The 112,587-nt window shown below is 47.4% G+C and carries 109 protein-coding genes, 1 pseudogene and 1 riboswitch (1 of these 111 running past the window's edge); of the genes and pseudogenes, 80 read left to right on the top strand and 30 right to left on the bottom strand.

All coding sequences use genetic code 11. The annotated features are described in order from the left end of the window. The 4 genes in view from ACFVQB_RS13220 to ACFVQB_RS13235 are tightly spaced (at most 29 nt apart) and all read left to right on the top strand, a layout consistent with a single transcriptional unit that may run on beyond the window. Window positions 1–549, top strand: partial view of a hypothetical protein gene (locus tag ACFVQB_RS13220; protein ID WP_379439290.1) — the 3' end only. Its footprint begins 1,602 nt before the window's first position; 549 of the gene's 2,151 nt are visible here — the last part of the coding sequence; its start codon lies beyond the left edge, outside the window; it ends in the stop codon at window positions 547–549. 29 nt (window positions 550–578) lie between these two features. After that, window positions 579–1,628: a pilus assembly protein gene (locus tag ACFVQB_RS13225; protein ID WP_379439293.1), complete on the top strand. Its 1,050-nt coding sequence runs from the start codon at window positions 579–581 to the stop codon at window positions 1,626–1,628. An 11-nt stretch (window positions 1,629–1,639) separates the two neighbouring features. Then, window positions 1,640–2,149 (top strand): A24 family peptidase, encoded by a 510-nt coding sequence (locus ACFVQB_RS13230; protein WP_379439755.1) that lies wholly within the window; start codon window positions 1,640–1,642, stop codon window positions 2,147–2,149. 26 nt (window positions 2,150–2,175) lie between these two features. Next, window positions 2,176–4,083: a DUF6382 domain-containing protein gene (locus ACFVQB_RS13235; protein ID WP_379439296.1), complete on the top strand. Its 1,908-nt coding sequence runs from the start codon at window positions 2,176–2,178 to the stop codon at window positions 4,081–4,083. On the opposite strand, the gene ACFVQB_RS13240 is transcribed toward ACFVQB_RS13235, so the two are convergent. Together ACFVQB_RS13240 and ACFVQB_RS13245 are read right to left on the bottom strand one after the other, a co-directional pair. Next, window positions 4,072–4,983 carry a TIGR01777 family oxidoreductase gene (locus ACFVQB_RS13240; RefSeq protein WP_379439299.1) on the bottom strand — a complete coding sequence of 304 codons (912 nt, stop codon included), beginning with the start codon at window positions 4,981–4,983 and terminating at the stop codon, window positions 4,072–4,074. The two genes, ACFVQB_RS13235 and ACFVQB_RS13240, sit on opposite strands and share 12 nt — an antisense overlap. A gap of 157 nt (window positions 4,984–5,140) precedes the next feature. Further along, the gene (locus ACFVQB_RS13245; protein WP_379439302.1) at window positions 5,141–5,611 is read right to left on the bottom strand and encodes a DUF2621 domain-containing protein; all 471 of its coding nucleotides are present in this window, start codon (window positions 5,609–5,611) and stop codon (window positions 5,141–5,143) included. Window positions 5,612–5,781: 170 nt separating this feature from the next. On the opposite strand from ACFVQB_RS13245, the gene ACFVQB_RS13250 reads away from it, so the two are divergent. Both ACFVQB_RS13250 and purU read left to right on the top strand, forming a co-directional pair. Beyond that, window positions 5,782–6,909: a deoxyribonuclease IV gene (locus ACFVQB_RS13250; protein WP_163756535.1), complete on the top strand. Its 1,128-nt coding sequence runs from the start codon at window positions 5,782–5,784 to the stop codon at window positions 6,907–6,909. 22 nt (window positions 6,910–6,931) lie between these two features. Beyond that, the gene (gene purU / locus ACFVQB_RS13255; protein ID WP_063564406.1) at window positions 6,932–7,825 is read left to right on the top strand and encodes a formyltetrahydrofolate deformylase; all 894 of its coding nucleotides are present in this window, start codon (window positions 6,932–6,934) and stop codon (window positions 7,823–7,825) included. A 333-nt stretch (window positions 7,826–8,158) separates the two neighbouring features. Here the strand turns inward: purU and ACFVQB_RS13260 are convergent, their stop codons facing one another. Continuing rightward, the gene (locus ACFVQB_RS13260; RefSeq protein ID WP_379439305.1) at window positions 8,159–8,392 is read right to left on the bottom strand and encodes a hypothetical protein; all 234 of its coding nucleotides are present in this window, start codon (window positions 8,390–8,392) and stop codon (window positions 8,159–8,161) included. 433 nt (window positions 8,393–8,825) lie between these two features. Between ACFVQB_RS13260 and tkt the strand changes: the two genes are divergently transcribed. The 5 genes from tkt to ACFVQB_RS13285 all read left to right on the top strand — a co-directional run bounded on the left by tkt (window position 8,826) and on the right by ACFVQB_RS13285 (window position 14,277). Next, window positions 8,826–10,868, top strand: coding sequence for a transketolase (gene tkt, locus ACFVQB_RS13265; RefSeq protein ID WP_379439308.1), 2,043 nt, complete (start codon window positions 8,826–8,828; stop codon window positions 10,866–10,868). Between the two features lie 146 nt (window positions 10,869–11,014). After that, on the top strand, window positions 11,015–11,332 hold the full coding sequence (gene ppnP / locus ACFVQB_RS13270; RefSeq protein ID WP_053781719.1) for a pyrimidine/purine nucleoside phosphorylase: 318 nt from the start codon (window positions 11,015–11,017) through the stop codon (window positions 11,330–11,332). Window positions 11,333–11,519: 187 nt separating this feature from the next. Continuing rightward, entirely contained in the window at window positions 11,520–12,875 is a 1,356-nt protein-coding gene (locus ACFVQB_RS13275; RefSeq protein WP_076291734.1) for a glucose-6-phosphate isomerase, read from the top strand. A gap of 161 nt (window positions 12,876–13,036) precedes the next feature. After that, the gene (locus ACFVQB_RS13280) at window positions 13,037–13,669 is read left to right on the top strand and encodes a YigZ family protein (RefSeq protein ID WP_072734274.1); all 633 of its coding nucleotides are present in this window, start codon (window positions 13,037–13,039) and stop codon (window positions 13,667–13,669) included. Between the two features lie 5 nt (window positions 13,670–13,674). Continuing rightward, window positions 13,675–14,277, top strand: a complete 603-nt coding sequence (locus ACFVQB_RS13285) for a TetR/AcrR family transcriptional regulator (RefSeq protein WP_063564400.1) — start codon at window positions 13,675–13,677, stop codon at window positions 14,275–14,277. Window positions 14,278–14,470: 193 nt separating this feature from the next. On the opposite strand, the gene ACFVQB_RS13290 is transcribed toward ACFVQB_RS13285, so the two are convergent. Then, window positions 14,471–14,872, bottom strand: a complete 402-nt coding sequence (locus ACFVQB_RS13290; RefSeq protein WP_179265500.1) for a secondary thiamine-phosphate synthase enzyme YjbQ — start codon at window positions 14,870–14,872, stop codon at window positions 14,471–14,473. Window positions 14,873–15,159: 287 nt separating this feature from the next. On the opposite strand from ACFVQB_RS13290, the gene cysT reads away from it, so the two are divergent. From cysT to ACFVQB_RS13370, 16 genes are all read left to right on the top strand, one after another. Next, the gene (gene cysT, locus ACFVQB_RS13295; RefSeq protein ID WP_063564398.1) at window positions 15,160–15,975 is read left to right on the top strand and encodes a sulfate ABC transporter permease subunit CysT; all 816 of its coding nucleotides are present in this window, start codon (window positions 15,160–15,162) and stop codon (window positions 15,973–15,975) included. Further along, window positions 15,972–16,769 (top strand): sulfate ABC transporter permease subunit, encoded by a 798-nt coding sequence (locus ACFVQB_RS13300; RefSeq protein ID WP_379439317.1) that lies wholly within the window; start codon window positions 15,972–15,974, stop codon window positions 16,767–16,769. Before cysT ends, ACFVQB_RS13300 begins: the two co-directional genes overlap by 4 nt. Before the next feature lies 1 nt (window position 16,770). Further along, window positions 16,771–17,835 (top strand): sulfate/molybdate ABC transporter ATP-binding protein, encoded by a 1,065-nt coding sequence (locus ACFVQB_RS13305; RefSeq protein ID WP_109998137.1) that lies wholly within the window; start codon window positions 16,771–16,773, stop codon window positions 17,833–17,835. Window positions 17,836–17,890: 55 nt separating this feature from the next. After that, window positions 17,891–18,952 (top strand): sulfate ABC transporter substrate-binding protein, encoded by a 1,062-nt coding sequence (locus tag ACFVQB_RS13310; RefSeq protein WP_379439321.1) that lies wholly within the window; start codon window positions 17,891–17,893, stop codon window positions 18,950–18,952. Window positions 18,953–19,175: 223 nt separating this feature from the next. Continuing rightward, a complete protein-coding gene (locus tag ACFVQB_RS13315; protein ID WP_379439324.1) occupies window positions 19,176–20,783 on the top strand; it encodes an ABC transporter substrate-binding protein in 1,608 nt (535 codons plus the stop codon). A gap of 405 nt (window positions 20,784–21,188) precedes the next feature. Then, window positions 21,189–22,139 (top strand): ABC transporter permease, encoded by a 951-nt coding sequence (locus ACFVQB_RS13320; RefSeq protein ID WP_062326882.1) that lies wholly within the window; start codon window positions 21,189–21,191, stop codon window positions 22,137–22,139. Between the two features lie 7 nt (window positions 22,140–22,146). Next, a complete protein-coding gene (locus ACFVQB_RS13325) occupies window positions 22,147–22,992 on the top strand; it encodes an ABC transporter permease (protein WP_090894485.1) in 846 nt (281 codons plus the stop codon). A gap of 265 nt (window positions 22,993–23,257) precedes the next feature. Then, on the top strand, window positions 23,258–24,283 hold the full coding sequence (locus tag ACFVQB_RS13330; RefSeq protein ID WP_379439329.1) for an ABC transporter ATP-binding protein: 1,026 nt from the start codon (window positions 23,258–23,260) through the stop codon (window positions 24,281–24,283). Next, window positions 24,280–25,215, top strand: coding sequence for an ABC transporter ATP-binding protein (locus ACFVQB_RS13335; RefSeq protein WP_379439332.1), 936 nt, complete (start codon window positions 24,280–24,282; stop codon window positions 25,213–25,215). The genes ACFVQB_RS13330 and ACFVQB_RS13335 overlap by 4 nt, the downstream gene beginning before the upstream one ends. 56 nt (window positions 25,216–25,271) lie before the next feature. Beyond that, window positions 25,272–25,718: a hypothetical protein gene (locus tag ACFVQB_RS13340; protein WP_379439335.1), complete on the top strand. Its 447-nt coding sequence runs from the start codon at window positions 25,272–25,274 to the stop codon at window positions 25,716–25,718. 158 nt (window positions 25,719–25,876) lie between these two features. Next, complete coding sequence (locus tag ACFVQB_RS13345; protein WP_379439338.1) at window positions 25,877–26,656, top strand: MBL fold metallo-hydrolase; 780 nt, start codon at window positions 25,877–25,879, stop codon at window positions 26,654–26,656. A 133-nt stretch (window positions 26,657–26,789) separates the two neighbouring features. Next, entirely contained in the window at window positions 26,790–27,656 is an 867-nt protein-coding gene (locus tag ACFVQB_RS13350; protein WP_379439341.1) for an RNA polymerase sigma factor, read from the top strand. Window positions 27,657–27,674: 18 nt separating this feature from the next. Further along, complete coding sequence (gene clpP, locus ACFVQB_RS13355; RefSeq protein ID WP_379439344.1) at window positions 27,675–28,256, top strand: ATP-dependent Clp endopeptidase proteolytic subunit ClpP; 582 nt, start codon at window positions 27,675–27,677, stop codon at window positions 28,254–28,256. A 222-nt stretch (window positions 28,257–28,478) separates the two neighbouring features. Further along, the gene (locus ACFVQB_RS13360; protein WP_379439759.1) at window positions 28,479–28,859 is read left to right on the top strand and encodes a GntR family transcriptional regulator; all 381 of its coding nucleotides are present in this window, start codon (window positions 28,479–28,481) and stop codon (window positions 28,857–28,859) included. Continuing rightward, window positions 28,859–29,725: an ABC transporter ATP-binding protein gene (locus ACFVQB_RS13365; protein ID WP_379439761.1), complete on the top strand. Its 867-nt coding sequence runs from the start codon at window positions 28,859–28,861 to the stop codon at window positions 29,723–29,725. The genes ACFVQB_RS13360 and ACFVQB_RS13365 overlap by 1 nt, the downstream gene beginning before the upstream one ends. After that, window positions 29,718–30,344 (top strand): ABC-2 transporter permease, encoded by a 627-nt coding sequence (locus tag ACFVQB_RS13370; RefSeq protein WP_379439347.1) that lies wholly within the window; start codon window positions 29,718–29,720, stop codon window positions 30,342–30,344. Before ACFVQB_RS13365 ends, ACFVQB_RS13370 begins: the two co-directional genes overlap by 8 nt. Before the next feature lie 177 nt (window positions 30,345–30,521). On the opposite strand, the gene ACFVQB_RS13375 is transcribed toward ACFVQB_RS13370, so the two are convergent. Then, a complete protein-coding gene (locus ACFVQB_RS13375) occupies window positions 30,522–31,946 on the bottom strand; it encodes an aminotransferase-like domain-containing protein (protein ID WP_379439350.1) in 1,425 nt (474 codons plus the stop codon). A 120-nt stretch (window positions 31,947–32,066) separates the two neighbouring features. Here ACFVQB_RS13375 and ACFVQB_RS13380 point away from each other — a divergent pair, with 120 nt between their 5' ends. Next, a complete protein-coding gene (locus ACFVQB_RS13380; protein WP_379439352.1) occupies window positions 32,067–33,005 on the top strand; it encodes a DMT family transporter in 939 nt (312 codons plus the stop codon). 40 nt (window positions 33,006–33,045) lie between these two features. Next, window positions 33,046–33,294, top strand: a complete 249-nt coding sequence (locus ACFVQB_RS13385; RefSeq protein WP_379439421.1) for a hypothetical protein — start codon at window positions 33,046–33,048, stop codon at window positions 33,292–33,294. 163 nt (window positions 33,295–33,457) lie between these two features. Here ACFVQB_RS13385 and ACFVQB_RS13390 read toward each other — a convergent pair whose 3' ends face one another. Both ACFVQB_RS13390 and lplA read right to left on the bottom strand, forming a co-directional pair. Then, window positions 33,458–34,261, bottom strand: coding sequence for a Cof-type HAD-IIB family hydrolase (locus ACFVQB_RS13390; RefSeq protein WP_379439424.1), 804 nt, complete (start codon window positions 34,259–34,261; stop codon window positions 33,458–33,460). 238 nt (window positions 34,262–34,499) lie between these two features. Further along, on the bottom strand, window positions 34,500–35,501 hold the full coding sequence (gene lplA / locus ACFVQB_RS13395) for a lipoate--protein ligase (protein ID WP_379439426.1): 1,002 nt from the start codon (window positions 35,499–35,501) through the stop codon (window positions 34,500–34,502). Window positions 35,502–35,712: 211 nt separating this feature from the next. On the opposite strand from lplA, the gene cobD reads away from it, so the two are divergent. From cobD to ACFVQB_RS13450, 11 genes are all read left to right on the top strand, one after another. Then, window positions 35,713–36,861 (top strand): threonine-phosphate decarboxylase CobD, encoded by a 1,149-nt coding sequence (gene cobD, locus ACFVQB_RS13400; protein ID WP_379439429.1) that lies wholly within the window; start codon window positions 35,713–35,715, stop codon window positions 36,859–36,861. Then, window positions 36,842–37,660, top strand: a complete 819-nt coding sequence (locus ACFVQB_RS13405) for an adenosylcobinamide amidohydrolase (protein ID WP_379439431.1) — start codon at window positions 36,842–36,844, stop codon at window positions 37,658–37,660. Before cobD ends, ACFVQB_RS13405 begins: the two co-directional genes overlap by 20 nt. Window positions 37,661–37,704: 44 nt before the next feature. Continuing rightward, window positions 37,705–38,685, top strand: coding sequence for an adenosylcobinamide-phosphate synthase CbiB (gene cbiB / locus ACFVQB_RS13410; RefSeq protein ID WP_379439764.1), 981 nt, complete (start codon window positions 37,705–37,707; stop codon window positions 38,683–38,685). Then, a complete protein-coding gene (locus ACFVQB_RS13415; RefSeq protein WP_379439434.1) occupies window positions 38,676–39,323 on the top strand; it encodes a histidine phosphatase family protein in 648 nt (215 codons plus the stop codon). The genes cbiB and ACFVQB_RS13415 overlap by 10 nt, the downstream gene beginning before the upstream one ends. A 147-nt stretch (window positions 39,324–39,470) precedes the next feature. Next, a riboswitch (cobalamin riboswitch) is annotated at window positions 39,471–39,618 on the top strand. A gap of 405 nt (window positions 39,619–40,023) precedes the next feature. Beyond that, complete coding sequence (locus ACFVQB_RS13420; protein ID WP_379439437.1) at window positions 40,024–41,019, top strand: ABC transporter substrate-binding protein; 996 nt, start codon at window positions 40,024–40,026, stop codon at window positions 41,017–41,019. Further along, a complete protein-coding gene (locus ACFVQB_RS13425; protein WP_379439440.1) occupies window positions 41,016–42,062 on the top strand; it encodes a FecCD family ABC transporter permease in 1,047 nt (348 codons plus the stop codon). Before ACFVQB_RS13420 ends, ACFVQB_RS13425 begins: the two co-directional genes overlap by 4 nt. Then, window positions 42,059–42,880, top strand: a complete 822-nt coding sequence (locus ACFVQB_RS13430; protein ID WP_379439443.1) for an ABC transporter ATP-binding protein — start codon at window positions 42,059–42,061, stop codon at window positions 42,878–42,880. The genes ACFVQB_RS13425 and ACFVQB_RS13430 overlap by 4 nt, the downstream gene beginning before the upstream one ends. A gap of 46 nt (window positions 42,881–42,926) precedes the next feature. After that, the gene (cobT, locus tag ACFVQB_RS13435; RefSeq protein ID WP_379439446.1) at window positions 42,927–44,057 is read left to right on the top strand and encodes a nicotinate-nucleotide--dimethylbenzimidazole phosphoribosyltransferase; all 1,131 of its coding nucleotides are present in this window, start codon (window positions 42,927–42,929) and stop codon (window positions 44,055–44,057) included. Continuing rightward, window positions 44,054–44,611, top strand: a complete 558-nt coding sequence (gene cobU / locus ACFVQB_RS13440; protein WP_379439449.1) for a bifunctional adenosylcobinamide kinase/adenosylcobinamide-phosphate guanylyltransferase — start codon at window positions 44,054–44,056, stop codon at window positions 44,609–44,611. Before cobT ends, cobU begins: the two co-directional genes overlap by 4 nt. Continuing rightward, on the top strand, window positions 44,608–45,498 hold the full coding sequence (cobS, locus tag ACFVQB_RS13445) for an adenosylcobinamide-GDP ribazoletransferase (protein ID WP_379439452.1): 891 nt from the start codon (window positions 44,608–44,610) through the stop codon (window positions 45,496–45,498). Before cobU ends, cobS begins: the two co-directional genes overlap by 4 nt. 72 nt (window positions 45,499–45,570) lie before the next feature. Further along, complete coding sequence (locus ACFVQB_RS13450) at window positions 45,571–47,112, top strand: cobyric acid synthase (protein WP_379439766.1); 1,542 nt, start codon at window positions 45,571–45,573, stop codon at window positions 47,110–47,112. A 152-nt stretch (window positions 47,113–47,264) separates the two neighbouring features. Here ACFVQB_RS13450 and ACFVQB_RS13455 read toward each other — a convergent pair whose 3' ends face one another. After that, window positions 47,265–48,965: a methyl-accepting chemotaxis protein gene (locus tag ACFVQB_RS13455; RefSeq protein WP_379439455.1), complete on the bottom strand. Its 1,701-nt coding sequence runs from the start codon at window positions 48,963–48,965 to the stop codon at window positions 47,265–47,267. Between the two features lie 335 nt (window positions 48,966–49,300). On the opposite strand from ACFVQB_RS13455, the gene ACFVQB_RS13460 reads away from it, so the two are divergent. Both ACFVQB_RS13460 and ACFVQB_RS13465 read left to right on the top strand, forming a co-directional pair. Continuing rightward, window positions 49,301–50,698, top strand: a complete 1,398-nt coding sequence (locus ACFVQB_RS13460) for an L-cystine transporter (protein ID WP_379439457.1) — start codon at window positions 49,301–49,303, stop codon at window positions 50,696–50,698. Window positions 50,699–50,930: 232 nt separating this feature from the next. Further along, window positions 50,931–51,614 (top strand): queuosine precursor transporter, encoded by a 684-nt coding sequence (locus tag ACFVQB_RS13465; RefSeq protein ID WP_379439460.1) that lies wholly within the window; start codon window positions 50,931–50,933, stop codon window positions 51,612–51,614. Between the two features lie 103 nt (window positions 51,615–51,717). Here ACFVQB_RS13465 and ACFVQB_RS13470 read toward each other — a convergent pair whose 3' ends face one another. Next, window positions 51,718–52,809 (bottom strand): M24 family metallopeptidase, encoded by a 1,092-nt coding sequence (locus tag ACFVQB_RS13470; RefSeq protein WP_379439463.1) that lies wholly within the window; start codon window positions 52,807–52,809, stop codon window positions 51,718–51,720. A gap of 270 nt (window positions 52,810–53,079) precedes the next feature. Here ACFVQB_RS13470 and ACFVQB_RS13475 point away from each other — a divergent pair, with 270 nt between their 5' ends. Further along, window positions 53,080–54,288: a PQQ-dependent sugar dehydrogenase gene (locus ACFVQB_RS13475; RefSeq protein WP_379439466.1), complete on the top strand. Its 1,209-nt coding sequence runs from the start codon at window positions 53,080–53,082 to the stop codon at window positions 54,286–54,288. A gap of 101 nt (window positions 54,289–54,389) precedes the next feature. Here the strand turns inward: ACFVQB_RS13475 and ACFVQB_RS13480 are convergent, their stop codons facing one another. Further along, on the bottom strand, window positions 54,390–55,121 hold the full coding sequence (locus tag ACFVQB_RS13480) for an MBL fold metallo-hydrolase (protein ID WP_379439469.1): 732 nt from the start codon (window positions 55,119–55,121) through the stop codon (window positions 54,390–54,392). 71 nt (window positions 55,122–55,192) lie between these two features. Further along, window positions 55,193–55,738 carry a hypothetical protein gene (locus tag ACFVQB_RS13485; RefSeq protein ID WP_379439472.1) on the bottom strand — a complete coding sequence of 182 codons (546 nt, stop codon included), beginning with the start codon at window positions 55,736–55,738 and terminating at the stop codon, window positions 55,193–55,195. A 127-nt stretch (window positions 55,739–55,865) separates the two neighbouring features. On the opposite strand from ACFVQB_RS13485, the gene ACFVQB_RS13490 reads away from it, so the two are divergent. Continuing rightward, window positions 55,866–56,729, top strand: a complete 864-nt coding sequence (locus tag ACFVQB_RS13490) for an SDR family oxidoreductase (protein WP_379439475.1) — start codon at window positions 55,866–55,868, stop codon at window positions 56,727–56,729. A gap of 113 nt (window positions 56,730–56,842) precedes the next feature. Here ACFVQB_RS13490 and thrS read toward each other — a convergent pair whose 3' ends face one another. From thrS to ACFVQB_RS13505, 3 genes are all read right to left on the bottom strand, one after another. Continuing rightward, complete coding sequence (gene thrS, locus ACFVQB_RS13495; protein ID WP_379439478.1) at window positions 56,843–58,819, bottom strand: threonine--tRNA ligase; 1,977 nt, start codon at window positions 58,817–58,819, stop codon at window positions 56,843–56,845. Window positions 58,820–59,296: 477 nt separating this feature from the next. Next, entirely contained in the window at window positions 59,297–61,057 is a 1,761-nt protein-coding gene (locus tag ACFVQB_RS13500; protein ID WP_379439481.1) for a sensor histidine kinase, read from the bottom strand. After that, window positions 61,054–61,821 carry a response regulator transcription factor gene (locus ACFVQB_RS13505; RefSeq protein ID WP_379439484.1) on the bottom strand — a complete coding sequence of 256 codons (768 nt, stop codon included), beginning with the start codon at window positions 61,819–61,821 and terminating at the stop codon, window positions 61,054–61,056. Before ACFVQB_RS13505 ends, ACFVQB_RS13500 begins: the two co-directional genes overlap by 4 nt. A 218-nt stretch (window positions 61,822–62,039) precedes the next feature. Here ACFVQB_RS13505 and ACFVQB_RS13510 point away from each other — a divergent pair, with 218 nt between their 5' ends. From ACFVQB_RS13510 to ACFVQB_RS13565, 12 genes are all read left to right on the top strand, one after another. Further along, window positions 62,040–63,200, top strand: a complete 1,161-nt coding sequence (locus tag ACFVQB_RS13510) for a M23 family metallopeptidase (RefSeq protein WP_379439486.1) — start codon at window positions 62,040–62,042, stop codon at window positions 63,198–63,200. 100 nt (window positions 63,201–63,300) lie between these two features. After that, entirely contained in the window at window positions 63,301–63,804 is a 504-nt protein-coding gene (locus tag ACFVQB_RS13515) for a GNAT family N-acetyltransferase (protein WP_379439489.1), read from the top strand. A 239-nt stretch (window positions 63,805–64,043) separates the two neighbouring features. Beyond that, on the top strand, window positions 64,044–64,457 hold the full coding sequence (locus ACFVQB_RS13520) for a hypothetical protein (protein WP_379439492.1): 414 nt from the start codon (window positions 64,044–64,046) through the stop codon (window positions 64,455–64,457). Window positions 64,458–64,459: 2 nt separating this feature from the next. Next, window positions 64,460–65,749, top strand: a complete 1,290-nt coding sequence (locus ACFVQB_RS13525; protein WP_379439495.1) for an ammonium transporter — start codon at window positions 64,460–64,462, stop codon at window positions 65,747–65,749. 155 nt (window positions 65,750–65,904) lie between these two features. Continuing rightward, entirely contained in the window at window positions 65,905–66,849 is a 945-nt protein-coding gene (locus ACFVQB_RS13530; RefSeq protein WP_379439498.1) for a DUF1963 domain-containing protein, read from the top strand. 174 nt (window positions 66,850–67,023) lie between these two features. After that, window positions 67,024–67,491, top strand: coding sequence for a DinB family protein (locus ACFVQB_RS13535; RefSeq protein WP_379439500.1), 468 nt, complete (start codon window positions 67,024–67,026; stop codon window positions 67,489–67,491). 214 nt (window positions 67,492–67,705) lie between these two features. Continuing rightward, entirely contained in the window at window positions 67,706–67,867 is a 162-nt protein-coding gene (locus ACFVQB_RS13540) for a hypothetical protein (protein ID WP_379439502.1), read from the top strand. Between the two features lie 50 nt (window positions 67,868–67,917). Further along, window positions 67,918–68,739, top strand: a complete 822-nt coding sequence (locus ACFVQB_RS13545; RefSeq protein WP_379439504.1) for a DUF2785 domain-containing protein — start codon at window positions 67,918–67,920, stop codon at window positions 68,737–68,739. Window positions 68,740–68,826: 87 nt separating this feature from the next. After that, window positions 68,827–69,549 carry a response regulator transcription factor gene (locus ACFVQB_RS13550; protein WP_379439507.1) on the top strand — a complete coding sequence of 241 codons (723 nt, stop codon included), beginning with the start codon at window positions 68,827–68,829 and terminating at the stop codon, window positions 69,547–69,549. 54 nt (window positions 69,550–69,603) lie between these two features. Beyond that, complete coding sequence (locus ACFVQB_RS13555) at window positions 69,604–70,734, top strand: sensor histidine kinase (protein WP_379439509.1); 1,131 nt, start codon at window positions 69,604–69,606, stop codon at window positions 70,732–70,734. A 174-nt stretch (window positions 70,735–70,908) separates the two neighbouring features. Beyond that, window positions 70,909–71,709 (top strand): HAMP domain-containing protein, encoded by an 801-nt coding sequence (locus tag ACFVQB_RS13560; protein ID WP_379439512.1) that lies wholly within the window; start codon window positions 70,909–70,911, stop codon window positions 71,707–71,709. Next, complete coding sequence (locus ACFVQB_RS13565) at window positions 71,703–73,565, top strand: transglycosylase domain-containing protein (protein WP_379439515.1); 1,863 nt, start codon at window positions 71,703–71,705, stop codon at window positions 73,563–73,565. The genes ACFVQB_RS13560 and ACFVQB_RS13565 overlap by 7 nt, the downstream gene beginning before the upstream one ends. Window positions 73,566–73,795: 230 nt before the next feature. Here the strand turns inward: ACFVQB_RS13565 and ACFVQB_RS13570 are convergent, their stop codons facing one another. The 12 genes and pseudogenes from ACFVQB_RS13570 to ACFVQB_RS13625 all read right to left on the bottom strand — a co-directional run bounded on the left by ACFVQB_RS13570 (window position 73,796) and on the right by ACFVQB_RS13625 (window position 83,585). Then, window positions 73,796–74,245, bottom strand: a complete 450-nt coding sequence (locus tag ACFVQB_RS13570; protein WP_379439517.1) for a threonine/serine exporter family protein — start codon at window positions 74,243–74,245, stop codon at window positions 73,796–73,798. Window positions 74,246–74,264: 19 nt separating this feature from the next. Further along, window positions 74,265–74,960 (bottom strand): threonine/serine exporter family protein, encoded by a 696-nt coding sequence (locus ACFVQB_RS13575; RefSeq protein ID WP_379439770.1) that lies wholly within the window; start codon window positions 74,958–74,960, stop codon window positions 74,265–74,267. A 366-nt stretch (window positions 74,961–75,326) separates the two neighbouring features. Then, complete coding sequence (locus ACFVQB_RS13580; RefSeq protein ID WP_379439520.1) at window positions 75,327–75,632, bottom strand: hypothetical protein; 306 nt, start codon at window positions 75,630–75,632, stop codon at window positions 75,327–75,329. A 64-nt stretch (window positions 75,633–75,696) separates the two neighbouring features. Next, the gene (locus ACFVQB_RS13585) at window positions 75,697–76,740 is read right to left on the bottom strand and encodes a S66 family peptidase (protein WP_379439523.1); all 1,044 of its coding nucleotides are present in this window, start codon (window positions 76,738–76,740) and stop codon (window positions 75,697–75,699) included. Window positions 76,741–76,852: 112 nt separating this feature from the next. Further along, window positions 76,853–78,172, bottom strand: a complete 1,320-nt coding sequence (locus ACFVQB_RS13590; protein ID WP_379439526.1) for a DUF4179 domain-containing protein — start codon at window positions 78,170–78,172, stop codon at window positions 76,853–76,855. Continuing rightward, the gene (locus tag ACFVQB_RS13595) at window positions 78,169–78,684 is read right to left on the bottom strand and encodes a sigma-70 family RNA polymerase sigma factor (RefSeq protein WP_379439529.1); all 516 of its coding nucleotides are present in this window, start codon (window positions 78,682–78,684) and stop codon (window positions 78,169–78,171) included. Before ACFVQB_RS13595 ends, ACFVQB_RS13590 begins: the two co-directional genes overlap by 4 nt. Before the next feature lie 235 nt (window positions 78,685–78,919). Next, entirely contained in the window at window positions 78,920–79,378 is a 459-nt protein-coding gene (locus ACFVQB_RS13600; RefSeq protein WP_379439772.1) for an NUDIX domain-containing protein, read from the bottom strand. A 150-nt stretch (window positions 79,379–79,528) separates the two neighbouring features. Further along, window positions 79,529–80,020, bottom strand: a pseudogene (locus ACFVQB_RS13605) (GNAT family N-acetyltransferase); the annotation flags it as partial. A gap of 208 nt (window positions 80,021–80,228) precedes the next feature. Further along, complete coding sequence (gene flgB / locus ACFVQB_RS13610) at window positions 80,229–80,639, bottom strand: flagellar basal body rod protein FlgB (protein ID WP_379439531.1); 411 nt, start codon at window positions 80,637–80,639, stop codon at window positions 80,229–80,231. Window positions 80,640–80,821: 182 nt separating this feature from the next. Next, window positions 80,822–81,637 carry an adenosylmethionine decarboxylase gene (gene speD / locus ACFVQB_RS13615; RefSeq protein WP_064639879.1) on the bottom strand — a complete coding sequence of 272 codons (816 nt, stop codon included), beginning with the start codon at window positions 81,635–81,637 and terminating at the stop codon, window positions 80,822–80,824. A gap of 121 nt (window positions 81,638–81,758) precedes the next feature. Further along, window positions 81,759–82,340, bottom strand: coding sequence for an SLOG family protein (locus tag ACFVQB_RS13620; protein WP_379439533.1), 582 nt, complete (start codon window positions 82,338–82,340; stop codon window positions 81,759–81,761). A 111-nt stretch (window positions 82,341–82,451) separates the two neighbouring features. Further along, window positions 82,452–83,585, bottom strand: a complete 1,134-nt coding sequence (locus tag ACFVQB_RS13625) for an RluA family pseudouridine synthase (protein WP_379439536.1) — start codon at window positions 83,583–83,585, stop codon at window positions 82,452–82,454. A gap of 189 nt (window positions 83,586–83,774) precedes the next feature. On the opposite strand from ACFVQB_RS13625, the gene ACFVQB_RS13630 reads away from it, so the two are divergent. Then, window positions 83,775–84,182, top strand: coding sequence for a hypothetical protein (locus ACFVQB_RS13630; RefSeq protein WP_379439539.1), 408 nt, complete (start codon window positions 83,775–83,777; stop codon window positions 84,180–84,182). A gap of 98 nt (window positions 84,183–84,280) precedes the next feature. On the opposite strand, the gene ACFVQB_RS13635 is transcribed toward ACFVQB_RS13630, so the two are convergent. After that, window positions 84,281–84,991 (bottom strand): GT-D fold domain-containing glycosyltransferase, encoded by a 711-nt coding sequence (locus tag ACFVQB_RS13635; protein WP_379439542.1) that lies wholly within the window; start codon window positions 84,989–84,991, stop codon window positions 84,281–84,283. A 353-nt stretch (window positions 84,992–85,344) separates the two neighbouring features. On the opposite strand from ACFVQB_RS13635, the gene ACFVQB_RS13640 reads away from it, so the two are divergent. The 5 genes from ACFVQB_RS13640 to ACFVQB_RS13660 are packed head-to-tail and all read left to right on the top strand — an operon-like array spanning window position 85,345 to window position 90,589. Beyond that, complete coding sequence (locus ACFVQB_RS13640; protein WP_379439545.1) at window positions 85,345–86,034, top strand: glycosyltransferase; 690 nt, start codon at window positions 85,345–85,347, stop codon at window positions 86,032–86,034. 16 nt (window positions 86,035–86,050) lie between these two features. Beyond that, complete coding sequence (locus tag ACFVQB_RS13645) at window positions 86,051–87,040, top strand: polysaccharide biosynthesis protein (RefSeq protein ID WP_379439548.1); 990 nt, start codon at window positions 86,051–86,053, stop codon at window positions 87,038–87,040. Window positions 87,041–87,065: 25 nt separating this feature from the next. After that, entirely contained in the window at window positions 87,066–88,628 is a 1,563-nt protein-coding gene (locus tag ACFVQB_RS13650; protein WP_379439775.1) for a nucleotide sugar dehydrogenase, read from the top strand. Then, complete coding sequence (locus tag ACFVQB_RS13655; RefSeq protein WP_379439551.1) at window positions 88,615–89,361, top strand: class I SAM-dependent methyltransferase; 747 nt, start codon at window positions 88,615–88,617, stop codon at window positions 89,359–89,361. Before ACFVQB_RS13650 ends, ACFVQB_RS13655 begins: the two co-directional genes overlap by 14 nt. A 25-nt stretch (window positions 89,362–89,386) precedes the next feature. Further along, complete coding sequence (locus ACFVQB_RS13660; RefSeq protein ID WP_379439554.1) at window positions 89,387–90,589, top strand: glycosyltransferase; 1,203 nt, start codon at window positions 89,387–89,389, stop codon at window positions 90,587–90,589. A gap of 316 nt (window positions 90,590–90,905) precedes the next feature. On the opposite strand, the gene ACFVQB_RS13665 is transcribed toward ACFVQB_RS13660, so the two are convergent. Then, window positions 90,906–91,430 carry a DUF5412 family protein gene (locus ACFVQB_RS13665; RefSeq protein ID WP_379439557.1) on the bottom strand — a complete coding sequence of 175 codons (525 nt, stop codon included), beginning with the start codon at window positions 91,428–91,430 and terminating at the stop codon, window positions 90,906–90,908. 331 nt (window positions 91,431–91,761) lie between these two features. On the opposite strand from ACFVQB_RS13665, the gene ACFVQB_RS13670 reads away from it, so the two are divergent. From ACFVQB_RS13670 to ACFVQB_RS13705, 8 genes are all read left to right on the top strand, one after another. Beyond that, a complete protein-coding gene (locus ACFVQB_RS13670) occupies window positions 91,762–92,616 on the top strand; it encodes an Rpn family recombination-promoting nuclease/putative transposase (RefSeq protein WP_379439560.1) in 855 nt (284 codons plus the stop codon). 344 nt (window positions 92,617–92,960) lie between these two features. Further along, entirely contained in the window at window positions 92,961–94,841 is a 1,881-nt protein-coding gene (gene recQ / locus ACFVQB_RS13675; protein ID WP_379439563.1) for a DNA helicase RecQ, read from the top strand. 553 nt (window positions 94,842–95,394) lie between these two features. Then, window positions 95,395–97,431, top strand: coding sequence for a B12-binding domain-containing radical SAM protein (locus ACFVQB_RS13680; RefSeq protein WP_379439565.1), 2,037 nt, complete (start codon window positions 95,395–95,397; stop codon window positions 97,429–97,431). Window positions 97,432–97,692: 261 nt separating this feature from the next. Further along, window positions 97,693–97,965 (top strand): hypothetical protein, encoded by a 273-nt coding sequence (locus tag ACFVQB_RS13685; RefSeq protein WP_379439568.1) that lies wholly within the window; start codon window positions 97,693–97,695, stop codon window positions 97,963–97,965. 99 nt (window positions 97,966–98,064) lie between these two features. Continuing rightward, on the top strand, window positions 98,065–98,412 hold the full coding sequence (locus ACFVQB_RS13690; RefSeq protein WP_379439570.1) for a site-specific integrase: 348 nt from the start codon (window positions 98,065–98,067) through the stop codon (window positions 98,410–98,412). Further along, window positions 98,367–98,531 (top strand): tyrosine-type recombinase/integrase, encoded by a 165-nt coding sequence (locus ACFVQB_RS13695; RefSeq protein WP_379439573.1) that lies wholly within the window; start codon window positions 98,367–98,369, stop codon window positions 98,529–98,531. The genes ACFVQB_RS13690 and ACFVQB_RS13695 overlap by 46 nt, the downstream gene beginning before the upstream one ends. Before the next feature lie 264 nt (window positions 98,532–98,795). Further along, window positions 98,796–99,218 carry a GNAT family N-acetyltransferase gene (locus ACFVQB_RS13700; protein ID WP_379439576.1) on the top strand — a complete coding sequence of 141 codons (423 nt, stop codon included), beginning with the start codon at window positions 98,796–98,798 and terminating at the stop codon, window positions 99,216–99,218. A 190-nt stretch (window positions 99,219–99,408) separates the two neighbouring features. Continuing rightward, window positions 99,409–100,128 carry a metallophosphoesterase family protein gene (locus ACFVQB_RS13705; protein WP_379439579.1) on the top strand — a complete coding sequence of 240 codons (720 nt, stop codon included), beginning with the start codon at window positions 99,409–99,411 and terminating at the stop codon, window positions 100,126–100,128. A gap of 397 nt (window positions 100,129–100,525) precedes the next feature. On the opposite strand, the gene ACFVQB_RS13710 is transcribed toward ACFVQB_RS13705, so the two are convergent. Next, the gene (locus ACFVQB_RS13710) at window positions 100,526–100,951 is read right to left on the bottom strand and encodes an exosporium protein C (RefSeq protein WP_379439582.1); all 426 of its coding nucleotides are present in this window, start codon (window positions 100,949–100,951) and stop codon (window positions 100,526–100,528) included. 674 nt (window positions 100,952–101,625) lie between these two features. Between ACFVQB_RS13710 and ACFVQB_RS13715 the strand changes: the two genes are divergently transcribed. Further along, window positions 101,626–101,850, top strand: coding sequence for a helix-turn-helix domain-containing protein (locus ACFVQB_RS13715; protein ID WP_379439584.1), 225 nt, complete (start codon window positions 101,626–101,628; stop codon window positions 101,848–101,850). Between the two features lie 539 nt (window positions 101,851–102,389). Here ACFVQB_RS13715 and ACFVQB_RS13720 read toward each other — a convergent pair. Further along, entirely contained in the window at window positions 102,390–102,650 is a 261-nt protein-coding gene (locus tag ACFVQB_RS13720; protein WP_379439586.1) for a hypothetical protein, read from the bottom strand. 525 nt (window positions 102,651–103,175) lie between these two features. On the opposite strand from ACFVQB_RS13720, the gene ACFVQB_RS13725 reads away from it, so the two are divergent. The 9 genes from ACFVQB_RS13725 (at window position 103,176) to ACFVQB_RS13765 (ending at window position 112,407) form a co-directional block, all read left to right on the top strand. After that, window positions 103,176–103,379, top strand: coding sequence for a helix-turn-helix domain-containing protein (locus tag ACFVQB_RS13725; RefSeq protein WP_379439589.1), 204 nt, complete (start codon window positions 103,176–103,178; stop codon window positions 103,377–103,379). A gap of 539 nt (window positions 103,380–103,918) precedes the next feature. Beyond that, a complete protein-coding gene (locus tag ACFVQB_RS13730; RefSeq protein WP_379439592.1) occupies window positions 103,919–104,248 on the top strand; it encodes a DUF3024 domain-containing protein in 330 nt (109 codons plus the stop codon). 158 nt (window positions 104,249–104,406) lie between these two features. Beyond that, the gene (locus tag ACFVQB_RS13735) at window positions 104,407–104,916 is read left to right on the top strand and encodes a DUF6933 domain-containing protein (RefSeq protein ID WP_379439595.1); all 510 of its coding nucleotides are present in this window, start codon (window positions 104,407–104,409) and stop codon (window positions 104,914–104,916) included. 180 nt (window positions 104,917–105,096) lie between these two features. Further along, a complete protein-coding gene (locus tag ACFVQB_RS13740; RefSeq protein ID WP_379439598.1) occupies window positions 105,097–105,741 on the top strand; it encodes a DUF3885 domain-containing protein in 645 nt (214 codons plus the stop codon). A gap of 163 nt (window positions 105,742–105,904) precedes the next feature. Then, window positions 105,905–106,948, top strand: a complete 1,044-nt coding sequence (locus ACFVQB_RS13745) for a LacI family DNA-binding transcriptional regulator (protein ID WP_379439600.1) — start codon at window positions 105,905–105,907, stop codon at window positions 106,946–106,948. Window positions 106,949–107,563: 615 nt separating this feature from the next. Further along, window positions 107,564–108,526: an ABC transporter permease gene (locus tag ACFVQB_RS13750; protein WP_379439603.1), complete on the top strand. Its 963-nt coding sequence runs from the start codon at window positions 107,564–107,566 to the stop codon at window positions 108,524–108,526. 15 nt (window positions 108,527–108,541) lie between these two features. Further along, complete coding sequence (locus ACFVQB_RS13755) at window positions 108,542–109,426, top strand: carbohydrate ABC transporter permease (protein ID WP_379439606.1); 885 nt, start codon at window positions 108,542–108,544, stop codon at window positions 109,424–109,426. A 41-nt stretch (window positions 109,427–109,467) separates the two neighbouring features. Continuing rightward, entirely contained in the window at window positions 109,468–111,093 is a 1,626-nt protein-coding gene (locus ACFVQB_RS13760; RefSeq protein WP_379439609.1) for a type 2 periplasmic-binding domain-containing protein, read from the top strand. 42 nt (window positions 111,094–111,135) lie between these two features. Further along, window positions 111,136–112,407 carry a Gfo/Idh/MocA family protein gene (locus ACFVQB_RS13765; RefSeq protein WP_090953297.1) on the top strand — a complete coding sequence of 424 codons (1,272 nt, stop codon included), beginning with the start codon at window positions 111,136–111,138 and terminating at the stop codon, window positions 112,405–112,407. The last annotated feature ends 180 nt before the right edge of the window (window positions 112,408–112,587 follow it).

Consider the following 112,587-nt stretch of genomic DNA (forward strand, 5'->3'; position numbering starts at 1 on the left):
GGAGATGCTGGTGAAGTGTTCAAACTGGAAAATCAGGAACTGGAGTACATCGTATATGGTTTTCATAATCCTTCTGGGAACATTGCCGCTGCATATGCGGAGATCTTTGGCATGCGTCTGGCGATTCGAACTGCAGAAGGATTAATTGAGAATAGCAAGCTTGGCAATCCACTACTTGTATTATCTGCTGCGATTTTATACGGAATTACAAACGCTATAGCAGACATGGTGAAATTGGCTAAAGACGGTAGTGTGGAATTGTCCAAATATATCAAAGTCAAGCTTACATACAGGGACCATCTCCGTTTGTTCCTATTAATGCATAGCAACAATGAACGCAAAATGTCCAGAATGTTGGCTTTGATCCGATTGAATACCGGCGTGAATCCGGATGAGAAGCAGACATATGCTTCGGGAAACATGCGCAGTAGTATCAAATTATGGTTTTTACCAGGAGTCACAAGAAGTATAGGTGCTGTCATGGGTAGTGCAGACCAAGTAGAAGATGGGCGATTTTTCATTGATCGAAAGGCCGATTACTCCTATTGAATAATTCGGGTCGTTTCGGTGGAGGGATTATGGATAAGCAGCATCAGCAGGAAAAAGTTTTGGCATCTTTGCACAATCGACTAGCACGAATACACAGACTGGAAAGATTGAAATCTCTGACTAAACAGATACGTTCTATTCAGAAGGTGCATTCTCCAAAAAGTGAGCAGGGCAGCATTGTTTTGGAAGCCTCACTGGTTTTGCCTGTATTCCTGTTTTTTGTCATGTTCCTCATTTTTATCGTACAGATGACTTTAGTATCAACAGCGTTGCAGAGCACGGCAGGAGAAGCAGTAAAGCAGTTATCCACGAAAATATATCCGGTCTCCCTTGTATTCACGCCCTCTGATTCCGCAGGTAGTGGAGGCTCGGAGGGTGGTTGGAAAATACCGGAGCTGTCACTGACGGAATGGGCCGAAGAGTATGCCTCTTCGCTGCCAGAGCCGCTAAGCGATTGGGTACGTGCAGCCGCTGCCAGAGGTGAACAACCGTTACAGGAGATCAAGACTTCTGTTCTTGAGACAGTGCTTGATCCGACCGTTAAACCGCTGCTTCAGCCTTTTATTAATACTTCTGTACTGGATGTAGAGCGTGTGCATGTTAACGGTATTTCCATACCTGATCTCAAAAATAAAACGAATCCGTACTTTCGGCTTGAATTGAGCTATGAATTGCCTGTTAAAGTCCCCTTTCTAGGGAAATCTTTACGCATTCAAGCCGCTGCGGCAGAACGGGTATGGATCGGAGATACCGGAGAAGGCTCCAATAGTAGTGGAGGAGACGCGGATTCAGCTGGAGCAGCAACCGTGTTATCCAAGCCGGAACCAGCATACATAGGCAACAACGCGACAATTAAGGTCAAAGTAGAGCCCGGAGCTACAGCAAACTTGACGATATTTTACAAGTCCGGCGAAAGTTCAGCCAAGCATATCGGATGGGCGACTGCCGACGAAAATGGTGTGATTGAGTGGAATTGGTTTGTTGGTACACGTACAACGGAAGGCACATGGACATTTGTGGTAGAGACTGCGGATGGTGTCAAGACGGTGACTGAGTTTAATGTGGCTTCCAGAAAATAAGGAAGGAGATGATGGAGGTGGAGTGGTTTTACCTGGCCTGTGGTCTATATGTGATTGCAGCTTTTGTTACAGATGTTCGTTCGATGAAAATTCCAAATCGTTTGACTTTACCAGTGACTGTCGCGGGAGTGCTGGCCCATATCATCTGGGGAGGATGGGAGGGATTCCTGTTCTCAGCAGCCGGATTCGCGATTGGGTTTGGTGTCTTATTTCTAATGTATCTGATCGGGGCAGTGGGCGCGGGAGATGTTAAATTGTTTGGAGGAATTGGAGCTTGGACAGGGCTGGCCTTTGGCGTTCACGTTATTATTTACTCCGTTTTGTACGCAGGGGCAATTGGATTAGTCATTCTCTTGTTCCGTAGGGATTCTGCGAAGCGGATTCGTGGCATGGCAGGAAATCTTGCCGGTTTCTTCATGCTCGGTTCGCTCAAACTGGTCAATCAGGAAAAGACATTGAAGTTTCCCTTTATGCTGGCCGTATTGCCGGGATTCATTAGCGCCTATATCTATATGACTTAACTAAGCAATGGAAAGAGAGGATTGGCATGTATGGATTAACGAGAGATTTCATTCGAAACGGCGGATCGTTTATGGTTTTGGAGAAAGAGGAAGGGCTGCGAATGGACGAACTGAGCCGTGTTCAGATGGGCATGTTGTCTTCCAATCAAATCCCCCGACTTCTTCCAATTCATATCCGGGAGGTGGATCGAAATGTAACATTACAATATGATATTTCAGGATATAAGATGTTACCTCAGATGTTGAAGTCAGGAAAAATCAAACTCCGTGTGTTATATGGTCTATTGTTTCAACTGGCAGATACATTTACGGAATGTAGACAATATATGTTGGATTCACGTAAATTACAGATTCAGGAAGAGTACATATTTATCAATGGTTCACTTGAACTGGGAGAGCTTGGTTTGGTATACATTCCGATTGTCGATGCAGTTGAGGTCGATCCGACGCCTCAGCAATTCCGCGAACTGGTTATTAGGTTAATGGCCCATGTTCAGGAACTTCAGGGCGAAGGGATTCAGCGTGTCCTTCAGCTATGTGACAGTGAACAATGGGATATCAGACAACTGCGTGAACTTTTGCTTGAATTATATGCAGATGAACAGAGTGGTTCAGGCCAAGCATCGTTTATGTCTTCACGTGGGTCATCCGGCTCAACGGACAGTAAATTAGGAATTCCATTTTCTGCTATTCCAGAGCAGGGGAATGATCCCTTTTCCAATAGAAGTGGGCAAGATCAGTATCGTCAATTGGATCGAAATGGCGAAGCTGGGCACCAGTTGAAATCAGACCATCAACCGAGGGTATCTACAGCGGAGGAAAACAAACCGCTTAACAAACCCTTTTCGGGATTTTCCGGTAGACGTTCACCGATAGAGTTCTCATTGCAATCGAAGGGTGTTACGAATTCGTCACAGCGCCAAACGTTTGATTCACTACAGGACGATGATATGGAAAAGGACGAGAAGCAGGGATCTTCCAAAACGACTTATATCATTCTGGGCTGTATGATTGCCATGGCGTTGGTATGGAGATTCATCTATATGGAACAACCGGGGCAGACACAAATGATTCTATCTGCAGCATTAAGTGCTGGGTTGCTTGGAATCGCGGGTTGGGTATGGGTGACTAAAGGGAAATTTAGAAATTCGAAATCCAATCTGCTACGCAAAAAGATGCCGAATGAAGAATATACAGATGGTGAATTACAGGAGGGCTCATCTAATAAGCGATCTGCTTTATTTGGCTTGGGTAGAGGCAAAGGTAAGCAGAAAGAAAGCGAAGAAGAGATGTTTCAGGAGAGCTGGCGGTGGAATGCATCTGAAATTTCGCCAGAAGGTAACGCATATGCACAAGGTTACACGAGTCAACAGAACTCTGGTGATATGCAAAGTGCGCAATCAGAAGGGGAGCATTCTTTTGAATCCAGGTCATCTGTAGCAGGAAATTCTCGCTTTCAAAATCTACATATACCATCTGAGGCATCTGATGAACCTTTCGTTCAGCATAATGTCGAAGCCGTGGCTGCAACATCTGAGCTCGTCCGTCATCATGCGGCGGCTGATGCAACTGTAAATTTGCAGAGTGTTGCTGGCGGAAGCATTACAGGAGCAGGTCCAGTAGCACCTTCTTTTTATCTTGAACGCAGATCAGCAACCGGGGACAAAAATGAACGGATGGATGTCCGTGGAGCGTCGTTTGTTATTGGTCGATCGGCGGACATGGTTCAGTGGGTAGATTCAGCAACCGGCGTGTCCCGTGCTCATGTGGAATTGAGCCGGAACAAATCGGGCTATGTCATTAAGGATTTGGGCTCTGTGAATGGAACCATTTTCAAGGGCAATGTTCTTGCTCCATATAAAGAGTATCCACTGGAAGATGGAGATACCTTTATGTTGGCTGAGTCTGTTTACACGTATCGTTCAGTCGGATAGACCCCGGTGTTTCAGATCTTCCAGTGCATCGGTTAATGTAGGGAAGGTGAACTGGAATCCGTGATCCAACGCTTTTTGCGGGATAACCCGCTGTCCCTGAAGCAGCACGACAGAGAGTTCTCCGACCAGTGTTTTGATCAGAATTCCGGGTACAGGGAACCAGTGCGGACGATGATACACTTTGCCTACCGTGCGTCCGAATTCATCGTTGGTAACCGGGTTGGGCGAAGAGGCGTTCACCGGACCGGAGATTTCTTTATTTTGGATCGTGAAATCAATCAAACGCACAATATCCATAATATGAATCCAACTGGTCCACTGTTTGCCACTTCCCACCCTGCCCCCAACACCAAGCATATAAGGCAGTTTCATTAATGGAAAAGCCCCTTTTTTATGACCGAGCACGAGGCTAACACGAATCTTCACGAGTCTCACATGTTTGATAGCATCAGCCGCAACTTCCCATTGTTCAGAAACGCGGGATGGGAAATTCACCGATTTTTGTGGACTGTTCTCATCAAATGTTTCTGTTGGAGAGGTGCCATAGATTGCCATCGCAGATGCCTGTACGACTACCTCCGGCTTGTGCTCCAGTGAATCTACCAATTTGGCTACGCGCGCTACTGTAGTCACTCTGGAATCAACGATCTCCAGTTTCGCCTTGGTTGTCCAACGTTGATTCAACGTTTCTCCGGCCAGATTCACCAAGGCATCCATTCCTTCCAGCAAATGAGGCTGTTCCTCTACCTGTTCCCATGAGATATAAGTAAGGTTTTGGCTGGGATTATGTAAATTCGGGAGTTTACGTGTAATAACTTTCACATGATGGCCTGCCTGAAGCCAGTAATCAACGAGTGCTCCTCCGACAAAACCGGTACCTCCGCAAATCGCAATCTTCATCTTGGCGACCTCCTTGTTATTTTGACTATGCTGACATGTAATATTGGATCGACAAACAGCCCCGGGCGGTAAGCACTGCCTTGCTGGGAATGACTTACCTGACGGAGCATGTTTGCAAATATGTAAGCCTAATACATGTTCGGCTGAATTCTATGATCTATTTATTCATCAAATGTTTATAAGGCGAATAGTCAATGTGGTTTTTCTCCAGAAATTTCACCAGAAACTTATTATCCCGCTTCGGTGTGGCTATAATGTATCCTTTAATGCAATGATCTCTGGATACTTCAGGTGCATTATTTTCGTACGCAATTTTGCCGATTTCTGCTGCGATGGAATGTTTGGCGATATCTCGAAATGGTCCGGGTACGGGCTCTACAAGCTGGTCGAGAAAAGCTTTTGCTTCATCTGTCCATAAATGTCGGCTGGTTTCAACCCAGTGATTCTGCCAATCGAGTTTCGATTTTCCGTCTGCCTTCGGAAGCACTTTCAAAAACTTGCGCATCATAAAAAATCCGCCAATACACATACTTCCAAGCAAAAGAACGGTCCAGAATGCGATCGTGTTCATAAACCAATTGCTGGGGGAACTACTGGTCAACGTCAAAGCGTAGGAGCCGAAAATCATTGCGGAGTCACCTCGGTTTATTGATTTTCACGGAAAGACGGATTCCGCCCACCCATGTTCCAAATTACAGCTGTAAAAAATAGCCTATATCCCGAATTATAGCGCATTTCTAGATTTATTTCGATAATCGCGTTAGAATAAGGGATAATTCAGAAAAAGGGGGATTAATGATGCTGAAAATCGGCTCCCATGTGTCCTTTTCGGACAAGGGATTATTGAGTGCAACGAAGGAAGCGTCCTCGTACGGTTCCAGTTCGTTTATGATATATACGGGTGCACCGCAAAATACCCGCCGCAAGCCTATTGAGTCCATGTTTATTGAGGAAGGCAAGCTTGCGATGCAAGAGGGCGGAATGGAAGATATCGTTGTCCATGCGCCATACATTATTAACCTCGGATCATACAAAGAAAACACGTATGAGCTGGCCGTAAGTTTCCTTCAGGAAGAGATTCGTCGCACACATGCGATTGGTGTCAAAAATATCGTGCTGCATCCAGGCGCATTTACGGACAAGGATGCACACTATGGCATCGGACGTATTGCTGAAGGCTTGAATGAAGTGCTAGACGGTGTGAAAGAGACGGATGTGAATATCGCTCTGGAAACAATGGCTGGCAAAGGAACTGAAATGGGCCGCAGCTTCGAAGAGATCGCTCAGATCATGGAGAAGGTTACACACAATGAACGCCTAACTGTATGTATGGATACATGCCACATTCACGATGCAGGTTATGATATCGTGAACGACCTGGACGGTGTTCTTGAACAATTTGATCGTACGGTAGGGCTTGATCGCATTGCCGTAATGCATATTAATGATAGTAAGAACCCTGTGGGTGCGCACAAGGACCGTCATACACCGATTGGCTCCGGCTGGATTGGTTTTGAGGCAATTAACCGCATAGTTCATCATGAAGCTCTTCAGGGACGTCCGTTTATTTTGGAAACGCCATGGATTGGTAAAGAGGCCAAAACACAGCGTCCAATGTATGAAGCGGAGATTGCATTGCTTCGCGGGGATGTTGCTGGACGATTTGGTCCCGAATTCCTGACAGAAGTGGAACAATTGCACCATTTCTTCAAAGGAAAAGAGATTGAGTCCCGTTCGTATGTTCTGGATATCTGGACATTGCTCAAAAATGATGCTAAAGCGAAGAAGGCCGACCCACGTGAGCCGTTGGAACGTCTGTATGACCTCGTGGCTGAAGCTGCATTGTTCCCGCACTTGAATGAAGAACAACTGAATCATCGTTTGATCGCCTGGCTTGCAGGCAAAGAAATTTTTGTCACGGCCTAGTTGAAGGAGGAAAAATAACCCGATGGAGATTCACGCTAAACAAGTACGACCTGATGTTAAAAACCGCGCCGATCGGGCGCGGATGCTCATTTCCTGTCCGGATGGACCAGGAATTGTTGCCGCAGTTTCTCATTTTCTGCACCAGCATGGTGCAAACATTGTACAGTCGGACCAATACACAATGGACCCGGCTGGCGGCATGTTTTTTATGCGGATCGAGTTCGATCTTCCACAATTATCGTTGAACCTGCCTAAGCTGGAAGCTGATTTTGAAGAAGTGGCAAACCGATTCAAAATGGATTGGAGTCTTTCTGCGGTTAGCCGCAAGAAGAAACTCGCCATCTTTGTATCCAAGGAGGATCACTGTCTGGTTGAGCTGTTGTGGCAATGGCAGGCTGGCGATCTGGATGCAGACATCGCGCTTGTCGTGAGCAATCATCTGGATATGAAGGACTATGTAGAATCATTTGGCATTCCTTATCACCATATTCCGGTTACAGCAGATACGAAGAAGGAAGCGGAACAACGTCAGTTGGACGTCATCGGCAATGATATTGACGTGATTATTCTTGCGCGTTACATGCAGATCATTTCCCCGATGTTCATTGAGCATTACCGCAATCGCATTATTAACATTCATCACTCGTTCCTCCCTGCCTTTGTCGGCGGTAAACCGTATGCCCAAGCGTACAACCGAGGTGTCAAAATTATCGGTGCGACGGCTCACTATGTTACGGAAGAGCTGGATGGCGGACCGATCATTGAGCAGGACGTTCAGCGTGTAAGCCACGGGGATGATGTAACCGAGTTGAAACGCATTGGACGTACCATTGAGCGTGTAGTTCTTGCCCGTGCCGTCAAATGGCATGTTGAAGACCGTGTACTGGTTCATGAAAATAAAACCGTTGTATTTTAAGCTAATGCTTTAATACTGCGCAAGGTTGATTCGGAAAGATATATACTCTATTCCAAAAAAAAGAAAAGGCGGTTCCCTATTCATGTTTGAATGGGGGATCGCCTTTTTGGTTGTGCAGCCGCCATACATAACCGCACAAACCAACGGCCACGCCAAATAACAGATGCCCTGTCAGCCAGTAAAGTATGGCTTTTATATCATATAGATCAGGTACTCGACTCGACAGCTGAGAGAGCGGGATATATAGCAGGGAAGAGAGTGCGCCGATCAGGATGCCTCTGAGTATCGGATGACCTGAACGCTGAATCCACCATATGTAGAAGATACCGATGATTATGGAAACGATAAGATGCAGCACAAATTCGATGTATTCAGGTAATGTGGGCGGAAGCCATGAACAAAATCAATGTTCAGCAGCAAGGTATAGACTTTTTCACCGGTGTAAGTCTGAATAGCCTTTAAAAAGAACCCAAGCACCAGTCCGGATGTAAGGCCTGTTAAAACCCCGGCTTTCCAGGGTAATATGTGCTTTAGCGAATTTGTTGACTTTGCCAAATGTTCCGGCATATGCGAATCCTCCTTTCCATATGAAGTACAGCCTAATGTACACAAAAGTCCGATTTTTCCAATCATGATCAAGGACCATTATATGCAAAATCAACTTCGATATCTAAAATGAGTATGGTTTTCCGCTTAAAGGTTATACTTCATCCGATGGATTTGCGATGCTAGCTGAGCTAGAAGATATGTTGAAATGCTCAGTATGACACTCTTTTTGCGCAACTGGAAACAAATTCCTCGTCATAAACAGCCGAATTTTCCCGATCTTCTAAAAGAAGGTTATGGAAAACCTTCACGCCAAGTGATACAATAAAAAAGTGAATAAGTCAAAATGAAACACTCAAGCGGATTCACTTATTGTGAAATTCGGTTTGCTTGTATGATGAGAGGGATTCGCTTGCGCAACCCGACTTATCTAAAGACATGAGGAGGACAAACCATGACTGACAAGAACGAAGCGATTCAAAAGGAAGAAAACAACACCATCGACAATCTGTCAATCACTACCGTACGTACACTGGCGATTGATGCAATCGAGAAGGCAAATTCCGGACACCCGGGAATGCCTATGGGCTCCGCTCCAATGGGGTATCAACTTTTTGCAAAAACGATGACACATAACCCGGACCACCCAACTTGGGTTAACCGGGACCGTTTTGTCCTGTCCGCAGGACACGGCTCCATGTTGCTGTACAGCTTGCTTCACCTGAGCGGGTATGACCTGCCTATGGAACAATTGAAACAGTTCCGCCAATGGGGAAGCAAAACGCCGGGTCACCCGGAATTCGGACATACTGCAGGCGTTGATGCAACAACCGGACCACTGGGTCAAGGTATTGCAATGGCTGTAGGTATGGCTATGGCTGAAGCTCAACTGGGCGCAACATACAATAAAGACAAATTCAACGTAATCGACCACCACACGTACGCAATCTGTGGTGACGGTGACTTGATGGAAGGCGTATCCCATGAATCAGCTTCCCTGGCTGGACGTTTGCACCTGGGCAAATTGATCATGTTGTTCGACTCCAATGACATCACTTTGGATGGTAAATTGAACCTGTCTTCTTCTGAAAGCATTGCGAAGCGTTTTGAAGCTTACGGCTGGCAAGTGCTGCGCGTTGAAGATGGTAACGATCTGCCAGCAATCCAAAAAGCAATTGAGGAAGGTCAAGCAGATACGCTTCGTCCTACACTGATTGAAGTTAAAACGGTAATTGGTTACGGCAGCCCGAACAAACAAGGTAAAGGCGGCCACGGCGGTACTCACGGATCTCCACTGGGTGCAGACGAAGCCAAATTGACTAAAGAGTTTTACAAATGGGTTTACGAGGAAGATTTCCACGTTCCAACTGAAGTTCGCGAACACTTTGCACAAGTGAAAGATCGTGGTATCTCTGCAAACAAAGCATGGGACGAGAAATTGGCTGAGTACAAAAAAGCATTCCCTGAGCTGGCAGCTCAATTTGAAACGGCAATCAATGGCGACCTCCCAGAAGGTTGGGATCGTGATCTGCCTAAATATGCAGCAACAGACAAAGCTGTATCCACTCGTGTAGCATCCGGTAATGCACTGAACGGTTTGGCTCATAACGTGCCACAGCTGACAGGTGGATCTGCTGACTTGGAAAGCTCCACAATGACTCACCTGAACAACCTGGAGAACTTCTCACCTGAAGATTACTCCGGCCGCAACATTTACTTCGGTATCCGTGAATTCGGTATGGCTGGAGCAATGAACGGTATGGCACTGCACAGTGGTGTGAAAGTATTCGGAGGTACATTCTTCGTATTTACAGACTACCTGCGTCCAGCTGTTCGTTTGGCTGCCCTGATGGGTCTGCCTGTAACGTATGTCCTGACTCACGACAGTATCGCTGTTGGTGAAGATGGTCCTACTCACGAACCAATCGAGCAATTGGCATCCCTGCGTATCATTCCTAACCTGACAGTTATTCGTCCGGCTGACGGTAATGAAACTTCTGCAGCATGGGCTTACGCGCTTGAGAACAAGAGCAACCCGGTTGCACTCGTACTCACTCGTCAAAACTTGCCGATTCTGGAAGGTACCGTTGAAGGTTCCCGTGAGAACGTGAAACGTGGTGCGTATGTTGTCTCTGATGCAAAAGAAGGCAAAGCTGTTGCCCAAATCATCGCTACAGGTTCCGAAGTGCAACTGGCTGTCAAAGCCCAAGCAGCACTTGCTGAACAAGGCATCCAAGTTCGCGTAATCAGCATGCCGAGCTGGGATCTGTTCGAGAAACAGGACAAAGCATACAAAGAATCCGTCCTGCTTCCGGATGTTAAAGCTCGTCTGGCGATTGAAATGGCTCACCCAATGGGTTGGGAAAAATATGTCGGCGATCAAGGCGACATTCTCGGAATCAGCACATTTGGTGCATCCGCGCCTGGCGACCGTGTTATCCAGGAGTATGGCTTCACTGTGGATAACGTGGTTAGTCGCGTAAAAGCATTGCTATAATAGCTTCATAAACGCTGCAATGGACGGGATGCGCTCAACTGCGAGTCCTGCCCAGCAGCAAGTGAATTCCGGCAGAGAATGGGTGGGCGACCACCCTGATCTGTTTTGCCTTTTGTTTTCATTAACTTCAGGGGGAGCGGGTACGCATGTCACAGTTCGATCAAGTCAGTGTAGTGAAAGAGGCCAACATTTATTATGAGGGTCAGGTAACTAGCAGAACAGTTATTTTGGGGGATGGCAGCAAGGTGACTCTGGGCATTATGCTTCCAGGCAGTTATGAGTTCGGTACAGATTCCCGTGAGATTATGGAGATTCTGTCCGGCGATCTGAGAGTATTACTTCCCGGAGAAGAAGATTGGCAAGAGATTCAAGGTCAAGCTACGTTCCACGTGCCTGCCGAATCCAAATTTAAACTGGAGATACGCAGCGTTACCGACTACTGCTGTTCGTACCCGGCGGAATAATACAAGAAGGGTAACCAGAACCGCGACTCGCGGATTCGGTTAACCCTTTTTGCTTCTTAAACTCTAACGACAAAGTTCGTGCTGCAAGCTTGTCAGCCCTGTGGATTTGAAGTATCCTTAGGCTAAGTTGTTTAGAATGGAAAACGGAAAAAAAATACGCTACCGATATCAGGAGGTTTTATAGATCATGGCAAAAAAAGTGAAGTTTGACTACAGCACGGCCCTGCAATTCGTCAATCAGCATGAAGTGGACTATTTCGCTGAACCGATTCGTTTGGCTCACGAGCAGCTCCACAACGGAACGGGAACCGGATCGGATTATCTGGGTTGGATCGACCTGCCTACCGCTTATGACAAAGAAGAGTTCTCCCGTATTCAAAAAGCGGCTGCTAAAATCCAAAGCGATTCCGAAGTACTAATCGTTATCGGTATTGGTGGATCATACCTTGGTGCACGTGCAGCGATTGAGATGCTCACACACTCTTTCTACAACAATCTGCCTAAAGACAAACGCAAAACGCCTGAAATCTACTTTGCAGGAAACAACATCAGCTCCACGTATGTAACTCATTTGCTGGATCTGGTTGAAGGCAAAGACTTCTCCGTTAACGTCATCTCCAAATCCGGTACTACAACGGAGCCAGCGATTGCTTTCCGTATCTTCCGTGCAGCACTGGAGAAAAAATACGGTAAAGAAGAAGCTCGCAAACGTATCTACGCAACAACAGATAAAGAGCGCGGCGCACTGAAAAAACTGGCGAATGAAGAAGGCTATGAATCCTTCATTATCCCGGATGATGTAGGTGGACGTTACTCCGTTCTGACGGCTGTAGGTTTGCTGCCAATCGCAGCTGCCGGCATCAGTATCGAAGAAATGATGCAAGGTGCGGCTGACGCTTCCAAAGAATACAGCAATCCGAACGTAGCCGAGAACGAAGCATATCAATATGCAGCTGTTCGTAACGCACTGTATCGTAAAGGTAAAGGAACAGAAATCCTCGTGAACTATGAGCCATCCCTGCACTTTGTATCCGAATGGTGGAAACAGCTGTACGGAGAGAGTGAAGGTAAAGACTATAAAGGGATTTATCCTGCATCCGTTGATTTCTCGACTGACTTGCACTCCATGGGTCAATTCATTCAAGAAGGTAGCCGGAACATCTTTGAAACCGTGATTCAGGTTGCTGAAGTATCGGAGCATATCTCGATCGAAGCTGATCCGGATGATCTGGATGGTCTGAATTTCCTTGAAGGTAAAACGATGGACTTTGTTAACAAAAAAGCGTTCCAAGGAACACTGCTTGCACACACAGATGGTCAAGTACCAAACTTGATTGTGAACATTCCAGATATGTCTCCATATTCTTTCGGATATCTGGTATACTTCTTTGAAAAAGCATGCGGCATTAGTGGTTACCTGCTCGGAGTCAATCCATTTGACCAACCAGGCGTGGAAGCATACAAGAAAAATATGTTCGCTTTGCTGGGCAAACCAGGCTTTGAAGAAGAGAAAGCAGCGCTGGAAGCGAGACTTTCCGAATAATTCATCGGTCTGCTCATATAGTTAAATAAGGTAATGTAATTACATTTGGGATGTCATTGTGAAGCAATGGTTTCCCGGATGTTAAACCAAGGCAGTTCGTCCGCGTGCGCGCGGGGAACTGCTTTCTTGTAAAATGGATCAAATTGGAAAGTTGGATAGGGATGATTGAACGTTATCGGACGGTTCGAGGACCGGGCAATCTGGAAATTGTAATCAAAAAGTCGCGATTTATCGGTCATATTATGCCGGTCACGACGGAAGAAGAAGCCAACGCTTTTATTGATGAGATCAAGAAAAAACATTGGAATGCTACTCATAACTGCTCGGCGTACATGATTGGTGAGCGGGATGAGATCCAGAAGCAATCCGATGATGGTGAACCAAGCGGAACCGCTGGAAAGCCGATTCTTGAAGTCATCAAAAATCAGCAATTGAAAAATGTGGCTATTGTTGTTACACGTTACTTTGGGGGAATTATGCTTGGAGCAGGTGGGTTAATTCGCGCTTATACCGATGGAGCAGTTGCAGCCATTGAAGCGGGGGAAGCGATTACCAAAGTGCTCCATCGTGAAGTGTTTGTTGAACTGGATTATACATGGCTGGGCAAAGTGGAAAATGAATTAAGGAGCCGGGAAGTCCGTACAGGTGAAACTGGGTTCACCGATAAGGTTACGTTGACTTGTCTTCCGCCGGATAGTGAAACCGAGGCATTTGTGGCCTGGATCACAGATTTGACGCAAGGGCAATCCCGGATCACGGAGGGACAGCGGCTTTATTTTATTGAAGGGGAATAAAATATATGGCTAGAAGAGCAGTCGAACAGGAGTTGTCGAGGGAGCGGATACTGGAGGCGGCGAGGCATCTTTTTATTACCAAAGGATACCGCGCTATTTCGATGCGAAGCATCGGCCAGCATCTGGGCTATAGTCATGGGTCGCTGTATTATCATTTTAAGGAAAAGGCGGAGCTGTTTTATGCCATCGTGGTTGAAGATTTCAATCATCTGGGGCATTTACTGCTGCAAGCCATGGTCAGGCCAGTCATGGGCGGCGTGAGCAAGGTAGAACATATCATGATGGAGTTTATTCGTTTTGGTTTGGAGAATCCGTATCAGTACGAGATCATGTTCATGATTCGGGATGAGGAATTGCTATCGTATTGTCGTACCGAGCAAGGAAGGTGCTTTGAATTGTTTGCCTCCATTATTCGGCAATACATGAATGAAGAGGGCTGTACGGAAGAGGATATTCAATGTGTACCACGTACGCTGTTTTTGTCCATGCACGGATTCATATCGTATTATATTCAGGACCGTTTGACCTTTGCAGAGATTGAATCGGCCGCGTTGTCTCATGTCAAAGTACTCTGCCGTAATCTCCAACACCAGCCTGGCGTCCAATAAGGCGCTTTTGTCGCACTCCTACACTTCAGGGCGGTGAATTGTCATAACATTAATTCTTTATAACGTTGTCTCGCGAAAGTTTTCGCGCGAAGAATACCATGACAGGCGGGTTGCATCCCTAAAATAGGGTGGACCGCCTGTTTATTTTTGTTTCAATGGATGGCGAATCATTAGAAACGGGGATGAAATGGAGCTAGCCTTCCATGATTTTAAGGAAATATTCCCGCTGACGAGGACCATCAAATTCGCAAAAATAGATGCCCTGCCATCTGCCAAGCAGTAATCTGCCCTCATGTATAATCACCGTTTGTGATGGTCCGGTTGTGATTGATTTCAAGTGAGAAGCCGTATTTCCCTCAGCATGCCGGTATTCGGGATGTTCCCATGGGTATACTTCGTTCAGGCGAAGCAGTACGTCATGTTTGACGTCCGGGTCAGCATTTTCATTAATTGCAATACCTGCTGTCGTATGTGGACAATAAATCAATACCGTTCCATTCTGCACACCGCTGTCACGGACAACCTGCTCCACCTCCCGCGTAATATCTTTCATCTCATCCCGTCGGGATGTCGATAAATTCTTCGTGTATAACATATAAATCCACTCCTTTGCTCCAAATTGTCCTCTAGATTGTACCTTAACCATTACATACCAAACAAACCACTTAAATAAAGGGGATCAACGAAATCTGGGGATCATTTTATTCAATAAAAGCATTGACGATTAGCACTGCAAACTGGTAAAGTATCAGAAAAGCAAAAACCAAGTAGACTAATGGGAATAATATTGAAGTAATAAAATCCAACTTAGGAAAATGGTTGTACCAAAGCAGGAAGACTGCCGACCGGACATAGAACCGGAGGCTGGGAGGGAATGCAGCAATGAATACCGTTCTTCGTCATAAGGGATGGACTTGGGGATTCCGCAGTACCGTATTGCTATATTTTATCGTACTCATTGTACTTCCAATTATCGGTGTGTACGTCAATTCCTTCTCTGAAGGATGGAGCAACTTTATCCAAAGCATTATGGACCCAATCGCATGGAAAGCCGTGCTGTTAACGATCCGACTGGCAGTAATAGCCACGGTGATTAACGTCATTTTGGGAACCATGATTGCCTGGGTGCTGACACGTTATCGCTTTTTTGGGAGGTCGTTCCTTAACAGTCTGGTTGATCTTCCTTTTGCACTGCCAACAGCTGTTGGTGGCCTGATGATTATGCTGCTCCTGGGTCCGATTAGTGCCATTGGCAAACTGGCGGAGTCCATGGGGTTTGAAATTGTGTTTCACCAGCCTGCGATTGTGATCGCGATGACCTTTGTTACGTTTCCTTTTGTCATCCGTGCGGTGCAGCCTTTGCTCGAGGAGATCGATCCTTCAGAGGAAGAGGCATCCTACACGATGGGAGCATCGAAGGCGCGCACATTCAGGCAGGTCATTCTTCCGTCGATGGCTCCGGGCATGATTAGTGGGGGAATGCTTGCATTCTCCAGAGCACTGGCCGAATTTGGAGCAGTTGTGCTGGTGGCAGGCAACATTCCGGGAAGAACATTGACGGCTTCCGTATTTATTTACGGCGAGATCGAAAGTGACAATCCAACCGGTGCCGCGGCCGTTTCCGTACTGCTCTTAACACTCTCCTTCCTGATCCTCTGGCTCATTAATCTGGTGCAGATGCGGGGGAGAAGACGATGAGGCGACTATTAATCGGACTGACGTTTGCGGTGTTCATTGTACTGCTGATCATCCCGCTTGGACGTATTTTTATTGGTGCATTTGAAAACGGGGCAGGAGGATTCCTGGATGGGCTGTTGCGGCCTGAGGCGCTGCATGCCTTGATGATGACAGGACTTGTTGTACTTGTTGTCACGCTGTTAAATACATTGTTTGGCGTTATGATGGCCATCTATCTGGTTCGCGCCGGATGGCTGAGTGACCGGGTGAAAGGGCTGCTGAACAGCATTGTGGATCTGCCTTATGCCGTATCGCCCGTCATTGGCGGATTGATGATTGTGCTACTGCTGGGTCCCAACAGTATTATGGGAGCTTTTTTTGAAGGGATTGGATTCAACGTGGTGTATGCCTTCCCGGGCATGGTCATTGCAACGTTGTTTGTCACTTTTCCACTGATGGTCCGAGAGGTGATGCCTGTCTTGCAGGAGCTTGGATCTCAGCAGGAGGAGGCTGCGTCAACGCTTGGTGCATACGGCTGGAGAACGTTCTGGAGTGTTACCTGGCCTTCCATCCGCTGGGCGGTTGTATACGGTCTGGTGTTGACGGTTGCCCGCTCACTTGGGGAATTCGGTGCAGTGCTGGTTGTATCGGGTAACATTATGAACAAAACGCAGACGGCAACAACGCTTGTATATCAGGATGTTGAGAATTTTAACGTAGCTGCCGCAAATGGTGTGGCATTGGTACTGGTTACTTTTTCCGTCGGGCTTCTGCTTATGATGGAATGGGCCAAGAAGCGAAAGGAAGTGCATTGAGATGCATGTGGAAGTCCGTGATCTGAACAAACATTTCGGTGATTTTCATGCGGTAAAAGATGTCTCGTTCGATATTGCCAAAGGCCATCTGATCGGTTTGCTGGGACCCAGCGGAGGTGGGAAAACGTCCATTCTGCGTATGCTTGCAGGGCTGGAGAACCCGGGTTCCGGGGAGATTCGTTTTCACGGAAAGGTCGTAAACCATCTGCCTCCGCAGGAGCGGGGAATCGGATTTGTATTTCAGAACTATGCCTTGTTCAAACATATGACGGTATTTGATAATATCGCCTTTGGACTCAAGGTCAAAAAGACACCCAAAGCCCAGATCCGTGATCGGGTCATGGAGCTGGTGGAATTGACGGGACTGAAAGGTTTCGAACAGCGTTATCCACATCAGTTGTCTGGTGGACAGCGGCAGCGTGTCGCTTTTGCCAGAGCATTGGCCCCTGAGCCACAGCTGCTGCTGCTGGATGAACCGTTTGCCGCCATTGATGCCAAGATCCGTCAGGAACTGCGTTCGTGGCTGAGAGAGCTGATTGAGCGTGTGGGCATCACTTCGATCTTTGTAACCCATGACCAGGATGAAGCGATTGAAGTTGCCGACGAAATCATGATTATTAGCCAAGGACGGTTGGAGCAGAAGGGCACGCCATGGGATATATACAAAAATCCAGAGACGCCTTTTGTTGCCACATTTATCGGGGAATCCACCGTCGTGGAGGACGCTTCACAGCTCAAGGGCTTCGAACATGCGGTGGAAGGGGAGCGCACACGTGCGCTGATCCGGCCTGAGTATATCGAGATCGGTTTGAAAAACGAATTTAGCATGCTGTCCGCTACTGAAAAGGGGATCGTCAAACACCTTCATTTCCGTGGAAGTGAATGGATGGTGGAAGTGGAAGTTGAGGGCCATAAACTCATTACGTATCGTTCCCTGGAGAAAACAACCCTGCAAGTCGGTCAACAGATTCGGGTGCTCGTACATCGGGCATATCTGTTCAATGATACCCATAGCTGGGTTGTTGAGAACCGATTGAAGGAAGATCCAATGCCGGTCATTATCTAATCAGAACATCAATTGTTCCAGAAATGTTCTAGAATTTTGGAGAGAGGTGCTGCCCATGCAGACGAGGAAGAAGAAAATCAACCCTATATATGTTGTCCTCATGCTTCTGCTCGTCTGCATGACCGTTGGATGCAGCAAGCAGGAGGATGCGAACGGACAGAACGGAACCTCGACAGACGACCAATCCAATACATTGGTTATCGGTGCTTACAGTGTAGCCAAAGACGCCGTCGGAGAATTATTGCCCAAATTCCAGGAGGAATGGAAAGCCAAGACTGGGCAGACCGTTCACTTTCAAGAATCCTATGAAGCTTCCGGCACACAAGCGAGAGCCATTGTTGGTGGATTCGAAGCTGATGTTGCGCTTCTCGCGATGGAAAGTGATATCGATAAGCTGGTTAAAGCCGATCTGGTCAGCTCCAATTGGAAACAGGCGCCGAATGATGGCATGATTACCCGCTCGATTGTTGTTCTGGGTACAAGAGCAGGCAACCCGCTGGGTATTCGTGATTTTGATGATTTGACCAAGCCGGGTGTTAAGGTGCTTTATCCTAATCCCAAGACGTCAGGCGGAGCGCAGTGGGACATTAATGCCATCTATGGTGCGGGATTGAAGTTATCTGAGGCACAAGGCAAGAAAGATCCAGCCGTGGCCAAAGCCTTTTTGGAAAAAGTGCATGAGAATGTCGAGTCATTGGATAAGAGTGGTCGATCCTCCATGGCGGCTTTCGAATATGGCGTGGGTGACGTTATCGTTACGTATGAAAATGAATTGCTTGCCCGGATTGCCAAGGGCGTAAATTATGACATCGTGGTTCCCAAAAACACGATCCTGATTGAAAATCCGGCGGTTGTCGTGGACAAATATGCGGATAAGCATGGAAATCGTGAATTGGCGGAGGCCTTTGTAGCCTATCTAAGTACGCCGGAAGCACAGCGCATTTTTGCCAAGCATGGTTTCCGTTCGGTAGACCCTGAAGTGTTTGCAGAGACGAAGTCCTCGTTCCCAACGCCTGAAGGTCTGTTCGATATTAACTATCTCGGCGGATGGGACAAGGTACGCAGTACACTGTATTCCAAACGAGGCGTATGGTACCAGGTGTTGGCAGGGTTGTAGGCCCGTACGAGTATTATCCTGTTATTAAATTTCAGAAGATCAATGGCGATTCAAACCTTCATTTCACGATACAACGTGAGCTGGAGGTTTTTTGCATTGCTAGTCAAAAATGTTATTTCATTTAAACCCGATAGGTTAAGTTGGAAAAAATCGTTGCAATTTGTCGAATCCTTGCCTATACTATCTAACAGAACGTTAAATTACAGCGAGGGGAAATATCATAATGAAATCGAAAAAAATGTGGCTGTCATTGATGCTGGTTCTGGTTGTGGCAATCATGAGTGCATGCGGAAGCAGCGGTGACGGAACAAGTTCTTCGTCTAATAACGCAGAAAATACAGCGACAACGGATGATGGCCAACCGAAAGATGGCGGAAGCATCATTATTGCCGTTCAGGATGATCCTAAAGTGATGAATCCGATCTACGCGGGTGACCGTGTAACGTTGACGATTGATCAATCCTTATATGCTCCACTGTTTAATGTGAATGATGGTAAAAAAACGTATGTGCTCGCAGAAAGCGACAGCTTCTCTGAGGATCACCTGACGTACACATTGAAGCTGAAAGACGGTCTGAAATGGCATGACGGACAGCCTTTGACAGCGGATGATATTGTGTTCACAATGGATAGCATCCTTGATGAGAAACAGCACAGTTCTTCCCGTAGTCAGTATATTTTTGATGGCAAACCGGTTAAAGTGACCAAGGTCGACGACCTGACGGTGGAATTCAAATTGCCGGAAGTGTCTGCTGCCTTTGAAGGAGCATTGGTTTCCTTCGCTCCAATCCCTAAACACATTTTTGAAGGCGAAGCCGATATTGAGAAAAGCGACAAAAACAACAACCCGATCGGTTCCGGTCCGTTCAAGTTCAAGGAATACCGTCCGGGCGAATACGTAACCCTGGAACGTTTTGATGATTACTTTGCAGGCAAAGCTCATCTGGATAGCGTGACGTATCGTGTAGCGAAAGATCCAAATGCAGCGAACCTGGCTTTGCAAAACGGCGAGATTCAAATGCGTATGGTCGACACACAGGATTACAATAAATTGAACGACACAGGCAAATTCAACATGCTGACTTACCCGGAAGGCCGCTTGCAATATATGGTGTTTAACCTGAATGTGCCTTCGATGCAAAAGAAAGAAGTTCGTCAAGCCATCGCTTATGCTTTGGATAAAAATGAACTGATCACTGCTTCGTATTCCTCAGCTGATTTTGCTGAACCGGCTCCGTCGATTCTGACTCCGGACACGCTGTACCAAACGGATGATGTCGAGAAATACGACTACAACCTGGAAAAAGCAAAACAATTGCTGGCTGATGCAGGCGTAAGCAACCTGAAATTGCGTCTTGCTTACACAAACACCAACAAACCACAAACAAGCCAAGCGCTGTACATTCAGCAAAAGCTGAAAGACGTGGGCATTGAAGTGGAATTGCTGCCGATGGACGGAACGGCTTATGGTAACCGTACACTGGACATGAACAATACAGACTTTGAACTGTCCTTTGGTGGATACATCATGGGTTATGAGCCAGATGCTTATAAATCTCTCTTCCTGAGCGATGCGGCATACAACTACTCCCATTACAAAAATGCCGAATTCGATAAGCTGTGGAATGAAGCAGCCGTTCAAATTGACGAAACTAAACGTGGTGATTTGTACAAACAAATCCAACAAACTGTAGCAAACGAAATGACGGTATACCCAATCGCCTACACGAAAGCTGTAGTGGCTGTGGATAACACTTACGGCGGCGTTGAAGATGCAAATCCGAAACCAGTCGTTATGCTTGAAGATCTGTCCAAAATCTATAAAAAATAATCATATAGAATGAACGTATTGTTTGAACCTTCGAGATTCACAAAGAACGTAGAGGGCAGAAAAAATCTGGAGAAACGAAGTGTTCGCCTAAAGGCTTTCTGAAAGAAAGCCACTTCGGAAGCATATGCTATCACTGGATTTCTTCCTACTATATATGTTCAACTAAACATATACACCATAACGGAGAGGACAGAAATAACCTGAAGAAGCAAAGCGTTCGCCTTTATCCCCAGATTTCCCCTTTTTATAAAGGAATCAAAGAAATCTGGGGGTAACAGCGATCGGAAGATTGTTCTGCCATCGGAGTGGCCGATGTGAATCCTTGGTTCAATCCACATGCGTTCATTCTATATAACAAGCCAATAACGCCGGCCGCGAGGCCGGCGTTGATTCGGAGGTGCCCATGTGAACAACTATATTGTCCGAAGGATCGCACAAGCGATCCCTCTTCTTTTTGTAATCTCCATCGTATCGTTCACCTTGATCAAGCTGGCGCCGGGAGATCCGGTGCTTTCCTTTGTTACCCCGAATATGGGGGCAGAAGATGTGGAGCGTATTCGGCAAAACCTCGGACTTGATCAACCGATGTACGTACAATATGTCGTATGGCTCAAAAATGTACTGTCTGGCGACCTTGGTTATTCATTGGTAAACCATCGCCCGGTTGCCGAAATGATTATTGAACGATTGCCCGCTACATTTGGATTGATGGGGGCATCGCTATTATTGTCTTTATTGATTTCCATTCCGCTTAGTATGATCGCGGGTTCGCGTCAGAACAGCCTGTTTGACCGTGGACTCAGCCTGATTTCGTATATCGGGATATCGATTCCAAGCTTCTGGTTCGGTATGATGCTGATCTATTTCTTTGCAGTAGAGCTGCACTGGTTGCCAAGCATGGGTATGCGAACGGTGGGTATGGACTCCGCATGGGATATTATCAAACACGGCATTTTGCCGTGTACAGTATTGACCTTCATGAATGTGTCCGTGTACATGCGCTATATCCGTTCGAATACGATCAGTCAATTGGAAGAGGACTATGTTCAAATCCAGTATGCCTATGGCGCAACCAAAGGAACGGTACTGCTTCGTCATGTGCTCAAAAATGTACTGCTGCCTGTAATCACCATTCTCGGTATGTCTTTGCCGGAGCTGATTGCGGGAGCGTTTATTACGGAATCCGTTTTCTCATGGCCGGGAATGGGATCTCTGGGGATTTCGGCCGTTCACGGCTTGGATTATCCGATTATTATGGGCATTACGATGATGTCCTCTGTGCTGCTGGTTGTCGGAAACCTGGTAGCTGATATCTTATATGGCGTGGTAGATCCACGAATCAAGACAACGGGGTGAGACAAAAATGAATTCAATGCGCTGGCGTAATTTACGGACGCAGTTAAGGCAGCAGAAACTGGGCCTTGCGGCTGTCATCATATTGGGCATCTTTGTGCTCGCATCCCTGTTTGCGTTTCTGTCTCCACATGATCCTAATGAAATTGTAGTGATGGAGCGGCTTCAACAGCCGAGTGCAGATCACTGGTTTGGTACGGATGATTACGGACGGGATTATTTGGCCCGGGCGTTGTACGGGGGGCGGGTGTCTCTTGCCGTAGGTTTCCTGTCTATGGCGATCGCCGTTATTGTGGGAACACTTGTCGGTACGGTTAGTGGTTATTTTGGCGGCTGGGTGGATAATACGTTGATGCGTATTGTTGACGTGCTCATGTCGATTCCATCCTTCTTCCTGATGCTGATCCTGAACGCATATCTTAAGCCGGGGATCGGTACGATTATTGTCATTATCGGGGTGCTAAGCTGGATGAATATTGCCCGGATTGTCAGGGCTGAGGCGATGTCGGTCAAGCAGCGGGAATACGTGCTGTATGCGCGTGTATCGGGTCAAAAGCCTGGCCGAATCATCATGAAGCACATCATTCCCAACATTATTCCAACCATTATTGTCGCAGCAACCATCAACATCGCGAGTGCGATTCTGATGGAATCGTCGCTAAGCTTCCTCGGACTGGGTGTTAAACAGCCGAATTCTTCTTGGGGCAGCATGTTGAATGATGCACAGGGCTTTATTAGTGAAGCGCCATATATGGCGATTTTCCCGGGACTGTTTATTTTGCTGACGGTGCTATCATTTAACTTCCTGGGGGATGTGTTCCGCGTAGCCTTCGAGCCTAAAGCGAACAAGCGATAAATGATTTTCGACTAAATATAGGCTCAACTAAACTTTTTACACGAGAACGGAGAAGACAGAAATAACCTGAAGAAGCGAAGCTAAAAGCTTTCTGAAAGAAAGCTACATCGAAAGCATATGCTTCGCCTTTATCACCGGATTTTCCCCTTACGAAAAGGGAATCAAAAAAATCTGGGGATAACAGCGATCGGAAGGTTGTTCTGTCTTTGGAGTGGCTAGTGTAAATATTCTTTGGTTGAACTTACACAGCGGGGTGAATACAACAATGACAGATTTATTATCGGTCAAACAACTGAAAACGTCCTTTGCAACCCGGGAAGGTGAGGTACAGTCCGTCCGGGGTGTGAGTTTTACGTTAAAAGAAGGCGAAGTGGTTGGACTGGTCGGCGAGTCCGGCAGTGGCAAAAGTGTAACCGCCCGTTCGCTGATCCGACTGATCCAGCCGCCGGGCCAAATTACGGATGGTCAGATTCTGTTCCGTGGAGAGGATCTGCTGACCAAGTCGGATAAGGAGCTGCGCAAAATCCGGGGCAACCGCATCTCGATGATTTTCCAGGACCCGATGACATCACTTAATCCAGTGGTTCGAGTAGGCAAACAGATGACAGAGGTCATTCGTCGTCACCGGAAAATGGACAAGTCGGCAGCACGCAAGGAAGCGATTGAGTTGCTGCGGCAAGTCGGCATTCCTTCTCCGGAAGAACGGATTGACCAATACCCACATGAGTTCAGCGGAGGCATGAGACAGCGGGTAATGATTGCCATGGCCCTGTCCTGCAAGCCGGAGTTATTGATCGCCGATGAACCGACGACAGCGCTGGATGTGACCATTCAGGCACAGATTTTGCAGCTAATGCAGGAGCTGAAAGAGTCTACGCAGACGTCCATTCTGATGATTACGCATGACCTTGGTGTCGTTGCTCAGGTCTGTACCCGAGTGATTGTGATGTACGGTGGACTCATTATGGAAGAAGGGCCAGTGGAGCGCATTTTCGCTCATCCACAGCATCCGTATACTCAGGGATTGCTGCGCTCCATTCCGAAGCCCGGCGAGGAAGGTGGACGCCAGCGACTGGCAACCATTGAAGGTACACCTCCCAATCTGCTTCATCCGCCAACCGGATGTCCGTTTATGGAACGTTGCCCACACGCCATGGAGGTATGCAAGCAGATGCCTGCGTATACCGAGACTGCACCCGGTCATCGAGCGCTATGCTGGTTGCTGGACGATCAAGGTCGGGAACAACATCAAGTACAAACAGGAGCATCGTCAGAGGAGGTGGAGCAATGAGTACAGGAACCGATCAGCGTGAAGTGCTGCTGGACGTGCGTGGCTTGAAAAAACATTTTCCGGTACGTGGTGCTGGCAAAGGCAAAGACGTCGTGAAAGCCGTGGATAACGTCAGTTTTCATATTCACAAGGGAGAAACGTTCGGACTGGTCGGTGAATCCGGCTGTGGCAAATCAACGACTGGACGCAGCATCGTAAGACTTTATGATGTGACGGACGGAAGCATTATGTTTGGCGGACAGGACGTTGCGAAGATGAATGAACGCCAGTTGAAGCCATTTCGCAAACGGATGCAGACGATTTTTCAGGACCCCTATTCTTCACTAAATCCGGGTATGAATGTCCTGCAGATTATTAGTGAACCCATGGAAATTCATAATTATGCTTCCAAGGCAGAGATGAAGGGGCGGGCGCTTGACCTGATGAACCGTGTGGGCCTGAAGCCAGAGCACGCGGAGCGTTATCCACATGAATTCAGTGGAGGGCAGCGTCAACGGATCAGCATTGCCCGTGCATTGTCGGTGAACCCGGAATTCATTTTGTGTGATGAGCCGTTGTCCGCCCTGGATGTGTCCGTACAGGCACAGGTGGTCAATATGCTTGAAGATTTACAGGCAGAGCTGGGACTGACCTATTTGTTCATTGCCCATGATCTGTCGATGGTACGTCACATCTCGAACCGAATCGGTGTGATGTATCGCGGTAAGCTGGTGGAAGTTGCACCAACGGAAGAACTGTACCGTAATCCGGTACATCCGTATACTCAGGCTTTGCTGGCGGCAATTCCTGTACCTGATCCAACTGTGCGGAACGCAATGCCGCCGGTCTACAGTGGGGATACCAATCCATCCGCTCGGGGACGGGATGAAGAACCGGAGTGGATGGAAGTTTCGCCAGGACACTTTGTATCCGGCTATCGAGACAGGATATAATGGATTAGGAATATCAATGGAATCATGATATATAGTGATAGGAAGGTGTGAGTTGGATGAGCGCTGAGTTTAAGTTGTCCCAAAATACAGCCATTCGGCTGGAACAGGCTCGTAGCAAAGGCATGTCGGATGCAGCTTTGTTGGAAGCGATACAGGCCAAAGATGTTGCTGCTTTTGATGCCGTGTCTGAGGAGCACTACAGATATGATGATCTTTTCTCCTACGCAGACGAGCATGGCGAGAATCTGGAAGGTGCGGTTAAAGACGGCTACCGGATTACCTTTAACACTCGTGGTGGTCTGGGGATTTACTTGGAGAAGTCCTTTGGATTACAGCCGGAGAAAGACTTCACTGTGGGTGAAGGCATCGTAACCGGGTTGAAATTAAGACCGGAGCAGGCAGATGTGCTGGCAAAACGCCTTGCATCAAACTGGGTGATTACCGAATCCAAAGATGTACCTGAGGGCCAAGAGCTGACGTTGAAGCTGCGGGCTTTGGTTTAGTGAAACAACAGACTGTCCCGTTTGCAGTGAATAACTGCGGCGGGATGGTCTTTTTTTTGCAAAAATAGAGGTGGGAGATTACAATTTACATATCATTAATCGGATGGAACATGAATTTGGGATGCATTGCTTCCGGGATAGAGAGGGGACTTTTCATAATGAATCAGCTAACATTTCTGGGAACCGGGGATGCGATGGGTGTTCCGCGGGTGTATTGTGATTGTGACGTTTGCACAGAAGCCCGACTTACGGGGATCAACCACCGCAAACGTGCTGCTGTTTTGATTCATAGTGATGGCGAGCACGAACCTTTCATGATTGACTGCGGACCGGACTGGAGATCACAGATGGAAGACCAGGGGATGCGGATGGTGCAGACGCTGCTGATTACACATGCGCATTTTGATCATATTGGAGGCTTGCCCGAATGGGTAGATGCGTGTCGCTGGTTGGGTGTAAAAGGGCAGTTGTATGCACCGCGGGAGGTGATCGCGACCATCCAAAGTCAATTTCCATGGCTCGGTCGTCATATGAATTTTCTGGAAACGGATGCGGATATCGAGCTTGGTGGATGGAAGGTGCACTCCTGGAAAGTGTGCCACGGTCATAATGGCTATTCGTATGCGTATCGACTGGAACGTGAAGGATACACCTGGGCGTATTGCTCGGATGCCATTGATTTGAAGGCTTCGGAGAAGCAGCCATTGTATGGGCTCGATCTGCTGGTCCTTGGAACGAGCTTTGTTCATGAACTTGCGGAATTCTCCACACGCTCGGTGTACGATATGTTTGAGGCGCAGGAGCTGTTGCAGGATTTAAAGCCGGGTCAGACCTATTTTACACATATGTCTCACGACGTGGATATACGCCAGAATTATGATCTGGATCAGGGGATTACGCTGGCACTTACCGGTCTGAAGGTGGAGTTGGGAGAATAGGACAGCCACCCTAAAAATAAATTCAGAAGAGCGTATCCTTTGCCGGAGGTTCTTCGTTTACATAGTGTAAGGCAATTACAGCAAGTGAATTGAAGCAAGATCAATCAGGAACCAACAAAGGGGGGCCCCAAACATGGCCTTTGTGAAGTCCGTGGATTGCAGAATCAACAGACCACATGATGATAAACAGGTTGAACCATATAGCCATTCCGGTGTTCAAACCGGATATACGTTAGAGCAAACGATTGAAGCTGCGCTTCCGAACCTGCTGGGCTCGTTGTACGCCTACTGCATGTCATTGACTGGTTCAGTCTGGGAGACGGAGGATCTGGTTCAGGATACATGTGTTAAAGCATTATCTTCTTCAGCTACCCGAAGAACGGGAATGACAGAGGACATGAACTGGGAAGCCTATCTCATCCGTGTTGCACGCAACACCTGGATTGACGCCATACGGAAGCGTGAGAACTTGGCAAGCAAATTGGAAAGCATGAAGCCATTTATGCAAGAATTTGAGGAAGAAGAGCGATTCGAGGAAGTCGAGTCGGCTGTTCAGATCCTTGTGGATGAACTGCCACCGTGGCAGCGAGCGATATATATGTTACGTGATTTGATGGGATACACGACAGTAGAGACTGCTGAACTGTTGGACACGACGGAAGGGGCGGTCAAAGCTGCCCTGAGTCGTGCCCGCTCTGCCCTGGCGAAAGTGAGGCACAGCCTGAACGAAACGGATGCTGATCAGACGAATCGTTTGGAAGAGCATCAGCAAAATCGGGAGGAACTGCGCAGTTATTTACTGGCGTTCCGCAGTGGTGATACAGCCCGTTTAATTGATTTATGCCTGAATCAGACCGATGATCCGATGGCTGTGGCGGGAACGATTTTGCAGCAGACTCTGCCGTCTCAATCGATGCAACCAGTGATGTACAGTTATTCAAGCTCCGGTACGAATTCCATGTCGTATGGGGGAGGATATACGGTCAGCATGGTTGCGTAAACCGGGGAGGCAAAATGTATGAACGTGGTACCTTATGTTGTTGAACAGACAGCCCGCGGAGAGCGGAGCTATGATATTTATTCCCGTTTGCTGAAAGATCGGATCATTATGGTATCCGGGGAAATTGAGGATCAGATGGCCAATGCCATCGTGGCCCAGTTGTTGTTTCTGACCGCAGAGGACCCGGATAAGGATATCCAGATGTATATCAACAGTCCTGGTGGTTCCGTGACCGCCGGATTCTCCATCTATGACACGATGCAATTCGTGAAGCCTGATATTTCCACAATCTGCACAGGCATGGCGGCCAGCTTTGGTACGATCCTGCTGGTTGGTGGAACAAAAGGGAAACGGTTAGCGTTGCCGAACAGCGAAATCATGATTCACCAGCCGCTTGGTGGAACGCGGGGTCAGGCCTCGGATATGCTGATTCACGCCAACCGGATTATCCAGCACCGTCAGCGCCTAAATAAGCTGCTTGCCGATCATACGGGACAGCCGATGGAGCGGATCGAAAAGGATACCGATAGAGACTACTTCCTGACCGCTGTAGAAGCTGTCGAGTATGGTCTTGTGGATAATGTGATATCCAGTTCGTAGGAAAAAAGTAACAATACGTGCCAAGAAACACGACTAAAGAAAAACAAGAAAAATGAACAGCAAAGTAGCCCGGAAGGTCATTCGACTTTTCGGGCTACTTTGCTGTCTTGTCTGTATTGGGAAAAAATTGAATGATTATTGACTAAATTCATGTATAGTGTGTATATTATATATATACACTATACATGAATTGAATTGTTGAAACCAGTGAGGTGAGAGAACATTAAAATACTAATATCAAACGCATCAAGCGATCCGATCTACATGCAGATTCTGACCCAGATTAGACAGAGCATTTTAAGCGGGGAACTGGTTGCAGGGGAGAGTCTCCCCTCCATCCGTCAACTTGCGAAGGATCTGCAGGTCAGTGTAATTACAACCAAACGTGTCTATGAAGAACTGGAGAAAGAGAAACTGATTGATTCTGTCGTAGGCAAAGGCTGTTTTGTCTCCGGGGCCAATCAGGAGTTTATTCGGGAACAGCGGCTGAAACGAATCGAAGATAAAATGCTCGATATCCTTCGTGAGAGCAAGGAACTGGGCATGAGTGTTCAGGATGTAGTCAAGCATTTTACGTTGCTAGTGGAGGAGGAACACGCATGATGAACGCAATTGAGTTGCGCAACCTATCGAAAACGTACCCCTTATTCAAGCTGGATCAGATAACTTTGGATGTAAAACAAGGTTATATTACCGGACTTATCGGCCCGAACGGGGCGGGGAAAAGCACACTGATCAGCCTGATTACCGGATTGATTCGTCCTGACTCCGGGAGCATCAGAACATTGGGAAAAGAGATGCCTGCTCAGGAAGTTAACGTTAAAGAGCGCATTGGCATTGTTTCAGATGAATGTTTCTATTATGAGCATCTTACGATACGTGAAATGAAAAGCATGATTGCTCCCTTTTATAAGAAATGGGATGAAAAGCAATTTAACAACTACCTGGAGCAATTCGAATTGTCTCCCAAAAAGAAGATTGAAGAACTGTCCAAAGGCATGAAAATAAAATTTTCACTGGCTATCGCTTTATCTCACGATGCTGAGCTACTTATCATGGATGAGCCTACATCCGGGCTTGATCCTGTGTTTCGGAGAGAACTGCTTGACCTGCTTGCAGATATGATACAGGACGAAACTAGATCCATTATTTTCTCGACTCATATCACGACCGATTTGGAGCGTATAGCAGATTATATTACGTTTATCAATAAAGGAAAGATTGTTTTTAATGAAGCAAAGGATGATGTGCTTGAAAGGTACACTATAGTAAAGGGGGACATGAAGCTGCTTGATGCGGACACGAGAAGGCAATTCGTCGGAATCCGTGAGACAGCGGTTGGTTTTGAAGGCTTGGCAGATAACAGGGCGGAGGCAGAGCGATTATTTGGTAGTCACGCTCTTTTACATAGACCCTCCCTCGAAGACCTTATCTATTTTACGGCCAAGGGGGAACAGCATCATGCTTAACTTGCTTCGCAAAGATTATATCGCTTTGAAAAGCTCGCTATGGTCCATCCTTTTTTATTTTGTTGTATTCAGTGTCGCATTTATCCCCACAGTGGAAATGTCGATGTATTTTGTAGGGATCTATACCGCTTTCGGTTCGATTATGCTTGCAACCATGATTGATATCAAAAACCATAATCATAAATTTCTTGTCACGCTCCCGCTTAGCCGCAGAAATATTGTGCAAGCGAAATATCTGTCTGCCGTTCTCTATACGCTTTTTGGAGTTTTCGCTTCGTCTGGCGCTCACTGGCTTGTTAACTTCCTTTTCCCCGAACTGAACAAGCCCAACTTTTCGGTACTGGACATCCTGATTTCGGTTGGAATGGTGCTGGTTTTAATTTCGATCTATATGCCTCTTTTTTACGCCCTTAGTAAAAAGGGAGCCGGAATAATTAATACGGTATTCATGTTCGTTCTTATTATTTTAGCGCAACCTGTTGCCTCGCTCATGAGTATGGCAGGAGAGAACGGAATGGGTCGTGCTTCGGTTTATATTTTTGTTTCAGTTTGCATTCTTCTGTTGTTCATTGCCTCCTATTTTGTAACGGTTCGTCTGTTTGCAAGGAAGGATCTATAGGATGAATGAAGAAGGATTTCAATAAAAAAATCAGCTTTCTAATTACTTTGACAGTCGAGAACAGCAGCAGCCCAAAAAGTCGCCATACGGCGACTTTTTGTGTTACAGAAGATTTAAAATCTGCAACCTGCCAGACAAGCTATCGTTAATCTGCAAATGCGGATTATTGCAAAAGGATCATTCTTTATGTTTAGCTAGCGCAATCAGTCTGCTCATGCCTTCCCGGATTTGCTGCTCGTGAGCATAGGAGAAGGAGAGACGCAGCTTGCGACTGGCGTTCGCATCGGAAGGATCGAATACCGTTCCCGGCACAAAAGCGACTGAATGTTCCATGCATCGGTGAAGCAAGCGCCCCGTATCTACACCTTCCGGAAGCTCCACCCAAATATTAAGCCCACCTTCGGGCCGGGTCCAAATCCAGTTCGTTTCTTGCAGGCACTGTTCCATCACTTCCATCCGTAGCTGGATGGCGGTACGCAGCTTGGATAGGTGCTGGTGCATACGTGGAGACTGGAAATAACGAAGGAAAAGCTTCTGATTCAGCAGAGGTGATCCGTTATCTGTCAGAGCTTTTACGGCCTGTAATCCTGGCATAAACCGGGGACGGCACATGATTGCGGCAATCCGCAGACCCGGCACGACATATTTGCTGTAGCTGCGAATATAGAGTGTATGCCCTGTAGTATCGTATGTGAAGATCGGCGCAGGAGGTTTTTCCTTGAAATAGATATCATAGGTGCTGTCGTCTTCCACCAGAAAACATCCATACTGTTCCGCCAGCTCAGGTAATTGTTTGCGTTGCTCGGTCGGAATGTTGATGCCCGTAGGGTTTTGGAAGGTCGGCGTCATATAAAATACTCTCGGCTTTTCCTGCTTCATCAGGCGTTCAATCTGTTCCAGATCGTAGCCATCAGGATGAATATCCGTAAAAATCAACTTTGCACCCTGTTTGCGGAAAATTTCCATCGCAGGGCCGTAGGTTGGCCTCTCCATGAGCACACGGTCACCGGGTCTGACGAGACTTCGGGAGATCACATCAATGGCCTGCTGTGCACCAGAAGTAATCAGCACTTCATCGGCCGAGATATAGAAACGTTCCTTCGTCGTCAGATGGCTTGCCAAGGCGCTGCGCAGCTCCAAGTCACCTTGAATCGTGGAGTATGTGCCTAGCAGACGAGGGTATTGATCCAGCAAATCCCGCATCAATTCTCCCCAATATCGGTTTGGCAGCAGGGCGGGGTCGATCAATGATTTGGAAAATTGGTATTCCGCTTCAAGGGATTGCACGCGGGCAAGTGAATCCCAATGCAGCCAAGCAGACACAGCCGGATCATCGGCCTGATCTGTCACGGGAGAAGGGTCAGCAGGACTGACAAAATAGCCGGACTTGTCCTTGACGTAAACGTTTCCCCGTTCCTTTAATTCCTGATAAGCCTTGAAAACGGTGAGACGGTGTACACCGAGCAGCTCGGACAGGCTTCGCACAGACGGCAGTTTCTCGTGTTCTTTCCACTCTCCGGCCTCGATCCGTACAACCAGATAATGTACCACTTGCTCATATAGTTTAAGGCTGTTATCTGTCATCATAATGGCTTTGCCCACCCGGCTCACGCTCCTTTTGAACTCCATTGTAACAGCAAACGGGAACTAACTGTTCTGTTTTATTCATTCTGTTCTGTAGACAGTGCTATATGATGGAGAACAGATGAAGGAGGGGCTAGCATGGTTGCAGTAGCATTTACCGTAATGTGTCTTATTTTTGGAACAACGTTTCTAGCGATTAAAATTGGCGTGGAGGCAGGCATGCCGCCTTTTCTGTCGGCCGGACTACGCTTTATCATTGCAGGGGCTCTAATGTTTGCATGGATGTGGATGAAAGGAAAAGTGAACCTGTCTTTACTGTGGCGGAAAGAGATGCTCTTGACGGGGGCAGGATTGACGTTCGGGACCTTTGCGACCTTATATTGGGCTGAACAATATGTGAGCTCGGGTGTTGGTGCGATTCTGTCAGCAACAGGTCCGCTGATGATTATGGTGATGCAGACAGTGTTGTTACGCCAAAAAACGTCTGCACGCATGATTGCAGGCTGTCTGATCGGTTTTGCTGGTGTTATCCTCGTCATGTTGCCGGGTGTATCCATTGGTGGAAATTCCTTGTGGTTATGGGGCTGCATTGCCGTATTAGTGGGTGAAGTCTGTTATTCGGCAGGTGCGTTGTACTCCAAAAAGGTCATTAATCAGTTTAAGGAGGCTAATCCTGTAGCGATCAATGCAGTGCAAATGATGTACGGAGGATTGCTGTTATCCGCGCTTTCGGCGGTGACGGAATCATGGAACACTACTGGACTGGATTGGATGCCAGCAGTATCATCCCTGATTTATCTGACGGTAATCGGTTCGATGGTCGGTCACAGCTTGTTCTACTGGATCATGTCTCGTACCAACCCGTTATTCCCGGCGACCTGGCTATACATCTCCCCTCCGATTGCGGTCGGGCTTGGGGCGATTCTTTACAATGAACATGTTAGCTGGATTACCTGGTTGGGCGTGGCGCTGATCGTTTCAGGTTTGCTGGCGATGAATGAGAAAGTGATGGGATGGCTGAAAAAGGGAAAACGCACAACTCCATTGGGCCAGACTTCCAAATCCATGGTAAAATAGGGAATATATATTTTACGCAGGAATGAGGCGAGACATCCATTTGAATAGACAGGGAATCGGTGCTGTTTTATTGTTTGCGGGAATCGTGCTCTATGGCATAATCCATATTGGGACCATTATGCATTTACCGGATGTAACGATTTGGTCAACTCAGTGGGGCCGTTATCTGCAAGCTGCTTTTGAAACGGGTGGCATCATTGGACTTGTCTTGGCTATTCTTTTATTCATTATAGGCGTACCGCTCCTGCTTCCTAGGCCAATAGCCATCCAAAGGGAGAGTAATGAATGAGATCAGTGAGCGGAATCGTGAATTTGACGAGAAGTATGGTAATCAGAATAATTAACAGTTTGATCAGGAACAGCCCTGGCACAAGCGATTCATCACTGTGCAGGGCTGTTTCATTGTATTTTACAATAACACGTTTTAATTGGAACACGACTTTTCTTAAAAGCTACTCCGCGTTCAGCACAAACTTCTCAATCACTTGCTTCACGCCGTCTTCGTTATTGCTCGCGGTAATGTAATCTGCCAACTCTTTCAGAGCAGGGATGGCATTCCCCATCGCTACACCAAGACCAGCAACTTCCAGCATCTCATGGTCATTCCAGGAATCCCCGATGGCAATGCACTCGCTCAATTGGTGACCGAAGTGATCTGCCAAGAATGTTAGTGCATGGCCTTTCGTTCCCTCGTAGTGCATGATCTCAAGGAAGTATGGCTTGGACTTAGTGATGTGTACTTCAGGTCCGAGCAATTCACGCAGGGCAACGGCAACCTCGTCGAGGTAATCCGGCTCATCGATGATGAGCAGTTTCGGTGTTTTTTGCTCAATGACTTTGATGAAATCCGGTTCAATGTGGTACTGAGTACCATTCAGTTTAGCGTAGTCACGCAGCTTGTCGTTTTCTTCACGGGCATACAGCTTGTCGTCAATGTACGTTTGCAGGTGCAGATTATGCTCCAGGCAGTAGTCGTACAATTTGCGGGAAGCGTCCTGTGGAACGTAGCGCTCGTAGAGTACTTTTTCGTCCAGCAAGTTTTTCACCAAAGCGCCTTGATACGTAATGATTGGCACGTTCAGCTTCGTTTGGCGAGCGAGTGCTTGGGCAGAAGCATAGGCACGTCCAGTTGCCAATGTTACAACGACACCATGAGCTACCGCCTGTTCCAGGGCAGTCTGTGTTGCAGGCGTTACTTCCTTGTTATCGTTAATCAGGGTATCATCAATATCGATTGCGATTAATTTGTAGGTCATCTAGTTTCTCTCCCTTTTATCTGTATCTATACCCGACTTAATCTATATCAGTTCAACTAAACTTTTTACACGAGAACGGAGAGGACAGAAAAAACCTGAAGAAGCGGAGCGTTCGCCTTTATCACCGGATTTTCCCTTTAAAGAAGGGAATCAAAAAAATCTGGGGATAACAGCGATCGGAAGGTTATTCTGTCATCGGAGTGGCAGGTGTAAACTTTCTTGGGTTGAACTTATATACCTACTCCTCCAGGAAAATGAGGCCAATAAAGTCCTCCAGCTCCAGGTTGCCGAAGTAATGTTTTACATCCAGACCCTCAAGTGCAGTACGCACCTCAGATTCCTCGTAACGCTTGCCACGCAGCATGTCTTCGATATCCGCCACATCGCCTACACCGAAGAAGTCACCAAAGATTTTGATATCTTCAATCCGTCCATCCTTAATGTTCATGCGCAGATCGATGATGCCGACAGGGAATTTACGTGTATGCTTCACATTGCTTTCCGGGGAAAGCCCGTAGTTCCAGTCCCAATTGTTATAACGCTCGGCAGAGATTTTGTTAATTTTGTCCCAGTCTTTCTCTGTGAGTTCATATTGAGGAACGTCTTGTGGCTCCATGCGGAAAATATGACGGAGCAGCTCGTCCCGGAATTGTTCAATGGTCAGATTGCTGTCAATCAGATCACGAATATTCGCCACACGACTGCGCACGGATTTGGTGCTCTTGGACTTGAACTTCTCCGGATTAACGTTGAGTGAAGCCTGGACGTGGTCGAGGTTCAGGTTAAACATCAATGTGCCGTGACTGAACATGCGGCCCCGTGTAGAGAATTGAGCATTGCCCGAAATTTTCTTTTCTCCGACTTGCAGATCGTTACGTCCCGTTAGTTCGGCATTGACACCAAGCTCTTGCAGTGCCTCAACCACAGGCTGTGTGAATTTGCGGAAGTTATGGAAGGATTGTCCGTCATCCTTGGTAATAAAGCTGAAATTGAGGTTGCCCAGATCGTGATAAACGGCTCCGCCTCCCGAAAGACGACGTACGACTTGAACACCGTTATCCTGAACATACTCAATGTTGATCTCTTCAATGGTATTCTGGTGTTTTCCGATAATAATGGACGGGCGGTTGATGTAAAACAGCAAATAACTGTCATCCATCGGCAGATGCTTCAGAATGTATTCCTCAATGGCGAGGTTTACAGAAGGATCTGTAATGCCCTGGTTATCAACAAACAGCATGGTCATTCCTCCATTAATGTATGTGAGGGATGTATATCCCTTATGTAGTGATGCTTTACGGAATCGAAATTCCATCTCTATTGTAAACGAATTGTCGATGGGACACAAAGGAATTGAAGCCACAAAGGGCTTAAATAGCCAAAACAGGATTGACCCCTGCCTGCCACGACATCCATAATAAAAAGGACATGCAGAAAGGATGACGGACAGGATGACCGGTTTAATTGAAGTTTTCGGACATGGCGGTGATGTGGAGACAGCCGCGGCACGTTTTGGAGGGAATCCTGCGGATTTCCTCGATTTTAGCGCAAACATTAATCCTCTGGGTCCTCCTCGGGAAGTGCTGGAGGCTTTGGAACAAGGATTGCATACGGTACTTCGTTACCCCGATCCGGGTCATCGGGCGTTCAAAATGTTGCTCAGTGACCGACTGGGTTTAACCCCGGATCACATATCTGTGGGTAACGGGGCGGCAGAAAGCATGGCTCTAATCCTACTTGGACTCGCGCCGCGTAGAGTAGGTACAGTAGAGCCCGGTTTTTCGGAGTACAGTGCATTATCCAGACAATTTGGAGCAGAAGTCCATCATGTTCAAGGACGGGAAGAACTGGACTGGCGAGCAGAACCGGAGGATATTGAAAAGCTGATGGAGCGGGTGGACCTGCTTTTCCTTGGACAGCCCAATAACCCCAATGGGGTACAGTATCCGGTGGACGTTCTGCAACGGCTTGCTCGTAAAGCAGAGACAGCAGGCACGATATTGGTTGTCGATGAGGCATTTATCGATTTTATTCCTGAATCAGAGCGGCAATCGCTTGCGCCCAGATTGAAAGAGTATCCGCAAGTGATCATCATTCGCTCGATGACCAAGTTTTATGCGATTCCAGGCCTGCGTCTGGGTTATGCGATGGGTCGTCCCGAATGGATTCGTGCCATGACAGAGAAACAGGTCCCCTGGAGTGTGAATGGACTGGCGCTGATTGCAGGAGAGGCCTGTCTGCGCAGCGGGGAGGATTTTGAACAGGAGACAATGGCACTGGTGTCACACGAGCGAAAGAGATTAACGGAAGACTTGGAGGTTTTGGGATGTCAGGTGACGCGAGGAGAAGCCAACTTTATATTGGTAGCTCTCCCAGAACCGTGGACAGCGACATCCATGCAGGCAGCTCTCGGTGAACGAGGTATACTGATCCGAAGCTGCGCAATGTATCCCGGACTTGGGGAACGGCATGTACGTTTTGCGGTCAAGGACGCGGAGGCTAACGGACGTTTGCTGGAAACAATGGGAAATGTAATTGAGCCTAATCCGACAACCAGATTAGAGGCAGGGGGACAAAGCGATGGCACTGCCATTCTATAATTATTACTCCCGTTTACAACAGGACCAGAACGAATACAGATCTTCTGTGTGGCCGGGATTATACGTCTCTGCACATGAACGGCATATTAAAGCGTCCAGCCCCGCTGTTGTAACAGCACTTTCCAGTGCCGTGTATGGAGGCGGCATGATTGAACTGGACCGTATATTCAACATATATGTGGACAAACATTATCGCTGTGACGATCCACCACGTGATATTGCCGATCTGTTGATTGAATGGCAGGAGCAGCAGGAACAATGTGCCGGTCTTCTGACTGCGGTTCGATTGGAGCACACAGCCATCCAGGAATACGAAAGCGATGAGTTTGGATTACTTTGCTGTACTACAGCAGGTGTATCCAATGCTGCGCGGGCAGGTTCTGCAAGAACCGTGTTCGATGCTGCGGGGAATGAGATTCGCAATGAGATTGTGTCTCAGAAACCTGGGAAGGTTTCGGCTTCAACCTATACTCCGGGTACAATCAATATCATGTTGTGGATGAATGGACGTATGACAGCTGGAGCGATGGTGAATGCCATTCAGACCGCGGTAGAGGCGAAGGCTGCTGCGTTGGCTGATTTCGGTGTGGTGGATTCAGAGAATGGTCTGACCGCAACCGGAACAACAACGGATGCCATCGTACTCGCGGTAAGCCAGGCTGGAGTAAATAAACCGCTCATCAGTTATGCCGGGACGGCTACGGTCATGGGTGCAGCTATCGGCAGGCTGGTGTATGACACAATAACGGAAAGCCTGCAAGCCGCGCAGGAGTGGAAAGAGAGGAATAACAAGCAATGACATCTCTGCTGCATCAATGGGCTACTTGGCCGATCTGGACGGGAATGGCTGGAGCCTGGATTATTGTAGGAGCATACATATTGGATCGCTTCATCGGAGATCCACGCTGGATTCCTCATCCGGTGATTGGCATGGGAAAGGCCATCTCTGCACTGGAGCGGGCGATAAGGTCGCGGGTGGACTCGAACGAGGCTCTCAAAAGGGCAGGCGTATTATTTCCACTTTTGATTGCAGGCGGTTCTTTTGCACTGACTTGGGGATTAATCTATGTGCTGGGTCTTATCCATCCCGCCGTTGCGGTTGTGGCAGAAGTCGTGCTGATAGCAACCACCATTGCCTCGAAAGGTTTGAAAGATGCAGGCATGGAAGTTTACCGCCATCTGAGACAACAGGACTGGCCTGCGGCGAGACGTTCACTGGGTATGATTGTAGGGCGTGATACGGCTCATCTGGATGAACCGGAGATTGTGCGAGGGACGGTGGAGACTGTGGCGGAGAATATCGTGGATGCCATTGTCTCTCCATTGTTCTATGCCCTGATTGGTGGTGCACCACTTGCCATGGCCTACCGGGCCGTGAATACACTGGATTCCATGGTGGGTTATAAAAATGAAAAATATCTTCATCTCGGCTGGGCGTCTGCCCGTCTGGATGATTGGGCCAACTGGATTCCCGCACGGCTTACCGCCTTGCTGTTGATTATGGGAGCGTGGTTCATGAAGATGGATGCAAGAGGGGCATCGCGCATGGTATTCCGGGATGCACGACTGCACCCAAGCCCGAATAGCGGTTTTCCCGAGTCGGCGGTGGCTGGAGCATTAGGCATAAGACTTGGCGGGCATAACGTATATCACGGAGTGGCTTCATTTCGCGCTTATATGGGCGAGCCTACAAGGCGGATGGAAGCAGAAGATATCGTACGAACAACACGGCTTATGTTCTGGTCAGCAGGTTCTTTTGTTTTATTATGTTCGTTGGTCACCTTAGTGATATGGTCTGCTGGAGGTGCACTGCTATGGAGATAGAAGCTGGACAGGGTGGAATGCAAAGCCGCGAGGTTATTTTGATACGTCATGGTACAACGGCGTGGAACTTGGAAAAAAGATATCTTGGGCATACCGACATCGGACTGTTGCCCGGAGCAGAGCAGGAGCTATTTTCGCTGCGTGAGCAATTCAGCAATATCACATGCGACGCCCTGTATTGCAGTGATCTGCAGCGTTGTCAGCAGACACTTACACAGATTGCACCGTCCCAAGCGGGACAGGCCGAGCTTGATCCCCGACTAAGGGAGATCGACTTTGGTCAGTGGGAGGGGTTGACCTACGATCAGCTCAAGAACAATCCACAGTACCGAAAATGGATTGATGCCCCGCAGGAGATGACACCCCCTAAGGGTGAGCCTTGGAAAGCATTTGCAGAGCGTATTGATTCATTTATGGAAGAGAGTCTGATGTCCTTTTCACCCATACTGCACTCTCCCAACACGAACGTACCAAAGATAGCCGTCATTACGCATGGCGGTGTTATTCGTTATATGGTGTCACGTCTCATTCCGGATCAAGGATTCTGGGATACGCAGGTGATACCAGGACAAGCGATAAAGATTCGGCTGGATGGCAATGGGGGGAGCTGGGTTGGAACCAGATTGACTTTTCCGTAAATCGGGTTGTAAGGATGTACAATATAACCTATAATCACAACAGAAGTGTGACTTAGCAAGTGCATCATCGGATGGAGGCTCAACAAGCTCTACCAAGGATGCAGGATGCTCACTTGAATGGTTGAACAATATTAGCGACCAAGGGTCCCGCAGCAATGTTTCATGGGTTCATAGAAGGCCATGAACGGCAAACGGGTGAAATAGGGAAGCCGGTGTAAATCCGGCACGGTCCCGCCACTGTAAATCAGGATGAATTCCTGTAAGTCAGGTTACCTGCCCTGGACGTATAAACCGGTGTTCCTTCGAGGAAAGGACAGCGTTTCGGGCAGTTCTCTGTGCATATACAGCGCCAAGCTGACCATGCACAGATCGCCACATGCGAGACGTCATCCCTGATCCTGACCCAAGGATTGGGGATTTTATTTTTTCATATAAGATGAACCTAATATTTACAAGAGAACGAAGAGTGCAGAACCAATCTGAAGGAGCGTAAGCGTTCGCCTTTATCACCGGATTTTTTCCTTTTCGAAAAGGGAATCAAAAAAAATCTGGGGATAACAGCGATCGGAAGATGGTACTGCAATCGTAGTGGCCTAGTGTAAAGTTTGATGGATCAACTTATATAGGAACACAAATTCAAGCGGAATTGGGACAGGAGCACTACTCACTAGAATGGATAGAGAAGGGGAGAATGAACACAATGAATTTCAAGACATGGAAAGGCATGGCGTCACTGCTGAGCGCAGCGATGCTGGCACTGGCTTTGGCCGGTTGTGGTACAACAACAACGAACGAGGGTACAGGAACCTCGCAACCGGCACAGGAGCAATCCCAAGGCCAGGCGCAGACGGATCTCAAAACACAATATCCACTTACCGTTACAGATGCAACGGGTGAATCGTTCACGTTTGACAAGGCACCAGCAAAAATCGTATCCGTGTCTCCAGCTGAGACCGAAACGCTGTTTGCACTCGGATTGGACGAGCAGATTGTAGGGGTATCCGACTATGATGATTATCCTGAAGCTGCGACAACCAAAGCGAAAATGGGCGGCGTGGCCAAGCCGAACGAAGAGTCCATCATTGCCGCAGAAGCCGATATCGTATTCACAGGTATCTCGATGAGCGAAGAGTCTGTGAAGAAACTGCGCGATCTGGGCATTACGATTTTCAAAACAGATCCTAAATCAGTGGATGATGTGATGAACAACATTGAAACCTTTGGTAAAATCACGGATCATCAGGAAAAAGCACAGGAGATCATCACCCAGATGAAAAAAGATGTGGCTGATGTAACTGAAGCTGTGAAGGCAGTTAAACCGGAAGAAAAGAAAAAAGTATATGTTGAGTTCTCCCCAGGCTGGACTGTGGGTAAAGGTGAATTCATGGATGAATTGATCACACTGGCCGGAGGTAACAACGTAGCTTCCGATCTGACAGGCTGGAATCAGATTAATGAAGAGAACATTATTGCTTCCAATCCAGACGTTATCCTGTATGCGAACGATGTCATTGATGAAAATTCCAAAACATTGGATCAAATCATCAAAGCACGCAGCGGATGGGATCAAATCACGGCTGTGAAAAATGATGCAGTCATCGGTCTGGATGCCAACCTGTTGAGCCGTCCGGGACCACGGGTAACCCAAGGTCTGAAAGAAGTAGCCAAAGCGATCTACCCTGATCTGTTCAAATGAGTAAAAAACTGGCAGTGTACGGAACGGCCGGAATTGTGCTGCTTGTGTTAACCGTGCTCATCTGCACGGGCATCGGTTCGGTTGCCCTGCCTGCCTTGGACATTGCGGGCATCTTGCTTCATCGCATTCCCTGGCTGGGCGACTGGATTGTTCCTGACTGGAATACAGCAGCAGAACAGATTATATGGAAGGTCAGATTCCCACGTGTACTGCTTGCCGTGCTTGTAGGTGCATCACTGGCGATTGCCGGAACTGGATTCCAGGGGGTTCTTCGTAACCCTCTGGCTGATCCGTTTACCCTGGGCGTATCGTCCGGTGCATCGGTAGGTGCGGCTTTTCTGATTTTTTTTGGATTACAGTATGCGCTCATTGGGATCTGGACTCTGCCACTGGTCGCGTTTCTGACGGGAGTAATCACATTGTGGTTTGTACTGGCCCTCGCTCGTGAAGGACGCAAAATACCGACACACAGCCTGATTCTGGCTGGAGTGGTCATGCAAAGTTTCCTGGGAGCCGTAGTCTCCTTCCTGTCGACCATGTCGAAACAGACAATCAATGAAATTATATACTGGACGATGGGAAGTCTGGCACTGCGTGGGTGGTCGTATACGGCCATCCTTTTCCCGTATTTTGTGCTGGGACTGATTTTCCTCTGGAGCCGTGCGCGTTCGTTGAATGTGCTTGCCTTGGGGGAACGACAGGCCGCGCATATTGGGGTTCAAGTTGATGGATTGAAGCTGTCTGTGCTAGCTGTAGGTACGCTGCTTACGGCAGGTGCTGTCTCTGTATCCGGCGTGATCGGCTTCGTTGGATTGGTCATTCCGCATATTCTGCGGCTCATCGTGGGACCTGATTATCGCTTGCTGGTGCCTTTGTCCGCAATTGGCGGGGCCATCTTTATGGTCTGGGCAGACACGATTGCCCGCTCATTGCTGGCCCCAACCGAAATTCCGCTGGGTGTGGTTACGGCCTTCGTTGGAGCGCCATTCTTCGCGTATCTGTTACACCGGAACAAAAAGCTGCGGAAGGGGATGATGCCATGAGTACATTCATGAAAACAGACCTTACCAAGAGTCGGCCGATGATAGAAGTCAAAGAAGCTGGTAAAATGTATGGTAACCATCGGGCTCTGCATGCGGTGGATTGGCAAGTCACAGAGGGTGAATGGTGGGGTGTTGTTGGTCCGAACGGCAGTGGAAAATCGACCCTGCTTCAGCTACTTGCCGGAACCGAACAGCCGAACGCAGGCGGCATACAGATTGATGGCCGCGACATTTCCTCATATACGCGTAAAGATCTGTCGCGCATGATTGCGGTCTTGCAGCAGGATGGACTGCCGGCCATCTCTTATCCCGTAAGGGATGTTGTCGAGATGGGACGTTACCCTTACCAGAACTGGCTTGGAAAGGAATCGTCGGATGGAGCAGCGGTAGTTGATAAGGTGTTAGAGGAGTTGGGCCTGAGTGACATGGCCGAACGACCTTTGGATGCACTTAGTGGCGGACAACGGCAGCGGGTTGCGCTTGCCAAAGTCATGGCTCAGGAGCCCAGACTGTTGTTGCTGGACGAGCCAACCACCTTTCTTGATATCAAATATCAATTGCAATTCATGGAGTTATTATCGGCGTGGCGTCAAAAAAATCATATTACGATTGTGGCGGTGCTGCATGATCTGAACCTGGCCGCGCAATTTTGCGATCACATTCTGGCGCTGCGCGACGGGACTTGTGTGGGCAGTGGCACACCCCATACGTTGATGACGGAAGAGAACATTCGGGAGATCTTCAAGGTGAGCCCAGCCATGGTGAATCATCCCGACAATGGATTGCCACAGCTATTGCTGAGGCGGGAGAAGAAGTGAATGAAGCGGGGCAACCCCATATTTTGATAAAGGAAGTGCTGGCTGTATGAATAATGAACAGGTGTTGGAACAGTTAATGGGTCGGATCGTGGGTCCACATGAGGCAGTTGCGGCTGAAGCTTCCGCGCATGTGGATGCATTGACGAAGCCACCCGGCAGTCTGGGCAAGCTTGAACAGCTGGTTATTCGTCTGGCGGGGATCACCGGTGAGGCTCGACCTTGCTTTGATCGAAGAGCTGTCATCGTTATGGCTGCGGATCATGGGGTGGTTGAAGAAGGGATTAGTGCTTTTCCTGCTGAGGTAACACCACAGATGGTCCTGAATTTCCTAGCAGGGGGAGCGGCTGTCAATGTGCTTGCGCGCCACGCTGGAGCTCATGTGATTTGTGTGGATATCGGCGTGAATGCGGATCTTGATCATCCAGACCTGGTCTCCCGCAAAGTCCGCAAAGGAACAGCCAATATGGCGAAGGGTGCTGCAATGACCCGGGGCGAAGCGATTCAGGCCATTCTTGCAGGAGCTGAAGTGGTCTCCACCGAGGTTGCGAAGGGAACGCAGTTGTTTGTGACCGGAGAGATGGGTATCGGGAATACAACCGCTAGCGCTGCGGTGATGTGTGCATTAACCGGAACAGCACCTGCTTCAGCAGTTGGTCGGGGAACAGGTGTGGATGATGTCGGTTTGCAGCGCAAAGCCGCAGTGGTCAGTCAAGCCCTCAGCGTGAATGCTCCAGATGCAGACGATGCACTTGATGTGCTGTGCAAAGTGGGCGGACTGGAGATTGCCGGACTGACAGGCGTGATTCTCGCTGCTGCTGCAAACGGATGCCCCGTTGTCGTGGATGGATTTATCTCCACCGCTGCCGCGTTGATTGCGAGTCAGCTTGCTCCGGTCAGTACAGAATACATGATTGCTTCCCACACATCGCATGAAAGTGGACATGCAGCGTTGCTGCGTGAGCTTGGTCTGAAGCCAATGTTGGATCTTGACATGCGACTGGGTGAAGGGACAGGAGGCGTTCTTAGTCTTCATCTGATTGATGCGTCATGCCGTATTCTGAACGAGATGGCGACATTCGCAAGTGCTGGCGTATCTGATGGCACAACGGAGACTCAACCTAAGGAGTCTAAATCAGCTTCTGCTGATTCATCTGTTCAAGGAGAGGTATCCTCATGAGTGTTCTCGTGACGGGCGGGGCGCGGAGTGGCAAAAGTTCGTTTGCCGAACGTCTCTGTATGCAGCGATCCTCTGAGGCTTGGTATGTCGCTACGGCTCAGGCTTATGACGACGAGATGCGTGAGCGTATACGTTTGCATCAGAACCAGCGGGATGAAGCAGGATATCTGTGGCATACGGTGGAGGAACCGCTGGCATTGCCTGAATTAATTACACAAATGGGAGAGTCCACAGGTACGTCTGCACCGACCATTCTGATAGATTGTTTGACACTGTGGCTCAGCAATGTGCTGTTAGCGCATGAACATGAGCCGGTGCAGGTGCTGTACGATTATATGGACGCGCTGGTAGCGGCCATCCAGTCGTACCCGGGTCTGCTCGTGCTTGTCACCAATGAGGTAGGGGACGGTATTGTACCGGAGTATGCGCTGGGCAGAAGATATCGGGATTTGGCGGGTATTCTCAATCAGCGGGTTGCTGCGATTTGCCTCGAAGTGTTTCTGGTGACAGTGGGTATTGCGATTGAGCTGAAAAGCAAGGAGTATCGTTTATGAGTAAAGGCGATCTTGAACAAAAACATGCGGCTGCGGCCGCTTTTCAATTTCTGTCCCGTTTTCCGGTGAAAATGCAGCTTGATTTCGTTCCGCCATTATTGCGGGAAAGTGTAGTATATTACCCGCTGGTTGGTGCGGTCATCGGATTATGCGTCTGGCTGGGCGGAGCCCTGACGGGTGCGCTGCTTCCATCGTTTCCGGCAGCGGTGTTAACCTTGACGTTATGGGTATGGCTAACCGGAGGCCTTCATCTGGATGGTTGGATGGATACGGCAGATGGGCTGCTCAGTTATCGCACCCGTGAGCGAATGCTAGAGATTATGAAAGACAGCCGTGTGGGGGCCATGGGCGTGATCGCCTGTGTCCTGCTGTTGATGATGAAAGCAGCATTGATTGCTGACTTTATCGCACGTGGCAACTGGGCCTATGGAGCTTTGCTCATCCTGCCGCTGATTTGGAGCCGTTGGTTCATGGTATATGCCATGGCGACCTGGCCGAATGCCCGCAAGGACGATGGACTCGCTGTCCTGTTCAAGGGATTGGGAGAGCGGAGGGAAGTACAGCGTGCACGCAGCTCCGCGGTAGGGCTAACCATTCTGGCAGGTGTGATCACGTGGGCAGCGGTATGGATATTCCAGCCGGATACAGCCATGTTCCAGGTGCTGGCGACGGAGAATGGATTGGGGACGTTACCATGGTGGCTATACCCTGTTGCAGCGATCATTGTGGTGCCACTGGCTGGCTATGTGATTGGCAAATTCGTTGCCGGGCGTATCAGCGAAAGGCTGGGTGGACTTACAGGGGACACGTATGGAGCCCTGAATGAGTTGCTGGAAGCCGCACTGCTAACGGTACTTAGTCTGTTACAGGGATTCTTTTTGATATAACGCTGAGAACTGAGGTGAGGGAACGTGGAAGATACGTCTGCACAAACGTCCGAACAAACGGCGGCAGTATTAATGCTGCAAGGGACGGCATCGGATGTGGGGAAAAGCGTAATTACAACAGCGCTATGCCGAATATTCAAGCAGGATGGCTTCAGGCCGGCCCCGTTCAAATCACAGAACATGGCGCTGAATTCTTACGTCACGGAAGACGGCAAGGAAATCGGAAGAGCTCAGGGGGCGCAAGCTGAGGCGTGTGGCATTGAAGCGACGACGGATATGAATCCGATCCTGATTAAGCCGGTTCGGGATATGCATTCCCAGATTGTGGTGCACGGTGTGCCTCTTACACAGATGAGTGCGTGGGATTACCGGCAGCATTTTCTGCCCGAAGCCAAACAAACGGTTATGGATGCACTGAATCGTTTACGCGCGACGTATGATATCGTACTTATGGAAGGTGCGGGCAGTCCTGCGGAGATCAACCTGAAGGATCGGGATATCGTTAACATGAATCTGGCGGGCTGGGCAGATGCTCCCGTTATTCTGATCTCGGATATTGATCGTGGCGGTGTATTTGCCTCCATTGTAGGCACACTGGAGCTGCTTGAGTCGCATGAGGCTCAGCGTGTAAAAGGATTCATCATCAACAAGTTTCGTGGAGATCTGTCCTTGCTGCAGCCTGGGTTGGACTGGCTTGAAGAACGGACAGGCATACCTGTATTGGGCGTATTGCCTTACATAAGCGATATTCAGATTGAAGCGGAAGACTCCGTGGTGCTGGACTCGATGCGACACGGCAAATCCGGTCAGCAGGAGCTGGACCTGGCGGTAATTCGTTATCCGCGTATTTCCAACTTTACAGACTTTGATGCCCTTTCTAGGGAGCCGGATGTGAATGTGCGATACGTGACTTCTCCCGATGAATTGGGGCATCCCGACGCCATTCTGCTTCCAGGTACGAAGGATACGATTGGAGATCTGGCATTTCTGCGTGCATCGGGACTGGAACACGCGATTTCCAGCCAGACTGAGCGTGAACATGTTCAGCTTGTCGGGATATGTGGTGGTTATCAGATGCTCGGTCAGCATCTCAAAGATCCATTTGCGGTAGAAGCGAATCAGATCCAGGAAGCCAATGGATTGGGATGGCTGCCCTTATCGACAACGTTCCTTCAAAACAAACAAACGGTAAGAGCCTCTGGACATGTACACGGTCTTCATCCAATTCGTTTGCCCAAGGAAAGCGATGTAGCAGGCTCACTGCCCATCAATGGATACGAGATTCATATGGGCGTTACCGAGTGTCTTGAGCCTGAACGTGTAACAGCCTTGTTCGAAATCGCCCATCCGGGAGGTCAATCCTTCAATGAAGGCTGGGGCACGAGCGATGGCAAAGTGTGGGGAACGTACCTGCATGGTTTGTTTGAAAGTGATCAGTTCCGACGTTCATGGCTTAATGGTCTGCGTGAAGGAAAAGGACTTGCTCCGCTGCTGGAGACGTACAGCGCACGTGATCGCAAAGAAATGGAGTTTGACCGTGTAGCTGAATCGTTGCGGTCTGCATTGGATATGCAGCGTGTATACGAGATTATGGGTGTTCAGGCACCTGAATAAAGGATGTATCCTTGTGCATAGTCCAAAAGAATACCCCCATGTGTGGCAACCGTTTCCTGAAACCTGGAACGATGCTGTGCATGGGGGTATTTGCGTAGCCTAATGTTAAAGTTTGATTCGAATATGGAAATAATGGGTTAAAGGTATTCCGGTTAGTTTATTTTGAAGTTCTTCATGGCGGATTGCAGTTCTACCGCTTGCTCATGCAGATGACGTACGGTACTGGAATGAGAGTCCATCTCATTCAGTTGGAGATCTGCTGTAGAAGCAATCTCTTGCATGCTTTGACGGGACTTGGACGTGATCTGAGCCGTTTCTTCCACGGAAGCACTGACTTCCTCAGCTCCAGCAGATACTTGCTGGGTAGAGGCTGATACCGTCTGAATCGTCAGATTGACGTTCTGAATCAATTCGTTAAGCTGTTGGAATGCAGAACCTGCCTGTTGAACCACGTGAGTACCTGATCCAATCTCTTGGGTTACGCGGTTCATGGCATCAACTGAACGTTCTGCGTCTTCACGGATGGTACCCAGGTAATCGGAGATTTCCTCTGTAGCTGTCTTGGATTGTTCAGCCAATTTGCGTACTTCTCCAGCAACAACGGCGAACCCGCGTCCATGCTCTCCAGCACGTGCTGCTTCAATGGAAGCGTTGAGGGACAGCATGTTAATCTGTCTCGTGATTTCAAAAATGGATTGAACGATGGTCCCTATGGCGATTGAACGCTCGTTCATTGTTTCGACATAACGCAGAGACTCGCTCGCGGTCTGACCCACGCGTTCCATTTGCTGAATGGCATCTTGAGCCAGGCGGTTACCGTTAACTGCTTCGTTCGCTGCATCTCCGATCTGCTCGGATACTTCGGCAGAAGAAGAGGCAATATGCATAATGCCCTGCGTAATTTCTTCCATGGCTCTTGCATTTTCGGCTGCGCTGGAAGCAATGCTTACACTGCCTTTCTCTGCACTTTCCGCAGAACGACTGGAGTCTTTCACCATACCGGACATGGATTCCACCCGCTTGAGCAAATCATTGGAACCTTCCACAACTTCATTGGACGTGGAGAGGGCACGGCTAATCATTTCTTTCAAATTATGAGTCATCGTTTGGAAGCTTGAAGCGAGCTGTGCAATTTCATCTTTGCCTCTAATCTGAAGCTCAGCGGTCAAGTCACCTTGTGATATCCGTTTGCTATGTTGAACGAGTTGGATGATGGGTTTGGTTACTCTTTTGATCATGCTTGTTGAGATGAGCCAGCCAAGAACGAAGACCAATGCCGTGATACCGAGACATAACCAGAAGATCTGGGCAATTTTGTCCTGAATGAACTGTGCATCCATACTTACAGCCATAATCATGTTGCTTCCAGCGATCGGAATAAAGGCTGCTTTATGTACGCCAAAGGAATCGGCATAAACCTCGCTGATCTGCATTTCTTTTTTCTCGGTGGAATCATTCATTGCTGCTTCTACTTCAATCTCATCTCCGGCTTTCATGCCCGAGGAGGTATTTGCGATGACAACGGTAGCTTTACCATCCTGAATGGCCACGACGTAGGCTGCGTCCAAATTGTGCTCTTTTGCTTTACCAGCCAAATACGATTCGACGGTCAGTGCTGCACCATCGGAACCTGCGCCTCCACTTTGCACCTGCAATATTTTGGAAGCGGAAGTGTTCTTGTATATATCCTGAATGGATGTATTAAGGACCTTGTCAAACTGCGGGAGCACATAGCTTTGCATAATATTCATGGAGACAGCATAAAAACTGATACTAAACAACAGAGAAGCAACCAGCAAAACGAGGAACAATGTGCCTCTAATTTTGCCAGCAACGGTTCGATTTCGAAACATAGGATCATCCTTTCACGTCAAGTTCATTAACATTATCGCTTTTCCGTTATCGTAAGACTAAATACCAACGAAGAAAGGCCTAAGTTTCACGTTGAGAAAACTTGGGAATAAGCGGATATACCTATATTACAAAATTAACCGGGGGTTGAATACAATAATTTTCACGATTCAGTGTATTTTTTTCAGAAATAGATGAATTTATTACATACATATTACATAATATCAATTAATACCTACCAGAATAGTTTGTTATGTGATATATTGTTGAATATCGCTTTTGAGCGAGTAGAAAACCGGGAAAATCCGGTTATTCACACTGAGGAGGATTTATATAAATGAATACCTTTTTAATCATTTTGAACGTAGTGGTTATGCTCGCTCTTCTGGGTGTCCTGTTCTGGATGCAGAAGAAACATGTTTCCTTTACGAAGCGTGTATTTGCAGGTTTGGGCATTGGGGTTGTATACGGCGTCATTCTGCAACTGATCTACACGTCTGATTCTGAAATTATTACCAAGTCGGTCGATTGGTTTAATCTGGCCGGTTCAGGATATGTTCGTTTGTTACAGATGGTCGTTATACCATTGATTATGGTTTCCATCATATCGGCCATCATGAATCTGAAAGGCAAGCAAAATCTCGGCAAAATGAGTGTTTCGATTATCGCGATCTTGTTGATCACGACGGCTATTGCCGCAGGTGTCAGCATTGTGACCAGCCTGAGCTTTAACCTGACTTCAATCGAGATTGAGGGTGGAGACCGGGAGCTTGCACAAGGACAGAAGATGGAGGAACGTCTCGTTGACGTGAAGGATCAGACAATTCCACAGCAGGTGCTGGAATTCATTCCGTCAAATCCATTCGCGGACATGACCGGAGAACGTCGTACATCCACGCTGGCGGTTGTTATTTTCTCCGCCTTTATCGGTGTGGCAGTGCTTGGATTGGATCGCAAAAAACCACAACAGGCGGAAACATTCCGAGGTATGGTTAATGCGGTATATGCGGTGGTTATGCGGATCGTAACGCTGGTGCTACGATTGACACCATACGGCATATTGGCGCTGATTACAAAGGTGACGGCAACCACGAATGCGGATGAGATTCTGAAGCTGATCAAATTCGTGATTGCATCCTATGTTGCGTTACTCGTCATGTTCATCATTCATCTGATTATCATTGCGCTCTCTGGGTTCAACCCACTCACGTATCTGAAAAAGGTTCTGCCAACTCTGGTATTTGCTTTTACTTCCCGTTCAAGTGCGGCAGCAATTCCGCTTAATGTGGAGACACAGACGAAGAAACTGGGTGTATCGGACGGGATTGCGAATCTGTCAGCAAGTTTCGGGGCCACAATTGGTCAAAACGGCTGCGCCGGGATTTATCCGGCCATGCTGGCGGTGATGATTGCTCCAACGGTCGGAATCGATCCGCTGAGCTGGGACTTCATCGTTACCCTGATCCTGGTTGTCATGATCAGTTCATTCGGTGTAGCTGGTGTAGGCGGCGGGGCAACCTTCGCTTCCCTGATCGTGTTATCCACAATGAACTTACCGGTAGCCCTGGCAGGATTGTTGATCTCGGTTGAACCGCTGATCGATATGGGTCGTACAGCATTGAACGTGAACGGGTCTATGACTTCAGGACTTGTGACCAGCAAAATTTTGAAAGAAAACGATCAGGATACATTCAATGATCAGAGCCGTGATCTGGATTCCGCCGTTCAGGTGTAATTCATTCGGATATACATCTGGCAGGTGGCTCTAAACCAGCCACAATGAGCCAAAGTCAGCCGTCCTTCGGGTTACCCCGGAGGGCATTTTTTTTTGCATAGAAGAAGTTGGAGTTATTTAGTGCTGTTCAACCTTGGGGAAATGTGATAGAGTATTCATGTTTTGGCCCAGAGCCAAACCGCGGTTCGTAACCATCCCGCGTAATCAAAACTAGGAAGGCAGTGTATGAATTTTGTTTAATTTAGGATGGGGAGCGCTTTTTGTTCTCGTAACGTATGGCTTTTTTCTTTTGTGTTACCGTTTGTTCGGTAAAAAGGGTCTTTATGCCTGGATCGGTGTGGCAACAGTTATTGCCAATATACAGGTCACCAAAACGATAGATATTATGGGTATCGTTCTAACGCTGGGTAATACGATGTATGTCAGCATGTACCTGACCAGTGATCTGCTCAATGAGAAGTATGGACCAGCTGAAGCACGTAAAGCCGTATGGTTCGGGTTCTTCACATTGATCATGACGACAGTGCTGATGCAGATGGTATTGTTCTTTGAGCCAGCATCGACGGACTTTGCACAGGAGTCGATGGAAAAATTGTTCGGTATGCTGCCACGTCTGGCACTCGGTAGTCTCACAGCCTATTTCATCAGTCAGTTCCTGGACGTGCGACTGTACACTTGGCTGCGGAAGGTGGCTCCAGGGCGCAATCAGTTATGGGTACGAACCAACGGTAGTTCGATCATCAGTTCGTTTGCGGATACGCTGGTGTTCTGCACGATTGCGTTTGCCTTCATTTACCCATGGGACGTATGGCTTGAAATTTTCCTTACGACGTACGTGATCAAATTTGTATTGACCGCGGTAGGAACGCCGTTTCTATATGCTGCACGAAGCTTTAAATTCAAGGATGAAGACTAGATTCGTAGTCAGCTTCGCTTGCAAACGTTGAATCCAAACACAAAAGTCCCGCAAAGCCATGCATTCATGGTTTCGCGGGACTTTTGGTTATGACCAAAAAGGATTAGTCCGTCAGAATTTGCAGTTCTTTCGGATAGGACGTCAGCACCTCAACGCCAGTATCTGTCACAAGTACATCATCCTCGATGCGCACACCGCCTGCGCCGGTTACATAAATGCCAGGCTCAATTGTAAATACCGTACCTTCCTCCAGAATGTCCATGTTCTGACCATGCAGTGAAGGATACTCATGCACGTCAATGCCCATACCATGTCCAACTCTGTGCAGGAAGCGTTCGCCGTATCCGGCTTCTTCCGTAACCTGGCGTGCTGCACGGTCAATATCCGCACAGGTGACACCTGGCTTAACTGCCCGAATGGCAGCTTCGTTTGCTGCGAGCACGGTGTTATAGATGGTTTTAAGTTCAGGTGAAATGTCACCAAAGGCAAATGTGCGCGTAATATCTGATGCATACCCACCAGCGTAGACACCCATATCAAACATCAACAGATCGCCATGCTGCAATTTGCGTTCACCTGGTGTGCCGTGTGGCAAGCCTGTTTTGGGGCCAGTGAGCACCATGGTATCAAAGGAAGGGCCGTCTGCACCCAGTTTCTTCATCTGGTATTCCATTTCGGCAACCAGTTCGATTTCGGTTACGCCTGTACGAACGTGGGACAGTCCTTGACGAAGCGTCTCTTCGATCAGATGAATGGCGTGGCGAATGCGAGCAACTTCATCCGGTGTCTTTTTCACACGCAAGGTGCGAAGCAGAGGACCAACATCTTCAAAGTTGGCAGCACCAAGGGCGGCGGACAACTGTTCATACCGTGCGACAGTCACGTATTCTTTTTCGAGACCTACACGGCCCAGACGTCCCTGATAACGCTCAAATAAGGCGTAAGGATTGTCCGTATCTGAATGCGTGGCAATGTTGGATACCGAAGAAGCCGCTGCGGCAGCTTCCTCGTCGAGTGCCGGAACGATCAACAGCGGATCTTCGCCGCGTGCAAGAACAAGCCCGAGGAAACGTTCATGTGGATTGCTCGCAAAACCTGTCAAATAGTAAATATGTTTCGGATCTGTAATCAGCATGGCGTCCAATCCTTGCGTAGACAGACCAGCTTCCAGCCGGGATAAAGGAGTTTGATTCATGAGTGTAGTTTTCCACCTTTCAGTTCGTTCTATCTTTCTATTATAGAAGAATGTCGGGGAAATCCAAATGGGAAGCAGCATGATGACCGAAAATTAGCGTTAACTACCCGTTTGAGTGGCAGGTGGGGAGGGTAATACAGGGCGAAACCACGTAGGTTTGCTAATTTGTTTACTTATATTTGATTTACTTGTTTACTTACGTTGGAAATGGACGGCCCTTGAAACTGGGATTACACGATATAACAAAGACATTAGAAGGGAGATGTACTCATGAATAATCGACTAAGCGTTCCGTTATATGCTTCGTTACTCAGTATGGCTTTGCTAACTGCCTGTGCTTCGGGTGACCCGGCGACAGAATCGCAGCAGACATCACAAGGACAGAGTACAGGTCAGGGACAGACAGCGGAAGGTGGCAATGACGGTGCGCGTGGTGGAGAAGAGGAAACAGACGAAAATACTGTAATCCCTTACGAGGCTTCCGTACTGGTCGACGGACTTAATGTACCCTGGGAGTTGGTAAGCGTGCCTGATGGACGGATGTTTGTAACAGAGCGACCGGGTACCATTCGGGTCATCGAGAACGGAGAGCTGGCATCTGAACCTCTGATTGAATTTGCTGCTCCGTTTAATGAAGAGGGGGAGGGTGGCCTGCTTGGACTTGTTGCTGATCCGGATTTTGATGATAACGGCTATCTGTATACATACCACTCCTATCTGGAAGGTGGTGGTGACATTGCCAATCGGGTATTGCGCTTGAAAGTGAGTGACGGGAAGGCGACCATAGAAAAGGAGCTGCTCAGTGACATTCCTGGCGGGGTGAATCACAATGGAGGACGGATTAAGATCGGCCCGGATCATCTGCTCTATATTTCGACAGGTGAACGATATGAACCGGAGCTGGCCCAGAACGAAGATAGCTTGGGTGGCAAAATATTGCGGATTGGTCTCGACGGATCGATCCCAGAAGATAACCCTTGGACTAATTCACCTGTGTACAGCATGGGACATCGTAACGCACAGGGCCTTGCTTGGAACCCGGACAATGGCTATCTGTATGCCACGGAGCATGGTCAGCGTAATTTTGATGAAATTAATTGGATTGAAGCCGGACAGAATTATGGCTGGCCTGAGGTGGAGGGAGACGATGATGACAACGGCGCATATCAGGCTCCGCTTGCCCATAGTGGAGATGAAACATGGGCTCCATCAGGTGTAGCCTTTATCGAGGAAGGTCCGTGGGCAGGATCACTGCTTGCTGCCAATCTGCGAGGTGAACAACTGCTTAAAATTACTCTGTCCGAAGATGGTACACAAGTAACGCAGGTGGAACCGATTTTTAAGAACGAGTGGGGACGCATTCGCAATGTGACTGTCGGAGAAGACGGGAAGTTATACGTGCTGACGAACAACCGCGATGGAAGGGGATCTCCGCGCGATGGAGATGACCAACTGATCGTTCTGACGCCGAAACCGTAACATTTACAATAGAAAAGGGGGTGTCCCGCCATGTTCATGACGTATGGGACAACCCCTTCGATTCAATATTTACGTAAATATAGCTTAGTTGCAGGTACCAATTAGTCCGCACTTTCCGCGAGTTCGGCAATGCGCCGACTCGGCTCATCGGTGTACTCGCCACCATGGTAACAGAGCACCTTCTCCAGCTTCAGGCCAAGCAGCCTTTTCAAGCTGCGTAGTGCTTCAGGCATGTCCGGTGTTGCAGGTGGAGCAGGCCCCACCAATTCATCATCGACCACACGCAATTCATCGGCAGCGAGCAGGAACTGTTGCTCCCGGAAGTACAGGCAGATATGTCCTGGGGTGTGTCCTGGTGTATGTATGACCTGGATACCGCCTTGTAGAGGCAGCATGTCGCCGTCCTCTAGCACTTTGGATATTTTGAACTCAGTCCGTTGTGAGATCAATTGTTCCGCCAGCTCGGCTATGGGTTCAGGCAGCAACGCTTTGCGTTCTGGTGTGAACTTGATCATGGGCTCTTTGCCCGTAATATACGGAATTTCATCGCTGTGAGCCCAGATTTCCACTTCCGAAACAGCATTCACCAGGGCACCAAGGTTACCAATGTGGTCTATATCGGAATGTGTTACAATAATGCGCTTGATATCAGATAGCTGAACGCCTTCATGTTCCAGTGCGGACTGAAGTTCGGCGAATTGGCCAATCATGCCTGTATCCACAAGCGTAATACCATCTTCATCGCGCAACATAACAGGGTAGATCGGGTTTTTACCTGCAGGTGTGACAATATGAAGATTTAGAACCGTAATATCCATGGATGGATTGTTCATATTTGTTTCCGGAGCGAATCCGGAGCACCTCCTTTGTCGTGTATGACCATTTTGCATGTATCATGCATTCGTCAGTTCTCTGGCTGATTATATTTCAAGTGTTTTCTATACTTCTTCACCGTATCCAGGATGGATTCAAACTCTTGTTGCGCATCGTGATTCCCTCTAATGATGGAAGCATAAGAAAAGTTGGAGTGAATAAGTTTATTTCTCAGTTGAAACACTTTGGCTATTTCTTCTTCAAATTTCTCTTCTCCCGATTTCAGGGAAAGATGCTGATTTTTCAATTCAGCCTGTAGGATCTCGATATTGGATAATGAACGGTATGCAGGAGTTTTCATCAACTGGATCGAATTAAATTTTTTTTGATAAGTTTGCTGGTATAGTTGATTCAGCAGGTCTTCAATAATCGTGCATAATTCAATCGTCCATGAACTATATTTTCGCTCTTTCCGTTTTTGGGTAAGCTCACCAATCTCTTCATCGTTCCACAGTTTATCTTTTTCATACAGGGATGAGTCTATCTTTTGCTGGAGATTTTGAACTTCCTGTTCGATTAATGCAATTTCATGTTTCGCTTCTTTTTTCAGTTTCTTGAAGTCTTCTTTGGTTAGCATACGTATCCTCCCTATAAGACCAATATGTGATCTTTTGATTATCTCATATTGACGTCAGTAGTGCTAAAAACAAGAAGACGACTGTCTCAAAATATGAAGAACCTCTGGTTCAGAAGGGAAGTACCTGATGTCCATTCCAACAGCCATTGTTACGGGAGCCAACTCAGGCATGGGTCTGGCAACCACCATTGAACTTGCAAGGCAAGGGTATCACGTGATTATGGCGTGCCGCAGCGAGAAGCGCGGACAACAGGCACTGGAGGAGGCGCTGCGTCAGTCCGGCTCTACTACGATTGAATTGATGCTGTGTGACTTGGGGTCACTGGAGAGCATCCGCCATTTTGCCCAATCATTTCGTGAGCGTTACGACACACTTGACGTTCTTGTTAATAATGCGGGTGTCGTGATGTTGAAGCGCCAAGAAACCTCCGACGGTTTCGAACAAGCCATCGGTATTAACCATCTTGGACATTTCCTGCTTACCTTACTCCTGATCGAACCATTGAAGTCTGCCAAACAGGGGCGTATTGTGAATGTTTCGTCTGGTGCGTACAAAGCCGGGAAAATCCATTTCGAAGATCCCCATCTGCACAAAGGCTACAATCCAATCAAAAGTTATGCTCAATCCAAGCTGGCTAACGTGTTGTTCACCCGTGTTCTGGCCCGCAAATTGGCGGATACCCCAATCACGGTGAATTGTCTTCATCCCGGTGCGGTTGGTACAAGTATTGGCGTAGACCGCAATACCGGGTTTGGCACACGCATTATGGCTTTGGTGGGCAAGCTGCCGTTTTTCCTTTCACCTGAAGAAGGCGCGCAAACGGCCATCTATCTCGCCACAAGCCATGAAGTCGCCGGGGTAACCGGGCGTTACTTCTATCAACAAAAGGACCAGGAATTGAAAGCCCATGCGCTTGATGCTGCAACCGCTGAGCGTTTCTGGACATGGAGTGAAGAACAAGTCGGACTCAGCATTGAAGAAAAATTGTAAGTGCTGACTGTTCGAAGCAGCAGGGGCTTCCTTGGACAGAATTAGAGGCAGCCGTTTTCCATATTAACGGGCTGCCTCTAACGTTAAGTTTCAGCCAATTCCTGATTAAGCGCTCAGGCTTTGGCCTTCACAGCTTGCTGAATCAGCTCAATGAATGCTTCAATGCGCTGAATGCCTTGATCTCCCTGACCGTATGCACGGACCGAGGCGGATGAGGCATTTTTCTCATTTTCCCCGAGTACGAGCGAGTAAGGCACTTTTTCCATCTGAGCTTCACGGATTTTGTAGCCGAGCTTCTCACTGCGCAAGTCTGTTTCTACCCGAATGCCGGCAGCCCGCAGCTGGCTCTGAACTTGAAGCGCATAGTCTGCATAATGATCCGACACAGGCAGCAGCTTCACTTGCACGGGTGCAAGCCAGAGTGGAAACGCACCTGCATAATGTTCAGTCAGGATGCCGATGAAACGATCAATCGAACCATAGATGGCACGGTGGATCACGACTGGACGGTGTTTCAGGCTATCCTCGCCAATATAAGTGAGATCGAACTTTTCGGGCATTTGGAAATCGAGCTGAATTGTTCCGCACTGCCAGCTGCGCTTCAGTGCATCGAGAATATGGAAGTCAATTTTCGGACCGTAAAAGGCACCATCCCCCTCGTTAATGCGGTATTTCACACCGCGCCGATCAAGTACATTTTGCAATGCTCTTTCCGCTTGATCCCACAGCTCTTCTGATCCCATGGAATCGTCCGGGCGAGTGGACAACTCAATGTTGTACTCGAAACCAAAGATGTCGTACATGCGCCCGATCAATGAAATCGCCTGATTGATCTCTTCCTCGATCTGTTCTGGCATGACATAGAGATGCGCATCATCCTGACAGAAAGTCCGTACCCGCATCATGCCATTCAGAGCGCCTGAGAATTCATGGCGATGAACCTGACCGAACTCCATCATGCGAATCGGCAGCTCACGATAGGAATGAAGTGTATTTTTGAAAATGAGCATGTGTCCCGGGCAGTTCATTGGTTTCAGGGCAAACGTGGCATCGTCCACTTCCGAGAAATACATATTGTCCTTGTAATGTTCCCAGTGACCGGATTGCTCCCACAGACGGTTGTTCATCATTAGGGGAGTGCGAACTTCCTGATAGCCTTCCTGCAGTTGCAATTCACGGGAGAATTGCTCCAGTTCTGTACGGACAGTCATGCCTTTGGACAGATAGAACGGCATACCGGGTGCTTCTTCAGAGAACATGAACAGTTCAAGCTCTTTACCCAGTTTGCGGTGATCCCTTTTCTTCGCTTCTTCCAGCATGTGCAGATGTTCATCCAATTGGGCTTTGCTCGGGAAAGCAGTACCGTAGATGCGTTGAAGCATTTTATTATCCGAGTTGCCGCGCCAGTATGCACCAGCCACATTCAGCAGTTTGAATGCTTTGATCCGACCAGTGGACGGAAGATGAGGGCCACGACAGAGATCGAAAAACTCTCCTTGGTCATAAATCGAAAGCTCAGCGTCCTCCGGTAAATCCTGAATGAGTTCAAGCTTATACGGGTCCTGAATCTCTCCAAAGATGCGAAGTGCTTCCTCACGGCTAACCACCCGGCGGCTAATCTTTTCATTTTCTTTTATAATTTTGTTCATTTCTTGCTCAATGGCAGCCAAATCACTGATCGATAGAGCATGTTCCAGATCGACATCGTAATAGAATCCATCTTCAATGACAGGTCCGATGCCCAGCTTCACTTGTTCCGCACCGTAGATGCGTTTGAGAGCCTGCGCGAGTACATGAGCTGTGCTGTGTCGGTAACGATACAGACCTTCCGCGCTGTCCAAAGTAACGATGACGAGTTCGCAATCTTGCTCAAGCACCCAGTCGAGATCGACATTTTTACCATTTGCGATTCCGCCGATGGCTTGTTTGCCCAGACTTGTGCTGATGGATGAGGCGACCGCTCCTACAGTGATGCCTGCGTTGTAAGAACGTACAGCTCCGCCTTGCAGGCGAATTTCAATCGGATGTTGAGGTTGCTGTTGGTCATGCGATTGGTTGCTGGATTGGCTGTTTTTATTCGGATTACTCATGTGAACCACTCTCCAATATTCAAATTTGAAGCGCAAAAAACACCCGTCCCGGAAAAGGGACGAGTGCGCTCAGCTCGTGGTTCCACCCTAATTTGGTTATGAATGCTCCTAAACACGACCAGCCGCCGCAAGCAAGAACATCATAACCCTCATTGGAATCCGTTATCGGGGATCAGGCGGTGAACTCTACTGACAGCTTTGTCCGGAATTCAGGAAAAAGACTGAAAAGCTGAGGTTCGAGGTCACGGCTGCAGAGGGGTAATTCCGGTCCGTTCGCAGAAGAAGGTTTCACCAATCCCTTCTCTCTCTGGGCAGCACGCAAACGGAATCTTGTCTCTGGTCATCGCCAAATATGCAAAATCGATATCAATTAAATTAATCTTAATATCGTTGAAGTCCATATCAATATATTGGAACAGGTGTTATTGAGTGTCGATTATATAGATTGAAATTGAAAAGGTCAAGCGGAATGTTTTTTTACCCATGTTCTGATTGTCCATCCCATATTAATCGAATTGAAGTACCCTCACCAGAAGTCGATTGTACTTCAATTCGACCCTTCATGGCTTCGATTAACCCTTTCGTAACTGCCATGCCAAGCCCTGATCCAACATCGGACGTGCCTGTATCCGTCCCTCGGTAATATCGTTCAAACAACCTCCAGACCAGCTCCGGGTCCATTCCTTGTCCGTCATCGGCAAAATGAACACTGAACTCACCTGCCTGCTTACCCGGATGCACACTAACGGTCAAGGTCGACTCCGCTGGATTATGCAGAAGGGCGTTAGCGGTCAGATTATCCACAATACGTTCAAACGAAGGAATATGCACATGGCCGTATACCGGAATTTTCGCAGGCCGGAACACAATGCGCCCCTCTCCATATACGGGGTTGCGTTCTGCACGCTGGACGAGATCATGCAGTAACGTATTTACGTCAGTTTCTTCCACAGGTGGCTGGTACCCGCCGCTGCGCAATCGGTACGTCATGGCAAGGTCGTTCACAAGTCGGTCCATATACATGGATTTGTCCAGCATGATGCCCGCAAATTCTCTCACTTCTTCCGGGGACCAGCTATATTTCTGTGCTTCAAGCATATGGGCGTACCCCTGGATGGAGGACAGAGGTGTCTTGAGATCATGCGTTATTCCGGCGATCCATTCCTCACGCAGAGATTCCGTCTGTTTACGGAGCTCTTCGTCTTGTTTCAGTGTAGCGGATAATGCCTGCATGGAGCGAAGCACTTCGGCATACACGTGGTATTTCCGCTTCCATTTGCCATTTCGTCGCTGGCTGCGAGGGGTGCCGCCGATGCCTTTGGGTTCTTCATAATGTCCCTGTTCCAGTCGTTGGAGCCATTGGAGCATATGCAGCATGGGGGAACCGAAACGATTGGCGTACCACAGGGCCAGCAGGATTAGCAAAATGACAACGGATAGGAGCAGCACGATGAGCGCTGGTGCCAAAATGAAATTATAGGGATTTTCATCCCCTGAAGCAGTTGGATCGACAGGTATAATGAGCATCCAGGTCGTGCCATTCTGTTCATCGTAAAAGGTTGCGGTCGACATTCCATATCGATTGGGATAACGAATACGCAAAACCAGTTCCTGTATGTTGTAGCTGCTTGGAACACCTATAGAGGGTTTGTTATAGGAGGCAAGCTCCTGGCCGTAGGCGTCCAAAATTTGCAGATAGGCACCTTCAGATCGAATCGCATCCTGTTGTTTGGGATGAAGCACCAGCTCTCCATTGCTGTAATGACTATCCTGACGGGCTTGATCGAGTAAGAACTTGGCCTGATTGCGTTCGCCGTACAGCAAGGTGAACATCTCGCCGTTTTTCTCCCGAATCAGCATGACGATCTGGTACGGGTACGGCTTTTTGGCTTCCCAGTATGCGATCAACTCCCCGGGTTTATAATGCTTCGGGACATCAGCTGGCGTATTGAAGTCGTCAATGACGTAGCCTTTCTCATCCAGAACCTGCAGCCATCCCTGATTTTTTTCGACCTGCTTCAGCAGCTTGGGATCATAGCGGACCGTACCGTCTGGCATGATTTCTGCGGTATTAATCAATTGGTCAAGACCGCTGGTAACGAAGTCATCCACCAGGCTCACTTCATTCACCTTTTGAACGACCCAATAGGTGGCTGCAGAACCCAACAAGATGATAAGAACTACTGCGCCAGCAAGCATGCCAATAAACCGGGTCATTAATCTGCGACGAATACTCATGCGCGTGACACATGGTTAGGCTGAATGAGTTTGTACCCCAGTCCCCGGACATTAACGAGAAACGCAGGGTTAGAGGGGTCAGCTTCAATCCGCTCTCGGATACGGTGAATATGAACCATAACGGTGTTGTCATCGCTGATGGCTTCCGAACCCCATACGCGCTCATACAATTCCGATTTGGTGAAAATACGATTGGGATGCTTGCAGAAAAAGAGCAGCAGCTGATACACAAGAGCCGGACAGGTTACAGGCTGCCCTTCAACCTGAAGCTCACCGGCTTGTTCAAATACTTGAAAACGGCCAAAATCATATACCCCTTCCTGCATAGCAGGAGATGACGGAGTTGCGTCAGAAAAGAGTGGAGTCGCCGTTGTAGTCGTCGCCATTTTGGTAGGTAAATAACGTTTCAGCAGCGATTTGATCCGAGCGACCACTTCCAGTGGATTAAATGGTTTGACGACATAATCATCGCCGCCAACAGCGAATCCGGTTAACTTGTCATAATCCGTTGTTTTGGCAGTTAGAAAAAGAATCGGTGCATCGGTCACTTGCCGCAGAAAGGGACAGATTTCCAGTCCGCTTTTGCCAGGCAGCATGATGTCCAGCACGATGCAATGATAGGTTTTATTTTGGCAGGCGGTAATCGCCTCTTCTCCAGTGGTAACGGTGTCGATGTCTACGAATTGTTCTTTGAGCAAGACGGTTTTGAGCATATGTACAATGGCTTGTTCATCATCAACTAGCAGTATGGAGACGTGATCCATGATGTGAAATGACCTCCTAGAGCTTCCTATTTGTTTATTGCTAATCATACCATCCGAGAGGGCTATGTAGTGTGCGAGCTATCTTAACGGAATCTTAATTATGAAGCCATAGCAGACGCCACAGTTTAACTACATGTAAGGATGGGTTAGACGAAGGATAAGATTCATTCTGTACACTTAACTGGAAAGTATAACGAACACCAGAAGGGATGTTGAGAATGAGCTGGAAAATGAACAGGCTGCATGAGACAAGAGAGATACAGGAGCAACGTTCGAATTGCGGGAAGAATCAGCTGGAATCCGAATACGCGGCACCTGAGAAATTACAGAGCAGAAAAGTCTGGAAAGTGCTTGCCATTACCCTTGGTGCCTGTGTGATGCTGTCTGCGTGTGGTAACAGTAACTCGATTACATCCGAGCAGGCGGAGCAGAAGTCCAAGGAACAGACGATAAATACTAATGAAGCGAGTGAGAGTACCCATCAGGAAGATAATTCAGGTAAAGAGGTGAGCGCCATCATTACACCCGACAATTTTATCGATACGTTAATGCATGGTTCCAAGGATGACATTTATAGTCAGATGAGTCCGGAAATGAAGGAAGCAATAACGCTTGAACAGTTCAAAACGTCTGCTGACCAATTCCTTGAGGGAGTAACCTCCTTTGATCTAGTGGTGGACGCAAAAATGAACAATTTATCCGAGCTTTCCTGGAAGGATCACACAGGAACAAAGGGTATTCAAGCCTATTTTACCGAAGCAAATCAAATTGATGGTCTGTTGATCCGGCCACTGGAACCCCATGAGGATACGGATCAAAAGTTCACCAAAACCGCATTCCAGTTTCCTATGAAAGGTGAATGGTTTGTGTTCTGGGGAGGCAACGATGTGATGTCGAACTATCATTACGAGCATGAAACACAGCGCTATGCGCTAGATATCGTTCGAACCAAAGAAGCTTTCAGTTACAACGGAGATGCGAAGGTGAATGAAAACTACTACGCTTTTGGTGAGCCGCTCTATGCAGCTGCGGACGGAACCATAGTTGAGATCAAGAACGATATTCCAGACAATACGCCAGGCGTCATGAACCCGGAAGAACCAGCAGGTAACTATGTGGTCATTGATCATGGACATGGAGAATATAGCATCACGGGGCACATCAAGGAAGGCAGTGTAGCGGTCAAAAAAGGGGATAAAGTCAAGCAGGGAGACCTCATTGGAGAGCTGGGCAACTCAGGTAATTCCAGTGAAGCTCATCTGCATTTCCAGGTATCGGACGGTCCGGATCTATTCAATTCACGTGCGATCAACATTCGTTGGGCAGATCAGACCCAGCAGATGACTCGGGGTAATACAATTCAAGGATTGCCTGAGTAAGTGTGGAGTTGACCCGAATGTTGGGGGATGACGTCGACTTCCTTCCTCCGTTATAATACCGTCATAAGATAGAATTGATCTGGATGATGGAGGAGTAGACATGAAGCTGGATAGTGTGCAGATTGAGTATGCGCGTCGTGAGGACTTGCCAAGGATTGTGGAAATCTATAATTCCACGATTGAGAGCCGAATGGTGACAGCGGATTTGGAGCCGGTGACCGTCGAACAACGTATTCCGTGGTTTGAGGAGCATTCATCGGATCACCGCCCGCTCTGGATTATGAGGCATGAGGGACAGGTTGTAGCTTGGGCCAGCCTGAGTTCGTTTTATGGACGACCTGCGTACAATGGGACGGTGGAAGTCAGTGTGTATGTGGATCAGCAGTGCCGGGGAATTGGGGCTGGCGGACGTTTGCTGAACACCATTTTTGACGCTTGTCCTGCGCTTGGAATCAAGACGATTCTGGGCTTTGTGTTTGGACATAATGAACCGAGTCTGGGGTTATTGCGCAAGCATGGCTTTGAACAGTGGGGGTATTACCCTGAAGTAGCTGTACTGGATGGCGTCAACCGGGATTTGGCGATTTTGGGCAAAAAATTATAACCATGTTTCAAAATAGATGAAAACCTCCAGATCCACAATGCGTGGATTGGAGGTTATTTTTGCTTACATAGAACAAATATGGCTTGGCGTGTCGCAGACCTAAGTCATAAGTGAAACTGTTTCTTATAAACGAGCCATTTCAAATCATGCCATCGCCAAAAAAAAGGATTGACGCTAAGTGCTACTGGACTCTATAATCGATAACAAGTAACTTGATATGTAAGGAGTCCTGACATGATATGTTAGTAATTGACGAGGTATATCACCATACAGCATTGCAAATATCATCGTCCGATTTATTGTACCTTATCCAACAGCTCAAGGTCAAAAAAGAAAATGAGATCGAAACGCTTAAACATAAAATTGAACAATTCGAGCAAAAAAAACGTGCGGAAGAAGTGGCTTATCAGTCCTTGTCTACAGTACGCAAATGGTTCGCAGGGCGCCCCGCATCCCATCACCAGGCGGTGGAATATATGGTCCAGGTGAAGGAACGTTTTCGCAAAATGGAACAAATCCGGCGGCGGATACGAGAACTGGACCGCATTGCTGAACGAATCAAGCATCCGGACAGCATCGAACGGGACGAAGTCGAGCTTACGCCCGAAACGATCCGGGAGATTAGACAGCTTAGGGAAACGGAGGATGTATAAGTATGACTTTGGAGACGTTAAGCTCCGGGATTGATACGGTCTGGGTCGTACTGAGTGCAGCCATGATTTTGTTGATGGAGGGCGGATTCGCCCTGCTGGAGGCTGGCTTTGTACGTTATAAAAATAGCGTGAATATTATTATGAAGGTTTTCGCTGACATTACGATTGGAACATTGCTTTTCTATGCCATCGGATTTGGCTTGATGTATGGCTCAGATGCCGGAGGTTTTGTAGGCATAACCGGATTTTTCCTCAATGGGGACTTGTCTCACCTGAACGTACCGGTATCACTGGAAACATTCTGGCTGTTCCAGGCCGCATTTACCATTGCCGTCATTTCCATCGTATCGGGTGCTGTGGCTGAGCGGATTAACTTTCGTGCCTATCTGCTGTACATCATACTGATGACGGCGATTATTTATCCAATTGGTGGACACTGGGCATGGGGCGGCGGTTGGCTCAGCAAGCTGGGGATGCAGGATTTTGCCGGTTCCGCTGTCATTCACGCGTTGGGCGGGTTCTCTGCATTGGCCGCAGCGATTATTATTGGGCCGCGTAAAGGCAAATACACGCCACTTGGCGTGAGTGCTATTGCCCTTCCGAGTAATTTGCCGCTAGCGTCTGTAGGCGCATTCCTGCTATGGTTCGGCTGGTTTGGCTTCAATGCAGGAAGTACGCTCAGCGCGACTGATGTAAGGATCGGTCACATTGCCATCGTTACGATGTTATCTGCTGCTTCGGGTGGCGCGGTAACTTTGCTCTACACCTTGTTCCGTTTCAATCGTTCGGATGCACCATCGGTCATTAATGGCTCGCTTGCTGGTTTGGTCGGTATTACGGCGGGGTGTGCCTTTGTCGGTGATATGGCTGCGATATTCATCGGAGCGGTATCCGGATTGCTCATGATGGCTGCAACGAATTGGTTGGACCGCAGGCAGATTGATGATCCCGTGGGTGCGTTCCCTGTTCATGCTGTATCCGGGATGTGGGGTACGATTGCCGTGGGTTTGTTTGCAACCGATGGTGGCTTGTTCATGGGAGGTGGCTGGAGGCTGCTGGGTGTTCAGGCGCTCGGCCTCACGGCTTTGGTCATCTGGGGATTTGTCATGACCTGGATCGGTCTGAAGCTGATTGGCAAGATTGTTCCTGTCCGTTCCACGGAAGAAGAGGAAGATCTGGGTCTGGATATTAGTTATCATGGTGTAATGGCTGCACACCAGTCGCATGAATTTCTGGATGGCGAGGAGCATATTCGGGCTTTTCAGGATGATTCACCGAATCGGAATCGTTAAGAATGGATCGAATGGATAATAAGGAAGGAGACTGACAGCGGATGTCAGTCTCTTTTTTCGCTAGAAGCAGGGAAAGAAGAGTCAGCGGAAGAATATACAGTTGTGAACCTGAATATGTCTCACCATAGATGTATTGTCAGAAGGGGAGGATCTATATGATTAAACCTGAACAATGTGAACGTCTGACCAGAAAAGCCCGGAAAACTCTTGAGGAATATGGATTGGGTAATGCTGCCGATCTGTTGTTATCTTCAAGCCGTTGGGGAATTCGCCTTGATGTATCGACAGTGGATGAGTATCGCAGAACAGGAAATTCACGTGTAGGTGGAGATCCGGATCTGCCGGGGAACATGAAATGGCCTTTGACACAGGATAGGGTACCCATGACGTTCCTGGCTCAGTTGAATCTCGTGGACTTGACGCCATATACGCCAAATGATGGGCGTGGGAGTTTGCCCGAACGGGGCATGTTATACTTTTTCATTGGTGTGGATGAACCTGCTTATCATATTGAGCATCGTGTGATTTACGAGCCGGACGCTCATAACCTGACAAGGCGAGAGCCTGATGGCGAAACCGCGCTGAATGAGGACGATTTTGTAGCGCATTCGGTAACAGTGCTGCCTAACCTTGAATTTCCTACATATGCATACATTGATTCTTTGGCTCTGAATGCAATCGCCGCTCCGCTGTCTGGTGGAAAAGTAGCCGTAGAAGGGGAGGAAGGTCTATATGACCGATACCTTGAATTCGAGTCCAATTGGAATCATCCGAGTACGCAGAACTGGGGTGGCATGTTTGGATATCCTGACGGTCAGCATCCCGATGCAGAGCATCAGGCGTTATTGCAGATCGTACTTGGTGAAGAGTATGCTTATGACGAGCAGTCGTGTGAGAAGAAGCTGACTGCTCATTATGGCGGGGATGAGGAACGGACACAACAAGAGCTTTCGGATACACTGCTTCTATTGAAAATTGATACGCATGACGCTATCGGTTTTCAATGGTGGGACTGTGGGGAGCTGCAATTTTTCATTCGCAAGGCTGACTTGCTCGCGGGACGATTCGATCAAACGTATTGTTCGTTATATTCAAGTTGAGTTCATGTTTGTTATCATAGAAGCAACAAAATGTCCCAAATTCCGTCTGTAAGAGGGAGGAGGGACTTTTTTTGTTCGTCATTGTTGGTTTTCGAGCATAGCTGGTTTATATATAATGTGGGAATTCATGGTTGATTAGCGATCATATGTTCTATATAATGGGATGAAAAGGGAGTGTGTCTGTTGATTCAATCCGCATTTAAACATATTGATGTGGCAGTGACATCATTAATCAATTTATGTGACCAACTGTCGGAGCAAGACTTGGCTTTGACTCCGATTGAAGGCAAACGGCCGGTTGGAGAATTGCTTTCTCATCTATCCGTCATTTGTCGTGCAGATGTACATATTTCGGAGGGAGCTTCCGAAGAAGAGATGGCTTTGTTTTACGAGGAAAATCAGCCGAATACATTGAGTGAGATCAAGGAAGCGCTGATTGCGAATCAGATGTACCTCTATCATCGGTACAGACAGTTTAATACGGAGGAATTATTACAGGTGACTGACTCCTATTGGGGTGCTTCGTACAGTCGTCTGGAGTGGCTGCTTGAGATCATGGGACATGTGTATCACCACAGAGGCCAACTGCATACAATGCTGACACTGACTGGTATAGAGCCCAAAGTAGCGTTGTTTGAATAGATATACCCAGGTCCATAATACGAGGTTCTGCCTGAATAAAGAACAAGATTTGATAGAATACATAGAGCATGTTATCCGCAACAAGCAACGTTTGAACCGGGATTAGATCGACGATACTATCGTTAATAATAGGGATTGCCGGATCAGTAACACTAAGATGGACAATAAAATAAGGGCTTGTAGAATTAAACTATCATCCTAAGGAGCGAATCTAGTGAAGGAATTTGGCCTCACTGCATCCGATTTGGATCGCTGGATTAAACAGGCCAAACGACAGGCTCCTTCAAGGAGAAGGATAATCGTGGATTCGAAGAAAACGAACTTTGTAGTACTACATAAAGAAAACCAACGTCTCAAAATGCCACATAGTCAGTAGAAACGCTTAAAAAATTCATTTCAGAAAAATTTCTAGTAGGGGCGTGTAAAATGAGTTTAAAAGAAAAGTTGATATTAATAAAAGAGTATGGCTACCAAGCACCTCCCGATACATTCCATTTGATACAAGAAATGATGATTAACATCGGTTCTTTGGATGCCCAACTACGTGATGAGCTAATTTATACAACCTTATCAAATTGGATTCCTGGTAATTCTCTAACTGCAAACGAACTAGAACAACTTCTACCAGTTGTTTTGGATAAAAACCATTTGCATTTTAGGCTTGGTGAAACAAATACAGACTCTGTCTTTACTCGATCGTTCTCTATGCTAGTTATACCGCTCCTCTTCATGAGGCATAGAGAATCACCATTTCTCTCAAGAGAGCATATTCATCAGATAAAAGAGAACGTGTTTTACAATGTACAAAAAGAGCGAGATTACCGCGGGTATGTCGAGGAAAAAGGCTGGGCTCATGCCATAGCCCATGCAGCAGATGCTTTAGACGAATTGGCCCAATGTTCCGAGCTGGATCAAAATGACCTCTTAACCATCCTCGATTTGGTTTACGAAAAGATGACCATAACAGACCGAGTTTACTCCGATGGGGAAGATGAAAGAATGGTAAAATCCATAATTAGTGTATTAGATAGAAAAATACTTAGTCAGTCTTATGTAGAGCAATGGATTCAACGGTTTGGTGATGTGGAGAAAAATCCAGAATTCCATCCTGCTTTTAAGCAAAAAAATAATATAAAGAACTTTTTAAAGAGTTTATACTTTCGAGTTAAATTTTACAAAGTGGATGCTAATCTCTGCCCAACTATCGAGCATACTTTATATAAAGTAGAACAAGTATACTATTCCTGAAAAAACGTTTCTGCCCCTTTCCGCGCGCGATGATTTTCGCAGATTCATATCCTAGTGGTATACTTTGAACAATCAATGATTCATGGAATGGAAAGGAATAATGCCGTGGCACAGCCAGCAACCATTCTGCTTGTGGATGATGAGCAGGATATTATTAAACTGATGGAGATTTATTTTGGCAATGAAGGGTATAGGGTTCTGACAGCGAGTGATGGGATCGAGGCGCTTGAGCAATTGAAGAAAGAGCCAATTGATCTGATTATTCTGGATGTCATGATGCCTAATATGGACGGAATCGAAACATGTATGAAAATTCGGGAAGAGCAGAAAATGCCGATCATTATGCTATCCGCCAAAAGCATGGATATGGATAAAATCACAGGGCTGAGCATCGGCGCTGATGATTATGTGACCAAGCCGTTTAACCCGCTTGAACTTGTGGCACGGGCAAAGTCACAGCTTCGCAGGTACCATACCTTTAATGAAGGCCGGGAGAACAAGGAGCATGAATGGGTGATTGACGATCTGGTCATCAATACCGATACCCATGAGGTCTGGGTGGATGAGCAGCCTGTTCGCCTGACTCCCCGTGAATTTGCTGTTCTGGAGCTGCTCGCGCGCCATCAAGGCTCTGTGCTTAGTATGGAGCAGATCTACAGACAGGTCTGGAAAGAGGAATTTATGGAATCCAACAACACCGTCATGGTGCATATCCGCAAGATTCGTGAGAAAATCGAACTCGACAGCAAACATCCCAAGTTCATACAGACGGTATGGGGTGTTGGTTATAAGATGATCAAATCACAATAAGCACGTGCGTCTATGAGGTTCATTGGATAAAGGACGTAAGCAGGGAGTTCCGAGATGAATTCAAAATTAATTAACACTGTAAGGTGGAAATTTATCTACGCATTTTTGCTGAGTGGCATTTTGACGGCGGCTATTTTGTATGGGGGCAGCAAAGTTGTACACTCCATTCTGGCGGCTCAGACCTATCCTGATTATTCGATTCCTGCAAGGGGCATCAGGTGGCTGGTGAACAATATTGGGTCGGTGCCATTAATGATTATAGTTGGCATACTTAGCTTTGTGCTGTTCTTTTTCCTGTTCACGCGTAGGGTGATGCTGGTTCTGGACGAGATTACGGCGGGAATTCAGGAAGTTGCCAAAGGAGAGCTGTCTCATCGGATCGAGGTGAAGACCTCGGATGAATTTGGCGTGGTGGCTGCCAGTATTAATCAGATGGCTGAACAATTGCAATTGTCATTGCAGGAGGAGCGTAGTGCGGTCGCTGCCAAAAATGACTTGATTACAGGCATTTCTCATGATTTGAGGACTCCGCTAACTTCTATTCTCGGATTTTTGGAATACATAGAGAAGGATCGCTATCAGGATGAAATTGAGATGCGCTATTACGTGAGCATAGCGTACGAGAAATCATTGACATTAAGGAAGCTGATCGACGATTTGTTCGAATATACCCGTGTCAGTGGTGGGAGCCTGCCCTTGTCATTGACTTCCTTGAACCTGAATCCATTTCTGATGCAGCTTGCGGAAGAGTTCGCTCCGATGCTGGAAGAAGCGGGGATGACATACAAGATCATTGGTGGACAAGAGCCTTTATGGATTCAGGCCGCCCCCGGGGAGCTTGTTCGTGCATATGAGAACCTGTTCAGTAACGCAATCCGTTATGGAGCACAGGGGAAAGTGATGGAGATCGCGTTGTCTCTTGAAGGTGAAGAAGCTGTGGTGCGCATCAGCAATTATGGTGAGCCGATTCCGGCCCAGGATTTGCCCCATTTATTTGATCGATTCTACCGGGTCGACAAATCCCGCTCTCGTGATACGGGCGGTACTGGATTGGGGCTGGCCATCGCCAAGTCAATGATAGAATTACATCACGGGAGTATCGCTGCCTATAGTGAACAGGGCCGAACCGATTTTGTTACGCGTTTCCCTGTAACTGCTGCTCCGATGAACAGAGAACAAGAATAGTGATAACCTGGCAGAATTCTCGTCTAATGTAAGAAAGATTGCTTGATTCAGCATCTATGCAAAGTCCTTAATTAAGAAAATGATAAGAAGTTACCCACCTCCTCATTAAGAAATATTCGGTATTCTTAACCTCAATCGTACACATGAACTGCAAAATTGAGGAGGATGCCGAATATGAGATTATTATTACGTACAGTCAGACTGAGATACATATATATTTGCGGAGCAAGCGCGTTACTTAGCGCAGCGCTCCTATTTGTCGTCTATCACATGTTACGTTTTGCCCACCAACATATCCTGTCTGAGAGAACGGGTTTAACTCGCGTTATGTATTGGGTGATAAACCATATCGGTACAACGCCATTGGTTATATTCATCGGGGGTGGTTTGTTTGCGTTGTTTTTTTGGATTCGATCCCAGAAGATTGCAGATGACCTCAAGGTGATTGGTCGTGGAACTCATGAACTGGCAAATGGCCGAATTCCAGCACAGATTGAAGTGTTGAACGGCGGGGAGCTGCGGCAGATTGCTGCCAATCTGAATGACGTTGCCATACGTATACAAGCAGAGTGGTTAAACAGTTCAGACCATGACTGGATAGATAAAGAGCCGAGAGGGGAAGATTGGATCAGTTCTGGTATGTATGGCGATGGAAGTAGCCGGCAACAAGTAACACAACAAATGGTGTTAGAAAGTGAGAGAAGCCATAAGCAACGTATTCAAGAAGGTTTCGTTGGATCACAATCTGTTCGTATAAGTGCCGATCTGCCGATTAAACTGACGCTCTACGGTGTTCGTTCTTCGCTTGATACGATCATGGAAGGACGTTGCCGGGATGAAGCGGAGATTCAGCACTGGGTCAGGCTGGCGTATGAACAGACGTTAAGGCTGGAACTTGCTCTGGATTCTATGGAAATGAAGCCGCAGGAACAACCAGGCTCCATTCCACATGTATTTAGGGAGCCTGAATGTTGAGATCCAGCATAAGGCGTGGAATCTATCACATATTTGATGCCTCTGTAGTAATCGTTATTTTGCTTGCGGTCGGCTATATCTATCTAGTAGCTTACGGCGAAGGTGTACTTCGCAATCATCCTGAGGCCATTTCGGTGGCCTCTTCCACTATCATTACCAATGCGGACGGAACAGAAATTTCGAGGTCACAAGTTCAAACCAAGGGATATTCGGAATATGCCGATTTGAAGGATATGCCCGAGCTTTTAAAGCAGGCGTTTCTGGCTACGGAAGATCGACGTTTCTATAATCACGATGGACTGGATTTTATCGGGATTGGCAGGGCGGTTGTGCAGGATGTTTTACATATGAACCTGAGTCAGGGAGGCAGCTCGATTACACAGCAACTGGCCAGAAATCTGTACTTGAACGGAGATAAAACGCTGGTTCGCAAGGTAAATGAAATGTCGATTGCCATGGCGATGGAAAAGAGATTTAGCAAGGATAAGCTATTGGAGCTGTATTTGAATCATATTTATATGGGACGTCAGCAATACGGGGTTAAATCAGCGGCTTGGCGCTACTTCGGGATTAAGGATTTATATCAGCTGGAGATCTGGCAGATGGCTACGCTGGCCGGAATTCCCAAAGGACCTTCCATATACAATCCGGTGGATCGGAAAGACCTTTCCAAAGAGAGGCGTTCTGTGGTTCTTGGCCTCATGCATGAGCAAGGAATCATTACAAAGGGGCAGATGGAGGAAGCACGAAGGGTGGATTATACACCGCCTAATTCAACTTCGGTATCGACTCCAGGCTCGCCAGTGCCTGCCTACGTGTCTGCATTGGATGCGGTGATCGAGGAGGCTTCCCGTCTCACAGGCAAAAGTGGAGCAGAGATTCAATCCGCAGGTTGGACCATTCGTACGGGATTGGATGATCAAGCACAGCTGGCGATGGAGCAAGCATTCCGCGAATCTTCCCGGTTCGCCGATGATCGCAAGGATGAGCAAGTGCAAGCGAGTATGGTCATACTGGACCAGCATAACGGTGAAGTGAAGGCGATGATGGGCGGGCGCGCCCCCGTTAAAGGAGGCATCAACCGGGCAACCACAGATGCCAGGCAACCTGGTTCTGCATTCAAGCCCATTATTGCATATGGACCTGCACTGGAATCCGGTCGGTTTAGGCCTGAGAGCATGCTGCCTGATCAACGAATGAAATATGGGAGTTATCAACCGAGCAATCTGGGTGGGCGTTACAGAGGTACAGTTACGATGTCGCAAGCGATTGAACGTTCCATTAATGCTCCAGCCGTATGGCTACTGCATGAGACAGGACTGGGACGCGCACATCAATTTGCAGGTCGATTGGGCATTGAACTGGGTAAGGAGGATCTCAATCTGTCGATCGCCTTGGGTGGTTTGCACAAAGGGGTGTCTCCGCTGAAAATGGCCCAGGCATATTCCGTCTTTGCCAATAACGGCAAGTTCAATACGACTCATCTAATTCGTGAAATTACGGATTCACGCGGTCGGACAATCTATGCTTTTAAACCAGAGAACAAGCAGGTGATCTCCACCAGCACGGCAATGGCCATGACCGGCATGCTTCAAGATGTGGTCAGTCAAGGAACAGGTAGCCGGGCACAACTGAGTCAGCATAAGGTAGCGGGGAAGACAGGAACAACGCAGGCTGCATTACCTGGTGTAAGTAAAGAGGCAAATCGGGATCTGTGGTTTGTAGGATACACCAACAAGTGGACGGCGGCAGTCTGGATGGGATTTGATCGAACGGATGCAGAGCATTATATGAGATCGGGAAGTGGTGTGGCGGCGGATTTATTTGCGTCGGTGATGAAGCCTGCTTTGCCATAAAATAGAATGGTTTAATGTACACCAATGGACAAGGATTTTCCAACAGACATGAGGGATTTCTGCTTTATGGATCGTACAGTATCGAATAAATGAATGGAACGATGAAAACACTGCAAATGAGATGATCCCGAATCAACATTGGCTGGAAATATGGAAGACCCGTGAAGGACAGTGTTTACCCTGTCTCCAACGGGTCTTTATCGTTTTAGTGATATTATATTCATCTACTGTTAGGATTTCGTTCGCAACGATTCGGGTAAACGACGAATCATTTGGTTCAACACCTCGGACAATACAAGTCCGATCGCGATGGCACCGGATAACATGAGTGCCTTGGCAGCCATCTCCATGGCAGCACCGTAGTCATTTTGCACAAAATTACGCATAGCATTATACGCCAGTCCACCGGGAACGAGCGGAATGATACCTGCCACGCTAAAGATAATGACGGGTGCGCGAAACATGCGGGAGAACAGTTGGCTGATCACACCTACCGCGATGGTCGCTGCCAGTGTAGCAGGAACTGCATCCGCAGCATATTCGAGCACAATGTAGATCATCCAGCCGATCATGCCGACAAATCCACCGTGAAGCAGCATGCGCCGAGGAGCGTTGAAAATAATGCCGAATGCGGCCGAGGCGACAAAGCTGGTCAGGGCTTGTTCAATAAAATGAAGCATAACCTGCAACTCCTCCGTCTTACGTAAAAAGTGAAAAAACAACAGCAATGCCGGTCCCAATCGCAAAAGCCGTCAGAAACGCCTCGGCTCCCTTGGATAACCCGGACACGAGATGCCCGGCCATGAGGTCACGCACAGCATTGGTAATCAGCAGTCCTGGTACCAGGGGCATGACTGAGCCAATAATGATTTTGTCCCGTTCATGACCCGCACCCATATAGACAAGCAAAAAGGCGAGTAGGCCAATGACAAATGAAGCGGTCAGCTCGGCAAAAAACTTCACGAGTACCAGTCGATGGAAGGCAATGACCGCTGCATAGCCAATACCACCGCAGAGAACAGCAGGGAGAAAGTCGACCCAGCCTCCACCAAACATAATGGTAAAGCACCCACTGGATAACGCTGCCGCAGTAAGCCGCACAACCGCAGAATAGGAGGAGGGCTGTCCCTCAATTTGTTGTAACAATGCATAGGCATCTTCAACGGTCAGTTCACCTTGTCCAATTCGCCGGGAAACAGCGTTTACTTCGGATACCTTGTGCAAATCCGTGGTTCGTTCAGAGATCCGTATCAGCTTGGCAGGCTCGGTTGCATCAACCGAGAAGAAGATACCTGTGGGCACAACATAACTGTGGGAATGGGGAAGGCCCAGCGCGGCAGCCATGCGTTTCATCGTATCTTCCACACGATAGGTTTCACCGCCGCTTTGCAGCATGATTTTGCCTGCCAATAGACAGATTGCAATCACGCGGGATTGTTCAGTATGATTTGTCCCAACCAGCTCCGTCTCAGACTGAGGCACGGGTGGAGGATCATGAGGGATATATTCCAACCGGATCAAGCTCCGTTCATATGAGATAAGGCTTGGTGCCGACACCATTGTATCATATTTCACACGTTAGCAAGGAAACATACCGCACGAACGATAGGAAGTCATCCAGGTTGCAGAGATTAATGCATACATTCACACCAAAATGATAACCCAATCACTTCTATAACCAAAAAAGGCTTCGCACCTGAGGCCTGACCGGTCTTAGAGAGCGAAGCTTCTTGGATTAGGCACAACAGAGACAAAAAACAACTACATCAACAGCGTAATGACCAACAGCTCATACAGCACGAGTGGCAGAATCGTTGGTCCAAACAAGGCACGTGGCTCAGGATATCCATGCATCGGCGTAACCTGGAGATACAGAATCCCCCGATCCGCGCTGATAATGACACCTTCCCATACCTGACCATCGATATTCTGGACTTGCACCTTCTTGCCTACATGTTGCCGGGCTGTATGATGAAGCATATTCCGCACACTTTGCACGGATTGGAGCATTGGTTGATTGGCTTGGTATACGACCCGTGCGGACGGTGTGGATGCGGATTCAGACATAATGCACAACCCTTCCTCAAAATAATTTCTTACTTCAAGGTATGCATCTGCCTACAAAAGGTGATCACACAAATGCCATCTCAAGTCTTCCGTGCCCATTTTCATAAGATACATTGCCCAGCGCGCCATTCACAAAGGTTAACTGTGGCGGGATGTGGCCAAGATCTACATCATATATTACGGGAACATCCATATCTCCGAGAGCCGAAGACAGAGCATCGGTGAAGTTGAAATCCCCTGTATCCGAATAACCAGCAGGTCGGCCAAACATGAAGCCTTTAACGCCAGCAAACCAGCCGGCCTGTCTCATCTGCCACAGATGACGGTAGATATCACCTGCATTCATCTCACAGCTTTCCAGATACCAGATCGTTCCTTCTTCTGCGCAATATTGATCGAGATACGCTTCAACTGGTGCGTAAGGCGTCCCGATCAGACAGGTGATTGTATCCATGCAGCCGCCGATCAACCGACCTGAGAATGTAACTTGCGAGCTCACTCCTTGAGGCTGCCCCAACTGTTTCCAGTGAGAAGGAGTATCCAGATTGAACCTGGATAACTCAGGTTTCCATTCCGATTGATAATGAGTGGAGGAAGATTGAGTGATCTGCTCTCCCCGGGCAGTCTGCAATACATCAATCCACCGTGCGGTCACCGGATCGAGCTCATTGGATCTTAGATCCACGTAATTCGTACCATGTGCTGAAGCCGTTCCGGTGATCAGGGTGTATGCAAATAAAAAGGTACTGATATCTGAATATCCCATAACCCATTTGGGCGGCAGCGTCTTCAAGGCTTCCCAATCCAGCAGGGGCAGAATATCCATAAGGAATTCTCCACCCCATGGAGGGATAATAGCCTGAATCTCTGGGTCACGGAAAAATGCATTGATCTCGGCAGCGCGATCTTCCTTGGAAGAACTTACACATTTGGCGTTATGCCGTAGAAATGGGCTCTCCTGAACACCAAAACCAAGGCGCTCCATGTTGTGCCTGCTCTCTTCAAGGTAATGATGCAAGGATTCACTTACACCGCTGGATGGTGCAGCCACGCCAATGGTATTTCCCGGAGCGAGTGGTTGCGGGTAACGGATCGAACGGTTAATCATTATGAAAACACCCTTTCCTGTGAACATATCTATTTAATTGTAGTTGGTTGATATTTTCATTATAGTGCATGACTACTTCATGTGGCTTGCTATTATGGCTGCTCACTTTCCTTTAGGGAGTCACTGGAATTTCGATAGAAAATGGTGATCGACTTTGTTCAGGGTAAGAGAATATTTCCATTGTCAGATTTCCCTTGGCTGCGGCTGCATTTTTAATGACAATCCTTGCTTCAGAGACGGAAGGGCTCCAGCCTATTTCCTTAATATCCAGTGGCGCTCCTTTACTGTCCTTGATATTGGTAAATGACAGCCCAGAAATGGCGTCTTGAGAGTCTGCGATTGAAAACTCGATGACCAGATCTTTGCCCTGGGCCTTGCTTTTCAGGAATTTCAAACTTGATGGGCCACCTTGTATTTCACCTGAAGATAGATTGATGCTGATAACCAGTTCATCCTTATGCAGTGCTGAAAGGCCAGATCCTTGCAGCGTCAGTTTTTTCGGAGTCGAGAAGTACATACTTTCGAAAAAGACGGAACTTCCAGAGCCTGAGATGGAGGAGGAATCCGTTCGCCATGCTCGGCCTTGCTCATCTACCAACTGCAGATCACGGATCCCGAAGATCTTTTTGGTGTTGTTCGGATCATATTCGATATCAAGTACAAGGCGAGTGGGATACAGAACGGCCTGTTTTACATGAATACGCTGCCCGTCCACGGTCAATATTTGGTTTATGGGAATGATTTTTTTCATGCCTTTCGTTAAGCTGCGATCCACTGAGAAAGTGACCTTCCACTTATTATGCGATTGCTTACCTCGTTCCTTAAATACAACGGTCAGCTCTTGTGGTGGTAAAGATTCTGTGAATGAGACATCGATTTTATCCTCATAAACGCCACCTTCTGAAGCCGGCTTAGGGGAGGAATAACTAAACCCAACGGGTAGTTTTTTTCCATCCTTATCAAGCAAATCTATATCATATCCACCCTTCTCCAGATCTTTCATGCCTTTCATCGTGTAAAAAATAACCATACGTGACTCGTCTGTAATGATGCTGTCCACGGTCATTGAAGCCCCATCATGCTCATCGGTCACACCGACCTTCTGCAAGAGGGACTGATCGATGGCCATCATTAACCCCTTGTCCTGGCGAATCATGCTGACGATGCCCTCCATGCCCGGCAGTTGCTCCACAAAGGACGCAAAGGCGGGGGAGACGCGAATACATCCCGTAAACACGAGGATGATCGCGGCTGCCGATATAGAGCTCATATACCAGCGCAGCCGGGACTTGCGCTTGCGCGCAGCCTGACGGATTCCAGCCTGTACAGCCTGATATGCTTCGGCATCTGGTACAGGCATGGCGTCGTACTCTGTTTTACGATCATTCAGACGCTGCTCAAGGGCTTCAAATGACTTCATCTCATCGCTCATGATGTTACATCTCCTTTCGTTTCAAGTTGGTCCCGGAGCTGTCCGAGTGCCCGATGCAGTCGGGATTTTACGGTTCCGGTCGGGATTTCGAGAATATCAGCGACCTCTGTTAAGGAGAAACCTTCGAAATAACTCAGAATAATAATTGGTTTGCAATCCTGGTCCAGCGCAGAGACGGCTGCGGCAAGATCGGGATCTTCGGGCCGGTCCCAGCTGCTGGGTTCATGAATTTCGGTAACATGGCTGAATCGGCTTTTGCGTTTGCGTTCGTCCGCACAGTAGTTCAGCAGAATGCGGATTAACCAAGTGGCGAAATAGGAGGGTTCTTTTAATTTCTTGAGCTTTCGATAAGCTCTGTAGGTGGATTCCTGTATCGCTTCCAGCGCATCCCCCTCATTGTGCAGATAGGCATAAGCGATCCGGTACAGTCGGCTCTGATGCATCTCCATTAAGGCTGCAAAAGCCTCGGCATCCCCTTTCTGTGCGGCGATGGTCAGTTGAGCAGGGGTCACATGGCTCCTCCTTTTCATGGATGTTGTTGCGTATTAGACCGTGGAAATGTCCAAACGGTTCTTGATTTTGGAAAAAAGTTATGTATACACGTACTGAGACTACCATAAAGAAGGAATTTGCGCAGAAAACTGAAAACAACCGCCAAGCTCCCCTTTATGTTAGAGAGAGGAGTTCGGCGGCTGTTATTCTTCATATGACTTGTCTAACCATAATGAGAAACTAGTTTTTCCAATCTCAATCTTCAGAATAGAGATGGAGTTTTTTCGCAGCTTCCAGACCAGGCACCGCGAAACTAGCGAGCGGCGATGGCAGATCATCCAGCGGGAACCAACCGATCTCACCAATCGCTCCGCCTTCTTCAAGGTTACGAGCAATGCCGCTAATAACTCGAGTCGAGTAGAGGACGGAAATCCAGTGTTCCTGTTGTTCAGGTCGGATCGTCTCTGCGGTGCAGAGCAGCTTGTCGATGGCAATATCCAGATCGACTTCTTCCTTAATTTCCCGAATGACCGCCGTTTCCAGCGATTCGTATGGGTCGACTTTGCCTCCAGGGATACTCCAGGTGTACTGTTCAGGCTGACGATTCCGCCAAACCAAAAGGACTTCATTACGTTCGTTGAGGATGACGGCTCCCACGCCAATGCGAGGTTGAACGGGAGAGTTCTCTGTACCTTTGGCGTTAAGTAAGGACAACGCAGATTCTTCGGCAGCGATCAGCTGTGAGTTTAAGTGATCTTCCCTCTGTTTAGCTCCCTGGACATGAGTGGACTGAAACGCCAACGGAAGCTTGGTCTGTGTTGACCATTCTTCTGCAAGGATACTCATGGAGATCAGATCATAATGAGTGCCATCCCGTAGAACGGCAGAGCGCTGGCGGCCTTCCTCCCGAAATCCGGCTTTCAGATAGGCTCGTCTGGCAGCTTCGTTGTATTCAATCACTTCCAGCGCAATCCGGTTCAGGTTCAACTCATGGAATCCATAACGAATAATCAGGGAAAGAGCATCACTGCCGTATCCTTTGCCCCGATCTTTGTCATCACCAATGCCAATGGCCAGGCGTGCAGAGCGGTTATTCCACTCAATTCGGTAGAGGGCCGTGAATCCGATGAACCGATTGTCCTCCAGTGTACGCAGTGCAAATTCAAAGCCGTTGTCTCTCCGAACTGCGGATGACCCCGTCTCATCCGGCGTTAGCGGAACAGCAATATCGGTATCCAGATTACGCAAGTAATCATAACTGTCAGTGAAGCGGGAGAGCCGCATGCAGTCTTCTGGGCAAGGAGCAGCCAGTCGGACTTTGGAGCCTTGAAAAGCATTTAAATGACGTGGAGCCATGTTGCACCTCTTTTATTTGATATGAAATCATTCATTTTATCTCATTATACTACGAATCAGAAAGGATACCGAAAAAGGGCACAAGCAGGCGAGTTGATCCTCCTGATTAGGAAAAGAAAAGCGACGCTAAATACGTCAATATAGATCATCTGGATATTTCCGAATATAGACAAAACAAAAAGCAGCCAAAGAGCTGCTCTACCATTCATTATTTCATATCCTGCAACAGGTTTTTCATTTTCTTGTAGTGCCCGCTGACCCGATCAACCATGTAGTTATACATAAGCTGATTCTCCGAAAGGTTCGCCATTTCCTTGTCAATATCAACGTTATTGTTGTTATTATTCATAGATGTTTCGTTGTTTTCAACAATCCGGTAATTCACGATTGAGGCATTGGGATTACTGACTGGAAAGTGTTTCTCATGAGTCCGCTTCATGGAGAGCTGATCTGTTTTGCCGTTCTCAATGATACGTCTAAGCTCTTCCTCAAACTCCACCGATTTCTTTTTGTAATTGGGTGTGTCTGCATTGGCAATATTTTCAGTGGTAACCTTGTGCTGTACGTTCAGCGCTTGTAACAGAGATTCATTGCGTCTGGAAGTGTTCGTTTCAATCAAGGGCTCAGTCTCCTTCAATGGAAAATGCAATTGCTTTCATCATAAAAAATGGAGCTGCTGCCTGTCAAGTTAGGCAAAAGAAAAGGACAAGCGCTTGCCGGAGGTTTCCATTAAGAAATCCTGCCTTCATTACATCTTATCCTCGTCCCGGTCTTTATGAATCAGTCCTCACGAATTAGCCATTAAGAAGGACGATTGATGTTTTTGCCATAATAAATCTCGTCCATCTCCAGCTTCAACCACTCCGTAATTTCCTGTTGCTCGGCTTTGCTCAGTTTATCTTTGGTATAACCAAACAAATAGTTATCAAGATCGAATTCCTTCAGCTTGCACTTGGTGTGGAAAATGTTCTCCTGATAGACGTTCACGTCAATCATGTCGAAGCTGCTCTTGATCTCATCCGGAATGTAATTCTGGATCGAACCGATCTCATGATCAATGAACAGCTTGCGACCGCTCGTATCCCGTGTGAAACCACGTACCCGGTAATCCATCGTCATGATATCCGTATCGAAGGAGTGGATCAGATAGTTCAGTGCCTTTAGCGGCGAGATTTCACCGCAGGTAGAGACGTCAATATCTGCCCGGAACGTACTGATGCCTTCACTCGGGTGGAATTCGGGATACGTATGAACGGTAATATGGCTTTTGTCGAGCTGCATGACGACATTATCGGGCAGGGGGCCGGGAGATTCATCGAAGGATTCTTCGGGGATCTCCACAATGGGCCCTTCCGAGACAAGCATCGTCACACTTGCACCCTGGGGAACATAGTCCTGTTGAGCTACATTGAGCACATGGGCACCGATAATGTCAGATACGTTGTTCAGGATTTTACTTAGACGGGCCGCATTATATTGTTCATCAATATATTCAATGTAAGCTTCGCGTTCATCTTTGGTTTTCGTATAACAGATATCGTACATATTGAAACTCAGCGACTTGGTCAGGTTGTTGAATCCATGCAGTTGAATGCGCTGCTCTGGCGTTAATGTCATAGTTGCAGTTCCCCTTTGTCCCATACGACATGGTAATCGCAGTTTTACTACTACTTATACCCAACCTTCCGCCAAAAAAAACATATGTACGTCATTCTTTGCTACTCCAGTCGTGTACAGATCAGAAGGAAGAATCTTCATAATCCCCAACATCGTTCATCCGTTCATCTTCGGCAACCGATTGGATATCCTCCGAGGTGACACTGATGATCGTATAATCTTCATTCTGCTGTTTTTTGACCGCTTTTTCCTTTATAAAACGGGGACTGCCATCCCCTGCATCTTCGTCATAGACGAGCAGGAGGCCATCGCTTTTGCGCAGCAGCAAATCATCCCGCGCAGTGAACTGCCACGGGCCGATATACGGCTGACGACTAATCGCACCATAATAGTCCACACCTTGCAGAATGGAGCGATAATACTCTTGTTTGTCTTCCTTCCATTGTTCCTCGGGATTCTGAAAAGCGGTAATGATCGACAGCTTCAGATCCGGGAACGTCTTTTTCAGCTCAAGCACCACTTCGCAGGCCCACAGGTCTACACCGTATTGGCCTGGCGTCAGCACCCACTCCAGCCCGTCTTCGACCAGGGGCGTAAGACGGGAGGAGATCGCCTTTTTGATGAAAGGGATTCCCTCATGCTTCTGTCCAAAAATCTGTAGTTCATGTGCACGATAACCGGTAATCAACAAATTTTTCAGCATCCGTTCCTCCTTTCAGGCGTGGTCAGGCCATCGGCCAGTTCCGGCACCGCGGCGTGGTCAGAATCGGCTGAAATCGTTGAGTCAGCAATGCCTGTTCTTTGAATCATTCCGTTAGTTCGCTGGTGGAGCATCCGTACGGAATGGATAGAGGAACTGTTTCGGAATATCGGTCTCAAATCTCATCAGCTCACCTGTCGTTGGATGGATGAACGAGAGTACCCGTGCATGCAGTCCGAGGCGACCCAGTGTTTTGGTGTGAGCACCGTATTTTTTGTCCCCTGCGATGGGATGGCCCAGATCTTCCATATGCACACGAATCTGGTTTTTGCGTCCTGTTTCCAGACGGACTTCCAGCAGGGAGAACTCACGGTTCGACTGTAAACGTTTGTAGTGTGTAATGGCATGTTGTCCATCATTCGGGCGAGGACTGGAATACATTTTGAGCGTCTTGGTTTCTTTCAGCCATGAGGAGATGGTGCCCTCTTCCTTCGCAACAGCGCCTTCCACAAGGGCAACATATACACGTTCCTGTACATTCTCTTTCCAGTTCTCCTGCAGCTTCTGCTGCACTTCTTCACTCTTGGCGAACATCATGACACCCGAAGTGTCGCGGTCCAGACGATGGACAATAAATATCCGGTTCAGCGCGTTGGTACGGCGAACATGCTCAGTCAGCTGGCGATAAGCGGTTAGATCATCACTTTTGTCAGCGGCAATGGATAACAGTCCGGCTTCCTTACGAATGACAATGATATCATCGTCTTCATGCAAAATGTTAATCCCCGTCAGGGAAGGAGCGGCAACGGCGCCTTCTTTGCTGATCGTTACGATCTGACCTGGCGTCAGCTCCAGATTAAACTTGGTAACCACTTTCTGATCGACGGATACCTGTCCGCGACCCAGAATGGATTTGACCGCATTCCGGCCGGACTTCAAGTGTTTCAGCAAGAAGTTGAGCAGCTCATCCGGTTCGGTGACTTTGTACGGGCGTGGTGGTTCTTGCTTACGATAATAGGAATTGCCCGAGCGTTTGGCTGCTTTGGGTTTGGGTGCTCCGGCTTTCTTGGGAGCCGCGGAGGATTTGGCGGCTACTGGCTTTTTCGCCGCTCCTGCATTGCGTGATGCGGATGGTCCTGATGATTTGGCGGAAGTCAAAGTGGACCGACCGGACCGTGCTGTGGACGAACCTGCGGATGCTTTCCCCTTGGTCGATGTATTGCCTGTTGGGCGTTTGCGTTTATTCATGAATAGTAATCTCCTTCTGAACAGCCTGTACCGCTTGTGTGCATACGATCCGTTCATTTCGTTATGCAGTCCAATATACCATTAACCGGGGGCAAATAAAAATAGGTGGAGAGAATCTGTTACCCATCCAATCCAAAGAGAGTCGAGATTCATAGAATAACGTATCCCATAGCATTGGAGGTGTTACTCATGGGTGTGTTTCTCGATATGAGAACTTCCATGAACTCGGGAACGGTTGGACAGCCCGGTTTGTCTCTAGGCCCATCGCCGGAAGCATTCGGCTCCATTGGTCTCCAGACCCTTGGTATCCCAAACCCCATTATCACCTTGAATGGCACGGTTGGCGTTACCGGAGAAGTGGGGGATACGTTCGTTGTTGAACTTGTACGGGGTGGTGTTTACGATCCGTTCTTTGTGATTTATCGCGCCGAAGGTACGGTAGGTCAGAACGGTGGCGCTGAATTCCACTCGTTCACTGCACAGGATCTGTCCGCACCGCCTGCACTGGAAAGTGTGTATACCTCGTTTATTTCCGGGGTGTCCACATCGGTACGGACCGGACCTGAAGTGTTTTATGGTATTGCAGCAAGCAATTAGAGTCTATTGAACACTCAAGTCTTAAGGAGAGAAGAGACAGAACAAAAATCCCGGCTCAAGGAGTCCGGGATTTTTGTTGTATTATCCACGTTTACCGATTAGTTCGCGCGGCCTTTCAAAATGATGTTGTTGGCTTTGCCGAAGTCGATGGCGACTTTGCCCGCGAGTGCTGCTGTTCGCTCGGCAAGTACAACCGCGTTCACGCCACAGGAGAAGAGCGCTACATCGAAGGTATCCCGATTGGTTTGAATCCATTGCAGTGTTTCCTGTATCTGATCCCATCCGTCGAAAGACAGCGCAGCTGTTATATCCAGATGGTATGGCTCCTGAACGAGCATGGCTCGCAGCTGCTCAATCTCCCGGGTAACAAGCAGCACCCGCTTGCCAGCAAGCATATTCCAGAAGCGGGGCACCTGCGCGAGTTCCCGATTGACACAGGCATGGCAAGTCAGTGCCGGAGCGATGCCGAAATGCGCGAACACCGTGTCGGTCAGCTGTCTTTTGAGATGCTCCGGGGCTTTGATGGTACTGTCCCCGTGTGGAAGAACGCCTACGATATTCGCCCGTTGCAGGGAAGCGGCAACCTCGTCCCGGAGCTGCAGATTGGGGAGGCGCAGTCCTTTTTGGCCCAGATTGGCCTTGATAGCCCATCGCTCCTGCAGAACCTGTTCCGTGGTCCAGACGGTTTCCTGGGACATGACGATATTCTCCCCATCGCCTACACGGACCAGAGAGAAGGGACGCTGCTGCCTCACCGCGGCTTCAAGTTGATCCAGCACACCGTCCATTTCAAGATAGATCGAATTCATTTCAGTGTAAGCCCCCCCTTTGAAAATGCAATTGCTCTATTCTATGTTGTCGCTTCGGCAAGGTATTGTGCGTTAGACCCGGAGGGCGCATCTTCGGGTGTATATCAATCTACTTTCGGGACCGGCAAGTGTTGGTCGGCTTATATAAAAGCTGATTATGCAAGAACCCGTGCAAGTGTCCGGACCGGTTCTATTATTTTTTCATACATTATAGAGTCGGCTGGATTAAAGAGTGCTTCGGTATAGCAGTTTCGGGCAGACAGAGGCATTTTTGGTGTGGAAAGAGCTGTAAAGACTATGAAAATAGTCTGACTGAATAGAAAGAAAATCACTCAAGAATGAGGAGGAAGGGTATGTCTAGAAAAGTGGTAATTGAGATTAACTTCAACAATTACGGAATGGACCCGCAGCGGTTGACAAGAGAATGGCTGGAGCGGCGGATGAGCATATTTCGCACATTCACCCTGCATTGCCTTAAGGCACAGACCAATCAGGATTTCCTGACCGTGTTGAAGCTGTCCAAGGAATCGGGAGAATTGATGCAAGAGATTTTGGCTGAGCAGGAGCCGCTGCCATCCACTATCCGTTTTGGAACAACCATCGAAAGTGTGCGAGCCATCCTGGCTTTTGCGGAGGGAGCAGAGGATATCTATATTGCCCGACTGGATTCGGATGATCTGTATCACAAGACGTTTGTTCAGCAGCTCTATGACGTGCAGCCACAGCCCGGAACGATGGCACTCATCAACCAGAATGGATACCTGTGGGACAGCGTGAATCATGAGATGGCGCCTGCGTTTCACCGTTCCCCGCAGTTCTATGTCTACCTATATAAAACGGCAGAGTACGCTGCGGGATACCGGGTGAAGCTGCCGGGCCGGGGAACACACGGCAATGTTATTGAGCTGCCGCATGAGGTGCTGGCTCCGCGCAATTACGTAAATATTGTGCATTCCAGCAATACATCCATCAAAAAAGTACCGCCCAAAGACCGGTTGAGCCGGGAAGAGATGGCTGCGGTATTACGTGAATTCATGATCTGAACAGGGGGATTCAACCATGATTCAAGGACAGACGATTCTGATCACTGGAGGAACGGGCTCCTGGGGACAAAAGCTGACCGAGGTACTGCTGGAGCAGAATCCGGCCGAGATTCGGATTCTCTCGCGTAATGAGTATGCCCAGATTGCGATGCAGCGGGATTTCGGTCATGATGCACGGTTGCGTTTTGTCATTGGAGACATTCGAGATGATCGGGCGGTGGAGGAAGCCTGTCGCGGAGTGGATGTTCTCTTTCACCTGGCTGCTCTGAAGCACGTGCCGGTATGCGAAGATCAGCCGGATGAAGCGTTCAAGACAAACGTCATCGGCACGCAAAATATTATTCGCGCTGCGATTCGCATGCAGGTTGCCAAAGTCATAGACGTGTCCACCGACAAGGCGGTAGATCCGATTAACGTTTACGGCATGACCAAGGCTCTGGGCGAAAAGATGATGATTCGTGCCAATGGGCTGAGCGAGTCCACCCGTTTTGTGTGTATTCGTGGGGGCAATGTGCTCGGAACCAGCGGCAGTGTTGTGCCCTTGTTTCGCCGTCAGATTGCTGAAGGCAAGAGCCTGACCATTACGGATAAAGGCATGACCCGCTTTTTCCTGACGCGGACGGAGGCCATTCATCTGTTGCTGAAGGCGGCTGAGGCAGCGGTGGGCGGTGAGACATTTGTCATGAAAATGAAGGCCTGCAAGATGACGGATCTGGCTTCGGTCATGCTGGAACAGGCAGGTCGTCCGGCTCACGATTACAAAGTAACCGGGATTCGTCCTGGCGAAAAATTGCATGAAGTACTCATTTCTCCATTCGAGGCACCGCGTACCTACAAATATGACGAGCAATATTATGTGATTTTGCCACAAGAACCGGACAAAAGCCTGACAGATCCGTATAGTGCTCTGCCTCGTGTGACCTTTTCCGAGTATCGTTCGGACAGCATGATGATGAACCGGTCAGCGATTGCCCAATTTTTGCGTGGAGGCGGCTTTATCGATTAATAGGAGGGAGGCGGACCGTTTGGAGGTGGAAGGAATGGTAGAGAGCAGCAAGCACGAAGGAAATAAGGAAACACAGGAACGTACCACGCTTCAACACATAAACAACCGCTCCCTGAAAGCCGCCGTCATTGGTCTTGGGTATGTTGGGTTACCCATGGCGGTGGAAATGGCGCAGGCTGGGTATCAGGTACAAGGAATTGACATCGATGGGGCGAAAGTGGCTAAGCTGCGTGCCGGGAAATCGTATGTGATCGGCATTGAGGATAAGGTTGTGCAATCCCTTGCTCAGGCTGGATTATTCATGGCAGGGACGGATTTCGCAGCAGTGGCTCAGGCCGATGTGATTGTCATCTGTGTGCCTACGCCTTTGACCGAGGAGCATCAGCCGGACATTTCATTTATCGCTGCAGCGGTGGATGGCATCACGCCTTATCTTCAGGAGGGCTGCCTTGTCATATTGGAAAGTACCACATATCCCGGCACCACCGAGGAGCGTGTGAAGCAGCCGATCGAAGCCGCGAAAGGATGGAAAGTAGGGCAGCAGTTACATGTCTGTTATTCTCCAGAGCGGGTAGATCCCGGAAGTGTGCATTACGGGGTGAAAAATACACCAAAGATCATTGGCGGCTCCACGCCGTCCTGTCTTTCGTATGGAAAAGCATTCTACGGTTCGTTCCTGAACGAGATCGTTCCCGTTAGTTCAACGACAGTGGCGGAGACGGCAAAGTTGTTCGAAAACACGTTTCGCAGCGTGAACATCGCGCTCGTGAACGAACTGACACCCGCCTGTGAGCAAATGGGCGTGAACATCTGGGAGGTGCTGGACGCTGCGGCGACCAAGCCGTTCGGTTATATGCCGTTCTATCCGGGTCCAGGTATTGGTGGACACTGCATTCCAATAGACCCGATCTATCTGTCCTGGGCTGCAGGCCGTCAGGGATCGGAGCTGCAATTCATTTCGCTTGCGGATGCGACCAACCGACAAATGCCGGAAAGAGTGGTGAAGCGTGCCGCGGAGCTGCTCGAACAGAACGGTTCGTCGATGCAGGGAGCGCGAATTGTGCTGGCGGGTATGGCGTACAAAAAAGATATCGACGATCTGCGTGAATCTCCGGCGCTGGATGTCTATAGACTGCTTCGTGAAGCAGGGGCAGATGTGGTCTTCACCGACCCGATGGTGCCTGTATTCCGCAAGGATGATGGCACGGTTGATCAGGCTCAACCCGCATCACCCGAATTATGGGCCGAGGCTGATCTGGTCATAATTACGACGGATCATACAGGCTTCGATTATCAGGAGATGGCGGATCATGCCAAACTGATCTTTGATACACGCAATGCCACAGCCGGATGTGTCGGTGGAAATATCGTGGTGCTTGGACAGCCGATTCGGCCGGAAGTGAACGTGGTGCAAGACGTTAAGGGAGTACATGAAATGCAAATTCACCAGAACATGCGAGTGTCTCAGACGGTGGATGGAGATAAGCGGGGACACACCGATCCTATCGAGGCAGACCGTGAACCACACAGTGAACCACACCTCAAACACTTGCACGAAAATTCTGGAGGCAGCCATGGCAAATCATGACCGAGTGAGCGAACGTTATTACGGCGAGATTAATTCGGAGGAATCGCACGAAGCCACACGTACCCGTGTTCACTGGATGTGCCGCGAAGCAACAGGCAAGCGAATTTTGGATGTCGGATGCAGTCAGGGCATCACTTCCATTTTGCTGGCGCGTGAAGGGTTTCGTGTTACAGGTATTGATCTGGAGGAAGAAAGTATCCGGTATGCACAGGGAGAGCTCGCCAAAGAGTCCAGACCTGTCCGAAGCAACGTAGATTTTCGGATGCTGGACATTACGCAATGGAAAGTAAAGACCACCTTTGACACCGTGCTGCTCGGAGAGGTTCTGGAGCATTTCGCCCATCCGGAGACGTTATTGATCCAAATTCATCGGCTGCTGCAAGAGGAAGGAACCCTGATTGTAACCGTCCCATACGGGTACCATCCGTTCTATGATCACAAGCAAACGTTCTATGCAGGAAATCTGGCGATGTGTCTGATGCCGTATTTTGAAGTCTTGAAGCTGGAAGTTCATCATAAATATCTATGTTGCGTGGCGCGCAGACGGCGGAAAACGCAGCTGCATATGTCGCCAACGCTGAATCAGCTGACAGAATGGATGGAGCTGGATCATGTGCATTTTGCCGAGGTGGAAAAGAATCACCTTCGCCTGATGAATCAGCGAAAGAAAGCGCTGGACAACGCGGTGGAGCAGGTTAAACGTCTGCGTCGTCAGGAGAATGGGGACGGGTAGTGGAGAAGCGTAGGATGTTAGCTGGATGAAGTTGAAGCACGAGGGTGAAGGTCAGGGTGAAGCCAGGAGGAAGGAAGACAGGAAGGGGCCGAAAAACGTGATCACCATCAGTCTGTGCATGATTGTGAAGAACGAACAACGCACGCTTGCGCGCTGTCTTGATTCGGTCGCCGGCATCGCTGACGAAATCATTATAGTAGATACCGGTTCATCCGATCGTACGATGGAGATTGCCGCGCAGTATACCGACAGGGTCTACACGTATGCGTGGAAGGATGATTTTGCCGCAGCGCGGAATTATTCATTCGACCAGGCCACTCAGGAATATATCCTGTGGCTGGATGCAGATGATGTGCTGTTGCCCGCGGAACGGGCGAAACTTGAAAGCTTGAAGCAGCAGCTGCCGTCCGGCGGTGAGACGTCGGCTGTGATCTTGAGCTATACGCTGGCCGAGGGGCCGGAGGGAAGTCCGCTTGTGACGGACCGACGGTTGCGCCTCGTCAAGCGGGAAGCGGGGTGCCGCTGGCATGGCCGGCTGCATGAGCAGTTAGGCTTACCGCCGGGCGGGGTCATTACGGCAGACATTGCCGTCACGCACCGCCGCGAAGCGGGCAATCATTCGGCGCGAAACGTGCGCATTCTGCGCAAATGGATCGCCGAAGAGGGCGCAGCCCAGGGACGCCTGCTGTTCTATTATGCAGGCGAATGTTACGACCGCCAGCGTTATGCGGCGGCGGTTCGGGTGTACACGAAGCTGCTGCTGGAGCCCAGCGGTTATCGCGAGGATCGGCTCATTGCCTGCGCGCGGCTGGCGGAATGTTATGAGCGGCTTGGCGAGCCGGGCCGGAAGCTGGGGGCGCTGCTGCAGTCATTTCAATTCGACCTGCCGCATGCCGACTTCTGCTGCGCCATTGCTGCCTGCTTCCAGGAGCGGCAGGAGCTGGTCTCCGCCATCTATTGGTATATGCAAGCGCTCGATGTCAGCAGCCGTGATCCGGGTCTGCGTCCCGTGCCTGCGGCATGTCGCACTTGGCTGCCACACGCCCGGCTCTCACTTTGTTACGCTCACATGGGCAATTGGGAGCAGGCGCTCCTGCATAACAGCAAAGCAAGAGAGTATCTGCCGGATGATCCTGGCCTGCTCGCCAATCGGCAGAAGATTGGAGTGATGCTGCGTGAAGTGATGAAGAGGCGGGAAGAGAGTGGGGATGCGCCACCTTACAAGTAAGAGGAAGCAGGGAGAAAAGCAGAAGTTGGAGATAGAGATAGAAATAGAAATAGAAATAGAAGGTCGAAGTAGATCGTTTAAGGGTGCAGAAGGGAAGTAAAAGTATGTGTATATGGAAGTGAAGTTAAATAGAAGAGGCCGAAAAGAGACTTGAAGGCGTCAGGGAGTCAGGTTTGGATTGAGTTCGTAGTTCGGTGAGTGAAGAGCATTCACAGATCGGGCGATTGTATGAGGTACAGATCGTTCAGCAGATGTGAAACAAGAGCAGCCCCGCTTGGACACGAGAGTCGGCGAGCGGGGCTGCTTATTTGTGTTTTTATTTTTCGGGTGCCAGGCACCGCACGTACTGGTCCTTCATGCGCAGGCTTCGGCATGCCCAGCCCCAGCTATCATAGATTTCATCATCAATGTTTAGCGTAATGCTATCATCGCTGTACTCGTTCCGGTTTTCGATCCGGAGTGTATTTTCATTTTCCCATTCGAGGTAGTTGGCCCCGTGATATTTAGCACGGTATATGGTTTTTACTGTGAACATGTCCGAGGCAACGATCTTCTTCACATCTACCCAGTTTGTGACTCCACCTGCCGCACCACCGTAAGGCACACCGTACATCTCGGCGACATACTCTCCATTCGGCGATGGCATCGAGTAGGCGAGTTCCCCTTGTACGGAACGATCAAACGTGGAGAAGTAAGGGCGAAGCCAAAAATACAGGAACACGGCGGTAAACAGAGCCAGAATCAATATCGAAAATGCGGTGAATATCGGGTGTCGGCGTATCCATGATTTTGGTAGTGAGATGTTTGAAGAGTCACTAGCGTGTACATGTTGTTTCAACATAAATAAAACGGCCCTCCTTTAAAGGCAGTGGGTTTGAAAGATATGTGGAAATGGATATGTAGGTATGCAAATGTCTTTTCTGTAAGCAAATCATTAATCGATAGTAACACATTGTGGATATTAATTAATAACAAATAAGTTAAAATAAACCTTAATCAAGCGAGAGCTTAATTAATTGGAGGAAGAGAGCCTTGTTAGAAAATTTAGGACTTGAAGAAGCAGTAAGATGTAGTAGTTTGGTGTGTAATGTTTAACTTGCATAAAGGTGGATGATGCTGCAATTAAGCATGCCAAGCATGGTATAATAGAAAGAAACGGAGTTGATGGTCGGATGTCTGATTTGCTCGATCCTCGGAACGATTTTGTTTTCAAGCGTATTTTTGGCAGTGAAGAAAATAAAGATGTACTGCTGGTGTTCTTGAACCGAACGTTTGCAGAATCGGGGGAACAGCCGCTGACGGAGATTGTACTCCTTAATCCGTATACCGATAAAGATGCTCCGCTGGATAAACAGTCCATATTTGATATTTGGGCGAAAACAGCTGAAGGTAAATTGATCAACATTGAGATGCAGTTGTTTAATAAATATGATATTGAAAAGCGGACTCTATACTATTGGAGTAAGCGTTATTCCAGTCAGTTGCAGGAAGGCCAAACGTACAAGGAACTGAAAAAGTGTGTCACAATCAATATTTTAAATTATTCGTTTATCGTAAATGAGCGTTATCATAATGTATTTCATCTGAGGGAAGACCATACTGGACTTGAATTGAGTGATGATCTCGAAGTTCATTTTATGGAGCTGTCCAAGCTGGATGATCAATCTGTTCCGATGGAGGGCGGGTTGATTAATTGGCTGTTATTCCTGAAAGGGGCTGACAAATCAAATTGGGAGGTGTTACAAATGAATGAACCTACATTGAAGAAAGCGATGGATACGCTGGAGTTTCTGAGTCAGGATCGGGAGGCGCGTCGTTTGTATGAAGAGCGGCAGAAGTATTTACACGATGAAGCCTCGATGATTGAATGGGCTACGGAAAAGGGAATAGAAAAAGGATTAGCGGAAGGTGGAAAAAGAAAGGCGATTGAAATAGCTAAAAATATGCTTTCATTTGGTATCGAAGTATCTGTCATTGCCAAAACGAGTGGTCTATCTGAATCTGAAGTTGAGGCGCTAAAAGATTAGCAAGTATACTTTAAATCCCAACAATCGTCTTGTCCCCAAAAGGGCAGGCGGTTGTTTTTTTAATTTGTCCTAGAATGTTCAATCACACCTGATTCTACTTGCAATCTTTCCGATCACTTAGGTGATACGGCTGTTACACATTTGCCAAAGATCGTTTTACATGAAAACGCGGTTGCTCATTCGGGTCTGGGCCGTTAAACTAAAGGGAGCGGCGTTTGCTTGACGGACAAGTCATGAGAACGCCATTTTGTTGTCAAGGATGCGGCATATGCCGCTTTCGGATGTCAGAATCGGATCGGACCAAGCTGGTGGAAGAACATCGGTGATAAGTAAGGAGTCTTTACATGAGTGTGCAAACACCTACATTAGAAGAAGCGCAGGGTCTCCTGCAAAAATATTATGGCTACCCCGACTTCCGTGAGGGACAGAAAAAGATCGTAGCCAGCTTGCTCGAACGCGAAGATACGCTGGGCATTATGCCAACCGGGGGCGGGAAGTCGATCTGTTATCAGATCCCCGCTTTGTTATATTCGGGCCTGACCCTGGTCGTTTCCCCGTTGATTTCATTAATGAAGGACCAGGTCGATGCCCTGACCACGGCCGGTATCGCAGCCGCCTATATTAATAGTACACTCAGCGGCAAAGAAGTGAATGATCGCATCCGCGCGGCGCAGCGCGGTGAGCTGAAGCTGCTCTATGTCGCGCCTGAGCGACTGGAGCTGGATTGGTTCCGCGAGGAGATGGGCTATTTGCCAATCTCCTGCGTTGCCGTGGATGAGGCCCACTGTGTGTCGCAGTGGGGGCATGATTTTCGGACAAGCTACCTGGCGGTAGCGCCGTTTGTGGACAGTTTGCCGGAGCGGCCAGTGGTGGCGGCCTTTACGGCTACAGCGACGCCCGAGGTCATGGGCGATATTCTGCGGCTGCTGCGTTTGCAGGACCCGCAGACGTATGTGACCGGACTGGGGCGGGATAATCTGGCGTTCAGCGTGCTGCGCGGCGAGAGCAAAAAGGACTTTGTCCTGAATTACGCGCGCGAGCATGCCAGCGAGCCGGGGATTGTATATGCTGCGACCCGTAAGGACGTGGACGATCTGCATCAGCGTTTGTTGCAGGCAGGCTTGCCAGCAGGACGCTACCATGCCGGGATGACGGACGATGAACGGGCCCAGAGCCAGGAAGCTTTTTTGTATGATGATATCCGGGTGATGGTGGCGACGAATGCGTTCGGGATGGGGATTGATAAGTCTAACGTGCGTTACGTGATTCATAACAGCATGCCAAAGAACATGGAGGCGTATGTACAGGAAGCCGGGCGTGCGGGACGGGACGGAGAGCCGAGCCAGTGCATTTTGTTATTCGGAGCACAGGACATTATCACCCAGAAGTTTCTGATCGAGCAGAACCCGATGGAGGGCGACCGCAAACAGAACGATTACCGGAAGCTGCAACAGATGGTGGATTACTGTTACACGACGCGCTGTCTGCGCAGTGCACAGTTGGATTATTTCGGTGAGGTGCATGAGGACAAGCCGTGCGGCATTTGCAGTTCATGCACGGACGACCGTGAGTTGGTGGATATGACGATTGATGCGCAGAAAATATTCAGCTGCATTCACCGCATGCGTGAACGGTATGGTGTGTCTCTGGTCGCTTCGGTGCTCAAAGGCTCCCGTGCCAAAAAAGTGCTCGATTACGGCTTCAACTCCCTGCCAACCTATGGTGTGATGGGCAATCGTACAGAGCGTGAGATTTCGGAGATCATCAACGTCATGGTATCCGAAGGTTATCTGATGCTGTCTGAGGGACAGTATCCGGTCGTTCGTTTACAGCCACTGGCGGTGGAAGTACTCAAAGGCCAACGTGAAGTGATGCAGCGTGTGGTCCGCAAGACAGCGGCAACCGCTTCGGGTACGAACTACGGCGGACGTCGCGGACGCGATGCGATGCCATCTGCGGTTAACGAGACGGTATTTGAGCAACTGCGTCTGATCCGTCGTGATCTGGCGGCGAAAGAGCATGTGCCGTCGTACATTATTTTCAATGACGCGACATTGCGCGAGATGAGTGTGGTATGTCCACAGACAGAACGTGACATGCTGGATATTAAAGGGGTCGGTGAGGTCAAGTACCGCAAGTACGGTCTGCCGTTCCTGGAGTTTTTCCAGAAGCAAACGGGCGAAGAAGTGGATACGGATGATGACGCCTTTTATGAGTACGAGTGAGTGTGAGTGTGAGCTGTTAGATTAGAGCTTTTGAATATTTGAAGTTCATGTGCGTAAAGCTTAATAGTTTGAAAAGATGAGATATACGCATTAGTGAGAGTTCGATGGTTTGTTCATGATACGGCGAAAGCGTTCGGCACAGGTTCGAGGCTCAAGGCAGTAAGCTGGTGGATTGTGAATTGTGGATGGAACGCGAATGAGGTCTTTTACAAGTTGAAGTTGGATATGGCGTCTCTGTGTTGTGGACAAAAGGCGGCGAATTGTCTTTCAAAGGGTGGACATTGGCGTTAGTAATGGCCGACAGTATCGTATACAGTATGTAGTTTTGTTAAATGGATTTTATACTGTATGTTGTGGTTTGGGCTTGGAGGAGTGTATATGTCTTTTTGAAAAGAGTGTCCACTCTTTGAAAGACAAAAGTTGGATATGTCCATGAGAAGTGGAATGGCTATCAAAAGAGGTTTAGATGAACAGCATCCGGGGCAGGATGGCTGCGCAGCTTTCCTTTTACCAAAAAAATATGGTCTGGGTGTCCAGGCAAAGGTTGTGAAACATGAAAGTTATTCTTTCTACATTAAATGCAAAGTACATCCATACCTCTTTGGCCTTGCGGTGTCTGAAGGCGTACAGTGAGAAGGATTTTGATATTGACCTGGCCGAGTATACGATCAAGGACCCGGTGATGAATATTGTGTCTGATCTGTACCAGCGCGGCGCGGACGTGATTGGGTTCTCATGTTATATCTGGAACATCGAAGAGACGATCAAGGTGATTGACAATCTGAAAAAGGTTATGCCTGACGTGAAAATTCTGCTGGGCGGGCCGGAAGTGTCCTACGACACGGAATATTGGATGAACCGGATTCCCAATGTCGATTTCATCGTGATGGGTGAAGGGGAAGAGACGCTGCATCAGCTTTTGACGGAGCTGGAGGGGGACAAGAAGTTCCATTTTGTGTATGGACTGGCGTATCGCAAAGGGGAAGAAGTCATTCTCATGCCAGGACGACCGAAGGCGGATCTGAACGATCTGCCGTCACCGCACCGTTTTGAAGAGGATATCCCGGAGCTCGGGAAACGGGTTGTTTATTTTGAGACCAGCCGTGGTTGCCCATTCAGCTGTCAGTTCTGTCTGTCCAGTATTGAGGTCGGCGTGCGATATTACGATATTGAGCGAACAAAGTCGGACATTCTGTACCTGATCGAGAAGGGCGCAAAGCTGATCAAGTTTGTGGATCGGACATTCAACATCAAGCGGGATTATGCGCTCGAAATGTTCAAATTCCTGATCGAGAATCATCAGGGGACGGTGTTCCAGTTTGAAATTACGGCTGATATCATGCGTCCGGAAGTATTGGACTATCTGGCAGAGAACGCTCCACCGGGCACATTCCGGTTCGAGATTGGGGTTCAGTCCACGAATGATCCAACGAATGAACTGGTGAAACGCCGCCAGAACTTTACCAAGCTGAGCCGTACCGTGAATAAAGTCAAAGCCAGCGGCAAAATCGACCAGCATCTGGATCTCATCGCCGGACTGCCGGAGGAAGATTACAATACGTTCCGTAAGACGTTTAACGATGTGTTTGCACTGGGGCCGGAAGAGCTTCAGCTCGGATTCCTTAAAATGCTACGTGGTACGGGGCTTCGTCTGGATGCGGAGAAGTACAATTACACGTATATGGATCACGCGCCATATGAGATTCTGGGCAGTGATGTACTGCCGTTCAGCGATATCGTGCGTCTGAAGCGGCTGGAGGATGTGCTGGAGAAATACTGGAACGCACATCGGATGGACCATACGCTGAAGTATCTGATGGAGCAGGAGTTCAACTCGCCGTTTGACTTCTTCCAGGCGTTCGGGGATTACTGGGAGGGTCAGGGCTGGCAGAAGATCGGTCATCAATTGGAGGATCTGTTCACTCGTCTGCACAGCTTCCTGGAGTCGCGCAACACACCGCACATGGATGTTGTGCTCGGCCTGATGAAGCTGGATTATTTCCTCGGCCACAAGTACAAACCGCGCAAAATCTGGTGGGAAGATCCGCTCCAGAAAGACCAGTGGGCAGGTTATATGAAAACGCTGGCTGAGCGTCCGGAAGACGTTCGCCTGCCGCGCATTGCCGGTGCCTCAGGCACGGCATGGTTGGAAAGCAGCGGCACGAGTGCGACTGCCGCTGGTGTAGATTTGGCTGCTGCCGGGGAAGACTCTGCCGCGGATGCGGCGGGTGTGATCGGCAGCAATAGTGCGGCGTCGCTCGCTGTGGGCGACGCAACAGGGTCCGCCGCGGATGGATCGGCGGACGGGGTGGACGGCAACGCTTCGCGTGCGTTGCCGATGACCTCGGCCATGACCGCGCAGACGGTCATGGGTGCCCGTGCTTTCGCCGACCTCGGTCTCGGCGAAAAGGAACTGCAGAAGCACACCGTATTGGATGTGCTTCCGTTCCGGCTTGAGCGGGTGCTTGCTGGCGCCAGCCCGCTTGCCGCGAAAGGCCGGACGCTGCTGGTCGTTGTGTACCAGCAGCATGAAGGGCAGCAGGCGCAGTATTACACGCTGCCGCTGGGAGAAGAAGCCGCTGCCATGTAGGTGCAGCGGCCTGAGGAGAGCACCGCGATCATTGACGCGGGGCAACCCCCATGAGGTGCTGCCCAATCGGGTGCAGCACCTCACTCTTACGCGGCTTGCCATTGCACAAGCCGCGCCAAGCCTTACCTTTTACAACATCATATTTCCGAAAGCATCGGAAGGTCATCGGATTCCTGTACGGGATGAAGAATGGTCTTCCTTTTTTGTTTTTTTCAAATTCCTCAGAATCACATGTCCAATTCAGTCAAAGGAGAGTTTCATATGAATTATAAGGCTCGAACGGAAGAAACAATCATCATAACTAAAGGTTCAGCCGACTTATTGTGTATTCAAATTCCCTATAACGCTGAACATATTCAGCGCATTCGCCAGATAACGGGTAGACGGTGGGAGCCCCATACGAAACGGTGGATCATCCCTTACACGATTGCAACGATCCAGAAAGTTACGAACCTTTTTGATGCATTACATGTGAAGATTGCCCCCGGATACAGTCGCAAAACCATTAAAGCATACTGTAGTCAGATTGAATGATTTCTGGTTAGTCTTCCTCAATTACATACAGAAATCAGCACATCCAATGTTCAGGCATATTGTTTGAGTTTGCTTGAGCGAGGAGTTTCCCATTCCAGTGTGAATCAGACGATTAGTGCGATCCGGTTCTATTGTAAACATGTGCTTCATCATCCTGCCGAGAATCAATATATACGTCCCAAAAAACAGACCAAGCTGCCCAACGTCATGTCTGAAAAAGAAGTCGCTCAATTGCTTAAATCCGTAACTAATCTCAAGCATAAGACAATTCTGTTTCTCACCTATTCTGCTGGGCTTTGTGTAGGCGAAGTCGTTCGTCTACGATATAGCGATCTGGATATTGATCGTCAGACACTTATCCTCCGGGACAATCTTCGGATCGGCATCTTACCGAGCGTAGCGTGCAAAAGGTTCTTGAAGAAGCTAGACAACGCGCAGGCATTGTGAAAAAGTTTAGTATTCATGCTTTGAGGCACTCTTTCGCTACTCATTTGCTGGAAAACGGAACAGACCTGCGCTATATTCAGGAGCTACTTGGTCATACGAGTGCAAGAACAACGCAGTGATATACGCATGTTAGTACGAAAAGTATTCAGCGTATTCAGAGCCCATTGGATCGTATGGACATGGGAGATTGAGCATCCCAATAATTCTCCCTTATTCACCAAATTTTTCTTCGCAAATATCAACGCATAGGTTATCATATACGTAGTTCAGATATCAGGCAGGATGTGTGATATTTACGAAGTACGTAGATTAAATGTTATCAGAAATCATGCTAAGTGTTAGCCAAGAAGATATTCAATGAGAGTGAAATAGGAGGATCTACAATGAAGATTGATTTTGCGATTGAATCAGATTATGAGTATATCTCGTTAAGAGACAAGCACATACATAAGACACTTATAAAAACAAAAATAAAAGAAAATGAAATTCTAATAATTAGAGAATCCAATCAAGAAATAGGTTGGATGAGATACGGATTTTTTTGGGACAACACACCATTTATGAATATGATATGGATAGATGAGGGGTATAGAGGAACAGGTATTGGTAAAAAAGTTGTCCACTATTGGGAAGAATTGATGAAACAAAAAGGATTTGAAATGGTTATGACCTCAACACTTTCAAATGAAGAAGCTCAACATTTTTATAGAAAGCTTGGATATAGAGATGCTGGATGTTTAATGCTTGAGAATGAACCTCTGGAAATAATACTGACAAAGGAGTTAACAAAAATTTACATTGAGTAAATCAAGGAAGGCACTGACATCTGATAACATAATATTCAAGCATCGGCTCCTTACGGAGCCTTGGTCTGCTGGGAAGGATTTCGAGGAGGCATTTCAGCAGACACATCCGACTGGCGTCGGACGTCATGAACCCTAATCGTTATGCGAAATCCCCCAAGAGCTTAAAAACAATTATAGTATAGGAGATTCTATGAAGCGAACAATTATGATTAGCGATATTCATGGATGTATCGATCAATTAGATCAGATGTTGCATCTTATCAAATACAATTCGATAGATGATCAGTTAATTTTGCTTGGTGATTATGTAGATAGAGGGCCTAATAGTAAAGCAGTAGTTGATAAAGTAATCGAATTAGTAAGTAAGCATAATGCCATTGCTTTACGAGGCAATCATGACCAACGATTGGTTGATTTAATAAATATTGATAGCGCATTGATTAGATCTAAATTTATTGAACATGGGGGAATGCAAACTCTCCAAAGTTATTGTGATATTGATAACATTAATAACGAAATATCTAATGAGATATTGAACCAGGCGAAGGATACAATTAAGACTTTTTTTGGTCACCACATAGACTTTTTAAGTGAATTACCTTTATATCACGAAGATCATGATCACATTTATGTTCATGCGGGATTGAATCCCAATTTTATAGATTGGAAGAACCAGCCAGAACATGATTTTATGTATATTAAGGATGAATTCATTCGACACACTTTTGAGGATCTAAACAAAAGAGTTATTTTTGGACATACAAGAACTATTGATATCCATGGCACATCAGATATTTGGTTTAGTAAAGACAAGATAGGAATTGATGGCGGATGTGCATATGGAATGCAGTTGAATTGTTTAATTTTTCAAGAAGGATTGTATATAACGGAACAGATAAAGAACTGTTGAAAATTAATGCAGGAAGCGGGGGACATCACCTAACATCATATCCACGCATCGGAGCCTGACGGTTCCTCGGTCCGCGAGAAGCGATTGGCAGGGAAGCAGATTCAGCGGACACATCCGCACCGACTAACCGCATCGCGGCCGCTCCCGTTGGTGCTTAAGTCCGTGGGGCGTCGTGGATACAGGAACGTTATAGGAAATCAGCGCAAGAAATTAATTGATGAATTAATCGAACGGGTAGTTATGCTTAGTGGAAATAAGCAAAAGCAGCCCATCCTCTGACGAGGAACGAGCTGCTTATTACTTTTTTATCTCTTTTTCCATCTTGGAGTACCTACTCCTCAAAAAATGAGGTTTTTACAGGGCTATCATTCAAGTACTGAAAATTGCAAATATGGTATTAGGTTCTCGTTTTAACGGCTAACCCACTAAACGATATAGGCCCAACAACATCGGCTCTTGTATTTGCAGTAAGGTTTTCTGCTGTGACTGTGTAAACATGGGCACCGGCTATTACATTTCTATCTTCTGCCTGGAACGTAACTGCATAATTTTGTTCAGAACCAGCAGATTCGATACCTTGTTGGGTGTTGAAAATCTCTCTTCCATCGCGGAAGATTCTAAAGAGTATTTGCGCAATGCCAGTGACACCTCGAACACCCACAGTTGCTACTAGGTCTACCCGATTAGGTTGGGAATTGACCGGAATACGTAAAGTGATTGTTGCAAGGCGAGATCTTGCTGGTGAACGTCGGATAATAAATGAGTTTGCTAAGTTGAATCTACTGCGCGGCTGTACGGCAGCTTTATCGAGAATACGTACCAAATCATCAACTCCTCTTGTTTGATATCTCCAAGATATGTTGGACAAAAAGAGAATGATTGGGCGATTATGTAAGATGTTTTGATTTGAATCAAATGAATTATGAACAATGGTGAAGAGAAAATTACAGGTGGTGGTGAATAATTGTAAGGGGACGTACAAGAAATCCTAACCTACTACGTATTTCATAACTGTAACGTTACTAAAAAAATATTCTCCACCAAGAGCGCCTCAGCAGACATAGAATGACGTTAACGGGAAACGATAGTTAAAAAAATGATTTTGTATTTCGAAGAAGGCGCTGACATCCTATAACATAATATTCGCGCTGTGGCCGTTGGCCCTTGATCTGCCAAGAGTTTTTTCGAAGAAGAGGAGTCAGGCAGATACATCCATTCCCCTAAGATAGGAACTATCTAAGGGAAATGGACGTCGCGAATACGAGAACGTTATACGACAAAGAGGATCATATGATCCTCTAAATACTAGAATTTTGCAATTCACTAAAGAGTTGTAGAGCGTCTTCATATAGAAAAACTGTATGTTGAAGTTGATCAGGTAAAGCATCACGAAGCGTTCTAAAATATTGATCCGTCTCCGAAGAAAGCTGACTGTACTCCGTATTATACTCCAGAAGTCTGGTATGAGAGATAAGATAGAATTATGGAGGGGAAAAGATGACCGTAATCAAGTGCAATATAAGAGAACTCATGGCAGAACATCGAATAGATGATATAACAGAATTGATGGCGAAATCCGGGTTAAGTCGGAATTCAATCAATAAACTGTATAGGGAAACGAATATAGAAACAACAAAGCTTGAAACCTTATTCAAGTTATGTGATACATTTAACTGCAAATTATCTGATTTGATTGAATATGTACCAGAAGAAAAGCAATAGTGAAGGCAGATTCGAGAAGCGATTCCGTCGTATAACATAATATTCAAGCTGCGTCTCCTTCGGAGTCTTGGTCTGCCAGATGGATTTCAGGGAAGCATTTCAGCAGACAACCCCTCCGGGGTTCATGAATACAGAATGTTATACGCAAGTTCGTTAAACCTTTATGAAATAACTAATTTCTCGAAATCTATTTTTAAACCATATTTATAAAGAAAGTCGACACCCAATATTGCATCGAAGCCATATGGTTCTTTGGTAAGTCCTAGTTGGATAGTAAAATCTTTAAGCACAATGCTATCAATAGAGAGATCTGAGACAATCTGCTGATAACATAATTTCACTTGAGCCGCCTACTCCATACATCCGTACCGATTTTCCGTTGATAAAGTCTATATCTATGCCAATTGGTTCAACAAGATCAGTATCAAAAATAGTTGTGGAGCATCCGGTATCCAGAAGGACATTATTCAGAAGAGTTGATTTAATCTTGTAAGATAGAGGGAGAGAAACAATAGGCAAACCATTTACAAGATAGATTTTCATTGAAGGCCTCTAATCCCGGTAAAGGGTTGCTCGATGACTTCAATACATTCATTTCCGGTGTAAAAGACATAGAGTTCTCTAGTTGGTTCTGACAAATGAAGTTTCTTATATGAGGCCCATGCACGCTTAGGGTCGTCATAATCAGAAACAACTGACATTTCTTCAATCGTTCTTATATGGTTATTTGATTGAGTGGCAAGAGCTTCAACTAGAACCCAACGATTAGGGTAGATTTCACGGATATGACTCCATTTCATACATGAACACCTCCGAAAAGACTTATATTTTCATTGTACAACCCCATTTTGAAACATTCAATGATAGTGAGTTCGAAGGAGAACGAACCAGCGTATAACACCGTTTTCCTGCTGCGTCGCGTTCGCTCCTAGGTCTGCCAGAGGATCTTCGATGAGGATAATCAGGCAGACAACCCTGCGAGGCTAAGTGGCGGAGCCACCAAAGCTAAAATAAATAATTGAAGTGCGTAAGAACAGGTTAGTAAGCAAACTCGAAGGAGCATTTCCATCATACAGCATATTCAAGCAGCGGCTCCGTTGGAGCTTCTGCGGGTTGGATATCGAAGAGGAATTTCAGCAGACAATCCCCTTACAGAGTTCATGAATACAGGAACGTTATACAACAGACTCAAATTAAAAGAGAGCCGTGTGACTCTCAATTAGATGATATATTTAATTCATTATGTAATTGAAGAGCATCCTTTAAAGGAAATATACTTTCATATAATTAAAGAAAAATTCAATTCCGATATGAAGGGATACCAGATGATAAGTTATAAACCATTTCAAAAATTATTGATTGACAGGGAGATTAAGAAACAAGATTTATTAAAAATGACGGGGATTTCATCGGCAACGATGGCAAAGCTCAATACGAATGAGTATGTATCGTTAGAGGTAATTGATAAATTATGTACGGCATTGGGATGCCAGCCTGGAGATCTTTTGGAACATGTAACAGAACAATGAAAGACTAGAACATAAAGAGGATGTTGGTTAACTCAAAGATGTGATTCCGTTGTATAACATAATATTCAATCAGCGACCTCGGGGAGAGCACCGCGATCATTGACGCGGTGCATCCCCCGTGAGGTGCTGCGCCTATGGGACGCAGCAGCGTAACACAAGCTGCATGGCCGAATGGCATCATGCAGCAGGAGGAAGCGCCACGACGATGAGGTCGTGGTGCTTTTTTTGCGTGCATCACACAGCGCAGCAATGGTGGATGCACGCAAGTTTTTGCATCACGGCGCAGCAATCGTGATGCACCAAGTGTTTCCATCACGGAAGTGTGCTCGTGATGGAGCATGAGCACCGCGCTAATGCACGTGGTGCAACCCCGTGAGGGTGCTGCTGCCCTATTGGGCGCAGCACCTCACTCTCACGCGGCTTGCCATTGCACAAGTCGCGCTCCGTTTTACCTTTCACAAGTAAAGCATCATTTAAATCTAAGAAAACAACATGATATAATCAAAGCAAAACGGATCAAGGCAGGAGAGCTAGAGAATATGGATGATTTTACGAAGAAACGCATTCAAAGGATTATGGACCATTACACCGAAAATGCAGTACCCGAGCATGTGAAAAGTCAGATAAAGATTAGTTATAAAATCAGAGGAAACCATGTGACGTTGATTGAAGAAAGACAAGCTTTTCAAAGCGATCGATGGGTACAGATGCCGGTAGCACAGTTCAGATCGGATGAGAAGGCATGGAAAGTGTATTGGCAGGACAGTAAAGGCAAGTGGCATTTCATCGATGATATCGAACCGAACGAAGATTTTGAAACACAGCTCAAGATCGTGGACGAAGGTCATAACGGGATGTTCTGGGGTTAATTTTTCAAAAAAAGCGTTGGAGGTTTGAGTAAAATGAAGGTGAATTTACAAGTAATCATTTTCAAGGTCAGTGTTACAGAGAGATCGCAATCGAGTGGTGTGAAACGGAAGGAATAGCGTACGAAGAGTAATAAAGCGAGAGCGAAGGGGAGTCGTGCATGATTATTTTCAAAGCAACCCAATTAACATTAAAAGATATGAATGTCAAACCGGAAACCATTGAAGAGACGGATTCCTTCTTTAGTTGGCATGTAAACTTTTTTACGCTGTATGGAAGAAAACACTATGTGTTTATGAATGATTTGTCCAGATTAAGCTTAACGGTCAATGGGATTAGAGCGAATCAGGCGAGTAAACTGGCAGGAATCTTTAAAGAGAATTTAGAGGCTTATTTGGCTGTTGAGGAAATTTCTGATCACTTGGCGAACTATTATTTGGAAAAATGTAACGAAAAGACGATAACCAAAACGGATAGTCGGAGTGTTATAAGTACAATGAATGACATCATGCTTATAATGAAGACGCTTGAAGTTGAAAACAATGATTTTAGAGATAAAGATGTACGGCACAAGTGGAATAATAGATCCATTTACAAGCCCATCGACTATAAAGAACCCATTGATGTATTCGTTAAAGAGCTTCAAGCAAGGTATGAAATGGAGAGATAGAGGATCAATCAGATGAGCGTCGACCAGTAAAATGGTGAACATGAACTTAATTCTGCCAGGAGATATGCTTGTAGAGAGATGCAATAGGTTGCAATCCGTAAATCTGATTTCAGGATAATACGAGTTTTAAGGTGATTTTTTTATTTCTTCATAGATCACGGCATTAATGGAGGCCACAGAATGGACCTGAAGACATACATGGCAGAGCATTTTCCAAATCTGACCTTAGAACCGCCTCTTTTCTATGATTGGGATGTTGCGATACGATTCGAACTTGGCAATCCTCTGATGTTTGGAATAAATAAGGAGCATTACATGGAACGAGTTTATTATCGATCGCTTGAATTATTTAAGGCTCTTCATGATCAAGAAGATGAAGTCATATTAATAACTCAAGCATATTTTGCAGATAAGCCTAAACACAAAGTGAAGAAGTTGAACCTGTACAGGAAGTATATCAAGAAGAAAGGGCCGATTAGAGCCTTGAGCCTTGAGATACTTCCAGGTTTGGATTGTGAACCGGCTGAACTCCCAGATCCAAGGAACAACATGTATAGGTACTGGACTAAATGTAGAATTGAGGACTTAAAATATAGTCAGTTAATCAAGGTTATATGTAATCATGATGTTGGAATAAAGCCAATGATTTATCATAGGGTATATTTCATTAATATAAGTAAGAAAACGATATTTCATATCTATGATGATAGAGGTTGCGATGTTATTTCAGCATCAAGAGAAGCGCTAACGGATATCTATAAAGAATATAACGATTGGATTCTAGATTATGATCGAGAACGAATTAACAACGTGTTTCTGGGATAGTGCGGAGTATTGGTCTACGTGGTGGATTGTGGTGAGTCATTTTCAGTAAACAAATCAGTCCAGGTCATGTTTAATTGACGCCATAATATTACAATATTATGATATGATCATTGCTAAACATAAATTTTGGCTCCAAATGAAGAGAGCAAGGGGAGGTGCTGTAATGCCAAAATTAAAAGATATCGCAGAACGTGTAGGCGTATCCATATCAACGGTTTCGCGTGCGATCAGCAATGATACCAACCGACCGGTCAATGAAGGGACAAAGCGAAAAATTAGGGAAGCTGCTCTTGAGTTAGGATACAATTTGGATGAATCCTCCAAATCAATTGGCAAAGAAATTACCTCAGCCAAACGGATAGCTTGTATCGTGCCACAGATTTTGATGGATGATCATCCGTACTTTTCACAGGTACTGACAGGTTTTCACGTTAAAATGACGGAACTGGGGCTGCCTCCAGCAATTGTCCGCACTTGCGAAGAACTTAGTGACACCGAACGGATAAAGATGATGCTTCAGGAAACGGGTACTCAAGGTATAGTCGCAATCAGCTGGTACGATGAAAAATTGTTTGAGCTGCTTGAGCAAGAGAATATCACTGTACTGGGTGTAAGTCTCAATGACGAAAGGCTTACTGTACCAGTCGTTGACTGTGACCGAATATTTTCTGCCCGCACAGCAGTCCGTCATTTGATCGAGCAAGGTCATACCCGGATTGGCTTTATCGGTGGCCCCGCATATTCGGAACAAATAGAGAGCGAAGAAAGGTATGTCGGTTATAAATTTGCCATGCTGGAAGCAAACCTGAATCTGAATGAACATTGGATTATCAATACCAACTGGAATGTGAATCTCAGCTACAGCAGACTGACGGATCTCCTGACCGAGACGCCCAAGTCTGATTGGCCGACGGCAATTTTTTGTGCAAGTGATATGCTCGCTATTCCTGCGATGCGGGCAGTGGTTGAACAAAATGGCCGTATTCCTCAAGATATAGCATTCGTGGGCATGGATAATATTTCTATGGCGCAGTATACGACACCACCTCTGACGTCCGTGCAAGTTCCAAAATATGAGATCGGCAAAGTGGCGGCACAATTAATTAATGATTATCTGGAAGGACGTTATTCATCTCTTCATAAAGTGTTGTTGCCCAGCACCCTTATTGTACGGGAATCATCTGTTTATGATCGTACAAATGACTAGTTAGTTGTGTGATATTATATTACATATAAAACCCCATAACTTTAATATAAATCCTGCGAGGAAGGCATCCGCGTGGGGTTTTCTTGTTTTTTTAGCCAAATATCATCCAAATGAAGCCAAAAAAATGTTTGACAAGCGTCTGTGGGCTATATTATGATGTATGAAATTAAGCGTTTGGCTTTATTTTCTATGTTTTTGGATTTAGCCAGCAGCTAAGATAATATCTTCAACCAAATTATTGATTGCGCTTTCATCACCTTTAAATCAATGTTTATATAAAATACACAAGAATCCTCTAAAACTCTTATAACCTATTATCCAAACTAATACCTACCAATTTACATATAATATATTCCAAACTGTTACCAAAATAACACCAAATATATATCCAAATATATATCCAAAAAATCTCCTTGCATTAGATAATGAAGTCATCTATTAACGCTCTTCACTCACTTTGTGTAACAACTTCTAACATATAAGTACTTTAAATCAAATCTTAGAAATCAAAAAAGAAAGGTGGAAACTTTTTCGAGCAGCGTTAGGACGCTGGTGATTTAACACAAAGACATTTTGCCAGGCAGAATTGTAGTGACAACTCCAGGGGGGATGTTCATGGCCAATACAACTGTACAACCTGCAATGAATGCAGTACATGAAAAAAAGAGAAGAAGACGTCAAAAGTGGAACCCCATTTTACGAAATTGGCAGCTTTATTTGTTAATTTCACCAGTTGTTGCTTATTACATTGTCTTTCAGTACTTGCCGATGTATGGCATTCAAATCGCATTTAAGGATTTCATTGCAACGAAGGGAATCTGGGGAAGCCCCTGGATCGGTGTTGAACATTTTGAACGTTTTTTTCACAGTTATTTCTTCTGGAGATTAATTAAAAATACGCTTGGACTTGGGTTATACAGCTTGGCGGTGGGTTTTCCAGTCCCTATCATTTTGGCGCTTCTGATGAATGAGGTAAGGGCGGAAAGGTTTAAAAAATTTGTTCAGACCATAACCTATGCACCGCACTTTCTATCAACCGTCGTGGTCGTAGGCATGATGATGATGTTTTTATCGCCGCGATACGGAATCATTAATCACTTCATTGGTATGTTTGGTGGCAATCCCATTAATTTCTTGTCTGAACCATCCTGGTTCAAGACCTTGTTTGTGATGTCGGATGTATGGCAGACCATGGGCTGGAGCTCAATTATTTATTTGGCGGCATTAGCCGGCGTGGACTCTCAGCTTCATGAAGCAGCACGTGTGGATGGGGCAACCCGGTTGCAGCGGATATGGCATATTAATATACCGAGTATTATGCCGACAATTATCATTTTGTTCATTTTAAATATCGGAAGCATCATGGGTATTGGTTTCGAGAAGGTCCTGCTGATGCAGAACACACTGAATTTAGAAACCTCGGACATTATCTCTACCTACGTCTACCGGAGCGGGATACAAGATGCTGAATACAGCTTCTCGGCGGCAATTGGTCTGTTTAACTCCATCATCAATTTCATCTTACTGGTCACTGTTAACCAGATCTCAAAACGTATGAGTGAAACGAGCCTATGGTAAGGGGGTTGCTGGTGCATGCTTGTTGAATCTAGAGGAGATCGTATTTTTAATATAGTTAACCATTTTTTGTTAATTATAATTACGCTTATTGTAATCTACCCGCTTGTTTTTGTGTTAAGTGCTTCGTTCAGTGATCCGCAGGCTGTCCTGCGTGGTGAAATGTTCCTATGGCCTAAGGGAATCAATTTCCATTCTTACGAGAAGATTTTTCAGAACAAAGATATCCTCAGAGGTTATTCCAATACACTGATCTACACGTTAGTGGGGACGTTGATTAATCTCGTTATGACGATTCTGGCGGCATATCCGCTATCTCGAAAGGATTTTATAGGCCGCAATGCCATCATGGCCCTGTTTGTTTTCACGATGTTCTTCAGTGGCGGACTAATTCCAACCTATATGCTAATCAAAAACCTTGGCATGTTAAACACATTTTGGGTCATGATCATTCCGAATGCCGTTTCAATCTGGAACATCATTATTATGCGGACTTTCTTCCAGCAATCGATTCCAAATGAGTTGCATGAGGCGGCGACGATTGATGGCTGCTCGAATATTCAAACGTTAACCCGGATTATCCTGCCTTTATCCATGCCCATTATCGCGGTTACGATTCTGTTCTATGCTGTTGGGCACTGGAACGCCTTCTTTAACGCAATGTTGTATCTGTCAGACAAGAACAAATTTCCACTTCAACTCATTTTGCGGGAAATTCTGATTCAAGGCCAGACGAATGATATGGTCAAAATGTCAACCGAGTCTGCGATTAAGCAGCAAAGGGAAGTGGAAGGCATCAAATATGCTGTACTCGTCGTTGCCAATATCCCGGTGCTCCTGCTTTATCCTTTCCTGCAAAGATATTTTGTTAAAGGCGTAATGATTGGTGCCATTAAGGGATGATTCGTTGTATGGATAACGTTGGGACAAAGGGAGGAATAAGAATGAGGCTCAAAAAGTGGGGGAGTATCGCTCTGGTTTGTATGATGTCCGTTTCGATGCTGGCCGGGTGCAGTTCTAAGGATGCTGATTCGGGAAGTAGCAAGGATAAAGGAGCTGCTAATGGCAAAGTCAATGCGAGCGGATTTCCGATCGTAAATGACACCATTACAGTGAGCGGATTTGCCGGAAAGTTTTTTGCCAATGCAGACTGGAACGATCTCAGACTCTGGAAAGAGTATGAGAAGATGTCCAATGTTCATATCCAGTGGGATACGGTGCAGAAGGATAATTTGAAGGAAAAACGCAATCTCCTGCTGGCAGGCGGCGCTTACCCGGAGCTGTTCTACGCCTCGGCGTTTTCCAGATCGGATCTGCTGAAATACGGCAAGCAGGGCGCATTCATTCCTCTAAATGATCTGATCGACCAATATGCGCCTAACTTTAAGGCTCTAATGAAGAAGTATCCGGTTATTGGCAAAGGGATTACAATGCCGGATGGTAACATATATGGGCTGCCAACCTTGTATGATCCGGAATTCAAGTCGGTTCTGTACGGAACACCTTGGGTGAAGCAAGAGTGGCTTGATAAATTAGGTTTGCAGGAACCGCAGACGTTAGATGACTTCTATACTATGTTGAAAGCTTTTAAAGAAAAGGACCCGAACGGCAACGGCCAAAAGGACGAGATTGCCTGGGGCGGTGTGGGAACGAATGGTGTGGTGAACTACCTGCGAGGTTCATTTGGGTTGAATAATCATGGCACCTCCAACATTAACATTGATACAGACCCTCAGACAGATAAAGTACGCTTTATTCCAACCGATCCCCAGTACAAGGAGCTGCTACAGTTCGTGAATAAGCTCTACAAGGACGGATTGCTCGAGCAGGACATTGTATCTGTTAAGAGTACCGAAGTGGATGCCAAAGGTATGGAAGGCCTGATCGGAGTCGTGGATAATGTCGATCCGGTTGCGATATACAATCAGCAAGGTTATGTTGGCATGCCAGTACTGAAGGGTCCTCATGGCGATCAGACATACAACGCCTATGGTTCTCCACTCGGTAATATCGGGATGTTTGTACTGACAGATAAAGCCCAAAATCCAGAGGCCATGATCCGCTGGGTGGATTATTTCTACAGCGATGAGGGCATCAAAACGTTCTTCATGGGCTGGAAAGATGAGACGTATAAAGAAGACGCAGAAGGTAACGTAGACTATGTCGACAATATCAAAAACAACCCGGATGGCCTTAATCTAGACCAGGCGGTAGGTCAATACCTGATCTGGCCGGGTGGATACTACCCTGGTTTTGTGAAACAGAAATACTTCAAGGGTGCTGAAGGTCTGCCAACTTCGGTTGATAATGCGAAAAAAGCAGAGCCTCACATTTTACCACAAGATCAAATATGGCCTCCGTTTAATTTCACACAGGAAGAACAGCGGGATCTGACCACTTTCCAGACGGATATTGAAACGTATGTAGATGAAATGCGTGATAAATTCATTACTGGAAATGAATCCTTTGACAATTGGGATCAGTATGTGGCAGCTCTCCAAAAGATGGGCGTAGAACGATATGTAGCCATCTATCAATCAGCAGCAGACCGTTATACCCAAGCGGATTAGAAGGTTATCTGTAGATTTCAGATCATAAAGGAGCGAACAAATATGAGTCAACTGAAAGCAGTCCTGATTGGAGCAGGTGCAAGGGGCGCGGGTGGTTATGCACCCTATGCACTTGATTATCCGCATGAGCTTACCTTCATTGCAGTTGCCGAAGCCGATCCAGTGAGAAGAGCAAGATTTGCTGAGAAGCACGGGATTCCGCCGGAACACTGTTATGAGACTTGGGAGCCCCTGTTGGCTGAACCTAAGCTGGCTGATATTGCGGTTATTTGTACACAGGACAGAATGCATTATGGCCCAACCATGCAGGCTTTGGATAAGAAGTATCATGTTATGCTGGAGAAGCCGATGTCCCCTGATCCAAAGGAATGTCTTGAGATGGAACAAGCGGCCAGAGATAATGACCGGCTGCTGACGATCTGCCATGTGCTGCGGTACACACCGTTCTGGAATACAATCAAGAAGGTGATACAAGAAGGGCGTATCGGAGAAATTGTCTCCATTCAGTTGAATGAGAATGTGGGTTACTGGCATATTGCCCACAGCTTCGTGCGAGGAAATTGGAACAATTCCAACACATCCAGCCCGATGATCCTGTCCAAGTCATGCCATGATATGGACGTATTATCCTGGCTCGTGGATCAGCCTTGCCTCAAGGTCAGTTCGTTCGGATCTCTTAAACATTTTCATGAAGGTAATGCACCGGAAGGTTCCGCTGACCGATGCTTGGATTGTGCTGTAGAACCAACCTGCGCGTATTCTGCACCAAGATTTTATTTGAGTGACCAGTTCAGGGGTTGGGCAGGACATTTTACACAGGAGCTGACAAAACCGAATATCATACAGGGCTTGCGTGATACCGATTACGGTCGGTGTGTATACCGGAGTGACAATAATGTAGTAGATCATCAGGTCGTGAATATGGAATTTGAAGGTGGAGCTACGGCCATGTTCAGTATGTGCGGGTTTACATTTGAGCAGGAACGTAGAATCCAGATCATGGGGACTAAAGGAGAACTTCGTGGTGAGGAAGATCAAATTACCGTGTACGACTTTTTGACACATCAAAAAACAGAAATCACAATCCCTTCTCAAACCAGTGGCCATGGTGGGGGAGACAGCGGCATTGTGAGGAATTTTCTGAATGAGGTGCGTCACTATAACGGCCAGGAAAGCCTGACATCGGCTGCAGCTTCCGTCCGGAGTCATCTGATCGCATTCGCAGCTGAAAAGTCGCGGCTGAACGGGGGCGAGTCTATCGATCTGAATGAATATGCCCGTCAGCTTATGGTGAAGGAAGAGCTATCTAAATAATCAGCAGTGTATTGATAAGCTGCCCTCAAGGTATGAATATATTTTGAGGGACGGCTTTTTCGTATTATCAGGTTAGCCAGTAATTTAAATTGTACCCTCTGTAAAGGACATTTAAAAAAAAGGTTAGGCAACTTCTTTAAGCTGCTGTCTGTATTTTGCAGGCGGTAGCTTTTTTAAATT

Source organism: Paenibacillus sp. NPDC057886 (assembly GCF_042796655.1).
Taxonomy (GTDB): Bacteria; Bacillota; Bacilli; order Paenibacillales; family Paenibacillaceae; genus Paenibacillus.

Excerpts from the sequence above, each read along its gene's own strand:
- ACFVQB_RS13225 (WP_379439293.1), top strand. The coding sequence starts at position 579 with ATGGATAAGCAGCATCAGCAGGAAAAAGTTTTGGCATCTTTGCACAAT.
- ACFVQB_RS13230 (WP_379439755.1), top strand. The coding sequence starts at position 1,640 with ATGGAGGTGGAGTGGTTTTACCTGGCCTGTGGTCTATATGTGATTGCA.
- ACFVQB_RS13235 (WP_379439296.1), top strand. The coding sequence starts at position 2,176 with ATGTATGGATTAACGAGAGATTTCATTCGAAACGGCGGATCGTTTATG.
- ACFVQB_RS13240 (WP_379439299.1), bottom strand. The coding sequence starts at position 4,983 with ATGAAGATTGCGATTTGCGGAGGTACCGGTTTTGTCGGAGGAGCACTC.
- ACFVQB_RS13245 (WP_379439302.1), bottom strand. The coding sequence starts at position 5,611 with ATGATTTTCGGCTCCTACGCTTTGACGTTGACCAGTAGTTCCCCCAGC.
- ACFVQB_RS13250 (WP_163756535.1), top strand. The coding sequence starts at position 5,782 with ATGCTGAAAATCGGCTCCCATGTGTCCTTTTCGGACAAGGGATTATTG.
- purU (WP_063564406.1), top strand. The coding sequence starts at position 6,932 with ATGGAGATTCACGCTAAACAAGTACGACCTGATGTTAAAAACCGCGCC.
- ACFVQB_RS13260 (WP_379439305.1), bottom strand. The coding sequence starts at position 8,392 with ATGCCGGAACATTTGGCAAAGTCAACAAATTCGCTAAAGCACATATTA.
- tkt (WP_379439308.1), top strand. The coding sequence starts at position 8,826 with ATGACTGACAAGAACGAAGCGATTCAAAAGGAAGAAAACAACACCATC.
- ppnP (WP_053781719.1), top strand. The coding sequence starts at position 11,015 with ATGTCACAGTTCGATCAAGTCAGTGTAGTGAAAGAGGCCAACATTTAT.
- ACFVQB_RS13275 (WP_076291734.1), top strand. The coding sequence starts at position 11,520 with ATGGCAAAAAAAGTGAAGTTTGACTACAGCACGGCCCTGCAATTCGTC.
- ACFVQB_RS13280 (WP_072734274.1), top strand. The coding sequence starts at position 13,037 with ATGATTGAACGTTATCGGACGGTTCGAGGACCGGGCAATCTGGAAATT.
- ACFVQB_RS13285 (WP_063564400.1), top strand. The coding sequence starts at position 13,675 with ATGGCTAGAAGAGCAGTCGAACAGGAGTTGTCGAGGGAGCGGATACTG.
- ACFVQB_RS13290 (WP_179265500.1), bottom strand. The coding sequence starts at position 14,872 with ATGTTATACACGAAGAATTTATCGACATCCCGACGGGATGAGATGAAA.
- cysT (WP_063564398.1), top strand. The coding sequence starts at position 15,160 with ATGAATACCGTTCTTCGTCATAAGGGATGGACTTGGGGATTCCGCAGT.
- ACFVQB_RS13300 (WP_379439317.1), top strand. The coding sequence starts at position 15,972 with ATGAGGCGACTATTAATCGGACTGACGTTTGCGGTGTTCATTGTACTG.
- ACFVQB_RS13305 (WP_109998137.1), top strand. The coding sequence starts at position 16,771 with ATGCATGTGGAAGTCCGTGATCTGAACAAACATTTCGGTGATTTTCAT.
- ACFVQB_RS13310 (WP_379439321.1), top strand. The coding sequence starts at position 17,891 with ATGCAGACGAGGAAGAAGAAAATCAACCCTATATATGTTGTCCTCATG.
- ACFVQB_RS13315 (WP_379439324.1), top strand. The coding sequence starts at position 19,176 with ATGAAATCGAAAAAAATGTGGCTGTCATTGATGCTGGTTCTGGTTGTG.
- ACFVQB_RS13325 (WP_090894485.1), top strand. The coding sequence starts at position 22,147 with ATGAATTCAATGCGCTGGCGTAATTTACGGACGCAGTTAAGGCAGCAG.
- ACFVQB_RS13330 (WP_379439329.1), top strand. The coding sequence starts at position 23,258 with ATGACAGATTTATTATCGGTCAAACAACTGAAAACGTCCTTTGCAACC.
- ACFVQB_RS13335 (WP_379439332.1), top strand. The coding sequence starts at position 24,280 with ATGAGTACAGGAACCGATCAGCGTGAAGTGCTGCTGGACGTGCGTGGC.
- ACFVQB_RS13340 (WP_379439335.1), top strand. The coding sequence starts at position 25,272 with ATGAGCGCTGAGTTTAAGTTGTCCCAAAATACAGCCATTCGGCTGGAA.
- ACFVQB_RS13345 (WP_379439338.1), top strand. The coding sequence starts at position 25,877 with ATGAATCAGCTAACATTTCTGGGAACCGGGGATGCGATGGGTGTTCCG.
- ACFVQB_RS13350 (WP_379439341.1), top strand. The coding sequence starts at position 26,790 with ATGGCCTTTGTGAAGTCCGTGGATTGCAGAATCAACAGACCACATGAT.
- clpP (WP_379439344.1), top strand. The coding sequence starts at position 27,675 with ATGAACGTGGTACCTTATGTTGTTGAACAGACAGCCCGCGGAGAGCGG.
- ACFVQB_RS13365 (WP_379439761.1), top strand. The coding sequence starts at position 28,859 with ATGAACGCAATTGAGTTGCGCAACCTATCGAAAACGTACCCCTTATTC.
- ACFVQB_RS13370 (WP_379439347.1), top strand. The coding sequence starts at position 29,718 with ATGCTTAACTTGCTTCGCAAAGATTATATCGCTTTGAAAAGCTCGCTA.
- ACFVQB_RS13380 (WP_379439352.1), top strand. The coding sequence starts at position 32,067 with ATGGTTGCAGTAGCATTTACCGTAATGTGTCTTATTTTTGGAACAACG.
- ACFVQB_RS13390 (WP_379439424.1), bottom strand. The coding sequence starts at position 34,261 with ATGACCTACAAATTAATCGCAATCGATATTGATGATACCCTGATTAAC.
- lplA (WP_379439426.1), bottom strand. The coding sequence starts at position 35,501 with ATGCTGTTTGTTGATAACCAGGGCATTACAGATCCTTCTGTAAACCTC.
- cobD (WP_379439429.1), top strand. The coding sequence starts at position 35,713 with ATGACCGGTTTAATTGAAGTTTTCGGACATGGCGGTGATGTGGAGACA.
- ACFVQB_RS13405 (WP_379439431.1), top strand. The coding sequence starts at position 36,842 with ATGGCACTGCCATTCTATAATTATTACTCCCGTTTACAACAGGACCAG.
- cbiB (WP_379439764.1), top strand. The coding sequence starts at position 37,705 with ATGGCTGGAGCCTGGATTATTGTAGGAGCATACATATTGGATCGCTTC.
- ACFVQB_RS13415 (WP_379439434.1), top strand. The coding sequence starts at position 38,676 with ATGGAGATAGAAGCTGGACAGGGTGGAATGCAAAGCCGCGAGGTTATT.
- ACFVQB_RS13420 (WP_379439437.1), top strand. The coding sequence starts at position 40,024 with ATGAATTTCAAGACATGGAAAGGCATGGCGTCACTGCTGAGCGCAGCG.
- ACFVQB_RS13425 (WP_379439440.1), top strand. The coding sequence starts at position 41,016 with ATGAGTAAAAAACTGGCAGTGTACGGAACGGCCGGAATTGTGCTGCTT.
- ACFVQB_RS13430 (WP_379439443.1), top strand. The coding sequence starts at position 42,059 with ATGAGTACATTCATGAAAACAGACCTTACCAAGAGTCGGCCGATGATA.
- cobT (WP_379439446.1), top strand. The coding sequence starts at position 42,927 with ATGAATAATGAACAGGTGTTGGAACAGTTAATGGGTCGGATCGTGGGT.
- cobU (WP_379439449.1), top strand. The coding sequence starts at position 44,054 with ATGAGTGTTCTCGTGACGGGCGGGGCGCGGAGTGGCAAAAGTTCGTTT.
- cobS (WP_379439452.1), top strand. The coding sequence starts at position 44,608 with ATGAGTAAAGGCGATCTTGAACAAAAACATGCGGCTGCGGCCGCTTTT.
- ACFVQB_RS13450 (WP_379439766.1), top strand. The coding sequence starts at position 45,571 with ATGCTGCAAGGGACGGCATCGGATGTGGGGAAAAGCGTAATTACAACA.
- ACFVQB_RS13455 (WP_379439455.1), bottom strand. The coding sequence starts at position 48,965 with ATGTTTCGAAATCGAACCGTTGCTGGCAAAATTAGAGGCACATTGTTC.
- ACFVQB_RS13460 (WP_379439457.1), top strand. The coding sequence starts at position 49,301 with ATGAATACCTTTTTAATCATTTTGAACGTAGTGGTTATGCTCGCTCTT.
- ACFVQB_RS13470 (WP_379439463.1), bottom strand. The coding sequence starts at position 52,809 with ATGAATCAAACTCCTTTATCCCGGCTGGAAGCTGGTCTGTCTACGCAA.
- ACFVQB_RS13475 (WP_379439466.1), top strand. The coding sequence starts at position 53,080 with ATGAATAATCGACTAAGCGTTCCGTTATATGCTTCGTTACTCAGTATG.
- ACFVQB_RS13480 (WP_379439469.1), bottom strand. The coding sequence starts at position 55,121 with ATGAACAATCCATCCATGGATATTACGGTTCTAAATCTTCATATTGTC.
- ACFVQB_RS13485 (WP_379439472.1), bottom strand. The coding sequence starts at position 55,738 with ATGCTAACCAAAGAAGACTTCAAGAAACTGAAAAAAGAAGCGAAACAT.
- ACFVQB_RS13490 (WP_379439475.1), top strand. The coding sequence starts at position 55,866 with ATGTCCATTCCAACAGCCATTGTTACGGGAGCCAACTCAGGCATGGGT.
- thrS (WP_379439478.1), bottom strand. The coding sequence starts at position 58,819 with ATGAGTAATCCGAATAAAAACAGCCAATCCAGCAACCAATCGCATGAC.
- ACFVQB_RS13500 (WP_379439481.1), bottom strand. The coding sequence starts at position 61,057 with ATGAGTATTCGTCGCAGATTAATGACCCGGTTTATTGGCATGCTTGCT.
- ACFVQB_RS13505 (WP_379439484.1), bottom strand. The coding sequence starts at position 61,821 with ATGGATCACGTCTCCATACTGCTAGTTGATGATGAACAAGCCATTGTA.
- ACFVQB_RS13510 (WP_379439486.1), top strand. The coding sequence starts at position 62,040 with ATGAGCTGGAAAATGAACAGGCTGCATGAGACAAGAGAGATACAGGAG.
- ACFVQB_RS13515 (WP_379439489.1), top strand. The coding sequence starts at position 63,301 with ATGAAGCTGGATAGTGTGCAGATTGAGTATGCGCGTCGTGAGGACTTG.
- ACFVQB_RS13520 (WP_379439492.1), top strand. The coding sequence starts at position 64,044 with ATGTTAGTAATTGACGAGGTATATCACCATACAGCATTGCAAATATCA.
- ACFVQB_RS13525 (WP_379439495.1), top strand. The coding sequence starts at position 64,460 with ATGACTTTGGAGACGTTAAGCTCCGGGATTGATACGGTCTGGGTCGTA.
- ACFVQB_RS13530 (WP_379439498.1), top strand. The coding sequence starts at position 65,905 with ATGATTAAACCTGAACAATGTGAACGTCTGACCAGAAAAGCCCGGAAA.
- ACFVQB_RS13545 (WP_379439504.1), top strand. The coding sequence starts at position 67,918 with ATGAGTTTAAAAGAAAAGTTGATATTAATAAAAGAGTATGGCTACCAA.
- ACFVQB_RS13550 (WP_379439507.1), top strand. The coding sequence starts at position 68,827 with ATGGAAAGGAATAATGCCGTGGCACAGCCAGCAACCATTCTGCTTGTG.
- ACFVQB_RS13555 (WP_379439509.1), top strand. The coding sequence starts at position 69,604 with ATGAATTCAAAATTAATTAACACTGTAAGGTGGAAATTTATCTACGCA.
- ACFVQB_RS13560 (WP_379439512.1), top strand. The coding sequence starts at position 70,909 with ATGAGATTATTATTACGTACAGTCAGACTGAGATACATATATATTTGC.
- ACFVQB_RS13565 (WP_379439515.1), top strand. The coding sequence starts at position 71,703 with ATGTTGAGATCCAGCATAAGGCGTGGAATCTATCACATATTTGATGCC.
- ACFVQB_RS13570 (WP_379439517.1), bottom strand. The coding sequence starts at position 74,245 with ATGCTTCATTTTATTGAACAAGCCCTGACCAGCTTTGTCGCCTCGGCC.
- ACFVQB_RS13575 (WP_379439770.1), bottom strand. The coding sequence starts at position 74,960 with ATGCTGCAAAGCGGCGGTGAAACCTATCGTGTGGAAGATACGATGAAA.
- ACFVQB_RS13580 (WP_379439520.1), bottom strand. The coding sequence starts at position 75,632 with ATGTCTGAATCCGCATCCACACCGTCCGCACGGGTCGTATACCAAGCC.
- ACFVQB_RS13585 (WP_379439523.1), bottom strand. The coding sequence starts at position 76,740 with ATGATTAACCGTTCGATCCGTTACCCGCAACCACTCGCTCCGGGAAAT.
- ACFVQB_RS13590 (WP_379439526.1), bottom strand. The coding sequence starts at position 78,172 with ATGAGCGATGAGATGAAGTCATTTGAAGCCCTTGAGCAGCGTCTGAAT.
- speD (WP_064639879.1), bottom strand. The coding sequence starts at position 81,637 with ATGACATTAACGCCAGAGCAGCGCATTCAACTGCATGGATTCAACAAC.
- ACFVQB_RS13620 (WP_379439533.1), bottom strand. The coding sequence starts at position 82,340 with ATGCTGAAAAATTTGTTGATTACCGGTTATCGTGCACATGAACTACAG.
- ACFVQB_RS13625 (WP_379439536.1), bottom strand. The coding sequence starts at position 83,585 with ATGAATAAACGCAAACGCCCAACAGGCAATACATCGACCAAGGGGAAA.
- ACFVQB_RS13630 (WP_379439539.1), top strand. The coding sequence starts at position 83,775 with ATGGGTGTGTTTCTCGATATGAGAACTTCCATGAACTCGGGAACGGTT.
- ACFVQB_RS13635 (WP_379439542.1), bottom strand. The coding sequence starts at position 84,991 with ATGAATTCGATCTATCTTGAAATGGACGGTGTGCTGGATCAACTTGAA.
- ACFVQB_RS13640 (WP_379439545.1), top strand. The coding sequence starts at position 85,345 with ATGTCTAGAAAAGTGGTAATTGAGATTAACTTCAACAATTACGGAATG.
- ACFVQB_RS13645 (WP_379439548.1), top strand. The coding sequence starts at position 86,051 with ATGATTCAAGGACAGACGATTCTGATCACTGGAGGAACGGGCTCCTGG.
- ACFVQB_RS13655 (WP_379439551.1), top strand. The coding sequence starts at position 88,615 with ATGGCAAATCATGACCGAGTGAGCGAACGTTATTACGGCGAGATTAAT.
- ACFVQB_RS13660 (WP_379439554.1), top strand. The coding sequence starts at position 89,387 with ATGAAGTTGAAGCACGAGGGTGAAGGTCAGGGTGAAGCCAGGAGGAAG.
- ACFVQB_RS13665 (WP_379439557.1), bottom strand. The coding sequence starts at position 91,430 with ATGTTGAAACAACATGTACACGCTAGTGACTCTTCAAACATCTCACTA.
- ACFVQB_RS13670 (WP_379439560.1), top strand. The coding sequence starts at position 91,762 with ATGTCTGATTTGCTCGATCCTCGGAACGATTTTGTTTTCAAGCGTATT.
- recQ (WP_379439563.1), top strand. The coding sequence starts at position 92,961 with ATGAGTGTGCAAACACCTACATTAGAAGAAGCGCAGGGTCTCCTGCAA.
- ACFVQB_RS13680 (WP_379439565.1), top strand. The coding sequence starts at position 95,395 with ATGAAAGTTATTCTTTCTACATTAAATGCAAAGTACATCCATACCTCT.
- ACFVQB_RS13685 (WP_379439568.1), top strand. The coding sequence starts at position 97,693 with ATGAATTATAAGGCTCGAACGGAAGAAACAATCATCATAACTAAAGGT.
- ACFVQB_RS13700 (WP_379439576.1), top strand. The coding sequence starts at position 98,796 with ATGAAGATTGATTTTGCGATTGAATCAGATTATGAGTATATCTCGTTA.
- ACFVQB_RS13705 (WP_379439579.1), top strand. The coding sequence starts at position 99,409 with ATGAAGCGAACAATTATGATTAGCGATATTCATGGATGTATCGATCAA.
- ACFVQB_RS13715 (WP_379439584.1), top strand. The coding sequence starts at position 101,626 with ATGACCGTAATCAAGTGCAATATAAGAGAACTCATGGCAGAACATCGA.
- ACFVQB_RS13720 (WP_379439586.1), bottom strand. The coding sequence starts at position 102,650 with ATGAAATGGAGTCATATCCGTGAAATCTACCCTAATCGTTGGGTTCTA.
- ACFVQB_RS13725 (WP_379439589.1), top strand. The coding sequence starts at position 103,176 with ATGATAAGTTATAAACCATTTCAAAAATTATTGATTGACAGGGAGATT.
- ACFVQB_RS13730 (WP_379439592.1), top strand. The coding sequence starts at position 103,919 with ATGGATGATTTTACGAAGAAACGCATTCAAAGGATTATGGACCATTAC.
- ACFVQB_RS13735 (WP_379439595.1), top strand. The coding sequence starts at position 104,407 with ATGATTATTTTCAAAGCAACCCAATTAACATTAAAAGATATGAATGTC.
- ACFVQB_RS13740 (WP_379439598.1), top strand. The coding sequence starts at position 105,097 with ATGGACCTGAAGACATACATGGCAGAGCATTTTCCAAATCTGACCTTA.
- ACFVQB_RS13745 (WP_379439600.1), top strand. The coding sequence starts at position 105,905 with ATGCCAAAATTAAAAGATATCGCAGAACGTGTAGGCGTATCCATATCA.
- ACFVQB_RS13750 (WP_379439603.1), top strand. The coding sequence starts at position 107,564 with ATGGCCAATACAACTGTACAACCTGCAATGAATGCAGTACATGAAAAA.
- ACFVQB_RS13755 (WP_379439606.1), top strand. The coding sequence starts at position 108,542 with ATGCTTGTTGAATCTAGAGGAGATCGTATTTTTAATATAGTTAACCAT.
- ACFVQB_RS13760 (WP_379439609.1), top strand. The coding sequence starts at position 109,468 with ATGAGGCTCAAAAAGTGGGGGAGTATCGCTCTGGTTTGTATGATGTCC.
- ACFVQB_RS13765 (WP_090953297.1), top strand. The coding sequence starts at position 111,136 with ATGAGTCAACTGAAAGCAGTCCTGATTGGAGCAGGTGCAAGGGGCGCG.